The following is a 112,085-nucleotide window of genomic DNA, read 5'->3' as shown; positions in this document are numbered from 1 at the left end:
AGGCCCTGGCCTCCCGCGGGATGACGGAGCGCTCGATACCCTCCGGGTCACCGGCGAGCAGCGAGATCACTTCGATGGCCGGGCGCACCCACAGGCGCTCCTTCGGGGTGAACCCCTTCTCCCCCACGATGACCCTGGTCTCGGTACGCCGCGTCCAGTCGTCCGGATCGAACGGCAGCGCGTCGAGCTCCGCGGCCCGCTCGTCGCTGAGCGGGGCCACGCCGTCATGGAAGCCGGGGATCGCGATGCCTCCGTCCTCGTCGTGCAGCTGCGCGAGCACCCGGGACAGGACGAGGGCCGGATTCACGGTCACGCCGGAGGCGGCGCCGCTGTGCACGTCCCGGTCGGGCCCCTGCACCGTGAGCGTCGCGGTCAGCGTCCCGCGCATCGAGGTCACCGGAGCCGGGGAGTCGACCTCCCACTGCAGGGTGTCCGAGAAGACCACGAGGTCGCACGCGAACCGATCGGGGTCGGCCTCCAGGAGGTTCTTGAGGTGCGGGGAGCCGATCTCCTCCTCACCGTCGACGAGCAGCTTGAGATGCACCCCCGCATCGGGGCCGTCCACGGCGGCGAGCGCCCGCTGGGCCCAGACGTGCGCGAGCGCCTGACCCTTCGCGTCCGACGCCCCGCGCCCGTAGAGCCGTCCTTCTCGGAGCACCGGCATGAACGGCGCGGTCTCGCTCCACTCCTCCGGCTTGGCGTGACGGACGTCGTGGTGGGTGTAGACGAGCACGGTGGGCGCCCCGGGCGCGCCCTCCCGCTCGGCGAACACGGTCACCGCATCGCCCGCGGGGAGCAGCGTCGTCGTGAAGCCCGCGTCCCGCAGTTCGGCGGCGATCCAGTGGGCCGACCGCACGCCGTCGATGCGACGCTCGGGGTCCGCCGACACGGAAGGGATCTCGACCCAGGCGGAGAGTCGGTCGACCATCTCCTCCCGACGGGCTTCGAGGAACGCGCCGATCGCGTCGTCCGCGGCTGCCGTCTGATCCCCCATGCCCTCAGCATGCCCGGGGGGACGCCGAGGAGGGCGGGGGTTGACGGCGCTGCCGCCGACCGGCTAACACCGGCGCGGCACCTCACGTGCCGAGTGTGATTGTCCCAGGCGACTCCGGGTTTGGAAAGGCCCTGAGTGGATCGGCCGACCGGGCGTTGCATGGCCAGCCCATCCCCAGAAGAGAGAGGCTCGATATGTTCTTCCATCGACAGGAGCTCCAATTCTCCGCGACGCCCGAGGCCCCGGACGCCGTGTACGCCCGCAAGCTGCAGGAGGTCCTCGGCGGGCAGTACGGCGAGATCACCGTCGCCCTGCAGTACCAGTTCCAGGCGTGGAACATGCACATCCCCGGCAAGTACCGCGACCTGGTCTTCGGCATCGGGGCCGAGGAGATGGGCCACGTCGAGATGCTCGCGGTCATGATCGCGCAGCTCCTCGAGAAGTCCCCGCTCGGCATCACGGAGGATGCCGTGCAGGACGACCCGACGGTCGCGGCGATCGTCGGCGGCACGGACGTGCAGCAGGGCATCGTCGCCGGTGCCGGCGCCCGCCCGGTGGACAGCAACGGCAACCCGTGGCAGGGCTCGTACATCACCGCGAGCGGCAACCTCCTCGCCGACTTCATGGCCAATGCGAACGCCGAGATGCAGGGCAGGGTGCAGGTCGCCCGGCTTTACCACATGACCGACGACCATGGCGTGCGCGATCTGCTGAGCTTCCTGCTGGCGCGCGACACCATGCACCAGAACCAGTGGCTCGCCGCCGCGGAGGAGCTCAAGGCCGAGGGCGCCGAGAAGCTACCCGTGCCCAGCAACTTCCCGCTGTCCAAGGAGCACCGCGACGTGTCGTACCAGTACCTCAACTTCAGCGACGGCCCTGCCGCCGCGGAGGGAACGTGGGCATCCGGACCGACGCCGGACGGATACGGCGAGTTCAGCTACCACGAGGGCCCCACGACCACGGCCGAGATGCCTCCGCCCACCCACCCCGACGCGCGCTTCTACGGCACGACCGAGCTGCCGAACGTCGTGGAGAAGGTGGCCGGCGCCGCGCAGGACGCGCTCCACAAGGAGTGAGATGCCGCCATCGTTCTCGCGGAAGGGGCGGTCGCCGCGCATACGCGCACGGCGGCCGCCCCTCGACGCCCAGGTGGTCGTCGTCACCGGCGGCTCCCGCGGCATCGGCCGGGAGGCGGCCCTCGGCTTCGCGCGAGCGGGGGCATCCGTCGTCCTGCTCGCCCGCGGTGGGCAGGCGCTGACCGAGACGGTCGAGGAGATCGCCGCGGAAGGCGGGGACGTCCGCGGGATCGTGTGCGACGTCTCCGACCGCCGGGCGGTGCAGGACGCGGTCGACCAGATCACGCACGCGTTCGGCCGGATCGACACCTGGGTCGGCAACGCGGGTGTGCTCCTCTACGCCCCGGTCGCCGACACCTCGCCGGAGGAGTTCCGTCGCGTCCTCGACATCAACGTCATCGGACAGCTCAACGGCGTCCAGGCGGCGCTGCCGGCGCTCCGGCGCTCGGGAGGGACGATCATCGTCGTGAGCTCGGCCGAGGCCGTGGTGGCGATGCCGTGGCACGGCGCGTATGCCGCCTCCAAGCACGCGCTGGAAGGAGCGATCGACGCGCTGCGCCGTGAACTGCGTGCCGAGCGCGCGCCGGTCACGATCACGGTGGTCCGACCCGCCGTCATCGACACGCCGATCTACCGTCATGCCCGCAGCCGGATTGCGTTTCGGCCGAGCGGGCCGCATCCGCATTACCGTCCGCGGTCCGTGGCACGAGCGATCCTCCATGCCGCCGCGCATCCCGCACGCACCATCCACGTCGGTGGCGGCGCCCTGCTGCTCACCGGGGTCCAGCGTGTCATGCCGGGCGTGCTCGATGCCGCCCTCGGCCGGTTCGGGCCGCGGATGATGCACACAGCCGTCGCCGCTCCGGCGCAGTTCGGGAACCTCGTCGGTCCGCTCCGCGACACCGAGCAGCGCGGCGGGCTGCCGCACCGCGGACGCGGCAGCGTCAGCACCTGGCTGCGGGTGCACCCGGGGTGGCGGACCGCAGCGGTCGTCGGCCTCCTCGGCGCGGTGCTCGCGCCCTGGCGCCGCTCGCGTCGCCGACCGCCTACCTGACCGGGTCGACGCGGCGCAACTCCCTCGTGCCGGTGCATCGGCGCGGATACCGTCGAGGCACACGGTCTCCGGCAGAAGGGAACTCCATGCTCCTCGGCATCCTCAGCTCCTCCTCGGACAGAAGCCTCGGGGCCGGGGCGCGCCGATGACGGCGCGCTTCACGGTCGAGCCGTGGGCGGTCGGCATCGAGAGCGTGGACGCGGCCCATCTCGCGCAGGAGGAGTCCGTCTTCGGTCTCTCCAACGGCCACATCGGCTGGCGGGGCAATCTCGATGAGGGCGATCCGCGGGGTGTCGCCGGCAGCTACCTCAACGGCGTGTTCGAGGAACATCCGATGCCGCATGCCGAGGACGGCTACGGGTACCCCGAGACCGGCCAGACGGTGATCAACGTGCCGAACGGGCAGCTCATCCGCCTGCTGGTCGGCGACGAGCCGTTCGACGTCGAGCATGGGACGGTCCACGCCCACGCCCGCCGCCTCGACCTTCGCGAAGGTACGCTGCACCGGGAGGTCGACTGGGAGTCCGCGGAGGGGCGTCGGGTGCACATCGCCACGACCCGTCTGGTCTCTCTCGAGCACCGGTCGTTGGCCGCCGTGCGCTACCGGGTGCAGGCGCTCGACGCCCCGCTCGCGATCACCGTGCTGTCCGAGGTGCTCGCGAACGAGCCGCTGCCCGTGACCCATGACGATCCGCGGGTGCAGGAGCTCCTCGCCCGTCCGCTGGAGACCGTCGCGGCATCGGAGCGCGGCGCGCGGAGCACGCTGCTGCACCGCACCCGCCGCAGCGGTCTGCATGTGGCGGTGAGCACGGACCATCTCGTGCAGGCTTCCGGGCAGGGCGCTCCGGAGGTGACGACCGAGGTCGACGACGACTTGTCGCGGACCCGCATCCGCGTCGACCTCGCCCCCGGCGAGGAGCTCGAGGTCGTCAAACTCGTCGGACACGAGTGGTCGGCATCCCTCGCATCGCAGACGCTGCGTGACCGCGCGGAGGAGGCCGTGGAGGAAGCGGCTCGCCTGGGGTGGGACGCGCTCGTGGCGGGACAGCGTGCCGTCCTCGATCGGTACTGGGAGTGCGGCGACGTCCGTATCGACGGCGATGCGCGGCTGCAGCAGGCCGTCCGCTTCGCTTTGTTCCAGGTCTTCCAGGCATCGGCGAGAGCCGAATCCCGCTCTGTACCGGGGAAGGGCCTGACCGGTTCCGGCTACGAGGGCCACACGTTCTGGGACTTCGAGGCGTTCGTGCTCCCCGTGCTCACCTCGACCGCTCCCGATGCCGCGCTCCAGGCACTGCGGTGGCGTCACGCGACGCTGGATCACGCCAGGGAGCGGGCGCGCACGCTCGGCCTGCGCGGCGCGTCCTTCGCCTGGCGCACGATCGACGGACGCGAGAGCTCCGGATACTGGCCCGCGAGTACGGCCGCCTTCCACATCAACGCCGCCGTCGCGGGCGCCGTGATGCACTACGTCCGCACGACGGGCGACCGCGACTTCGAGAGGGAGGCGGGAACCGAGATCCTCGTCGAGACGGCTCGTCTGTGGGCGTCCCTCGGGCGGTGGGACGAGACCGGCGGCTTCCACATCGATGGTGTCACCGGTCCGGACGAGTACACCGCCGTGGTCGACGACAACGTCTACACCAACCTCTCCGCGCGCCGGAACCTCCGCGGCGCGGCGGCGGCCGCGCGACGACACCCGGACGTCGCCGCCCATCTCGGTGCGGAAGACGAGGAGATCGCCGAATGGGAGTCCGCTGCCGATGCCATGACCGTCCTCTACGACCAGGAGCGGCAGGTGCACTCCCAGTCGGCGGGGTTCACCGCGCACGCCCGATGGGACTTCGACGCCACCGGCCCCGACGAATATCCGCTGCACAGTCACTTCCCCTACTTCGACCTCTATCGCAAGCAGGTGCTGAAGCAGGCCGACCTCGTTCTGGCGCTCTACACCTCTCACGAGGAGTTCACCTGGGAGGAGAAGGCGAGGGCGTTCGCCTACTACGACGCCCTCACCGTGCGCGACTCGTCCCTCTCCGCGGCGGCGCAGGCCGTGATCGCCGCCGAGGTCGGTCACCTCGAGCTGGCATCGGCGTACCTCGCGGAGCTCGCGGCCCTCGATCTGGACGACCTCCACGGCAACACGGACGAGGGACTGCACATCGCGGCCCTCGCCGGCATCTGGACGGGAGTCACGGCCGGCTACGGAGGCATGCGGGACGGAGACGACGGCCTGTCCTTCCGGCCCCAGCTCCCGGACGGGGTGACCCGTCTCGCGTTCGGGGTGCGGCTGCACGGGTGCATCCTGCACGTCGACATCACGCCGGCGGAGACGACCTATCGGCTGAGCGCCGGCGAACCGGTGACGATCCGGCACGCCGGCGAGGAGCTCGTCCTGCATGCCGGCGTTCCGTCGAGCCTGCCGACGCCGGACCGCGTCGAGCCGCTCACCCCGGCCCCGGTGCCGCCGCGCTGGCGGGAGCCGGGACGACCGCGCGCCGGCGACTGAGGCGGCGTTCGGGGCGTGTGCCATATCGAGGCGGGTCAGCGCAAGGCCCGAGGCGATGTCGGCCGCCCGCCGTAGGGTGGAGCCGTGCCTGATTCCCCCCACCCCGCATCGGATGTCCTTTGGGCGTGCGTCGAGGACGGCTTCCATGTCGGAAGCCGCGGCGGAGACTTCCTCGGCTACGTCGACCGTCAGCCCGACGGCCGCTTCGCCGCGTTCTCCGCGTCCGCGCAGCCGCTCGGTCTGCACGCCACGCTGAGCGACGCGACCACGGAGGTCGTCGCCCACGCCGGCCCCTCGGAGGGCGATGCCGCCCTCGGCACCCCGGAGCTGGTGCAGGGGTGACGGCGGCCAGGGCCGACGGGCTGCTCCGCCTCGTCTACACCAGCACGGCGGCACAGCCGTTCCGTGAGACCGCTCTGGAGCAGCTCCTCGAGCAGTGCCGCCGGTCGAACGCGGCGCGCGACATCACGGGCCTCCTCCTCTTCCGCGACGGGCGCTTCCTCCAGATCCTCGAAGGACCGGTCGAGGCCGTGCGCCGACTCGTCGACTCGATCGCCGACGATCCACGACACCGCGCGATGCGCATCCTGCTGGAGACGCCGATCACCGCCCGGCTCTTCTCCGACTGGTCGATGGGCTACCGGTCGTTCCGCACGGGGAGCACCGCCGCCCCCACAGGCTTCCGCGACTCCTTCGACGACCTCGTCGACGGCGCGGATGCCTCCACGATGGAGCGCGCCCTGTTCGAGCTCACCCTGTGGTTCCGCACCCGCTCCGGCGCTGCGGTCCCGGTTCCGGCCGCGAGCGGCGCGGGTAACTCGCTCCGGGTATGAGCGAGCCCGCGGGCGGACCTGAGCCGTCGCTCATCCAGCAGCGCATGGCACTGGAACGGCGACGGAACTGGGGCGTCTACGCGATCGTTTTCTCCTCGGTGATGACGGTGGGCTGGACGGTCGCGTTCCTCCTCGATGCGCCCGCCGGGTTGTGGCGCGTTCTCAGCATCATCGTGTTCGCCGCCGGGATCGTCGTCGGTATCGTCGAGACCCGCCGCGCCAGGCGCGCGCTCCGTGCGTTCGAGGATCGCCACGGGCCGGACGCGGGTGTGCGGCGCTGAGCCGTCGCACGTCAGCGACCGAGACCGACGCTGAAGCCGCCCGAGAACAGCACCGCGCCGAGGCCCACGACGGCCATGCCGACCAGGAGCACCCACGCGACGGCGCGGACCCCGCTCCGCCCGTGGCGCGATCCGGACGTGAGAAGCAGGACGGCCGTCGGCACGAGCAGCAGCCCGCCGAAGAGGAGGGCCGGGGCGACACGGACGTCCGGCGTGGGGCAGGGGAACGCGAGGGCGCACACGGTCGGTACTCCCTGAGCCAGCCAGAGGAGCAGCCACGTCACGAGCACGACGACGACCACCGGCAGGGCTCTCCGCACGAGGCGCGGTCGACTCGTCTCTGCCTGCTGCACCCCACCACTCTCCCAGGCGGACCGAGTGAGATCCAGACCTCGCTCCGGCCGCGGGTTCGGCGGACTTAGGAGAAGAGCTGGCGCAGCGCGTCCGGGTCGCCGGCGTCGACCACCTTCTGGATGGCCTCGATGGTGGCGGGGTCGGTGAACATGCCCGCCAGGGTGTCGTTCCAGATCGCACGCACGCCGTCGATGTCCCCCGCGTCGACCGCGAGACCCGCCGCGGTCATGGCGTTCTGGTACGGGATCTGTGCGAATCCGGCCTCGGCGTCCAGCGGGCTGAAGTACGGCAACCAGGGCGAGTCGGGATCCGGGGTGAGCCAGAGCACCTGCCCCGGGGAGAGATCGCGCACGTGATTCAGCGAGGCGAGGGACGGGTAGGCGCAGAGCCGTTCGGCGATCACCGCCTCGACGTCGCCGGGCGCGACCGCGTACGTCACGACATGACCGTCGTCATCGAGGGTCACCTCCCCCTGCGCGAACTCCCTGGCGCCGAGGTCCACGAGCGGCTGCCGACGCTCCCACCGCCAGTCGTCGGTGTAGCTGACGACCTCGGACATCCGGACGCAGCGGTCCGTCGTGGTCGGCTCCGGTGCGAGGGCGGCCTCGGTCTCGGGCTCGGGCCCGCGGGTCGCGGGCGGGGATGGAGCACCCGACGTGTCCCCGGTTCCTTCTGCGGCGCACCCGACCAAGAGCAGGGCCACCGCCCCCACGGACGCGAGCGCTGCCGTTCGTGCTGTCGATCGAGACATCGCCCGCCTTCCGATAAGCCGGAACCTATCAGTCGTCGAAGCGGAACTCCACTCCGTCACGTCCTGCATCATGATCATCGAGAAAGACGGTCCCACGAACCTCACATCCAATGGCGGCGAGGTCCTTGATCAGGCTCGAAGGGAAGACGAACGTGCCTTGGGTGTTGGTCGAATCACCTGACCACCAGATCACGGTCTCGCAATCTCCCCTCAGCGACTCAAGTGCGGCAGCAGTAGGCAGTGCGATATCAACAAGCCGTCGCAGAGCGTTGACGCCTTCGTCGTCGCTCGTTGAACGTGCAGTCACGTCAAGAAGCCACGTCGTCCGTTGATAGGTCAGATACTCAGGCTTGTGCGCTCGTCCTGCTCGGCCGGACCGGGTCTGTTCGCCGATGTTCGCAGCTTCGGTGGGTTCGAGCAGGAGCGAGGCGGTGATCTCCGCGACAGTGCGCGACTCGCTGTAAATCGCCAGCGTCGCCCTGTCGTGATCGATCATCGCTCTCCATATGCCTAATTGTTGAAGCGGAACTCCACGACGTCGCCGTCCTGCATGACGTAGTCTTTGCCCTCCAGGCGCGCCTTGCCCTTCGCACGGGCTTCCTGCACGGAACCGGTCTTCACGAGGTCGTCGAACGACACGATCTCGGCCTTGATGAAGCCCTTCTCGAAATCGGTGTGGATCACGCCGGCGGCCTGCGGGGCCTTCGATCCCTTCGGGATGGTCCAGGCGCGGGCCTCCTTGGGACCGGCGGTGAGGTAGGTCTGCAGGCCGAGCGTGTCGAAGCCGATGCGGGCGAGCTGGTCGAGACCCGACTCGTCCTGTCCCGTCGAGGCGAGGAGCTCGGCGGCGTCCTCGGGGTCGAGGTCCTTGAGCTCCGACTCGATCTTCGCGTCGAGGAAGATCGCCTGCGCCGGCGCGACGAGGGCGGCGAGCTCGGCCTTGCGGGCATCGTCGGTCAGCACGGACTCGTCGACGTTGAAGACGAAGATGACGGGCTTGACGGTCAGGAGCCCGAGTTCGCGGATCGGCTCGAGGTCGAGGCCGCTCGTGGAGAGCAGGATCCCGCGCTCCAGGGCGTCCTTGGCGGCCTTCGCGGCTTCGAGGACCGACGGGTCGATCTTCTTGCCGCGGACCTCCTTCTCGTACCGCGTGATCGCCTTCTCGACGGTCTGCAGGTCGGCGAGCATGAGCTCCGCGTTGATGGTCTCCATGTCCGACGCCGGATTCACGGCACCGTCCACGTGCACCACGTCGTCGTCGGAGAACCCGCGCACCACCTGGGCGATCGCGTCGGCCTCGCGGATGTTCGCGAGGAACTGGTTGCCCAGCCCCTCCCCCTCGCTCGCCCCTCGGACGATGCCGGCGATGTCGACGAACGACACGGCCGCGGGCAGGATGCGCTCGCTCCCGAAGATCTCCGCGAGCTTCTGGAGCCGCGGGTCGGGAAGGTTCACCACGCCGACGTTCGGCTCGATCGTCGCGAACGGGTAGTTCGCCGCGAGCACGTCGTTCTTGGTGAGAGCATTGAAGAGGGTGGACTTGCCGACGTTGGGCAGGCCGACGATTCCGATAGTGAGAGCCACGGGGTATGAGTCTACCTGCGCCGCTCTCCCCCACGTCTCTGACGGCACGTGGGATGCGCGCTGGGCGCCTGCTCGAGTTGCGCCGTAACGATCGAGCATCAGGCGACGGCAGATGATGCCGGCCCGAGTACCGTCATCTTCATGCGAAAGCGCAGAGGACTCGCGGTTGCGTCCGTCGCGGTCGGTGGTGCGCTCGCCCTCGCGGGCTGCACCGCCACAAGCGCCTCTGCTGTGCGGGTCAACTCCGACGGCTCAGTGGACTATGTCACCTGCGTACCCGACGCGGATGACTGGTACGCGTATTTCTACCCCCCGGGAGACGAAGACGAGGCCATCGCGCTGCAGCCGAACGAAGCTCTTGCCGCCTCCTCCGAGGGCGTCGTGGTGCGATTCTCACGGCCAGATCAAGAGTGGGATTCACTCGCTATCGGTGCGTCCGTCTTCTCGACCGTGAAGGTCCGCTTCAACAGCTTCACGCCCGATGAGTGGCATTGGAACACAGACGAGTGGTTTCACACCGGTAGTCGCTGCCCGATCGAGGAGTGAACATTCTGGCGTGAGAGGGGTACGCGTCTACCTGCGCTACTGACGCCCACCTCACCTCGCGGAGGGCAGGCGCCCACGCGGGGTCAGGCGGCAGGGTGGGAAAAGTGCCTGATGCGGCGTGGGCGCCTGTTCAGTCGCGGACCGCGCGGAACGCCCTGGTCACGTACGGCACCTCGATCACACCGCTCCCGTGCAAGCCGAGCTCGTCGAACAGGGCGTCCATCTCGCGGCTGATCCGTGCCTTCTCGGCATCGTCGGCGGTGATCACGGCGCTACGGGACGCGGCCATGCGGTGCAGGAGCTCCCGCGTCATGGGACGCGACCACTCCCAGCGCTCCTGCGCCAGAGCGCCGAAGGGCTCCGCCACCACGGGGTCGCCCGCCGCGAGCATGATCTCGGCGTTGCTCCCGTGCATGATGTCGGTGAGCCGGCGCACCCAGTCGACGCGCTCGTCGCGGAGGTTCCAGATGAGCCCGAGCACACCGCCCGGACGCACGGCGCGACCGATCTCCGCCGAGGCAGCGACCGGCTCGACCCAGTGCCACGCCTGGCCGAGCACCACGGCATCCACGCTCGCGTCCGGAAGCGGCAGCTCCTCGGCGGTCCCAACGAACGTGGGCACTCCGGGGACAGCTTCACGAAGGGCCGCGAGCATCGCGGGGTCCGGATCGATCGCCACCACCTCGGCGTCCGCAGCCGCGACGAGCGCGCGCGTGAGCTTGCCGGTGCCGGCACCGACATCGGCGATCCGACGCGCACCGTCCGCCATCGGCTCCAGCATCCAGGCGACGGCCTCGAAGGGGTACTCGGGTCGTCCGGCCTCGTAGCTCCCGGCCGCCGCACCGAAGGATCTCGCGAGTTCGTCCGCCATGTGGCCAGCATACGGCGAGCCTGCACAGCGACGTCGGAGGCCCGGGAGAGAGTGAAGACGTGCCACTGGATTTCACTGCGATCGACTTCGAGACCGCGAACTCCAGCCCGGCCTCCGCGTGTTCCGTGGGACTCGTGCGGGTGCGGGACGGGGAGGTCGTCGCCACCGCGAACTGGCTGATCCAGCCCCCGCCCGGCCACGACGAGTTCCAGGAGTGGAACGTCCGCATCCACGGCATCCGCCCCGAGCACGTGCTGTCGGCGGCGACGTGGGTCGACCAGTTCGACCGTCTGTGCGGCTTCGCGGGTGCCGACGTGCTCGTGGCCCACAACGCCGGCTTCGATCTGAACGTCCTGCGACGGGCGACCGAGGTCACCGGTCAGATCTGCCCGCCCTACCGGTCGCTGTGCAGCCTCCAGGTGGCGCGGAAGACCTATCAGCTCGACTCGTACCGTCTGCCCCTCGCCGCCGCGGCGGCCGGATACGCGGAGTTCTCGCATCACGACGCGTTGGCGGATGCCCTCGCCTGCGCCCAGATCATCGTGGACGCGGCCGCGCGAGCCGGAGCCGCGGATGTCTTCGGGCTCGCCGACGCCCTCGGCCTCCGCGTGACCGAGCCCGCCGTGCCGGCACTGGAGCGCGCCGTCGCCTGACGCACGAGGCGCCCTCCCGGCGATGTCGGACGCCCCCGGCATCATGGAGCCATGGATGCCCTGTCGATCGTTCTCCTGCTCGTGGCCCTCGCCGCGGGCGTCGCTCTCGGCTGGTTCCTGCGAGCCGCACGCAGCGCCGCCGACATCGCACGCACGCAGGCGGAGCTCGCGGCCGCGCGAGACGACCGCGATCGCCAGTACGACCTCTATCGGGACGCGGTAGAGCACGCCCGCTCCGAGCAGCGGGCGGAGGCACAGCGCGTCCAGCAGCAGAACGCCGTGCTGCAGGCTCTGGCGCCGGTCCGCGAGAGTCTTCAGCAGATGCAGTCCAAGGTCGCCGCGATCGAGAGCGAGCGGCAGGCACAGTTCGGCACGCTCGCCGAGCAGCTTCGGCGCGCCCAGGAGTCGGATGAGGCGCTCCGCGCGACGACCGAGTCACTGGCGGGCGCGCTGCGCTCCACGTCCACGCGCGGTGTCTGGGGCGAGACCCAGCTGCGGCGCGTCGTCGAGGCGGCGGGGCTGACCAGACACGTCGACTTCGATCTCCAGGCGACGATCACCTCCGACCGCGGCCAAGGGCGCCCGGACATGGTCGTCCGTCTTCCGGGCGGCACGTCGATCGCCGTCGACGCGAAGGTTCCCCTCGACGCCTACCTCGAGGCCTCGGCGCTCCCCCTCGGCGATACCCACGAATCCCAGCGTCGCGCCCACATGCAGAAGCACGTCCGCGCCGTCCGCGCCCACGTCGACGCCCTCGCCAAGAAGGCCTACTGGTCGGGCCTCGACGCGAGCCCCGAGTTCGTCATCTGCTTCCTTCCGAGCGAGTCGCTGCTGGCGGCAGCCATCGACGAGGACCCCACGTTGCTCGACTACGCCTTCAGCCGCCGCGTGGCCCTCGCCTCCCCCGTCAACCTCTGGGCGGTTCTCAAGACGGTCGCCTACACATGGACCCAGCAAGAGGTGTCCACCGAGGCCAGGAGTCTGCTGGCGCTCGGCACGCAGCTGTACGAGCGCCTCGGCACCCTCGCGGGCCACGCCGACGACCTGCGGCGGGCGATCGAGCGCACGGTCGACAGCTACAACCGCTTCGCCGGGTCCCTGGAGTCGCGGGTGCTCGTGACCGCCCGGCAGTTCCCCGGCGTCGATGCGGAGGCCCTGGCACCGGCGTCGCCGATCACCGCGGACGGGCGGCGCTTCACCGCTCCGGAGCTTCTGGCCCCGACCGAAGCCGAAGAGGCCGCCGACGCGATGCAGGCCGACGTCGGCGAGGTCCGCGCGCGACTGGACCACGCCGCCGCGCTCCACGACCGGGAGCAGTGACGACGAGAGCGACCGGATGTTCCGACCGTGCGTGCGTCAGGCGACGCCGGGCACGCCGCTGAGCAGCACGATGACGAGGCCGCTCGTGGCGAGGAAGGCGCCGATCATCCACCAGGCACTCACCTCGTGCCCCTCGGCGCGACGGACGCGGAACAGCACGTCGGCGCGGCGAGCCGGATCGACGGCCGGCTGCGCGACCGGTGCCGGCGGGGCTACGGCTGCCGCCTCCGCATCGGCGCTCACCCGGAGGATGCGTCCGGTGTTCGTCGTGATGATCTTGGTCGGCGCGGCGCTCTTCGAGCCGCTCGTGTGCTGCGTTGTCATGCGTTCGCCCTCCTGTGCCTGCGGTGCCTGGCGGCTCCGTCGACGGCGACAAACCCAGTGACAATTGTGACACGGCAGCCGGCCGGACCGGGGCCGACCCGTGGAGGAGGCGATACCGGGTCGGTAACGATGGCGAGATTCCTGCCCGCGATCATGCCGGCAGGAGAGCCGTCACAGCCACTTCGAGACGAGGTGCTCGGACGCGATCCGCCGGAGGGTTCCGGAGGCGCCCCGCAGGACCACGCTCTCGGTATAGACGTAACCGCGCTCGCGGCGCACACCGGCGACGAGCTGGCCGTCCGTGACACCCGTCGCGACGAAGATCGTGTTGTTGCCCTGCACGAGGTCGTCCGCCTCATAGACCTTGTCCATGTCGAGACCTGCGTCGATGCCACGCTGACGCTCGTCGTCGTCGCGGGGCCAGAGCCGACCCTGGATGTGGCCGCCGAGAGCCTTGATCGCGCACGCGGTGACGATGCCCTCCGGGCTGCCGCCGACGCCCACGCACATGTCGGTGCGGGCGTCGTGGCGCGCCGCGTTGATCCCGCCGGCGACATCGCCGTCGCTCATGAGACGGGTTCCGGCCCCGGCGTCCCGGATCTCCTGGATGAGCTGCTCGTGCCGCGGACGGTTGAGCACCGAGACGACGATCTCGTCGACGGGCTTGTCCAGCGCGCCGGCGAGCTTGCGGATGTTCTCGCCGATGGGCAGGCGGATGTCGACCACGCCGACGCCCGCGGGCCCCGTGACGAGCTTGTCCATGTAGAAGACGCTGGAGGCGTCGAGCATCGTGTCGCGGTCGGACACGGCGATCACGGAGAGCGCGTTCTGCCGGCCGGCCGCGGTTAGCGACGTGCCGTCGATCGGGTCCACCGCGATGTCGCAGAGCGGCCCCCGTCCGGTCCCGACGACCTCGCCATTGAACAGCATCGGGGCGTTGTCCTTCTCGCCCTCGCCGATCACCACGCGTCCCTGGAAGTCGACAGTCCCGAGGAACGCCCGCATGGCGTCGACGGCGGCGCCGTCGGCGGCCTCCTTCGCACCGCGACCGATGAACGGAACGGCACGGATCGCCGCCGCCTCGGTCGCGCGCACCAACTCCATCGCGAGGTTACGGTCGGGACGCAGCGGGCTCAGGTCGGCAGTCAGACTCACCATGATCCCCAGCCTATCCGCGAGCAGGGGATCGTTCGGCTCGTTTTCCGCCCGCACGCGAGGAAGAAATCGCGGTTCTTAACACCACCGAAGGACGGCGACCACCGACGCGCGACTCCTCCTGCCGAAGCCGGACACCCGCCCCGATAGAGTGGCAGCTGTCCCGGCTTCACCTACCGCAGGAGTTCTCATGCCCGTCGCCACCCCGGATCAGTACGCCGACATGCTCGACCGCGCGAAGGCAGGCGGCTTCGCGTACCCCGCGTTCAACGTCTCCAGCTCGCAGACGATCAACGCCGTCCTCCAGGGCCTGACCGAGGCCGGCTCCGACGGCATCATCCAGGTCACCACCGGTGGCGCCGACTACTTCGCCGGCCACACGGTCAAGGCCCGCGCGACCGGCGCCCTCGCCTTCGCCCGCTACGCCACCGAGGTCGCCAAGAACTACCCGGTCACCGTCGCCCTGCACACGGACCACTGCCCGAAGGACGCTCTCGCGGGCTTCGTCGAGCCGCTCATCGCCGCCTCGGAGGAAGAGGTCAAGGCCGGCCGCAACCCGATCTTCCAGTCCCACATGTGGGACGGCTCGGCCGTGCCGCTCGCGGAGAACATCGAGATCGCCAAGGAGCTGCTCCCCCGCATGAAGGCCATCAACGCCATCCTCGAGGTCGAGATCGGCGTCGTCGGCGGCGAGGAGGACGGGGTGCAGCACGAGGGCTCGAACGAGGCGCTCTACACGACGTTCGCCGACGTGGACCAGGCCGTGCAGGCGCTGGGCCTCGGCGAGCAGGGCCGCTACATCGCCGCGCTCACCTTCGGCAACGTCCACGGCGTGTACAAGCCGGGCGGCGTGAAGCTGCGTCCGGAGCTGCTGGGCGAGATCCAGGCCGAGGTCGCCGCGAAGTACAACACCGGCGAGAAGCCGCTCGACCTCGTCTTCCATGGCGGCTCCGGCTCCACCGATGAGGAGATCGCCCTCGCGGTCGCCAACGGCGTCATCAAGATGAACATCGACACCGACACCCAGTACGCCTACACGCGTGCCATCGCCGATTACATGTTCAAGAACTACGACGGCGTGCTGAAGGTCGACGGCGAGGTCGGCAACAAGAAGCAGTACGACCCGCGCGCCTGGGGCAAGATCGCGGAGTCGGCCATGGCCGCCCGCGTGGTCGAGTCCACCCGCCAGCTCGGCTCGTACGGCCAGTCGAAGAGCTGACACCACCAGACACGCGAAAGGGGCCCGGCATCATGCCGGGCCCCTTTCGTCTGCGTGCTCGGGGTCAACGCACCCCGGTCGCCTGGTCGAGGTAGGCGATGAAGGCCGGGTCGCCCATCATCGGCACGACGAGGCAGAACGAGGCGATGCCCAGCGTGATGACGGCTCCGACGAGCGGGAGCCACCAGGTGAGGCGGCCACGACGCAGGCGACGGATCGACAGGGCTGCCGTGACGCACCAGCCGACCGCCAGCACGACGGCCGCGATCGTGCCCCACGTGCGGCCCGCGGCGTAGTTGGTGAACTCGCCCTCGATGCCCAGCATCCCCATGGTCTGATTCATCACGGGGACGATGTCGAGGTAGGACAGGCCGGTGACGACGACGTTCACGAGGCCGTAGGCGAGCAGCGCGATCGTCGCGAACCGATCCACCGGATGAGGGCGTGCGGGACTCGCGGCGGCCGACGCGGGAGGCGAAGACGGCGCCGGAGCGGCCGGGGCGATCACCTCCGCCACCGGGGGCAGGCCCGCGGCCAGCCGCTGCTCCTCTGGTGTGGCGAGTTCCCCGTATCGAGGGCGCTGGTCGGTCATCCCGCCATCGTATCTGCCGAGGCTCAGCCCACCCGTTCAGGGAAACCGGGTCCCCAACCGATAGCGGCCCCGGAGAAGTGGCGACTTCTCGGGGCCGCGGACGTGGAGCGCTGGGGACGCTCCTCATCCCGTTGGTCGCCGGCGCTGGGGACGCCGTAGGCGATCAGTAGGGCGTTGTCAGCCACTACGCCTTCGATCATAGGGAACCCGCGATGCCCACACCAGGGCCACGAATTCAGATGGTGAACTCGGCGTCCGGACCGTCGGTGTCCAGGGCATCCGCCCCGAGCTGCAGGGAGAGCCGCCGCGCCGTGCGCTGCAGGTTCGACACGAGACGGCGGTTGACCACCGCCCGGTCTGCGGGCAGGGAGACGGCCAGCGACGCGGTCACCCCGGGGGCGACGACCGGAACCGCGACACAGGTGGCTCCGATCGCATACTCCTCCCGGTCTATCGCCCACCCCGGTGTCTGCTCGAGCTGGGTGAGAAGCGTCCGGCGATCGTTGATCGTCCGAGGCGTGAGCTCCTCGAGCCGGTGCCGGGAGAGGTAGTCCAGGCGATCCTCCTCGGAGAGCGCCGCGAGGATCTGCTTGCCGAGAGCGGTCGCGTGAGCGCTGGCGTGCAGCCCGACCCAGAGCTCGATGCGCGGATTCCGCACGGCGTCCACGATGTCGACGAGATGCATCTCCCCGTCCGCATACCGGGAGAGGTAGGCCGTGGCGCCCACGTCCTCGGTGACCGCGCGCAGAGCGGCGCGCACCCGAGCCAGGAACACCCCGCGAGAGTCGATCTGCTGCTGGAACGCGGGGAAGCGTCCGCCCAGCACGAGCCCGTCCGGTTCGGCACTGAGGTACCCCTCGTGCACGAGCGTGCGGACGAGGTTGTAGGTCGTTCCCGGGGTGAGCCCCGTGATCGACGAGAGCATCTTGGCCGGAAGCGGCCGCGGGGAGTTGGCGACGATGTCGACCAGGCGGAGCGCGCGTTGCACGGACCCGATGAGGGTCGGCTCCGCCTCCGCGGCGTTCACCGCTACGCACCCCCTCCAGCGGAGGCGCGGCCGCCGAGGGCACGCGCGTCGCGCTGACCCGAGGCGTCCTGACGGAGCTCCTTCGGCAGGGAGAACATGAGGTCTTCCTCCGCCGTCTTGACCTCTTCCACGTCGCGGTACCCGGCGTCGCCGATCGCGTCGAGCACCTCGCGCACGAGAACCTCCGGGACGGACGCGCCGCTGGTGACGCCCACCGTCTCCACGCCGTCGAGCCACTCCTGGCGGATCTCCTCGGCGTAGTCCACGCGGTACGCGGCCTTGGCTCCGTACTCGAGGGCGACCTCGACGAGACGCACGCTGTTGGAGGAGTTGGCAGAGCCGACCACGATGACGAGATCAGCGCCCTGCGCGACCTTCTTGATCGCGACCTGCCGGTTCTGCGTCGCATAGCAGATGTCGTCGGACGGGGGATTGTGCAGCTCGGGGAAGCGGGTGCGCAGTCGGTTCACCGTCTCCATCGTCTCGTCGACGGAGAGCGTCGTCTGCGACAGCCACACCACCTTGGACGGGTCCTTCACCTGCACGGTGTCGGCTTCTTCCGGAGAGTTGACGACCGTGACGTGATCGGGAGCCTCGCCTGCGGTGCCCTCGACCTCCTCATGTCCGTCGTGGCCGATGAGCAGGATCTCGAAGTCGTCCCGCGCGAAGCGCACGGCCTCGCGGTGGACCTTGGTGACGAGCGGGCAGGTGGCGTCGATCGCATGCAGACCGCGGTCGGAGGCGGCGTTCACGACCGCCGGGGAGACGCCGTGCGCACTGAAGACGACGTGCGCGCCCTCCGGCACCTCGTCGACCTCCTCCACGAAGATCGCGCCCTTGGCCTCGAGCTCCGTCACGACGTGGATGTTGTGCACGATCTGCTTTCGCACATAGACCGGGGCGCCGTAGCGCTCCAGCGCCTTCTCCACAGCGACCACCGCACGGTCCACCCCAGCACAGTAGCCGCGGGGGGCGGCGAGCAGGACGCGCTTGTGTCCGGGCACCGGGTTATCCTGAAGCCGCCCGGCCGCGGCGCGCACTCGTGGGATGCGAGGAGCGGGAAGATGAACGGCAGTCGAAGTCACCCCTCGATTCTACCGTCGCCCGGCTGGACGGGGCCGGTGAGCGCGCGAGCAGGAACGGGAGCAGATGACAGTCTTCGAAGCGACGACGGGACCGGGTGAAACCCCGCCGGCGGATGCCGTCGCCCCCCGCGACTCCACCGCGCAGGCGCCGACCTCGGTCGCTCGGCTGAACGCCACCATCCGCGACTTCGTCGCACGGTGGAACACGGTGTGGGTCGAGGGCGAGATCACCTCCTGGAACGTCCGCGCCGGCAACGTCTTCGCCCGTCTCAAGGACACCCGCTCCGACGCGCAGATCTCCATCCGCGTCTGGTCGAGCGTGCGCGGCCGCCTCCCCGCCGACCTGGGCGTGGGCGATCATGTGGTCGCCGCCGTGAAGGCCGACTACTTCGTCCGCTCCGGGGACTTCAGCTTCGCGGTCTCGGCCATGAAGCACGTCGGGCTCGGTGACCAGCTCGAGCGCCTGGAGCGGCTGCGGGTCCAGCTCCGACAGGAGGGCCTCTTCGATCCCGCCCGCAAGAAACGCCTGCCGTTCCTCCCCCACGTCATCGGACTCATCACCGGCGAGCGCTCCGACGCCGAGAAGGACGTGCACCGCAACGCTGAGCTGCGCTGGCCGCAGGTGCGGTTCAAGACCGCGTACGCCGCGGTGCAGGGCGATCGCTGCGTGCCGGACACGCTGGCGGCTCTCGCCCGCTTGGACGCAGACCCCGAGGTCGACGTCATCATCATCGCGCGCGGCGGCGGCGACCCGCAGACCCTCCTCGGCTTCAGCGACGAGCGTCTCGTCCGGGCAGTCGCCGCGGTCTCCACACCCGTGGTCAGCGCCATCGGCCATGAGAACGACCACCCTCTCCTCGACGACGTCGCCGACCTGCGCGCGTCGACGCCGACCGATGCCGCCAAGCGCGTCGTCCCCGATGTCGGGGAGCAGCGCGCGCTCATCGCGCAGCTCCGGTCCCGGGCCACCACCCGCCTCACCCAGCGCCTCACGCACGACATCGCCCAGCTCGAGCAGCTGCGATCCCGTCCGGTGCTGCGCTCCCCCGATCCGATCATCGACACGCGCGCCCAGGAGACCTTCCTGCTCCTCGCCCGCGGCCGCGACGCGGTGACCAGGCAGCTCGACGACGCCGGCCGGCGGACGAGCGAACTGCGAGCCTCGCTGCGCGCTCTCTCCCCGGCCGCCACTCTGGCCCGCGGCTATGCGATCGCCCACCTCGAAGGCGGCGTGATCCTCCGCGATGCGTCCGATGCACCCGCGGGAAGCGCCCTGACCCTCACGGTGGACCGAGGGTCGCTCGCGGTGCGCTCGGAGGGCGAGATCGCGGAAGGCGCCTGAGCAGGCGGCGTCCGGGGCACGACGTAGGATGGAGGAGTGAGCGCCGTGAACGACACCCCTGTGGACACGCTGTCGTTCGAGGCCGCCCGTGACGAACTCGTGCGGGTCGTCGCCGAGCTCGAGCAGGGGGCACCGACCCTCGAGCACTCGCTGGCACTCTGGGAGCGCGGTGAGGCTCTGGCCGCCCGCTGCGAGGAGTGGCTGCTCGGCGCGAAGCGTCGCCTCGAAGCCGCGCGCACCGCCACCACCGACGAGAGCGACGCGTCATGAGCAAGGGTCCAGCGATCAATGCCGACCTCGGTCGACCGGAGACGCCGGACGAGACCGCGGCACGCAAGGCCGCGTCGAGCAAGGCCTACCGGTCGAGCCAGACGGTCCGCAACCTCGTCGCCGCGCTCGTGGTGACCCTCGCGGTGGTCGTCGTCATCATCGCGCTCGTCCCCCGGGGCGAGCCGGTCGCCGCGAAGCCGATCGACGTGGCCGCCATCGCCGCGGACGTCGAGTCGTCCATGGGCAGCCCGGCGATCGTCCCCGAGACGGACGACTTCTGGCGGGTGAACGCCGCCGAACTGCAGAGCGGAGCCCCCGTGGTCTGGGAGGTCACCCTCGCCCCCGCGGCACAGGACGAGCGCGGGTTCATCAAGCTCGCCCAGGCCTTCGACGCCGACGCCTCGTGGGCCCCGCAGAGGCTGAACGGCGTCGCCCCGACCGACACCGTGCGTATCGGCGGCCGGGAGTGGGACGTCTATCGACCCGGCTCCGCCGGCGCCGACGCGAACGTCACCTATGCCCTCGGCACCCAGGCCGGCGACGACTACGTGCTCCTCTACGGCTCCCGCTCCGCGGACTCCACCGCGGAGCTCGCGGAGTCGCTCATCCCCCAGATCCGCACCGTCTCGGAGGCTCGATGACCCACCCGCTGACCCCCGCCGCCGCCTGGAAGCAGATGCAGGACGGCAACCGTCGCTTCGTCCGCGACGAGCCCCAGCACCCGAACCAGAACGTCGACCGCCGCAAGGACCTCACCGCGGCCCAGCACCCCGTCGCGACGCTGTTCGGCTGCTCGGACTCCCGCCTCGCCGCGGAGATCATCTTCGACCTCGGCCTCGGTGACCTCTTCGTGGTGCGCAACGCCGGACAGGTGATCGGCGAGTCCATCGTGGCGAGCCTGGAGTACGCGGTCGCCGTTCTCGAGGTGCCGCTCATCGTGGTGCTCGCACACGACTCCTGCGGTGCGGTGCGCGCCGCCATCGACGGCACCGCCATCGATGCCGACCCGCTCCCCCCGCACATCTGGAAGCTCGTCGCGCCGATCGTCCCCGCCGCGCGCAAGGTCCTCGCGGAGAGCGGCGGCGGCACGGTGGCCGACATCGATGCGGAGCTCGTCGGACGCGAGCACCTGCGCAACACCGTCAACGACCTGCTGCAGTCGTCCGAGATCATCAGCAACGCCGTCGCCGAAGGCCGTCTCGGCATCGTCGGCGCCAACTACCGTCTGGCCGAGGGTGAGGCAGCGCCCGTCATCACGGTCGGCATCGAAGCCGAGGGGATCGACCCCGCAACCAAGGAGGGTTCGGAATGACCGACACCGAGTACCGCATCGAACACGACACCATGGGTGAGGTGCGAGTGCCCGTGAACGCGCTCTACGGGGCGCAGACGCAGCGCGCCGTGGAGAACTTCCCGATCTCCGGCAAGGGCCTGGAGTCCACGCAGATCGCCGCACTCGCGCGCATCAAGAAGGCCGCCGCGCTGGCGAACAAGGAGCTCGGCACGCTCGACGGCGCCATCGCCGACGCGATCGCCCAGGCCGCCGACCAGGTCGCCGCAGGCAGCCACGACGGCGAGTTCCCCGTCGACACGTATCAGACCGGCTCCGGCACCTCGTCGAACATGAACATGAACGAGGTCCTGGCGACGCTCGCGAGCCGCATCCTCGGCTCGACCGTGCACCCCAACGACCACGTTAACGCCTCGCAGTCGTCGAACGACGTGTTCCCCACCTCGGTGCACATCGCGGTCACCCAGGCGCTGATCGACACCCTGATCCCGGCGCTCGACCACCTCGCCGTCGCGCTCGAGGCCAAGGCGGAGCTCTGGAAGGACGCGGTCAAGTCCGGCCGCACGCACCTCATGGACGCGACGCCCGTCACGCTCGGCCAGGAGTTCGGCGGGTACGCCCGTCAGATCCGCCTGGGCATCGAGCGCGTGCAGTCGGCGCTCCCCCGCGTGGCCGAGGTGCCGCTGGGCGGCACCGCTGTCGGCACCGGTATCAACACGCCGCTCGGCTTCCCGCAGAAGGTCATCGAGCTGCTCGCGGCCGAGACCGAGCTGCCCATCACCGAGGCGAAGGACCACTTCGAGGCGCAGGCGAACCGGGATGGTCTCGTCGAGGCCTCCGGCGCGCTGCGCACCATCGCGGTCTCGCTGACGAAGATCAACAACGACCTGCGCTGGATGGGGTCCGGCCCCAACACCGGTCTCGGCGAGCTGCACATCCCCGACCTGCAGCCCGGGTCGTCGATCATGCCGGGCAAGGTCAACCCCGTCGTTCCCGAGGCCGTGCTGATGGTGTGCGCGCGCGTCATCGGCAACGACGCGACCGTCGCCTGGGCCGGGGCCTCCGGCTCGTTCGAGCTGAACGTCGCCATCCCGGTCATGGGCACCGCGCTGCTCGAGTCGATCCGCCTGCTGTCGAACGCCTCCCGGGTGCTCGCCGACAAGACCATCGACGGCCTGCAGGCGAACCTCGACCGCGCCGCCGCCTTCGCAGGCATGAGCCCGTCGATCGTGACCCCGCTGAACAAGCTGATCGGCTACGAGGCCGCAGCGAAGATCGCGAAGCACTCGGTGGCCAAGGGCATCACGGTGCGCGACGCCGTGATCGACCTCGGCTACGTCGAGCGCGGCGAGCTCACCCTCGAGCAGCTCGACGAGAAGCTCGACCTCCTGTCGATGACCCACCCGGGCTGATCCACGCCTGACACGGATGCCGCGGGGGCTTCGGCCCTCGCGGCATCCGTCGTCTCCGGCTCCGGATCGTGCCGGTGACGGGTCAGCTGAGTTCGCCACCCTCCAGGAGGTCGGTGACGAGGGCGGCGATGGCGGAGCGCTCCGAGCGGGTCAGGGTGACGTGACCGAAGAGGCCGTGTCCCTTGAGGGTCTCGATGACGCTCGCGATGCCGTCGTGCCTGCCGACGCGGAGGTTGTCGCGCTGCCCGACGTCGTGGGTGAGGATCACGCGGGAGTTCTGGCCCATCCGGCTGAGCACCGTGAGCAGCACGTTCCGCTCCAGGGACTGCGCCTCGTCCACGATCACGAAGGCGTCGTGCAGGGACCGTCCGCGGATGTGGGTTAGGGGCATCACCTCCAGGAGCCCGCGCTCGACCACCTCGTCGATGACATTCCCCGAGACCACGGAGCCGAGCGTGTCGTACACCGCCTGACCCCAGGGGTTCATCTTCTCGCCCTGGTCGCCCGGGAGGTAGCCGAGCTCCTGGCCGCCCACGGCGAACAGCGGACGGAAGACGATGATCTTCTTCTGCTGCTGGCGCTCCAGCACGGCCTCCAGCCCCGCGCACAGCGCGAGCGCCGACTTGCCGGTACCCGCGCGCCCGCCCAGGGACACGATGCCCACCTCCGGGTCGAGGAGCAGGTCGATCGCGATGCGCTGCTCGGCGGAGCGTCCGTGCATGCCGAAGATATCCCGGTCACCGCGGACGAGCCGGAACTCGCCGTCACCGGTGACCCGACCCAGTGCGGACCCGCGCTCGGAGTGGATGATCAGGCCGGTGTTGACGGGAAGCCCGTGCACATCCTCGCTGAGCCCGACCTCGCTCTCGTAGAGGTCGCTGATGTCGTCACCGGAGAGATCGACAGTGGCGATGCCGGTCCAGCCCGAGTCCACGGCCTGCTCCGCAAGGTACTCCTCGGCACGCAGCCCGAGGGACGCCGCCTTCACCCGCATCGGCAGGTCCTTCGACACGATGGTCACGGCCTGGCCGTCCTGCGCGAGGTGCATCGCGACGGAGAGGATGCGGCTGTCGTTGTCGCTGAGCCGGATACCGGCCGGGAGCACCGAGAGGTCGGCGTTGCCGAGCTCGACGCGGAGAGTGCCCCCCTCGCCGACCTCCACCGGGAAGTCGAGTCGGCCGTGCTCGACGCGCAGATCGTCGAGGTGCCGCAGCGCCTGGCGGGCGAAGTACCCGATCTCAGGGTCGTGCCGTTTGCCCTCGAGTTCGGTGATGACGACGACCGGGAGCACCACCGAATGCTCCGCGAACCGGAAGAGCGCCTGCGGATCGCTCAGCAGGACCGAGGTGTCGAGGACGTAGGTGCGCAGATCCTGATCCGGTTCTGCGGCCGCGGCCTGACTCGGCGTCTGACGGGTGGACTGCTGCGCGGTGCTGGTGGACTGCTGCGCTGTACGTGTGGTCACGACCCACTCCCGACCCGGGGATTCCCGGCTATTCGAACGAGTCGACCAGGGGGTCACGAGTCGCGAACCTGAGGCCGACCCGACCGGGCGCCTTGCCCGATGCCTTGAAGGTACGGCCGCCCGAGGGTTTTCCACGGACTCGACACGCCAGCGATTCGTTACGGGACGATGAACGATTCCCTGCCGAACGCCCCGAGCGCCTCGTCGAGCAGGCCGAGGGTCTCGGCGTCGGTTCCGGCGTGCGGCGCGATGCGGATGGATCCGCCCCGAGCGGTGACGACGAGTCCGGCATTGGCGAGAGCCGCGGCGAGCCGCGCCGGTTCCTCCGGTGCGAGTGCGACGATCCCGGCGCGTTCGGTGCGCTCGCGTGGGGAGACGACGGCGATCCCGTGGTGGTCGGCCGTGGCGATCACCGCGTCCACATGCGCGGCCACCCGCTCCTCGATCGCCGCGACCCCGGCGTCCCTGACGTCCCGAGCGCCGATCGCGAGCCGGCCGGCGGCGAGCGTGTCCGGCATGCTGATCGTGTAGGCCCTCGCGTCCGGTGCCGGGGCGGGCAGCTCGTCGACGACCAGCCCGCTCGCCGCCGTCCCGGTGATGCCGGAGAGCACCGGCGCGATGCGCTCCCGTGCGTACGGCGAGAACCATGCGAACCCGGTGCCCCGGCCCGCGCGCAGCCATTTGTAGCCATGTCCGACGACGACGTCGGCGACGCTGTAGTCCGCGTCGACCACGCCGACGGACTGCACGGCATCGACGATGAGGAGGCGGTCGGGGCCGAGGACGTCCCGCAGCGCGGCGAGGTCGGCCCGATAGCCGGTGCGGAAGTCGACGTGGCTGACGGCGAGCGCCACGACATCGTCGTCGAGGACGGCAGCGACGGCGTCGGGGGTGACCCGTCCGTCGTCGGGCGTGATCCAGCGAGGCGTGACCGCGTGCTGTGACGCGGCCGCGGCGCGCTCCAGGGTGAGGCTCACGCTCGGGAACTCCGCCGTGCTCGCGACGACCGTGCCGGTGACCCCGTAGAGCGCCTGCATGAGGCCGTGGGTCGACGACGGTTGCAACGTGACGTCCGCGGCATCGGCTCCGAGGAGCTCGGCGACGACCTCCTGCGCCTGCCCGATCCGCTCCCCCACGAGCGCCAGCGACGACGGCCGGCCATTCCCGAGGAGGTCCGCGTCCGCGAAGACCTCGGCCCGGACGGAGGGCGACACGGGACCGAAAGCCGCCCAGTTCAGATAGCCTGGCTCCGCGTCGAAGGTGCCGAGGTAGTCGTCGAAAGTGCTCACTGCGTCATTGTGACACGCGCCCGCGCCCCTCGGATCAGCGTCCGAAGCGGCGGTCGCGGTCGGCGTAGTCGCGGATCGCACGGAGGAAGTCGACCTGACGGAGGTCCGGCCCCAGCGCCTCGACGAAGTAGAACTCGCTGTGCGCGCTCTGCCACAGCAGGAAGTCGCTGAGCCGCTGCTCGCCGCTCGTGCGGATCACGAGGTCGGGATCCGGCTGGCCGCCCGTGTAGAGGTGCTCCCCGATCATCTCCGGAGTGAGCTGCGCCGCGAGGTCCTCCAGCGTGCCGCCGGACGCCTCGTGTGCGGTGATGATGCTGCGCACCGCGTCCACGATCTCGTTCCGTCCGCCGTACCCGACCGCGAGGTTCACGTGCAGACCCGTGTGGTCCTTCGTGCGCTCCTCCGCATCGGCGAGCACACGCGCCAGCTCCGCCGGGAGGATGTCGGAGCGGCCGACGTGTTTGACCCGCCAGTTCCCCTTCTGCGACAGCGCCTCGGCGAGCTCCGCGATGATCTCGATGAGGTCGGCGAGCTCGGCCGAGTCCCGTTTGCGGAGGTTGTCGCTGGAGAGGAGGTAGAGCGAGACCACACGCACTCCGAGTTCGTCGCACCAGCCGAGGAACTCCTGCATCTTGGCGGCGCCTGCACGGTGCCCTTCGGCCGGGGTGTCGAACCCGAGCTGCCGCGCCCACCGGCGGTTGCCGTCGATCATCATGGCGACGTGGTGCGGAACGGAGGCCGGATCGAGGTGGCGACGCAGCCGGCTGGTGTACAGCCGGTACAGCGGTCCCCGCCCCGGGCTCTCGCGTGACATCACCCACCTACGCTACCCTGCCCCGCCCTTCCGCGCCGGTGCAGAACCTGGGGACATGTACGGGGACGGGCATGCGCTCCCGCTTAGAGTGAGCACGTGAGCACTTCCGACCAGACCGGCGCCGACCTCCCGAAGCTGCCGCTGCTCGAAGCGGCGGCCGTCGACGCGGCGGCCGAGATCAAACCGACCTGGCGCGGGTGGATCCACGCCGGCACGTTCCCCGCCGCGATCGCCGCGGGCATCGTCCTCATCGCCGTGTCCCAGGGGGCGGCGGCGAAGTGGGCGGCGGCGGTCTTCATGGCCACCTCGCTGCTGCTGTTCGGCAACTCCGCCGTGTACCACCGCTTCAACTGGCGGCCCCGGGTGAAGGGCATCCTCAAGCGGATCGACCACGCCAACATCCTGCTGCTCATCGCCGGCACGTACACCCCGCTCGCGACCCTGGCGCTGCCGCCGGAGAAGGGCGTGCTGTTGCTGACCCTGGTCTGGAGCGGTGCCCTGGTCGGCATCCTCTTCCGGGTGTTCTGGATCCACGCGCCGCGCTGGCTCTACGTCGCGCTGTATCTGCTGCTCGGCTGGGCCGCGGTGATGTACATCGTCGACCTGCTCAACGCCAACGTCGCCATGATGGTGCTCGTGATCGTCGGCGGTCTGCTCTACACGGGCGGCGCCATCGTCTACGCACTGAAGAAGCCGAACCCCTGGCCGGGCCACTTCGGCTTCCACGAGATCTTCCACGTGTGCACGGTCCTCGCCTTCCTGTGCCACTGGACCGCGTGCCTGCTGATCGCCCTGCACCCGCTGTCGCCGTCGCTCGGCGCGCCCTGAGCGGGGGTCAGCGCTCGCGCGGCTCCTCGTCGGGCGCTTCCGGTGCGCCCGGTGCGGTGCGGCCGTCGTCCGCGGCGTTCTCGGCGGCGCGGGCGGCCTCCTCCGCATCGAGCTCCTCGCGGACCTCTTCCCGGTACCGCACGCGGCGGATCCGGCGGTTCATGTCCCAGATCAGCAGGATCACGGCGACGAGCACGATGACGATCACCGCGAAGCCGGCGAAGCCCGGCGTGACCGACTCCGGAGCCACCGTCATCGACGGTGTCGGCATCGGGGTCTCGGAGAGGAAGCGCATGAATCGGCCTTTCGTACGCAGGTCGCATAACCTGGTATCACCAGCCTAACGACCGGAAGACCCCACCTGTGACGACCGCCCTCCAGCTCGACGAACGCTATGGCCGCACCCGCCGCCGTCGGTGGCCATGGTTCCTCGCCGGGGCCGTCGCGCTCCTCCTCCTCGCCGCCCTCGCGTGGTCCATCGTGGGCCAGTCGCTGAGCGCGGTCGACGCCGATGACCTGGGCTTCGAGCTCGTGGACGAACACGCCGTCGACGTGCGCTTCCAGGTGACCGGCGTCCAGGGCAAGGACGTCGTGTGCGTGCTCGAGGCCCTCGACGAGGAGTTCGGCGTCGTAGGCTGGAAGATCGTGGAGATCCCGGCGGGAGATGCGCATGCGCTCACCCGGGCGGAGCGCATCCCGACCGTCGCGGAGGCCACGACAGGTTTGGTGAACACCTGCTGGGTCGCCTAGACTGATGCCAGACAGACGACGCCCCGGCACCGTGCCGGGGCGTCTTGGCATATCCCCCGCGGTATCTCGGCGGGATCCCGATAGAAGGAGCTTCGTCATGTCCACCGATGCTCAGGTCCCCTTCCTCACGCAGGAAGCCTACGACCGGCTCGTCGCCGAGCTGGAACACCTCTCCACCGTCGGTCGCGACGAGATCGCCAAGCGCATCGAGGCGGCCCGCGAGGAGGGCGACCTCAAGGAGAACGGCGGCTACCACGCGGCGAAGGACGAGCAGGGGAAGCAGGAGGCGCGCATCCGCACCCTGGAGGCGCTGCTGAAGACCGCCAAGGTCGGCGAGGCCCCTGCCAGCCGGGGCATCGTCGAGCCGGGCACCGTCGTGACCGCGATCGTCGCGGGCGGCGAGGAGGTCTTCCTCCTCGGCAGCCGTGAGATCGCCGCCGCCGGCAGCGACCTCGACGTCTACAGCGAGGCCAGCCCGCTGGGCCAGGCGATCCTGGGCCTCAAGGTCGGCGAGTCCTCGTCGTACGAGGCACCCAACGGCCGCTCGATCAGCGTCGAGATCGTGAAGGTGGAGACCTACACGGGCTGACGCCCGCCACCACGAGACACCCCCTCGACCGCCACGGTCGAGGGGGTGTCTCGCGTCCGGGGGTCAGTCCTGGACGACGATGGGTGCGAAGCCGGCGCGACGGAGAGTGTCGAGCGTGTGGGCCGAGTGGTCCGCGCCGCGGGTCTCGACGCTGAGCTCGAGGATGACCTCGCTGATCTGCAGTCCGTGGCCGTGACGCGTGTGCATCGCCTCGATGACGTTCGCTCCCGCCTCCGCGATGAGCTCGGACACGCGGGCGAGCTGGCCGGGACGGTCGGGAAGCGGGATGCGGATCGTCAGGTACCGGCCGGAGGCGGCGAGGCCGTGCGACACCACGCGCTGCAGCAGGAGAGGGTCGATGTTGCCGCCCGACAGCACGGCCATCGTCGTGCCGGTCGCCGACACACGTCCGGAGAGGATCGCGGCGACGCCCGCCGCACCGGCGGGCTCCACGACGACCTTGGCCTGCTCCAGGAGGACGAGCATGGCGCGCGCGAGGTCGTCGTCCGAGACGGTCACCACCTCGTCGACGAGGTCCTTGATGATCTCGAACGGCACAGCTCCCGGGCGCGCGACGAGGATGCCGTCGGCGATGGTGGGGCGCGTGACGATGTCGACCGGCTCCCCGGCCGCGAGCGACGGCGGCACCGCGGCCGCGTTCTCCGCCTGGACGCCGATCACGCGGATCGTCCGTCCGAGCTCGGCGGCCTTGGCCTTGACCGCGGCGGCGACCCCGGCGATCAGTCCTCCGCCGCCGATGCCGAGGACGACGGTGTCGATCTCGGGCGCATCCTCCAGCAGCTCCAGACCGAGGGTGCCCTGCCCGATCACGATGTCGCGGTGGTCGAACGGGTGGATGAGCACGGCGCCGGTGCGCTCCGCGAACTCGGCGGCCAGGCGCAGCGACGTGGCGACCGTCTCCCCCTCGAGCACCACCTCGGCCCCGTAGCCGCGGGTGGCGAGGAGCTTCGGCACGGGGACCCCGAGCGGCATGAAGATCGTCGCGGGGATGCCGAGCGCCTGGGCGGCCAGAGCGACGCCCTGCGCGTGGTTCCCGGCCGAGGCCGCCACGACGCCACGGGAGCGCTCCTCCGCGCTGAGCCGGGAGAGCCGGTACGCCGCGCCGCGGATCTTGAAGGAGCCCGTGCGCTGCAGGTTCTCCATCTTCAGCAGCACCGGGGCACCGAGCGCGTCGGACAGCGCCCGGGAGGGCAGCGTCGGGGTGTGCGAGATCACCTCAGCCAGACTTCGAGCCGCGTCCTGGAACTCGGTCAGGCTGGGGACTGCGCTCATCGATTCCTCCGTCTCCGCTCGCGCGGAACTGTGCTCCAGATCAGGTCTCCGCTCGGCCCGACGCCGGTGCGCCAGGATCCCGAGCTGATGGTCACCGCCGCCACGTTCACGAACGCGGCCAGCGGGACGGCGAACAGGGCACCCGGGATGCCCGCGATCATCGCGCCGCCCGCGACCACGAGGACGACGGCGAGGGGGTGCACCTTGACGGCGGAGCCCATCATGATCGGCTGCAGGATGTGGCCCTCGATCTGCTGGACGGCGAGGACGACGACGAGCATCCAGAGGGCGATCCACGGCCCGTTGTAGACGAGCGCGAGGAAGACGGCCACGGCACCGGTCACGACCGCACCGACGATGGGGATGAACGAGCCGAGGAACACGAGGACCGCGACGGGCAGCGCGAGCGGCACCTGGAGCAGGAACGCGCCGAGGCCGATGCCGATCGCGTCGATCGTCGCCACGAACAACTGCGTCCTGGCGTAGTTGACGATCGTCGTCCAGCCGTTGCGCGCGGCGCCGTCGACGGCGGGACGGGCCTTCCGGGGGAAGATCCGCAGCGTCCAGCGCCAGATGCCGGCGCCGTCGGCGAGGAGGCAGATGAGGATGAACAGCGACAGCAGCGCGCCGGTGGCGACGTGCCCGACGGTCGTCCCGATCGCGAGGGCCCCCGTCCAGAGGACCTGCGCCTGCTCGCTGATGAAGTCGAGGCCCTGCTGTAGGTAGTTCGCGATCTGCGTGTCCGACAGGTTCAGCGGACCGTCGTGCAGCCACACCTGGAACTGGTCGAAGGCCTCGGTCGTGCGCTGCTGCACGTCCGGGAGCTGGGCGCGCACCTGCCAGACCACGAGCCACATCAGCCCCGTGACGATGGCGATCGTGCCGATGAGGGAGACAGCGATCGCGAGCCAGCGCGGGAATCCGTGACGCAGCATCCAGGAGAACGCCGGCCACAGCAGGGCGGTGATCAGGATGCCCACCATCAGCGGGATGACGAGGAGCTTGAGCAGCATCACCAGCCAGATGAAGACGCCGGCCGCCGCGGCGATGAGCAGCAGGCGCCAGGCGTAGCTGGCCGTGATGCGCAGGGGCAGCGGCACCGCCTCGTCGGCTTCGGTGGTCACGGTCCGATCGGTCACCACGGGGCGCGGACGGAACAGATCGCGCAGCCGGGGTCGCTGGTCCTCGCTCATCGCCTCAGTCTACGGTCATGCCGTATGCCGTTCGACGCATCCTGCACGCCAGGACGATGTCGGAGAGCGGGGATACGCTGGCGGCGTGACCGACACCCTCAGTCCTGCCCAGGCACGACGGATCGCCCTCGCCGCGCAGGGCTTCACCCGCGCGCGCCCGGCCACCGTCTCCGGTCGCCATCTGCACCGGGTGATGGACCGGCTCGGCGTGCTGCAGATCGACTCGGTCAACGTGTTCGCCCGGTCGCACTACGTCCCGCTGTTCTCCCGGCTCGGCGCCTACGATCCCGCACTCCTCGACCGCCTCTTCCTGTCGCGCACGACCCACTATGTGGAGTACCTCGCTCACGAGGCGACCTTCATCCCCGTCGAGGACTGGCCCCTGTGGCGGTTCCGCATGGACGACTTCCGGCGGCGCTGGTCCGCGGAGGACTCCTGGCTCCGCGCGAATGCCCGGACGGTGCAGTGGGTGCAGGACGAGCTCCGTGCGCGGGGACCGCTCCGTCCGGTCGATCTCCGTGCCGACGCCCCGCGCGAGCGCGGCACCTGGTGGGACTGGGACGAGGTCAAGCTCGCCCTCGAGCACCTGTGGCGCACGGGCGACGTCGCTGTGAGCGGACGCCGGGGGTTCGAGCGCACCTACGCCCTCGCCGAGCAGGTCATCCCCGAGCGCATCCGGTCCCGCCAGATCCCGCGCGAGGACGCCGTCCGCGAGCTCGTCCGACGCGCCGCGCGGTCCAGCGGCGTCGGGACGGCGGCCGACCTGGCCGACTATTACCGCCTCCGCGACCGTGCCGCCGTGACCGGGGCGATCGCCGAGCTCGTCGACGCCGGCGAAGTGCAACCCGTGACCGTCCGCGGCTGGGAACGCGGCGGCCGGCCCCTGCCCGCCTGGCGGCATCGCGACGCGGTTCTTCCGCGCCGGGTCGAGACCGCCGCCCTGTTGACCCCGTTCGATCCCGTGGTGTGGTTCCGGGAACGTGCGCTGCGGGCGTTCGAGCTCGATTACCGTATCGAGATCTACGTGCCGGCGGCGAAGCGCCGGTACGGCTACTACTCGCTGCCCGTCCTCGTCGGCGACCGGATCGTGGCACGGGTCGACCTCAAGGCCGACCGCGGCACGTCCACGCTGCAGGTGCAGTCGGCATGGTGGGAGCCGCAGGCGCGTCCCGGTGACGCCGAGGCTATCGCGGCGGAGCTCCTGCGCGCCGCGCAGTGGCAGGGTCTCGAACAGGTGTCGGTCTCCGGATGGGGCGATGCGACCGCGGCCGTCCACACCGCACTCGCCTCCACCGCCCCGGACACGGTGCGTCGTCATGTCCACGTCCGGGAGGGCGTCGCGTGAGCCGTCGTCGCTGGTGGCTCGTGGGCGGTGTCATCGTAGCCGTCGCTGTCGCGGGGGCGGTGTGGTGCGGGCTGTCCGCGCTCCGCTCGCCCACGGCGGAGGAAGCAGCGCTGGCCTATCTCCACGCACTGGAGTCGGGCGATCCCGAGGCGGTCGCGGCGACCGGGACCGCGGTGTCCGACGCCGCCCTCACCGCGTTCGCCGGCGCGTCGTCGACCATCCAGGATGCCGAGGTCACCGACGTCCGCGAGGGAGACGGTGGCGCGTCCGCGACGGTGCGCTTCCGGCTCGACGGGGACGAGCACGAGGCGGACCTCCGGCTGATGCCGGGCAGCGGCGGCTGGGCCGTCGATGGCTCCGGCCTCGGAGCCCTCCGCACCACGACCACGATCGGGACGGCTGTGCAGGTCGGCGGTGCAGTCCTCCCGGTGGACGAAGACTCCGCGCTGCTCCCCGGCGTGTACCCCGTGACGGCCGCGCCTCAGACCCTGCTGACCGGCACGACCGATGCCGTCGTGCTCCCCGGGGATGACGCCACCGCGGGCGTGACCGCCGAGCTCCGGCCGGAGGCGACGGAGGCCGCGCAGACCCAGCTCGAGGCCTACCTGAAGACCTGCACCGCCGACGGCACCGCGGTCCCCGACGACTGCGGCATCCGGATCCCGTGGGGGACGGAGTTCCGAGAGATCTCCGACATCGCGTTCCGTGTCGAACGGTTCCCTGCGGTGGTGCTCACTCCGACCGCGTTCGCCGCGGACGACGGCATCCTCGAGGCGACCGTGACCGGCACCGGCCAGGACGGCGACGCGCGCCCGGTCACCTACCGCAGCACCGCGTGGAGCGTGCGCGGTGGCGTGGACATCACCGCAGACGAACTCGCCCTCACCGTGTGGTGAGGGCGAGGATCAGAACTGCACGCGCGGAGGCTCGGAGATGGCGCCGCTGTCGGCGACCTCGAAGAACTCGCGCTCGGTGAAGCCGAGCCCCTTGGCGAAGAGGTTGTTGGGGAACACCTTGATCTTGGTGTTGAGCTCGCGGACGCCGCCGTTGTAGAAGCGCCGCGCGGCCTGGATCTTGTCCTCGGTGTCGACGACGGCCTGCTGAAGCTGGAGGAAGTTCTGGCTGGCCTGCAGCTGCGGGTAGGCCTCGGCCACCGCGAAGAGGCTGCGCAGGGCCTGCTGCAGGTGCCCCTCGGCGATCCCCGCCTCGCCGGGACTGCCGGCGGAGAGGGTCTCGGCGCGGGCGCGGGTGACGTTCTCGAACACCGCCTTCTCGTGCGAGGCGTAGCCCTTGACCGTCTCGATGAGATTCGGGATGAGGTCGGCCCGGCGCTTGAGCTGGACGGTGATGCCGCTCCAGGCTTCGTCCACACGGACGTTCAGCTGCACCAGCGAGTTGTACGTCGCCCAGAGATACACGCCGACGAGCAGGATCACCCCGACGACGATCAGTACCGGCACGAGCCATTCCATCAGTGCCCCACCCTTTCCCGTATTTCTCTCATCCTAGACGCGGTGCCTGCACGTGGACTGGGGACGAGAGTCTCCGGCCCCACTCGATCAGCGCCCGAGCACGCGTTCCAGGTGACGGTTCGAGAATCGGCGGTCCGGATCGAGGCGGTCGCGCAGCGCCACGAAGTCCTCGAAGCGCGGATACCGCTCCCGCAGCGTCTCGTGCGTGAGCGTGTGCAGCTTCCCCCAATGCGGGCGACCGCCGTGCGCGCTCATGATCTCCTCCACCGCGCCGAAGTAGGCGGTCGGGTCCGCCCGCCAGTACCGGTGGACCGCGATGTAGGCGGTCTCGCGACCGTACGCGGTCGAGAGCCAGCGGTCGTCGGCCGCCGCGAACCGCACCTCCACCGGGAACTCGATCCGCCAGCCGCGCTGGTCGATGAGGTCCTGGAGAGCGCGGAACGCGGGCACGACGTCCGCCGCCGGGAGCGCGTACTCCATCTCACGGAATCGCACCGTCCTGCTCTGGGTGAGCACGCGGTTCGACAGGTCGGTGTACTCGCGGTCCCCGGTGAGTCGTACCGCGAGCCGGTTGAACGGAGGCGTGATCGCCGGAACAGCCTGTCCCGCCGCACAGACGACGCGATACACACCGTTCGCGAGCAGCGTCTCGTCCACCCATCGGCCCACGGGAGGAAGGGGCCGGCGTCGCGTCGACTCCGGCAGACGCGTTTGGCGCTTGGTCAGCGCGACGTCGGTGTGCGGGAACCAGTAGAACTCGAAGTGATCGGCCGCGGCGACGCGCTCATCGATCGTGGAGAGGACCTCCTCCATCGGCACGGGTTCGTCGATCGCATGCATCACGAACGTCGGCACGCACTGCAACGTCACCTCGACGATGATGCCGAGCGCTCCCAGCCCCACGGCGACCGCGGGCAGCAGCTCGGGGCTGTGGGCTTCGTCGATGCGGAGGAACTCGCCGTCCGCGGCGATCAGAGTCACGCCGACCACCTGCGTGGCGAGCCCGCCGAAGCCCGCGCCGGTCCCATGGGTGCCCGTGGAGATCGCCCCGGCGATGGACTGCCGGTCGATGTCGCCGAGGTTCTCCATCGCGAGTCCGTAGCGCGCCAGCAGCCCGGGGATGCGGTGCAGCCGGGTGCCGGCGAGGAGCGTGACGCGCCCGCTCGCAGCGTCCGCGGATACGAGTCCCTGCAGGTCGTCGAGCTCCAGGAGGACACCGGGAGCGACGGCGATCCCGGTGAAGCTGTGACCGGCGCCGACCGCTTTGACCGTGAGTCCCTGTCGCACCGCTGCCCGCACGGCACGTTGCACGCCCTCAGGACTGCGCGGCCGCTCGACTCGGACCGGGCGCACCGACGCTGACCGGCCCCAGTTCTGCCAGGTGCCGCCGATTCTCGTCACAGGAACGCCTTCCCCTCGCCGCGGTACGTCGGCAGCTCGTCGATGACCTCGTCGCCGGACACGAGATGGTAGGCGGCGATGCGCTCGGCCGGTTCGCCGCTCTTCGCATGACGGAACCAGACGCGATCGCCGACGCCGAGCGTCGCGGCGCTCGGTCCTTGCAGCGGCGTCTGCACCTCCCCTGCCGCCTCCCGCGGAAGCGTGCGGAGGTTCGCCGGCCATACCGGGCGCGGCTGTCGCGAGGCGACCGCGGGCCCGGAGGCGATCCAGCCGCCGCCCAGCACCGTGGCGATGTCGGCCGCAGGACGGCGCACGACGTCGAAGGCGAAAGCCGCAGCCGGCGCCGGGTGGAAGGATCGGTAGCCGTCGAACAGGTGCCCTCCGAGCAGGCCGCTGCCCGCGCTGGCCTCGGTGAGGGACTCGTCGCTGCCGCTGAACTCGAGGGAGCCGGTACCCCCGCCGTTGAGGAACTCGAGGGACGTCACCGCACCGACCGCGGCGACGATCTGCGCCCGCCGCTCCCGCAGCTCGTCGCGCGAGCGGGCCTGAACGCGGCGGATCAGCGGCCCATCGGGGCCGGCGTCACCCTGTCCGGCGATCTGGGCGTCATACATCTGCAATCCCACGAGGCGGAAGCCGGGGCGTGCCACGACCTTCCGCGCGAACGCCGCGACCTCGCCTGCGGAGAAGAGAGCCGACCGACGGACGCCGATGTGCCCGAGCAGCGGCGATCGCCAGGACGCGTCGACGTCGATCGCCACCCGGAGCTCCGGGCGGGCCGAGGGGGCCACCACGCTGTCGACGACGTCGAGGTGCACGGGGTCGTCGATCATGAGGGTGATGCGCCGAGCGGCCTCTTCGTCGGCGCAGAGCCGTTCGAGGGCGGCCCGGTCCACGGTCGGATAGCCCAGCACGATGTCGTCGTGCGTCTCGGCGAGCCAGAGGGCTTCCTCGAGCGTGAAGGCGAGGATGCCGCGGAATCCGGGGAGGCGCAGCACGGCATCGAGGACGGCACGCACCCGCACCGATTTCGACGCCACCCGGATCGGCAGACCGCCGGCACGGACGAGCAGATCCATGGCGTTGTAGCGCAGCGCCTCCCGATCGATGACGGCGACCGGGGCCGGAAGATGCCCGGTCGCGGCCGACAAGCGCGGCCAGTAGCGGCCCGGGTCCTCCCATTCGGGGGCGACCACAGGGCCACCCGGGACGGGGCTCAGTTCGTCGGTGAGGTCGAGCACTCCCCCACCCTACGGCCTGAGCCCCGCCCGGGTCACGACCCCGCCGACGATAGGCTGGCGGCGCGGCCCCCGTAGCCCAATGGCAGAGGCAGGCGACTTAAAATCGCTTCAGTCTGGGTTCGAGTCCCAGCGGGGGCACCCGTCAGCGGCCGAGGATGTCGCCGATCCCCGGGATGCCGAGATCGCCGAGCCGCTCTCCCCAGCCGGTCGCCGTCTCGCCGAGTCCCGAGACGGCCTCGCCGGCCGAGCCGAGCATCTCGTCGGCGCCACCGGCCAGCGCATCGACGTCGACGCCGGAGGCGAGGGCGTCGATGTCGATGCCCTGCGCCCATGCGTCGAAGTCCACCCCGAGGCCTGCAGCCTGTTCCAGGAGGGGTGCCGCCACGGTGCTCAGGACGGCCCCGCCGGCCACCACACCCAGCAGGCCGACCGCCGCACCGCCGGCGGCGACCGCGGCCCCACCCGCGCCGGCGCCCCGGACCCGGGAGAGGAGGCCGCGCAGACGGCCCGGCTGCATCGCCTCGGCGCGGCCCGCCGCGCGGGCGAGGTCGTCCGCGGAGGAGGAGCGCGGTCGCTCTTCGGCGGGGAGCTCGGCTCGCATGCGGGCCTCGACCTGCTCCCGCTGCGACGGCGTGAGACGGGCGAAGGCCTCGCGATGGATCTGCTCGACGCGGTGCGGGTCCGCCGTCTGCAGGAGGTAGTCGTACCGGGCGATGGCCGCACGGTCCGCCGCGGAGGTGTCCGGCCGACCACCGGAACCGGGGGCAGGCGGCGGCGCGTACGAGGTCGACGGTCGCCCCGCGGCAGGGCCGCCGGCCGACGACGAGGCGGGAGACGGGGTGTTCGGGCGCGGCCCCTCGGCACCGGGGCCACGGACGGCATCCACGGCGCCACGGATCATCCCGCTCCAATCCGTCGAGGAACGGGAGCCCTCCCCGCCCCTCGCGGCGGGGCTCGCACCCTTCGCATCGAGGGCGTCGGTGGCGAGGCGGATCAGGCGGGAGAGTTTCGACATGGGGGTCCGTTCGTGGGACGGGCCGCCGTTCTCCGCGACGTCGGTCGACGCAAGGTTCCGGGCAGCCCGCGATGCGGGCGCCAAGGTCTCCTCCACCCTCGCGGGCCAGCGGGCCGGGGCACGATGACATGCCCGTCATGACGACGTCGCTGCAGACGGGAGTACTCCCCTTGCCCTCCACACGCTAGTGAGGCGGCCTATGGATCGGCTCCATGCTCCGGCCGGGGCGATCCGCGGAGGATGGCGGTCATCTCCTCGTACAGCGCCTCGAACGTCTCCCGGAGCTCCGCCGCACCGTCCGGACGACGCGCTGCCGGAACGGCCTCCGCCAGCGTCCCGAGCGCGAGGGTCGCCGCCGATTCCCGGGCTACGGCCGCGCCGAACCCCTCGGACGGCCGCCCCCACGTCGCTGCGAGGAGGAGCTGGTCGCGCAGCACTCCCGCCACGCCGAGGAGTACAGCCGCCGCCCGGAGGTGGCTGCGAGCGACCTCCGTACCCAGAAGCCGTTCGTGCATCATCTGCGCGAATCGGCGGGCGTGCGGAGTCGGCACGTCACGGCGCGGACGAAGTCGCCGGCCGTCCGACGTACCCGGCACAGCCTCGTACGACAACGGCTGCCCGTCTCGCAGATGCACCACAGGGATCAGCGGTGGCGCCTGGAGCGTGTCCCGTCGCCACCACTCCGCGGGGGCGACCTCGGCGGGCAGGAAGGCGGTGGCCGGAGCGTGCGCCCCCGGCCCGTCGCGTTGCACGAGATCGGCTGTGCTCGCGAGCAGGGCGAGTCCTCGCTCCTCCGCGAACCGCTGGAGCAGCACGCCCTCAGGAGTGTCGTCGCCCGCCGGGACGGAACGGGCGAACTCCGCCGCCTCGGGAATCGGCAGCACCACGGCGATCGACGTCGGATCGGGTCCGGGCGGCAGGAGCCACGGATAGCCGGCGAAAGCCGCCAGCCGGAGGGCGTGCGAGGCATAGCCGTCTCCGGGGGTGAAGAACCGCAGGGCGGCCCTGGGCCGTCCTCCCACGGCTTCGTGCACCTGCGCGACGAGACGCGGGTGCGGGCGTACTGCGGCGTCCAGGACCATGTGGTGGGTCGCCCGTCGGGTCCACGGCTGCCACGCCTCGGCGAAGGCTCCGGCATCCGCCCCCGTTCGGCAGATGCGGACGAAAGCACCGTCGAGTTGTTCCGCGAGCTGCTCTGCGCGCCTCTCCTGGCCCGAAGCCGCCCGGATCGACACACTGACCGTCGGCGGCTCTCCCCCCTGCGCGCTCACCGGACCTCCTCCCAGCGTCGTCCGGGGTTGCGTGGTAGACGCCCCTCCCGAGCACTCTGCGAGCGTACAATGTGAGATGTTACGTCGCCAACTCGCGCTACGGCCGGGAACGGAGAAGGCCCCGGCGCTCGTGCGCTCGGGGCCCTCCTCTCAGAACCGTGCGGTCACTTCACCGCGGCGGTCTCCACCGAATCATCCGCCGGCGCGGCCGGAGCCTTCTTGGCGGCCGGCTTCTTGGCCGCCGGCTTCTTGGCCGCCGGCTTCTTGATCTCCGCCGGCGTCTCCGCCGCAGGCGCAGCAGCCGGCTTCTCGGCGGCCGGCGCCTTCGCGGCCGGAGCGGCCGACGCGGGGGCCGCGTCCGCAGGTGCCGCGGGACGCGGGCGAGCGGCGAACTCCTCGAAGACGTACCGCGGGTTCTGCACCGTCTGCAGGTTCACGAGGTCGCGGCCCAGCCACAGGTTGTTCCACCAGCCCCAGAGCACGCGCCACTTGCGCTCCCACGTCGGCATGGCGAGACCGTGGTAGCCACGGTGCGCGAGCCAGGCGATGAAGCCCTTCAGCGCGATCTTGCCGGACTGGAAGACACCGTTGTACAGGCCGAGACCTGCGACAGCGCCGAGGTTCTTGTGGAAGTACTCCTTGGGGTCCTCGCCGCGGAGCACGGCGACGACGTTCTTGGCCAGGAGCTTCGCCTGGCGCACGGCGTGCTGTGCGTTCGGGACGCAGAAGCCGCCGACGCCGCCGCCCGAGAGGTCGGGAACGGCCGAGACGTCACCCGCGGCCCAGGCACCCTCGACGAAGGCCTCGGGCGTGCCGACGCGAAGGTCCGCGCGGGTCTGGATGCGACCGCGCTCCTCCACCGGCAGATCACCGCCGCGCACGACGGTCGGGTTGGCCATGACACCGGCGGTCCACACGATGACGTCCGTCGGGATGACCTCGCCGGTGGAGAGCTCGACGTTGCCGTCGACGGCACCCGTGACCTGGGTGTCGAGGTGGACGTTGGCCCCGCGCTTGGCGAGGTCCTTCAGCACCCACTCGCTCGTCTTCAACGAGACCTCGGGCATGATCCGCCCCATGGCCTCGATGAGGTGGAAGTGGGTGTCCTCGAAGGACAGCTGCGGGTACTTGCTCACCAGCGAGGACGCGAGGGAGCGGAGCTCCGCGAAGACCTCGATGCCGGCGAAGCCGCCGCCGACGACGACGACGGTCAGCAGGCGGTCGCGCTCGGGACCGGCGGGGAGGGAGGCAGCCTTGTCGAAGTTCGACATGACCTTGTCACGGATGGCGACGGCCTCTTCGATCGTCTTGAGCCCGATGGCGTTGTCGGCGATGCCGGGGATCGGGAACGTGCGCGAGACGGCGCCCGCGGTGACGACGATCTGGTCGTACGCGAACTCGTACGGCTCGCCGACGGGCGGCGTGATGGTGGCGACCTTCTGCGCGTGGTTGATGTTGGTCACCTTGGCGGTGAGCACGTGGGTGCGCTTGAGGTGACGGCGGTGCGCGACCACCGAGTGACGGGCCTCGATGGAGCCCGCGGCGACCTCGGGGAGGAACGGCTGGTACGTCATGTACGGCAGCGGGTCGACCATGGTCACGTCGGCCTCGCCCTTGCGCAGATGCTTCTCGAGCTTCCACGCGGTGTAGAAACCTGCGTACCCTCCGCCGACGATCAGGATCTTGGGCACAGTGCTGTTCTGAGGCACAGAAGAACTACTCCTCGGAGTCGGGATTGTGGCGTACGGGAACGCGCGCCGATCGGATGCGCCGGGCAGCTGCGGTGACGCCAAGCGCTACCAGGATACCAGGGACGGTGAGGGCGATGAGCGGCAGGGTACCGTAGCGCAGGGAATCGGCGCTGGGAAGCAGCGGTGAACCGGCCTCGGTCGGGGCGTCCGCGTCCGGCAGCGGCGGGATCTCCACCGGGCCGAGAGACGGTTCCGGCGTGGGCACGCTGTCTGCACGACGGAACAGCCGCACCCATTCCGCCAGATCTCCCATCGGGTTCTCGCTCACGGAGGGGATGTTCGCCGAGATCGCCGCGTCCGCGTCCACGAGCCCGAAGCCGTAGAGCGGGTCTCGCGGCTTCTGTGCGTCGGCCACCGGCATGGCCGTCTTGATGATGCGGTTGATGACGTCGTTCGCCGAGATGTCGGGATGCGCCGAGCGGATCAGCGCCGCGACACCTGCCACGATCGGAGCCGCACCGCTGGTTCCGCTCCACGAGACGACCTCGCCGTCCGCCGACACCCCGAGCAGCCCCTCGCTCGGCGCCGAGATCCCGATGGTGATGCCCTGCGTCGATGCCTCGATGCTGGCCGTGCCGGTCTGGTCGACACCGCCGACCGTGAGCACGCCGGGGATCGTGGCGGGCGCTCCGATGATGTTCGTGCCGCTCCCCCGGTTGCCAGCGGCGACGACCACGACGACATCGTGCTCGAAGGCGTACAGGAACGCGTCATCCCAGCTCTCATCCCAGTCGAGGGTGTTCGTCGTGAACGACAGGTTGATGATGTCGGCACCGTGATCGACCGCCCATCGGATGCCCTTGGCCACCTGCTCGGTGAACGGCACGGCTGCCGCGGCGCCGAAGCCCACCGAGACCGACAGCAGGTCGGCCTCCGGCGCGACGCCGATCATGCCCGTGCCGTCAGCCTTGCCGCGCCCCGCCGCGAGGGAAGCCACCCAGGATCCGTGGTTGCCGTCCACCGCGCCCAGCGGCGTGCGGCCGTCCGGGGTGCCGGCACCGGAGACGTCGGTCCCGCCGACCACCGCGTCCCCGAAGACCTCCGGGACTTTGCCGATACCGGTGTCGATGACGGCGATGGTGACGCCTTCTCCGCGCGTCGTCTGCCATGCGTCCCTGATCCCTGCACCGTCCAGCCAGTACTCCGCCGCACGGACCGGGTCCGCGGGGTCGTCGGCGACCGGCGGCGGCGTCGGGGTCGGGGTCGCAGTCGACCCGAGGAGCAGGACGGATGCCGCCACCGCCACGAGGGCGACGGCGCCGCGTAGCATCCGTCGCCGCGTCATGCCGAGCGTGCCGGATCGTCGCGGAGGGCGGCTCCGGGCTCCTCGCAGCGGCAGACCTCGGGCGACCAGGAGCTGCGAGCGAGAGCTGCGTCACCGATCGGGTTCACGCCGGCACCCGCCGCCAGGGCGTGCCCGGCGAGGGCGTGCAGGCACTTCACTCGCGTCGGCATGCCCCCGGCGGAGATGCCGTCGATCTCGGGCACCTCGCCGAACTGCGCACGGTCCGTGAGGTACGCCTCGTGGGCGGACCGATACGCGGCGGCCACGGCCTCGTCCTCCGCGAGCAGCGCCGCGAGCTCGGGCATGACCTGGTTCGCTTCGAGCGTCGACATCGCCGCGGTCGCCGCCGGATGCGTGAGGTAGTAGAACGTGGGGAACGGCGTCCCGTCCGGCAGCCGCGGAGTGGTGGCCACCACCGTGGGGTTGCCACAGCGGCAGCGCGCCGCGATGCCGACGACGCCGCGTGCGGGTCGTCCGAGCTGGGTCGACACGACGGCGAGCTCGGCGGAAGTGGGCGCGGGGAACGGCGGGTTGGTCACCCCACCAGCGTAGGGGAGCCGTCCGGGAGGATGCTCGGAACGAGCGTTCAGCCGGGGGCGGCGGCCGTGTCGCTCAAGCCCGCGGAGACGAGGGTGCGCAGCAGCTGCGGCATCCAGTCGGCGGGCTTCTCCTCGAGGGTGTCGCTCACCGGCTCCTGCTCGCGCGGGAGCGTGGACGGATCGAGGTCGTTGTCGATGAGGTACACGACCTCGCCGGGCTTCACGTAGTAGAGGCGCTCACGGGCCTGCGTGGTGATGTACGCAGGGTCTTCCCACCGCTCACGCTCCGCGGTCAGCGCCGCGATCTCGTCCTCGCTCACCTGCACCGACTGCTCCAGCGCGGCGATCTTCTGCCGCTGGTCGATGAAGGTGCCGAGCGTGGGCACGAGCACCCAGGCTCCCAGCACGACGAGGGAGAGCATGATCACCGAGAAGGCGGAGAGACGGATGCCCGATGCCCACTCGCGCACGTCCACGCGAGGGGCGGCCGTCGCGCCACCCCGGGGCTGCCGCGATGTCGAGGCGGCCCGGCGCGGCGCGGCAGCTCCGGGAGACGGCGAAGGAGGAGCCGGTCGTCGTGTCACGGCTCCTCCTTCGTCTCTGTCGCCATCCGGGCGGCGCGGTCATGCCGCGGATGCGGCGTCGTTGCTGTCGCGGGCGCTCAGCCCTGGTAGCGCGGGAAGGCGGAACGGCCGGCGAAGACCGCGGCGTCGCCCAGCTCCTCCTCGATGCGCAGCAGCTGGTTGTACTTCGCGACGCGCTCGCTGCGCGCCGGGGCACCCGCCTTGATCTGGCCGGCATTCGTGGCGACCACGAGGTCGGCGATCGTCGTGTCCTCGGTCTCACCCGAACGGTGCGAGAGCATCGCCGTGTAGCCCGAGCGCTGCGCAAGGCTGACCGCGTCGAACGTCTCGGTGAGCGTGCCGATCTGGTTGACCTTCACCAGGAGCGAGTTGGCGACGCCGCGCGTGATGCCGTCGGCGAGACGCTGCGGGTTGGTGACGAACAGGTCGTCACCGACGAGCTGGACCTTCGACCCAAGGGCCTCGGTGAGGTGCTTCCAGTTGTCCCAGTCGTCCTCGGCGAGCGCGTCCTCGATCGTGACGATCGGGAAGTCGTTGACGAGCCCGACGTAGTACTCGGTGAGCGCCTCGGCGTCCCAGTCCTTGTTGTCGAGGCGGTAGACGCCGTCGTTGAAGAACTCGGTGGCGGCGACGTCGAGGCCGAGGGCGATGTCGGTGCCGGGCGTGAAGCCGGCCTTCTCGATCGCCTTCACCAGGAAGTCGAGGCCTTCGCGGTTGCTGGGCAGGTCAGGGGCGAAGCCGCCCTCGTCGCCGAGGCCGGTCGCGTAGCCCGCGGCCTTCAGCTCGGCGCGCAGCACGTGGTAGGTCTCCACGCCCCAGCGCAGCGACTCCGAGTAGGTCTCCGCGCCGATCGGCGCGAGGAAGAACTCCTGCATGTCGATGCCGTTGTCGGCGTGCTCTCCGCCGTTGATGACGTTGAACAGCGGCACGGGCAGCACATGCGCGTTCGGACCGCCGAGGTAGCGGAACAGCGGCAGGTCGGCGGAGTCCGCGGCGGCCTTCGCGACCGCGAGGCTCACGCCGAGGATGGCGTTGGCGCCGACGCGCTTCTTGTTGTCCGTGCCGTCGACCTCGATGAGGATCTCGTCGACGATGCGCTGCTCGCTCGCCTCCACGCCCTCGATGGCCGGGCCGAGCTCGTCGATGACCGCCTCGACGGCCTTGAGCACGCCCTTGCCGCCGTAGCGGCTCTTGTCGCCGTCCCGCAGCTCGTACGCCTCGAAGGCGCCGGTCGATGCACCGGAGGGGACGGCGGCGCGCTGCACGATGCCGTCGTCGAGGAGCACCTCCACCTCGACGGTCGGGTTTCCGCGCGAGTCGAGAATCTCGCGTGCGCCTACAGCCTCGATCAGTGCCACTGATGTGCTCCTTGCTCAGGATGGAAGGGTGTGTGGAGCGTCGTCGATCCGCGCCCAGTCTATCCCCGGCGGGGCGGGGCGCCGGAGTCAGACGACGAGGGCGAGCGCGATGCCATCCCATCCCTTGATCCCGACCGTCTGCAACGCCGTGGCGTCGAAGCGCGGGTCCTCCCCCAGCATCCGCAGCCCCTCGCGCGTGCCGTTCACCTTGGGGTCGGTCGAGTCGTCGCGGACGATCTCGCCGTCGCGGCCGATGTTGTCGAGCACGACCACGGTGCCCGGGTGACCGAGCTTCGCGGCCCAGTCCAGGTACACGGTGTTCGACTCCTTGTCGGCGTCGATGAAGACGAGGTCGAAGCCGCCGACGAGGGTCGGAAGCACATCGGCTCCTCGTCCGACGCGGATGTCGACCCGGTCCCCCATCCCGGCGGCATCGATGCTCGCGCGGGCGACGGCGGCGTTGTCGGCCTCCGCCTCGATTGTCATCACCTGCCCGTCGGGACCGACGGCGCGGGCCATCCAGATCGTCGAGTAGCCGCCGAGGGTCCCGATCTCCAGCACGCGGCGCGCGCCGCTCATCCGTACGAGGAGGTTCAGCAGCTTCCCCGCGACCGGGGCGACCTCGATCTCAGGCAGCCCCGCCGCCCGCTGCGCTTCGAGCGCGTGCTCCAAAGCCGGATCCGTGCCCACGAGCATGTCGGCGAGGAAGGTGTCGGCGCGGGCCCAGGCGGCGGGAGTGGATTCCATGTGCTCAGCCAACCCCCGGCGCCGGCCGGCCGTCAAGCGTCGGCGGGGTGGGCGGGGTGCGCGGCGCGGCGAGCTCCGGCTGTCGGCGGAACTGCCCCGTGAGCACGAGGACGAGGGCCACGACGGCGGCGACGATCCAGCCCGCGACACCGAGCGGTCCGGCGAGGGCGAGGTCGGGCTGCACCGCGGCGACGATCACGACCAGGCCCGCGGCGGCGTTCAGGGCCCCGTGCGCGATGACTGCCGGCCACAGCGAGCCGGAGCGCAGCCGCAGCCAGCCGAACAGCACGCCCCACGCCACGCAGCCGCCGATCATGAACAGCACGCCGGTGACATCCGTCCGGCCGAAGTTGTAGCCGAGGAGGATGACGGGGCTGTGCCACAGTCCCCAGATCGCCCCGCTGAGCAGGAGCGCCGGCCAGGTGCCGAGCGGGCGCAGCGCCGGGAGCAGCCAGCCGCGCCAGCCGAGCTCCTCGCCGAAGGCGAGCACGCTGTTCACCAGCGCCCCGACCGGGATCGCGGCGAGCTGTGCGAACACGACCACGCCGACCGGCGGCACCGGCGTCCCCGGGGGAAGCGCCTGGGCGAGCTGATCCGCGAAGGCCGAGAAGGTGAGGTCGAGACGCACCCACCCGAAAGCGGCCGCGAGGAGGACGCCGAGGGCGACGAGCACCGGCGGCACGAGCCAGGCCGCGACCAGCAGCCCGACGACGCGCTTCGCGGGCCGCAGCGGCCACAGCCCGAGGAAGCGCGCCCGGCCGCCCTTCTCCGGTACGCCCGTGGTGAGCATGACGACGAGCACCGCGGCCGCGGGCGTGAACATCATCACGGGGAGGAGCGCTCCCGCGAAGGGTTCGGCGAGGCCGTCACCGAGCCAGAGGGGCAGGCAGACGAGAGCCGCGAGCCCGCAGGCCGTGAGGGTGAAGATGAGAACCGCGCGCCAGGGCACGCGGGTCGGCGTCAGAGCGCTCATCGTGCCGTCCTCTCCGTTCCTCCGGAGGGCGCAGGCCCCGCGGATCGGTCCACGTAGGCCTGCAGGAGTGCGGCCGCCTCCTCCGCCCCGTCGATCGTGATGACGAACGGTCCGTGGTCGCGGCGATGCACCTCGATCGCCGGCCCCTGGCGCATCACGATCCCGCTGCGGCCGTCCGGAGCGAGACGCCACCCCCAGCCGCCGAACTCGCCGAAGGGCGAGATGCGCACGGCCCTGGCCGACGCGATCTCCGCCACCGGGATGGTCTTCCGAGGCCACCCGATCACGGCACGCGCGTCGATGCCGGCCGGCGTGACGCGCACCCGGAACGACGCGGTCGCCGCCAGCGCGAACCCGACGACGAGGGCGACCAGACCCGAGACCCAGGCCAGCGGGGTGCCCGTGATGAGCATCGCCACGGCGAGCGCCACGAGCCCGAGCAGCACGAGCAGGAGGAAGACGAGGGCGCCGGTGGGCATCGTCGTAGTGCCCACCCAGACGACCCGCTCGCCGTCGCCGACCCGCACGTCGTGGCGCGGCTCGAGAGCGGCACCGGGCACCGCCTGCACGCGCGGCTGCACGAACCACGCCAGCGCGCCCACGCCGAGGAGAGCCGCGAAGGCCAGTGCCATCACCCCCGCGATGCCCGGGACGTCACCGGAGGGCGGGAGGTCGCGCTGGATCGCGAGGGAACCCAGGCAGATCACGCCCGCGAACGCCGACATGCCGGCCGCGGTCGCTCCGAGGAGACGGGCGGTCGCGCCCCAGTGCGCCCCGACGGCGACCAGCGTCGTGACGGCCAGGAGCACCGGGATGCCGAGACCGACGCCGAGGAGCACCCAGAGGTACGTGGCGGCCGGACCGAACCCGTCCGCCCCGTCGACGCCCCAGTGGATCGCGACGTCGGTGGGGAACGACGGCAGCCAGGCCGTGAGCACGAGAGCGGAGATCGCGACGATGAGCACCGGGAGGACGAGCGCCACGAGGACGAAGGCCCGTCGTGCGCGGCGCAGGGTGGCTGGAGGGGTGCGGGTGGGGTCAGGCGTCGTCATGGGAGGCCTCCTGGGGGGTCGCGGCGGGGGTGGGAGGTTCGGCTTCCGCGCGGTGCGTGCGGACGATGCCGGCGAGGGTCTCGGCGGAGACACCCAAGGCCGCGGCCCGCCGGATCAGCCCATCGATCTCGTGCGCGAGCTCGGCGAGCGGCGCGGCGGAGGCGGCGATCACGGCGCCCCTCCCCCGCCGGAGGTCGACCAGGCCCTCGTCGCGGAGGCGCTGGTAGGCGTGCAGGACGGTGTGCTGATTGATATCGAGCGCGGCGGCCACGTCGCGGGCGGCCGGCAGACGATCGCCGGGCGCGAGAGCACCGGAGAGGATGTCGGCACGCACCGAGGCGGCCACCTGGTCGTAGAGCGCGTGCGGACTGTCGACATCGACGCGGATGAGCATGGCACCCCCCTTCTCTAGTTATTCTAGGTGAACTAGAACAACTGTGCCAACCCTCCAGTCGTCTTCGTCGCCGCCGGGCGCATCCTCCACACTGACCTCATGCGCATCACGCCCCGCCGCCTCGCCCTCGGCATGAGCCTCTGGATCCCCAACCTGTGCAGCGGCATCCGCGTCCGCCGGTTCAGCGACGACTGGACCCACGCGACCGTGGAGCTGCACGTGAACCTCCTCACCCGCAACTACGTCAAGACGGCGTTCGGCGGATCGATGTCGGCGATGACCGACCCGTACTTCTTCATGCTCGTCATGCATCAGCTCGGGCGGGACTACGTCGTGTGGGACACCCGTGGCGAGATCGAGTTCCTCAAGCCGGGGCGCGGGGTGCTGACCGCGGAGTTCGAGGTGACGCGGGAGAAGGCGGAGGAGCTGCGGCAGCGCGCCCACGGCGGCGCGAAGGTGCTCGAGTGGTTCGAGACGGTCATCACCGATCGCGACGGAGACGTCGTGGCGAAGGTGCGCCGCGAGGTCTACATCCGCGAGAAGAAGCGCGTCACCGCGTCCCGCGGCTGACACGTCACCGGCCGTTCACCCCGGCGTGGGACGATGACCGGATGCCCCTCGCCCGCCGCCTGACGCTGCCGGACGCCGTCGCCATCGGCCTCGGCTCGATGATCGGTGCCGGCGTGTTCGCGGTCTGGGGACCGGCCGTCGAGGTCGCCGGCATGGGGACCCTCCTCGCCCTCGGAATCGCCGCCGCGGTCGCCTACGCCAACGCCACCGCCTCGGCACAGCTCGCGGCCGTCCACCCCGTGGCAGGAGGCACGTACGCCTATGCGCGAGCGGAGATCGGACCGTGGTGGGGCTTCGTCGCCGGCTGGAGCTTCGTGATCGGCAAGATCGCGAGCTGCGCCGCCATGGCCATGACCTTCGCCGCCTACGCCGCTCCCGCGGGGTGGCAGGCCCCGGTCGCCGTGATCGCCGTCGCCGCGCTCGCGGTCGTGAACTGCCTGGGGGTGACGCGGACGGCGCTGGCGACCCGCATCCTCGTGGCCTGCTCGCTGCTCGGGCTCTCGGTCGTGGTCGCGGTCGGCCTCGGCGCCGCGCCGACCGCCTCCCCTGCGCCGCTCCCCGACACGACCGTGTACGGCGTGCTCCAGGGCGCCGGACTGCTGTTCTTCGCCTTCGCCGGCTACGCCCGGATCGCCACGATGGGTGAGGAGGTGGTGGATCCCGCGCGCACGATCCCCCGCGCGATCGTGCTCGCCCTCGGCGGCGCCGTCGTCGTCTACGCGCTCGTCGGCGTCGTGGTGCTCCTCGTCCTCGGTGGCGACGCGCGGGGCGCCGCCGCGCCCCTGGCCGACGTCCTCACCGCCGCCGGCTGGTCGGCGTTCGTCCCCGTCGTGCGGGTCGCCGCGGCCGCCGCCTCCCTCGGCGCCCTGCTCGCTCTGCTCACCGGCATCGGCCGCACGACACTCGCCATGGCGCGCGAGGGGGACCTGCCGCGGTTCCTCGCCCGCATCGACGAGCGCCATCAAGTACCGCGCCGCGCCGAGATCGCCATCGCCGTGATCGTGATCGCGCTCGTGCTCGTCGGGGATCTCCGCGAGGTGATCGGGTTCTCGTCCTTCGGCGTGCTGCTGTACTACCTCATCGCGAACGCCGCCGCGTTCCGCCAGCACGGCGCGGCCCGACGATACCCCCGAGCGCTGCAGGTGGGCGGAGCCCTCGGCTGTCTCGTACTGGTGAGCACGCTTCCCGCCCTCGCCTCGCTCGTCGGCGTGGGTGTCGTGCTGCTCGGCGTCGCGGGGCGGGCGCTGCGGGTGCGGCGGGTGCGGCGGCAGCAGCAGCGCGGCTGATCGCCTCAGCCGGAGACCCTGGTGCGATAGTCGCGCGGCGGCAGGCCGAGGACGGCCGCGAAGTCGCGCGTGAGATGGGCGTGGTCGGCGTATCCCAGCGCGGCGGCGAGCGCCGTCAGGTCCGTCTCCGGCTCCTCGCGGAGACGCTGCGCCGCCTCCTGCAGCCGGCGGCGGCGGATGATCGCGCCCGGCGAGAGCCCGACGGTGCGGTGCGTGAGCCGCTGCAGCGTGCGCACCGACAGCGCGAGTCGGGTCGCCGCTTCCTCCGGCGTCAGCGCCGCCCCCTCCCCCAGCAGCACGTCGAGCATCGCGTTGGCCTGCCGGCCCGCCGCGCCGACCGGGCCCACGCGCTGCGACAGCCATGCGGAGAAGACCGCGACGGCGCGCTCCCGGCGTTCGGGCGCGGTCCGCATCGCCGTCGTCACCGCCGCGTGCAGATCGGGGGCGTCGAAGGCCCGCTCCGCGTCGATCAGGGCCGGAGGGTCGTCCGTGAGGGCAGGGACCGCGGCAGGGCGGAGCAGAGCGCCGACAGCCCACCCCGACCCCCGCAGCTCCCTGGTCGACGCGCGGGTCGTGGCGCCTGAGATCGACACGCCCTCCGGGGCGACCACGAGGTTGACGGCCGGATACGAGACGATCTCCTGCCGGGACACCTCGCCCTCCGGAAGGCTCCACTCCGGGATCCAGAACCAGGCGACGAGCGCGGCGGCCTCTGCGGGCGGCGGCAGCCGATGGAACGAGGGCAGCCGTGCGGGATAGAGCACTCCGCGCGTCCGGTCGACCATCGCCCCAGCGTAGAACGCGCCACCGACGCGGCGTCGGCGACGTGTCGCGGATCTTCAAGCGGCGGGTGCCCTCCCCCGCCTACCGTGGCCGCATGACCGATCAGACACCTCCGGCCGGCGTGACCGGCGCACACACCACCGACGGCCGCCCGCACAGCGCGACCTCGCTCACCCCCTTCCTCGCGATCCCCGACGCCGCCCGCGCCGTCGAGTTCTACCGGGACGTCTTCGGCGCCCGCGTGGTCGACGTGACGGAGTTCGGCGGTGTCGTCGCGCATGCCGACCTCGACTTCGGACTCGGACGGCTCCAGCTCGGCGAGCCCAGCCCGGAGTACCACCTCGTGCCCGCGCCTTCCGGCGACGATGACTGCTACTCGATAGGCCTGTATGTGCCGGACGTGGACGCCGTGGTCGCGCGCGCCGTCGCGGCGGGGGCGACCGTCCGCGAGGCGCCGTCCCTGTTCGTCTCCGGCGACCGCTACGCCAGCATCCGCGACCCGTTCGGCGTCCGCTGGTCGATCATGACCCGCGTGGAGGACCTCTCCGACGAGGAGAGCGCACGACGGGTCGCAGAGTGGGCGGCCTCGTTCAGCGCGACGCCGGAGACCGCCGGGAGCTGAGCGCGACCAGGGCGGCCCGCTCGACGGCCGGCAGCAGCGCCTCCGCGGTGCGGCGGTAGCCGAGGGCGCTCGGGTGGAAGCGGTCGAGGCTGAACATCTCCTCCGGCTCGTCGAAGAACATCGGGCCGACAGCCCGCCGCAGGTCCACCGTCTCCGCTCCTTCCCAGTGCGCGGCCTCCGCCTGCGCCTCCGCCAGCCGTCGGGACAGACCGGAGGCGATGCGGCGCAGCGGCTGCGGCACCGCGCGCAGGGCACCGAGGTCGGGGCAGGTGCCGACGACGACGCGGGCGCCGCGAGCCTGCAGGCGGACGATGGCCTCGCGCAGGTGGCGGGCCGACTCCGTTGCCGGGAGGCGATGGGTGACGTCGTTGCCGCCGACCACGACCACGGCGACGTCAGGGCGATAGTCCGCGGGGAGGCGGGAGAGCTGCCCATCGAGATCCCGCGACTCCGCGCCCACGACCGCGGCGGTGCGCAGCCGCACGGGACGCCCGAGTCGGCGTGCCGTCGCCTTCGCGAGCCGTGCCCCGAGGGTCTCCTTCCGCCGTGCCGCTCCCAGGCCGGCAGCGAGGGAGTCGCCCAGCAGCAGGAGGTCGAGCGGCTCGCCCTCGAGCCCCGGGCGCCAGACACGGTCGGCGTCGAGCGACTGCTCCCCCAGCGGCTTTCCGATGCGCCGACGCGCGACGGCGGCCTGCCGGTCGAGGACCGTGCGTGCACCCACGACGAGCGCGGCGGCGAGCGCGACCAGGGTCAGCAGGGGCAGACGACGCACGGCGCGATTCCAGCGGACCGCCGTGAACGCCCGGTGAACGCCCCGTCCCGACGGGGGTGACTCAGGCCAGCGTCTTGACCTCGAGCTCGTCGTCTCCGGGGCGCACGCTCGCGAAGTGGGTGTACCCGTCCGCCGCCGACCGTTCCAGCAGCGCCTTGAGGTTCTTCGTGCGCTGCTCGAGTCGCACCCGCGCGCCCTTCGCGACGAGGGCCGTCTTGTGCGCCACGAGCTCCGCCACGGGGACGGCCGCGTCGTGGACCAGCACGATCGCCTGCGCCGCGGTGGCCGGGTCCGTCGAGACGAGGTCGACCAGGCGCTCGAACCCGAGGGAGAAGCCCACCGCCGGCACGTCCTGCTGGAGGAACCGGCCGATCATGCCGTCGTACCGTCCTCCGCCACCGAGCGAATACGTCACCGACGGGTGCGCGAGCTCGAAGATCGTCCCGGTGTAGTAGCCCATGCCGCGGACCAGGAACGGGTCGAACACGAGCGGGATGTCGTCCTGCCCGCGCCCCGCCGCGACCGCCTCGCCGATGCCGACGAGGTGGGCGACGAGCTCGTCCGGCGCGCCGTCCGGGAGCGCCTTGCGGATCTGGCGGTCACCGAACGGGTGGTACTCGAGCGTCTGCGGACGACCGAGGAAGGCCTGGAACGCGTCGACCGCGGTCGTCGTGGCCCCGCGCTCGCGGAGCTCGGCGGCCACACCCTCCGGCCCGATCTTGTCGAGCTTGTCGATCGTGATCAGCACCTGCGGGCGCTCGTCCTCGGTGAACCCGAAGTGCTCCAGCATCCATTCCAGCACGCGGCGGTCGTTGATCCGCACGCTCGCGCCCTCCAGGCCCAGGGCGTCGACGGCGTCGAGCGACGCGGCCAGCAGCTCGGCCTCGGCGCGCGCGGACGCGTCGCCGATGATGTCGATGTCGCACTGGACGAACTGGCGGTAGCGCCCCTTCTGCGGACGCTCGGCCCGCCAGACGGGACCGATCTGGATGGACCGGAAGACGCCGGGGAGCTGTCCCCTGTTGCTCGCGTAGAAGCGGGCGAGCGGCACCGTCAGGTCGTAGCGCAGGCCGAGGTCGGAGAGCTCCGCGGGGTCGTCGGCGGCGGCGCGGACGGCCTCCGCATCCAGGCCGCGGCGCAGGATGTTGAACGACAGCTTCTCGTTGTCGCCGCCGATGCCGGCATGCAGCCGGTCGTACTCCTCGACCACGGGGGTCTCGATCTCGTCGAATCCGTGCGCGCGATAGCGGTCGCGGATGACGGAGAGCACCCGCTCACGGCGGGCCTTGTCGGCGGGGAGGAAGTCGCGCATGCCGCGCGGCGCGTTCACGGTAGCCACCCGTCCATCTTCCCAGGTCGGCGGCGGTGTCCGTGTCCGATCAACCGGCCTCGGCGGCGCGGACCTCGTCCTCCAGGCGCGTCAGCCGTTCCCGGAGGGCGCGCTCCGCGTCCCAGCCCTCGGCCCGAGCGGTGTCCACGAGGGCGAGGAGGGCATCGCCGAGCTCCTCCTCTGAGGACGGGCGCAGGGCGGTCAGCTGCGCGGGCACCACGCCGGCGCCGGCGGCACGACCCGACATCTTCTGGGCCCGCGCGAGGGCGGGCATCGCGCGCGGGATCCCGTCGAGCACGCTGCGGCGGGTGCGCTTCTCCGCCGCTTTGGCGGCGTTCCAGTGCACGAGCACCTCCTCCGGCGTCTCCGCGACCTCGTCGCCGAACACGTGCGGATGCCGCCGCACCATCTTCTCGGTGAGCGTGCGGGCGACGTCGTCGATGTCGAACGGGTCGTCCGGGTCCTGTGCCGCGATCGCGGCATGGAACAGCACCTGCCACAGCAGATCGCCCAGCTCCTCGCGGAGGTCGGCGCGCGAGCCGTCCTCGACCGCGTCGATCACCTCGTGCGATTCCTCGATGAGGTACGGCACGAGGTCGCGGTGCGTGATGCGCTGCGACCACACGCACCGTTCCCGCACCGCACGCATGGTCTCCGCGGCCGCGCGCAGCGGATCGTCGATGTCCTCGGGGCCTCGCTGCTCGCTGGTCATGCTTCCTCCGGACTCCGGCTCAGGCGGGGATGGGCGCAGCGCGACGGTACCACCGGGCGCGCAGGGTGACGACGATGCCGGAGAGGATCAGCGCGAGGAGCGACCCCACGAGGACGCCGAGGATCGCCTGGTCGCGGATGACCGCGTCGCCCTCGAACGCGAGGTTCGCGAGCAGGAGCGAGACGGTGAATCCGATGCCGCCCAGGGCGCCGGCGGCGAGGACGTCCGCGAACGGCAGGGCCGGGTCGGCCCCCTTCGGACGGATGCGCATGGCGAGCCAGCCGAACAGGGAGATGCCGATGATCTTCCCCACTGGAAGGGCCACCACGATCGCCCAGAAGGCCGGGGAGAGGGCCGTCGGCGAGACGGCGGGGATGACGACGAAAGCCGCCACGAAGGCGAAGAGCGGCAGGATCGCGCCGTTCACGGTCGGCTCCAGCGCATGCCGGGTGCGTCCGGCGGGTACCGGCGCCATGACGAGGCCGAGCATCACGCCGGCGATGGTCGCGTGGATGCCGGACGAGGCGACGAGGCCCCACGTGATGACGCCGACGACGGCCATCGCGACCGCGACGAGCGTGTGTCCGGTGGCGTGCAGCAGGCGGCTCAGCAGCCAGAACACCGCCACCCCGACGATCGCGAGCCCGAACAGGAGCCACTGCACGTCGTGCGCGAAGAGCACCGCGATGAAGATGATGCCGATGATGTCGTCGAGGATCGCGAGGGCCAGCAGGAACACCCGCACCCGGGACGGGAGTCCTCGTCCGAACATCGCCAGCACGCCGAGCGCGAAGGCGATATCGGTGGCGGTCGGGATCGGCCAGCCGGACGCCGTCTCCGGCCCTCCCGCGATCAGCAGGTACACGAGGATCGGCACGAGCACGCCGCCGGTGGCCGCGATGGCGGGCTGCACGGCCTTCCGCGGGGAGTCGAGCTCGCCGTGGGTGAGCTCGTGCCGCAGCTCGATCGCCACGACGAGGAAGAAGATCGCGAGCAGTCCGTCCGACACCCAGTGCGCGATCGAGAGGTCCAGCGCCGTCCCGGGGACGGCGAGGTGCGTGTCCAGCAGCCCGGCGATCGCGTCGTGCGTGGGCAGGTTCGCGAAGAGGAGGCCCAGGCCGGCGGCCACGAGCAGGAGGACGGCGGGGAACTGCTGCCCGCGGAGGGGGTTCGCTGTGATGCGCATCCCGTCCATCGTAGGCCGCGGCGTCACACGGTCGTCATGCGTGCAGGACACCTCGATCCGCCCGGCTACTCTCGGAGGGTGACCCCCGATTCCCCCGCTTTCTCCGAGCCGACGCCCACCGAGGCCATCCGCGTGATCGGTCGTTTCGAAGCCGGTCGCGGCATCCCCGATGCCATGCGCTCCGACGTGCGGATGCTGGGCCAGCTCCTCGGCCAGGTGCTCCGCGAGGCCGGCGGCGACGACCTCTTCGAGGACGTCGAGCGCCTGCGCCTCGCGACGATCCAGGCCTACGAGGACCACAGCTCCGACGCGTTCGACCGCGCCGCGGCGATCGCCGACTCCTTCACGATCGCCCGTGCCGACGAGGTCGCCCGCGCGTTCACCTGCTACTTCCACCTCGTGAACCTCGCCGAGGAGCACCAGCGGGTGCGCGTGCTCCGGGAGCGGGCGGGGCAGGCCCCTTCGACAGGCTCAGGGACCCAGGTGGGCTCAGGGACCCAGGAGGGCTCAGGGACCCAGGCGGACTCAGGCCCTTCGACGGGCTCAGGGGCCCAGGCGACGGACACGGTCGCGGGGGCGTACGCCCGGCTGCGCGAGGAGGTCGGCGACGACGAGGCCCGCCGTCGTCTGGACGGTCTGCGCTTCCACCCCGTCTTCACGGCCCACCCGACCGAGGCCCGGCGCCGCGCGGTCTCGTCGAGCATCCGCCGCCTCTCCGAGCTGCTCACCCAGCACGACGCGGCGAGCGCAGGCGGCTCCGAGGAGCACCGCGCCCGCCGCCGGATGCTCGAGGAGATCGACACCCTGTGGCGCACGGCGCCGCTGCGCGCGCAGAAGCCCTCCCCGACCGACGAGGTCCGCACCGTCATGGGCGTCTTCGACGAGACGCTGTTCACCACGGTCCCCCACGTCTACCGCCGGATCGACGACGCCCTCCGCGGCGAGGAGTCCGGCGCCAGCGCCCCGGTCGTCCCGGCGTTCGTACGGATCGGCTCCTGGGTCGGCGGCGACCGCGACGGCAACCCGTTCGTCACAGCCGCGGTGACCCGTGAGGCCTCGCAGATCGCCTCCGACCACGTGCTCCGCGGCCTCGAGCGGGCGCTCGACCGGATCGGCCGCACCCTCACGCTCGCCGCGGACGACACCCCGCCCAGCGCCGAGGTCATCGCACTCTGGGAGCGTTTCACCGCCGCGGAGCCGACGGTCGCCGACGAGCTGGCGGCCCGCTCCCCTGACGAGCCGCACCGCCGGGTCGTCCTCGTCATGGCCCGCCGCGTGGCGGCCACACGGCGCGGTGACGAGGAGGGGTACACGGGTCCGGAGGAGCTGCTCGCGGACCTGCGCGCCGTGCAGTCCTCCCTCGTCGCCGCCGGAGCCCGCCGCCACGCGTTCGGCGGCGTGCAGCATCTGATCTGGCAGGTCGAGACCTACGGCTTCCACCTCACGGAGCTCGAAGTCCGTCAGCACTCCCAGGTGCACGCGAAGGCCCTGGCCGAGCTCGAGGCCGGCGGTCCGATCAGCACGCAGACCGAGGAGGTGCTGGAGGTGTTCCGCGCGATCGCGGACATCCAGCGCGACCGCGGACTGCGCGCCGCGGGTCGCTACGTCGTCTCCTTCACGCAGGCGGCCTCCGACCTCGCGAACGTGTACGAGCTGGCCCGTCACGCGCTCGGCGACGATGCCCCGGTGCTCGACGTCGTGCCGCTGTTCGAGACCTTCGCCGACCTCCAGGCGGCCCCGGGGATCCTCGCCGAGGCCGTCACCTTCCCGGAGTTCCGCCAGCGGATGGCCGCGACCGGCAACCGGCTGGAGGTCATGCTCGGCTACTCCGACTCCTCCAAGGACGTCGGGCCCGTCGCCGCGAACCTCGCGCTGTACACGGCGCAGGAGAAGATCGCCCGCTGGGCGCAGGAGTCCGGCATCGAGCTGACCCTCTTCCACGGCCGCGGCGGGGCGCTCGGCCGTGGCGGCGGCCCCGCCAACTCCGCGATCCTCGCGCAGCCCCCGCACTCCGTCGACGGTCGGTTCAAGCTCACCGAGCAGGGCGAGGTCATCTTCGCCCGCTACGGCGAGCCCGCGATCGCGATGCGGCACATCGACCAGGTCGCCGCCGCGACGCTGCTGGCCTCCTCCCCCACGGTCGAGGAGCGCACGAGCCGCGCGGCCGCCCGCTACGCCGACGTCGCCGCGACGATGGACGCCGCCTCCCGCGAGCGGTTCTTCGCGCTCGTCAAGGCCGAGGGCTTCGCCCCGTGGTTCGCGACCGTGACCCCGATGGAGGAGATCGGTCTGCTCGCGCTCGGGTCGCGTCCCGCCCGCCGCGGCCTCTCGGTGGAGTCGCTGGAAGACCTCAGGGCCATCCCCTGGGTGTTCGCGTGGACGCAGGCCCGGATCAACCTCGCCGGCTGGTTCGGACTCGGCACCGCGCTCGAGGCCGTCGGCGACGAGGAACTGCTCACGGAGGCCTACCGCGAGTGGCCGCTGCTGCGCACGATGGTCGACAACGTCGCGATGAGCCTCGCCAAGACCGACGAGCGCATCGCCCGGCAGTACCTCGCCCTCGGCGACCGCGACGACCTCGCCGCCCTGGTGCTCGACGAGCTCGCCCTCACCCGTCGCTGGGTCATCCGCCTCACGGGAGGCGAGGGGCTGCTGGAGAACAAGCCCGTTCTGCAGCGGGCGGTCCAGCTGCGCAGCCCGTACGTCGACGCCCTCTCCCTCCTGCAGCTGCGGGCGCTCCGCGCGCTCCGGTCGGCGCCGGAGCAGCCGGAGGGCTCGGGAGCCGACGCCGAACAGCAGCGCCTGCTCCTCCTGTCCGTCAGCGGGGTCGCCGCCGGCCTGCAGAACACCGGGTGACCCGAGCCCTCCCGCCGCGTGTGCGGAGGCCCTCGTCGCCGACGCTAGAGTGAAACCTCCGCCTCACCCGGCTCTGCTTTCGCGCGCGACACGATCGCCCGCACCCCATCCCCCATCAGAAAGCCCTCCCGCGTGACCGTCACCACCCCCACCGACTTCCACCCGCTCGCCGCATCCGTGCAGCCCGTCTTCGACACGGTGCTGGCACGCAGCCCGCACGAGCCGGAGTTCCACCAGGCCGTCCACGAGGTGCTGCACTCGATCGCACCCGTCCTGGAGCGCCACCCGGAATACGTGGACGGCGGGATCCTGGAGCGCCTGGTCGAGCCGGAACGGCAGATCATGTTCCGCGTGCCGTGGGTCGACGACGCCGGGAAGCTGCAGGTCAACCGCGGGTACCGCATCCAGTTCTCCTCCGTGCTCGGTCCGTACAAGGGCGGCCTGCGGTTCCACCCGTCGGTCAACCTCTCTATCATCAAGTTCCTCGGCTTCGAGCAGATCTTCAAGAACGCGCTCACCGGCCAGGGCATCGGCGGCGGCAAGGGCGGCTCCGACTTCGACCCGCACGGCAAGTCCGACGCCGAGGTCATGCGGTTCTGCCAGTCGTTCATGAACGAGCTCTACCGGCACCTCGGCGAGCACACCGACGTCCCTGCGGGCGACATCGGCGTCGGCGGCCGCGAGATCGGCTACCTCTTCGGCCAGTACCGCAAGGTCACCAACCGCCACGAGTCCGGCATGTTCACGGGCAAGGGCACCGGATGGGGCGGCGCCGAGGTGCGGACGGAGGCCACGGGCTACGGCGCGGTGTTCTTCGCGCAGGAGATGCTCGGCGTGCACGGCGACTCCCTCGACGGCAAGCGCGTCGGCATCTCGGGCTCCGGCAACGTGGCGATCTACGCGATCCAGAAGGCCGCGCAGCTCGGCGCGACCGCGGTCACGGCCTCCGACTCCTCCGGCTACGTCGTCGACGACGCGGGCATCGACCTCGACCTGCTGCGTCAGCTCAAGGAGGTCGAGCGCGCCCGCATCGTCGAGTACGCGAACCGCCGCCCGAGCGCCCGCTTCGTGGAGAGCGGCAGCGTGTGGGAGGTGCCCGTCGACATCGCGGTGCCCTCCGCCACCCAGAACGAGGTCAGCCTCGCCGATGCGGAGGCCCTGATCGCGAACGGCGTGCGCGCCGTGTCCGAGGGCGCCAACATGCCGTGCGTGCCCGAGGCCGTCGAGGCCTTCCAGAAGGCGGGCGTGCTGTTCGCCCCTGGCAAGGCCGCGAACGCCGGCGGTGTCGCGACCTCGGCGCTGGAGATGAGCCAGAACGCCTCGCGGCAGCGCTGGAGCTTCGGCGACAGCGAGAACAAGCTGCGCGAGATCATGGGCGACATCCACCACGCCGCCTTCGAGGCCGCCGAGCGCCACGGCGTCCCCGGCGACTACGTGGCCGGTGCCAACATCGCCGGCTTCGAGCGCGTCGCCGCGGCGATGCTCGCCCAGGGCGTCATCTGACCCGTTCGAATCGCCTGAATGGTCCCAAATCCGGCCGAGATGGGACCATTCGGGCGATTCGAAGGGCGGGGTCAGACCTGTCGGTCGTCGGCGTGCCGCGCGAGGGAGCTGCCGTAGCGCTCCGTGAGCTGCACCATGAGGTCGGGAGTGTCCCGATCGACGCCGAAGACGTGTCCGGGGAAGTCGAGCTCGGGCTGTGCGGCCGCGATCTCGGCGTCCCTGTCGGGTGAGAGCAGCTGCACCGGATCGCCAACCGCGACCCACCCGATCGGCACCACCGTCCCCGACGGCAGCACGGCCCGGCGATGCACGATGGCGTTGACCCGCACCTCGCAGCGATCCCCGACGAGCGCCCCGTTGAAGACCCGGGCTCCGGACGCGAAGAACACCTCCTCGCCCACGGTCGCCCCGGCGATGCTGGCCAGTGTCCCGACGAGGGTGTGCGCCCCGATGTGGACGGCGTTGGCCGCAGTCGCCCTGATCAGCGCGTTCTCCATCACGATGACGTGCGCGCCGAGGGTGATCGGGCCGCCCTCCGCGGTGATGACGGCGCCGTGCAGCACCTGGCAGCCCGGTCCGAGCTCCACGTCGCCGGAGATGACGGCGGTGGGAGCGACGACGGCGGTGTCGTGGATGCGGGGGCGAGCCCCGAGGTGCTCGTACAACATGCGGCCAGACTAGCCCGCGGCGTCTGCGGCGTGCACGACTTCGGAGATCATCACCGACACGCCGGCCCCGAGCCGCTCCCGACGGCGTGTCGTACGCCGACTCCGGAGTTGTGCACCGCGGCCACCGCCGAGGGCCGGGTCACTCGGGCTTGGCGGGCTCGGGGAAGATGGCGGTGAACAGCTGGTCGACCCAGGCGAGCAGCTCCGCGTCGGGAAGCGGCTCCACGCCCACCCCGACCGCCGCGGGCACCGTGGGCATCGGCACGACCAGCGCTTCCCCGCCGGAGACGAGCTTCGCCTTCGGATACAGCCGCTGCAGCCGGACCTTGATGGAGTCCTCGAGGCGGGCGGGCGCGAGGCGCAGGTTCGACCCCATGGCCACGACGTCGGTGAGCCCGGCCCTGGCCGCCCGGCGCCGCAGTCGCGCGATCGACACGAGTCCGGTGACCTCCTCCGGCGGCGTGCCGTACCGGTCGACGAGCTCCTCCACCACGAGGTCGATGGCGTCGTCCTTCGCGGTCGCGGCCGAGGCGGCGGAGAGCTTCTGGTACGCCTCGAGCCGGAGGCGCTCGCTGTCGATGTAGTCCTCGGGGATGCGGGCGTCGAGCGGCAGCTCGAGGCGGAGCTCCTGCCCGGTCTCGACCTCCTCGCCGCGGAAGGTCGCGACGGCCTCGCCGATCATGCGGAGGTACAGGTCGAAGCCGACTCCGGCGATGTGCCCGGCCTGCTCGGCGCCGAGGAGGTTTCCGGCACCGCGCAGCTCGAGGTCCTTCAGGGCGACCTGCATTCCGGAGCCGAGGTCGTTGTTGACCGCGATGGTCTGCAGCCGGTCGGCCGCGGTCTCGCTCAGCGGCTTCATGTCGTCGTAGAGGAAGTACGCGTAGGCGCGCTCGCGTCCGCGGCCCACGCGTCCGCGGAGCTGGTGGAGCTGGCTCAGCCCGTACTTGTCGGCGCGGTCGATGATGATCGTGTTCGCGTTGGAGATGTCGAGGCCGGTCTCGATGATCGTGGTCGAGACGAGGACGTCAAACTTGCGCTCCCAGAAGTCGTCGACGACCTGCTCCAGCGCGTGCTCCCCCATCTGCCCGTGCGCCACGGCGATCCGCGCCTCGGGGACCAGCTCGGCGAGCTCGGCCGCGACCCGCTGGATCGACTGCACGCGGTTGTGCACGAAGAAGACCTGCCCCTCGCGGAGGATCTCGCGGCGGATGGCGGCGGCGATCTGCTTGTCGCTGCGGGGTCCGACGAACGAGAGGATCGGGTGCCGGTCCTCCGGGGGCGTGGCGAGCGTCGACATCTCGCGGATGCCGGTGACCGCCATCTCCAGCGTGCGCGGGATCGGGGTGGCACTCATGGCGAGGATGTCGACGTTGGTCTTCATCTTCTTCAGCGCGTCCTTGTGCTCGACGCCGAAGCGCTGCTCCTCGTCGATGATCATGAGACCGAGATCCTTGAACAGCACCTGCTCCGTGAGGATGCGGTGCGTGCCGATCACCATGTCCACCGAGCCGTCGAGCAGGCCCTGCAGCGTGAGCCGCGCCTCCTTGTCGGTCTGGAACCGCGACAGCGGCCGCACCTTGACCGGGAACCCGGCGAAGCGCTCCGTGAACGTCTCGAGGTGCTGCTTGACGAGCAGGGTGGTCGGGACGAGCATCGCCACCTGCTTGCCGTCCTGGATCGCCTTGAACGCCGCGCGGACCGCGACCTCGGTCTTGCCGAAGCCGACATCGCCGGAGAGCAGCCGATCCATCGGGATGGGCCGCTCCATGTCGGCCTTGATCTCGTCGATGGTCTGCAGCTGGTCCTGGGTCTCCGCGAACGGGAACGCCTCCTCCAGCTCGCGCTGCCAGGGGGTGTCCGGGCCGAAGGCGTACCCCTTGGCGCTCATACGGGCGGAGTAGAGCTTGACGAGCTCGACGGCGATGTCGCGGACCGCCTTGCGCGCCTTGCCCTTGGCCTGCGCCCAATCGCTGCCGCCCATCTTCGACAGCGTCGGGGCCTCGCCGCCGACGTACTTCGACAGGAGATCGAGCTGGTCGGTGGGGACGAACAGCTTGTCGCCGGGGTAGCCGCGCTTCGACGGCGCATACTCCAGCACGAGGTAGTCGCGGACGGACTTCGCGGCGTTGCGGCCCCCGGTGGAGACCTCGCGCTGGGTCATCTCGACGAAGCGGCCGATGCCGTGCGTGGCATGCACGACGAAGTCGCCCTGCTTGAGCTGCAGCGGATCGACGACGTTCTTCCGACGGGAGGCGAGCTTCTTGACGACGCGCTGGTCGCCGCCGATGGTGCGGCCGTAGAACTCGTTGTCGGTGAGGACGGCGAGCTTCGCCTCCGGCACCTGGAAGCCGGCCTCGACGCCGCCCACGGTGAGCGTCGCGACCCCCGGGTCCGGCGCGTCCGCGATGGTCTCGACGACCCGCGCCGCGATGCCGCGGTCGGAGAGCACGTCGCGGGCGCGGTCGACGAGGCCGTGACCGGTCGCGAGGACGACCACGCGCCAGCCGTCGGCGACCTTCGCGTCGACGAAGGCGATGGCGCCGTCGACGTTGCCGTGGAACGACGGGATGACGGTGGCCGCCTCGACGCTCTCCGCGGTCGCATCGCCGATCCCGAACGGGCTCAGCCGCCACCAGACGCCACGGCGGTCGCGGACGACCTCGCGCAGGTCGGCGATGGTGAGGAAGTCGCCGGCGCCGAGGTCGATGGGGGCCGAGGCGCCGGAGGTCGCCGCGCTCCAGGCGGCGTCGAGGAACTCGCGGTTCGTCTCGCCGAGGGTGAGCGCGCGGGCGGTCGAGCGCTCCGGGTCGATGACGGCGGTGGCACTGCCTTCGGGCAGATACTCGACGAGCGACTTGAGGGGGCCGGCGACCGCGGGCAGCAGCGACTCCATGCCCTCGACCGGGATGCCCTCGGCCATCTTCTCGAGCAGGCCGCTGATGGCCGGGAAGCCCCCGATGAGCGCCCTGGCGCGCTCCCGCACCTCGGCCGTGAGCAGGAGCTCGCGGCTGGGCGGCAGGTCGACGCGCGGCACGTCGCCGGGGAGGGAACGCTGGTCCGCCACGGAGAACGCGCGGATCTGATCGATCTCGTCGCCGAAGAACTCCACGCGGTACGGGTGCTCGGACGTGGGCGGGAAGACGTCGAGGATGCCGCCGCGGACGGCGAACTCGCCCCGTCGCGACACCATGTCGACGCGGGAGTATGCCCGTTCGACCAGCTGCTCGGCGACGTGGTCGAGCTCATTGCCGCGGCTGCCCACCGCCAGCTCCAGTGGCACGATGTCGCCGAGGTTCCCGGCGATGGGCTGGAGCGCGGCGCGCACGGAGGCCACGACCACGAGGGGACGCTCCCCGGACCATTCGGCGATGCGGCGCAGGGTCTGCAGTCGCAGGCCGACCGTGTCCGGGCTGGGGCTGAGGCGCTCGTGCGGCAGCGTCTCCCAGGCGGGGAAGGTGAGCACCTCGGCGTCCGGGACGTACGTCTCCAGGGCCTGCGCGACCGATTCCGCCCGGCGCCCCGTGGGCACCACGGCCAGCAGCGCCGCCGGGTGGCCGGCCGCCGCACGCTTGGCGAGCAGACCGGCGAGCACGGGCGCGTCGAGCCCGTCGACCAGGCCGAGGTCGGCGTCGGTGTGCGCCCAGGCGAGAGCGTCACGATACAGAGACGCCTCTTCCAAGGCGCGCAGAATCCCCGGAACAGTCACCGGACAAGCCTAATCGCGCCCACGGACACTGCGGTCGGCTTCCCTGCATCCCACCCCTTTCCGTGCCTCCCACCCCGTTACGGACGCGCGGAAGGGGCCGGGGCGAACCGAAGGGGCCGGGTCGAGCGTTTTAGGCTGGAGGGATGCTTCCGGTCACCCTCACCACCGCACGACTCGTCCTCCACGCCCCGACGGAGGCGGATGTCGACGCGATCACCGAGGCGTGCCAGGACCCCGAGATCGCGCGGTGGACGACGGTGCCCTCCCCCTACTTCCGGCAGGACGCGGAGGACTTCGTCGCCCTCGTCGAGCAGTGGTGGGAGGACGGCTCGCAGACCGTCTGGGGTGTCTACGCCGACGACGTCCTCGTGGGCATGGTCGGACTCCACCACATCGGGGAGCATCCGGCCGGGGGCCATGCCGAGCTCGGCTACTGGGTCGTCGCGGACGCCCGCGGCCGCGGCTACCTCGTCGAGGCCGCGCGGGCCGTGCTCGACTGGGGCTTCGCGGAGCTCGGCCTCGCCCGCATCCGCTGGCAGGCCGTCGTGGGCAACGTCCCCTCCGCCCGCGCCGCCCGCGCCCTCGGCTTCCGCTTCGAAGGCACCATGCGTCAGGGACTCACCAGCCAGCGCGGACGAGACGACGGCTGGCTCGCCGGGCTGCTGCGCGACGACGACCGGACGCCGGTCGAGTGGCCGGTGCTCTGACCGCACGTCCCACGCGTGACAGCGTCGGACCCCGGTGACAGGATGGCTGCATGCCTGAGATGCCGGAGGTCGAAGGACTCGTCGCGTTCCTCGGCGAGCGCACCACCGGACGCACGATCACCCGTGCCTCCGTGGCGGCGATCGCCGCGCTGAAGACCTACGACCCGCCGATCTCGGCACTGGAAGGCGCGGCGATCACCGGGGCGGAGCGCCGCGGCAAGTTCGTGGTGCTCTCCTGCGGGTCCGAGCTGCACCTCGTCTTCCACCTGGCGAAGGCCGGATGGCTGCGCTGGTACGACACCCTGCCGACCACGCTCCTCAAGCCGGGCAAGTCGCCCATCGCGCTGCGGATCGCCCTCGACGACGGCAGCGGCTTCGACCTGACCGAGGCCGGGACGAAGAAGTCGCTGGCCGTGTACGTGGTCCGCGACCCCGCCGAGGTGCCCGGCATCGCCCGGCTCGGCCCCGACCCGCTCGATCCGTCCTTCACCCGCGACGCCTTCGCCGCGCTGCTGGACGACCGACGGATGCAGATCAAGGGTCTGCTGCGCGACCAGGGCGTGATCGCGGGCATCGGCAACGCCTACTCGGACGAGATCCTGCACGCGGCCCGCATGTCGCCGTACGCGATCGCCGGCACGCTGGACGACGCCGAGATCGACCGCCTGTTCGCGGCGATGCAGGAGACCCTCGCCGAGGCCGTGGCGGCCGCCGCGGGAAAACCCCCGGCTGATCTCAAGGACGCCAAGCGCCGCGGCATGCGGGTGCACGCCCGCCGGGGCGAGGCGTGCCCGGTCTGCGGCGATGAGGTGCGCAGCGTCTTCTTCGCCGACCGCTCTCTGGAGTACTGCCCCACCTGTCAGACCGGCGGCAAGGTGCTCGCCGACCGGCGGCTCTCCCGCCTGCTCAAGTGAGGCGCGGGGAACGGCCCCTGCCACGGAATGAAACGGGCGCGGACGCGTTGAGTACACTCAGAGCAGCAACGTGCTCCGGGGTCGGTGGGAATCCGAACCGGCGGTGACAGTCCGCGAGCGTTCCGAGTGATCGGGATGCCGATCCGGTGGAATTCCGGAACCGACGGTGATGCGAGGGACACCTCGCTAGTCCGGAAGGGAGGCAGCACGAGGCGCACGCGCGTGCGTCCGTTCCGCCACCCTGCAGCGACCCCGAGGCCGCAGAGAGGACGACGGATGGCAGTGACCGCGACAGAGCGCCGCGCGATGGATCGCGCGCTCGCCCTCGCGACCCGTGGCCCCCGCGGAGTCAATCCGCAGGTGGGCGCCGTGCTCCTCTCCCCCGACGGCGAGGTGCTGGCCGAGGGCTGGCACCGGGGCTCCGGCACTCCGCACGCCGAGGTCGACGCGCTGTCGAAGCTCGGCCCTGGCGCCGCACGCGGCGCGACCGCGGTCGTCACGCTCGAACCCTGCAACCACACCGGTCGCACCGGTCCCTGCGCGCTCGCGCTCATCGAGGCCGGGGTGGCACGGGTCGTCTACGCCCTCGACGACCCGGGTGAGGTCTCCGGCGGCGGCGCGGAGCGGCTGCGCGCCGCGGGCGTCAGCGTCGAGTCCGGCGAACGGGCCGCGGAGGCACGCGCGCTGATCGGCGACTGGCTCTTCGCGGCGCGACGCGGCCGTCCGCACGTCACCGTCAAGTGGGCGCAGAGCCTCGACGGCAGGGCTGCAGCGGACGACGGCACCAGCCAGTGGATCACCGGGCCCGAGGCGCGTGCCGACGTGCACCGGCGACGCGCCGCGGCCGACGCCATCGCGGTCGGCACCGGCACCGTTCTCGCCGACGACCCCGCGCTCACTGCCCGCGCCGGCGACGAGCTCCTTCCGCATCAGCCCGTCCCGGTCGTGATCGGCGCGCGGCCCACCCCTGCGGATGCGGCGGTGCACCGTCATCCGCACACGCCGGTGTTCTTCGACACGCACGACCTGTCGGCGGTCCTCGCCGCGCTGCACGCGCGCGGCATCCAGACACTGTTCGTGGAAGGCGGCCCGACGCTCGCCAGCGCGTTCCTCGCCGCCGGACTCGCGGACCGTGTGCTCGCCTACGTCGCCCCGGTCCTCCTGGGCGGGAGCCGCCTGGCCGTGTCCGACATCGGCGTCCGCTCGATCGACGAGGCGCGCCGCCTCGTCGTGGACGAATGGCTGCCGTTGGGCGCAGACCTGCTCGCGATCGCGCATCCTGCGGACGCGGACGACCCGGACCACACAGGCACGGAGAAGGGAAGCCGCTGATGTTCACCGGAATCATCGAGGAGATCGGCGAGGTCACCGCCATCGCCGAGTCGGGCGACGGCTGGCGGCTCACCGTCCGCGCCCCGAAGGCGGCCGCCGACGCCGTGCACGGGGAGTCGATCGCGGTCTCCGGCGTCTGCCTGACCGTCGTCGGCTCCACCGCCGAGACCTTCGACGCCGACGTCATGAAGCAGACGCTCGACGTCGCGGCCCTCGGCACGGCGACCGTCGGGACCAGGGTCAACATCGAGAAGGCGATGCCCGTGGGCGCACGGCTCGGCGGGCACATCGTGCAGGGCCACGTCGACGGCACCGGTGTCGTGCTCGAGGTTCGCCCGGGCGCGCAGTGGAGCGTGCTCCGCATCAGCCTTCCGGACGACCTCGCGCCACTCGTCGTCGACAAGGGCTCCATCTCGGTCGACGGCACCTCGCTGACGGTGAGCGCGGTGAGCCCTTCGACAGGCTCGGGGACCCGGGGCGGGCACTGGTTCGAGGTGTCGCTCATCCCGGAGACCCTGGCGGCGACCACACTCGGCACCCGCGCGGTCGGCGACCGCGTGAACCTCGAGACCGACATCCTCGCGCGGCACGTCGAGCGGCTGCTCGCGTTCCGCGCCGCACCGGAAGGGGGCTCGCGATGAGCCTGGCAACCATCCCCGAGGCCCTGGAGGCGCTGCGCGCCGGCCGGCCCGTGCTCGTGGCCGACGATGAGAACCGCGAGAACGAGGGGGACGTCGTCCTCTCCGCCGAGCTCGCCACCCCCGAATGGGTGGCGTGGACGGTGCGCTGGTCGTCCGGCTTCATCTGCGCGCCGATGCCCACCGACCTCGCGGACAGCCTCAACCTCCCGCCGATGGTCGCGGCCAGCGAAGACGCCCGCTCCACCGCCTACACGGTGAGCGTCGACGCCGCGGAAGGGGTGACGACGGGGATCAGCGCGAGCGACCGCGCGCACACCCTCAACGTCCTCGCCGATCCGTCCTCGACGGCGACGAGCATCATCCGTCCCGGCCACGTGCTGCCGCTCCGGGCCGTCGACGGCGGTGTGCGCGAGCGCAGCGGTCACACCGAGGCCGCGGTCGAGCTCATGAAGCTCGCCGGCCTCCGGCCCGTCGGCGCGATCGCGGAGGTCGTCGCCGAGGACGGCAGCATGATGCGGCTTCCCGGGCTCCTCGAACTGGGCGCCCGCGACGGCGTGCCGGTCATCACGATCGAGCAGCTCATCGCGCACCTCAACGAGATCGACCCGGACGGAGCGACACCGGCCGCCCAGCGCGGACGCCGCGTGAGCCTCCGCGCCGATGCGACCGTGCCCACCGACCACGGCACGTTCCGCTTCCTCGCCTATAAAGACCGCGTCACCGGCACCGACCACATCGCGGTCGTGTCAGGCGAGCCGACCGAGACCGCCCTCGTGCGCGTGCACTCCGAGTGCCTCACCGGCGAGGCGTTCGGCTCCCAGAAGTGCGAGTGCGGGCCGCAGCTCGATGCCGCGCTGGACGCGATCGACCGCGAGGGCGGGATCGTCATCTACATGCGGGGGCACGAGGGGCGCGGCATCGGGCTCATCAACAAGCTGCGGGCCTACAGCCTGCAGGAGGACGGCCTGGACACCGTCGACGCGAACCTGGCACTGGGGCTCCCGGCGGACGCCCGCGACTACGCCGCGGCGGCCGGGATCCTCACCGACCTGGGCGTCTCGAAGGTCCGGCTGCTCACCAACAACACCGACAAGGTGAACAAGCTGCGCGAGCTCGGCCTCGACGTCGTCGAGCAGGTGCCGCTGATCGTGGGCGTGGGCCCGAACAACCACCAGTACCTGGAGACCAAGCGCGACCGCATGGGCCACATCATCGGCGAAGCAGAGCTCGCCGAGGCCCTCGCGGCAGGAAAGGACGAGGAATGAGCGGCGCCGGAGCACCGAAGACGGGGAACATCGACGGGCGGGGGCTGGAGATCGTCGTGATCGCCGGCACCTGGCATGAGGTGATCTCGAACGGCCTGATCGCCGGCGCCCAGCGGGTGCTCGACGAGGCGGGGGCGACGCATCGGCTCGTGCGAGTGCCCGGTTCGTTCGAGCTCGCCGTGGCCGCACAGGCCGCCTTCGCCGGCGGTGCGGACGCGGTGGTCGCCCTCGGGGTCATCATCCGTGGCGGCACGCCGCACTTCGAGTACGTCTCGGCGGCGGCGACCGACGGACTCACCCGCGTCTCCCTCGATGCCGGCAAGCCGGTCGGGTTCGGGCTGCTCACGCTCGACGACGAGAAGCAGGGGCTGGACCGCGCGGGCCTGGAGGGCTCGAAGGAGGACAAGGGCGCGGAGGCCGCGGACGCCGCACTGCGCACCGCTCTCGTGATCCGCGAGCTGCGCGGCTGACTCCCTCCGCCTCGCGCCCGATCGCGGGCGCGAGGTCAGGCGTGCCTTGGTGGCGCGGAAGGCCGCGCTCTCGTACGGTGAGGGCATGGAGACCCTGCGCCACATCGTGCTCTTCGTCCACCTCATCGGCTTCGCCGTGCTCTTCGGGGCCTGGGCGGCGCAGGCGTTCGGCGGCAAGCGGGTGTTCACGCGTCTGATGACCATCGGCATGACGATCGCCGCGGTCGCCGGCCTCGCACTCGCAGCCCCGTGGGGCCTTCCCGAGGGCGTCGAGATGAACTACGCCAAGATCGGCACGAAGCTCGTCATCCTCCTCGCCATCGGCGCCCTGCTCGGGATCGGCACGGCGCGCCAGAAGCGCGACCAGGTGGTGCCGCCCGCGGTCTTCTGGCTGGTGGGCATCCTCACCGCGGTCAACGCGGCCATCGCCGCGATCTGGCGCTGAGGCGCGGATCAGCGGAGGCTGCGCTTCCAGAGCGCGGCTGACTGCTCCCCGACGCCGGCCGTTCGGATGCGCTGGCCGTTGCGTCCCCCGCGGGCAAACGTGGCCGTGACGCCCGGCGGGACATCGGAAGGCGCCACCGGGCGCGACGACCAGGTGCAGTCGCGCACGTGCACGAGGTCTGCCGCCACCGCCGCCGGATCGTCGTCGTAGCGCCACGGCCCCGTCAGCGTCCCGAGCCAGAAGTACCCGTCGACGTCGCGCGTCCAGACGAGGGTTCCCGTCGGAAGCGCCGCGAACCGCTCCAGCCGCCGCGCCGCCCGCTCGCCATGACGGGCGTCGATGGCCGCGAGCGCCGCGGTCAGGGAGCGGGGCGCGCCGTCGAGCCGCCCGCCCATGCCGCACACCCCTCCGGCGAGCGCGCGCTCGACCGCGACCCCCGGGGCGACGGCATCGTCGCGGGAGCGCATCGGCGCCCGGTAGGCGATCGGCCCGTCGGCTGCGTCGCCCGTCATCGGAGCGGCACCAGGGTCGCCTCGACATCGCGCCCGTCGACCACGACGTGCATCATCGTGTGCACCGGCTGCCGGCGTCGGTCGGTGGGAGAGCCCGGGTTGAGCAGCCGCAGCCCGTTCGGCGTCACGGTGTCCCAGGGGATGTGCGAGTGCCCGAAGACCAGCAGGTCGGCGTCGGGGAAGGCCAGATCCATCCGCTTCTCGCGCCCGGTCGCGGCGCCCGTCTCGTGGATGACGGCGACGGCGGTGTCCTCCACGGTGAACCGCGCGATCTCCGGCAGCACCCCGCGGATCTCGGGGCCGTCGTTGTTGCCGTGCACGCCGTGGAGCACGCGCGCGCGGGCCTGGAGCAGCTCGACGGTGGCGAGATCGACCCAGTCCCCCGCGTGCACGACGACGTCGGCCTCGTCGATCGCCCGGAGCACCGCGTCCGGCAGCCGCTTCGCGCGCTTCGGGACGTGCGTGTCGGCGAGGAGCAGCATCCGCGTGGTCATCGTCCCCCTCCGGCCGGTCTCCCCCGACTCTACGCGGGGGCACCGACGCGCTCGACCCCGACCCGTCATGAACGTCCAGCGAACTCCCAGGAAGGCGTAGACTCGCCCGAGTCCGCTGGTATACCGGCGGAGGATCGGAGACCCCTTGAGCACCGCCACCACCCCCGCGAACCCCCGCTCGCGCGTCATCACCGCGAGCCTCGTCGGCACCACCATCGAGTTCTACGACTTCTACGTCTATGCGACGGCAGCCGTGCTCGTCTTCCCCACGCTCTTCTTCCCCAGCACGAACGACACCGCGTCGCTGCTGTCGTCGTTCGCCGTCTTCGGCGCGGCGATGGTCGCCCGCCCGATCGGCGCCGTTGTCTTCGGTCACTTCGGCGACAAGTTCGGGCGCAAGGCCACCCTCGTCGCGTCGCTCCTCACCATGGGTATCGCGACCTTCGTGATCGGTCTCCTGCCCACCTTCCAGCAGATCGGCTGGGTCGCCCCGCTGCTCCTGCTGATCCTCCGTCTCGCTCAGGGCTTCGCGCTGGGCGGCGAGTGGTCGGGCGCGGCGCTGGTGGCCACCGAGAACGCCCCGAAGGGCAAGCGCGCCTGGTACGGCTCGTTCCCGCAGCTCGGCGCGCCGCTCGGCTTCATCATCGCGAACGGCATCTTCCTCGCCATCAACTTCGCGCTCCCCCACCCCGAGGACCCGGCGCTGAAGTCCGAGGCCTTCCTCTCCTGGGGCTGGCGCGTGCCGTTCCTGTTCTCCGCCGTCATGGTCATCATCGGCCTGTGGGTGCGGCTCCGTCTCGTCGAGTCGGACACGTTCAAGAAGGCGGAGAAGACCGGGGCCATCCGCAAGCTCCCGCTCGCGACCGTATTCCGGCACCACTGGAAGCAGCTCATCCTCGGCACGTTCATCATGCTGGCGACGTACGTGCTGTTCTACCTGATGACGAACTTCACGCTCACCTACGGCACGAAGGCCGCCGACCTCGAGACCGCCTCGGCCGCCGCCCGTGCTGCGGCGGAGGCGACCGGAAAGGACTTCGACCCGAGCGCGTTCGCGGCGCAGTTCTACCCGGGCCTCGGCTTCGGCTACACGGACTTCGTGCTCATGCAGATCATCGGTGTCGTGTTCTTCGGCATCTTCACGCTGCTGTCCGGGCCGATCGCCGACGCCATCGGGCGCCGCAAGCTGCTGCTGTGGGTCACCGGACTCATCGTCGTCTTCGGCCTGTCGTTCAACATCTTCCTGCTCCCGCAGGCGGACCCGAAGTTCACCGGCGCTCTCACCCAGGCCTTCCTCGTGTTCGGCTTCATGCTCATGGGTACGACGTTCGGCCCGATGGGCGCCCTCCTGCCGGAGCTCTTCCCGACGAACGTTCGCTACTCGGGCTCGGCGATCGCGTACAACGTGTCGTCGATCCTCGGTGCGGCCGTGGCGCCGTTCATCGCGGTGGCCTTGTGGGCGGCCGTCGGCGGCGAGCCCTGGCTCGTGGGGCTGTACCTCTCGTCGATGGCGGTGCTGACCTTCATCGCACTCATCTTCACCCCGGAGACGAAGGACCACGACTACGAGGACGACCTCGGTCTCGCCTCCGCCGTCGAGCTCTAGAGGCCGACCGAACGACGAACGGCGCCCGTGTCCTCGGACACGGGCGCCGTTCGCTGTCATGGTGCGCTCAGGCCCGGAGGAACTGCTCGATCGCGGCTACGGTCTGCGGGGTGCTCCGGTGGAGGAGCGCCGACATTCCGATCTCATGGGCGCCGCGGACGGCCTCCACGTGGTCATCGATGAAGAGGACATCCTCCGGGGCCGCATCCATCCGTTGGAGCGCGCTGCGGTACGCCCGGGCGTCGGGTTTCGCCACTCCCAGCTCGTGGCTGTAACAGATGGGATCGAACACCGCAGAGAACCTGTAGCGCCGTTCCTCCTCCTCGCGCGCGCCGTCCGCCGAGTTCGAGAGGATCGCCACCCTCGCCCTTCCCCGCAGCGTCGCGGCGTGCGCGATCAGCTCCGAGTCGGCATGACCGCAGTAGGAATCCCAGAACTCCGCACGCATCTGCGCCTGGCGGTCACTGTCGAGACGCAGCACCGCCCCGAGTCCCTCCCAGAACGCCTCAGCCACTCCCGCTTCGAGGTCGATCCTCGGGAGTGCCGCAGCCGCCAGGCGCTCATCCGCTTCCTGGGGCGTGATGTCAGCCTCACGGCACCAGCGCGCCCACCACTGGTCCTGCCAGGCGTCATCGTCGACGACCTCGAGCACGCCGCCGACGTCGAACAGTATCCACTTCTCCGGCATCCGCTCACCCTAGTCTCGGAGCGGGTGGGGTGTTCTCGCCTGGCCGGGTGCTCACAGCACCACGACGTCGCAGTACCGGGCCGCCGTCTTCGCCAGCCGGTGATCGGCCGTGAGCAGAGGGACGTCGAGGGCCTCGGCGAGCGCGACATAACCGGCGTCGTACGCGGAGACGTCCTCGCGCAGCGTCCAGATCCGTGGGATGAGACGACGCAGCGGATGGCGGGTAATCTGCAACGCCCCGAACGCATCGAGGGCCTCGCGGGCAGCGTGTGCCGGCATCGACGACCGCATCGTGAGTCGGCGCAGCACGGACAGGACCTCGATGTCGAGACCCGCGTGTGCATGGAACTCCTTGCCGTGCGCCCAGACCTCCTCGCCGAGCAGTGCCTCGATCGCCGCCGAGGCATCGAGCACGACCGCCTCGGACGTCCCGCTCACTCGCGCTCGTCCCGTTCGCGATCACGGGCGGCGAGGATGCCCTCGCGCGTCAGGGAGACGCCGGCCGCGCGCGCCCGTGCCCGCGACGCCTCGAGGACCTCGGCATTGCTGCGGTACCGGACGAGGTCTTCCAACTCGCGCGCGACGTAGTCCGACAGGCTCATGCGTTCCGCCGCGGCACGCTCTTTGAGCCGGGCGTGAACCTCATCGGGCAGGTTCCTCACTTGCAGCATGCGAGCCATCCTGCCAGCATCGCATGCGCTCCACATGCGGACAAGTGGGCGCCTGTGGGCAACACCCACGTCAACACTTCTTGACACCGGACCGCGCGTCAACGAATATTGACGCGAAGGAGGTCCCCATGCCTCAACCGACCACCATCGCCGCGGCCGCGGGCGGCGAACCCCTCGCCGAGCTTCACCGCCTGGCCGCGTTGCGCAAGGAGCTCGCGCGCGCTGAAGAGGCCCAGGTCCGTCGCGCCCGCACGAGCGGCTACTCGTGGCAGGCGATCGCGAGCGCCCTCGGCGTCACCAAACAGGCGGCACATCGGCGCTTCGGGCGCACCTGAGCCCATACAGCCGCCCCATAGGAAACGGCCGTCCCCCGAGTACGGTCGAAGTACCATCTCCAGATCGAGGTCCCCCATGTCCCGCACGGCGACAGCACGCCGACGCGGACGGGGCGCACCGGCCGACGGGCCCCGCGCCACCTTCCGCCAGCTCCTCCCCTTCCTCTTCGAGCACAAGCGCACCCTCGTCGTCGTCGCCGTCCTCAGCGTGTTCGGCGCCGCGACCTCGCTCGTGCAGCCCCTCCTCGTGGGCCAGGTCATCGAGGCCGTGCAATCCGACGGCACGATCGGCGTGCTCGTGTGGCTGCTCGTCGGTTTCGTGATCGTGTCGTCGATCATCTCGGGGTTCCAGCACTACCTGCTGCAGCGCACCGGCACCGCGGTCGTCTACTCCAGCCGCCGCAAGCTCATCGCCCGCATCCTTCACCTGCCGACGTCCGAGTTCGACGCACGGCGCACCGGCGACCTCGTCTCCCGTGTGGGCACCGACACCACGCTCCTCTACGCCGTCCTCACGCAGGGGCTCGCCGACGCGGTCGGCAACGTCGTCCTCTTCGCCGGGGCGCTCATCGCGATGCTGCTCATCGACCCCGTGCTGCTGCTGCTCATCGTCGTGGTGATCGGCGTCTCCGTCGTGGTCGTCGTCGCCCTCAGCGGCCGGATCCGCACGGCGTCCACCGCCCAGCAGGAGAAGGTCGGCGAGCTGGCCTCGGGCGTCGAGCGGGCCGTCGGGTCCATCCGCACCATCCGGGCCTCGGGCGCGACCGAGCGGGAGACCGCGGCGGTGACGGAGCGGGCCTCTGAGGCCTATGGCATCGGCGTGCGGATCGCGAAGATCTCCTCGCTCGTGGTGCCGGTCGCCGGCATCGCCCTCCAGCTTTCCCTGCTCGTCGTGCTCGGCGTGGGCGGCTTCCGCGTCGCCGCCGGAGCCATCTCGATCGCGGCCCTCATCTCGTTCGTGATGTTCCTCTTCCTGCTGGTGATGCCCCTCGCCTCGACGTTCGGCGCGATCACCTCCGTCAACCAGGCCCTCGGCGCGCTCGGCCGCATCCAGGAGGTCCTCGACCTGCCCACCGAGACCCAGGACGACGCCGCCACCGCCGCCGCTCTGCCCCGTGACGAGGAGCCCGGTGCGGACGCCCCCGCCCTGGAGTTCCGCGACGTGCGGTTCCGCTACCCGGAGAACGTCGTCGCCGCCCGCCGTGCCGCCGCGAGGGAGGCGCAGACCCTGCTCGCCGATGCGCACCTGGAGCAGACCGAGGCCGCCGTCGACCCGCAGGACCACGAGGTGCTCCGCGGGGTGTCGTTCGCGGTCCCGCGCGGGGCACGGGTGGCGCTGGTCGGTCCCAGCGGGGCGGGGAAGAGTACCATCCTCTCCCTCATCGAGCGCTTCTACGACCCGACGGGCGGCTCCATCCGCCTGAAGGGGCACGACACCCGCACTTATCCGCGGGAGGAGCTGCGCGCCCACTTCGGCTACGTCGAGCAGGACGCCCCGACCCTCGCCGGCACCCTCGCCGAGAACCTGCGGCTCGCTTCCCCCGGCGCCACCGATGCGGACTGCGAGCGCGTGCTCCGCGCCGTGAACCTCGGCGACGTGCTGGAGCGGAACCCCCTCGGGGTCGACGCTCCGGTCGGTGAGGACGGCGTGATGCTCTCCGGCGGCGAACGGCAGCGGCTCGCGATCGCCCGGGCACTCCTCACGGACGCCCCGATCCTCCTGCTGGACGAGTCGACCTCGTCGCTCGACGGCGTGAACGAGCAGCGCATGCGCGAGGCCATCGACGCGGTCGCCACGGACCGCACGCTCGTCGTGATCGCGCATCGTCTGTCCACCGTCGTCGACAGCGACCTCATCGTGGTGCTGCAGGACGGCGTGGTCGTCGGACAGGGCACCCACGCCGAGCTCGTGGAGTCGACTCCGCTCTACCGCGACCTCGCCCGCCATCAGCTCCTCGCCTGATCCCCCCCTCTCCCCCCTCCGCCTGCTGAGACCCCGGTTTCGCGTCGAGACCCCGCCTTCCGCACGTATGCGGGGCGGGGTCTCGACGCGAAACCGGGGTCTCGACGGGAGGGGGTGCCACGAAGGCGGGGCGTCGGAGACCACTCAGCCATGGGTTCGTCTCTGATGCCCCGCCTTCGCGGGTAGGGCTCGGCCCGGAGGCCGAGGGTGCCGGCTCCCCCGAACCGGCACCGGTCTGGGGGCTACGCCTTCGCGAGGCGGTAGCGCAGCGACGCGAGCTCGGTGCGCAGAGCTGCGGGCACCCGGTCGCCGAACGTGTCGTAGAACTCCTCCGTGAGGTCGGCCTCGGCCTTCCACGCCTCGGGGTCGACCGAGAAGAGCTCGTCGAGGTCTTCCGCGGGGATGTCGAGCCCGTCGAGGTTGAGGTCCTCCACGCGCGGCAGGCGTCCGATGGGGCTGTCCACGGCCGGCACGTCGCCGGCCACCCGGCGGATGATCCAGTCGACGACACGGGAGTTGTCGCCGAATCCGGGCCAGAGGAACCGGCCGTCCGCCCCACGGCGGAACCAGTTCACCTGGAAGATGCGCGGTGCACGGTCGAACCGCAGGCCGCGGCCGACCTTGAGCCAGTGGCCGAAGTAGTCGGCCATGTTGTAGCCGCAGAACGGCAGCATCGCGAAGGGGTCGCGGCGCAGCTCGCCGACCGTGCCCTCGGCCGCCGCCGTGCGCTCGGAGGAGATGTTCGAGCCCAGGAACACGCCGTGGGTCCAGTCGGTGGCCTCGACGACGAGCGGCACGTTGCTCGCGCGGCGTCCGCCGAACAGGATGACGTCGAGCGGCACGGCCTCCTCCCAGTCCTCGGAGATCTGCGGGCACTGGGCCGCCGACACGGTGAAGCGCGAGTTGGGGTGCGCCGCGGGACGACCGGAGTCGGGCGTCCAGTCGTTGCCCTCCCAGTCGATCAGGTTCGCAGGCGCCTCGTCGGTCAGGCCCTCCCACCACACATCGCCGTCGGGACGGAGCGCGACGTTGGTGAAGATCGTGTTGCCCCACAGCGTCTCGACCGCGGTGACGTTGGTCGACTCACCCGTGCCGGGCGCGACGCCGAAGAAGCCGGCCTCCGGGTTGATCGCCCAGAGCCGTCCGTCCTCGCCGGGGCGGATCCAGGCGATGTCGTCGCCGAGGGTCTCGACCTTCCAGCCGGGGATCGTCGGGCGGAGCATCGCGAGATTCGTCTTGCCGCAGGCCGACGGGAACGCGGCGGCGACGTGGTACGCCTTGCCTTGCGGGTCGATCACGCGGATGAGGAGCATGTGCTCGGCGAGCCAGCCCTCGTCACGGGCGATCACCGACGCGATGCGCAGCGCGAAGCACTTCTTCGCGAGGATCGCATTGCCGCCATAGCCCGATCCGTACGAGTACACCTCGAGCGTCTCCGGGAAGTGCACGATGTACTTGTCGTCGTTGCAGGGCCACTCGACGTCCGGCTCGCCCGACTCCAGCGGAGCGCCGACGGAGTGCACGGTCTTGACCCAGGGCGCGCCCTCGGCGATCTGGCGGGTGACCTCGTCGCCCACGCGAGTCATGATGCCGATCGACGCGACCGCGTAGGCGCTGTCGGTGATCTGCACGCCGATGTGCGACAGGGGGCCGCCGACGCGACCCATCGAGAACGGCACGACGTACATCGTGCGACCGCGCATCGAGCCCTCGAAGATCTCGTCCATCTTCGTGTGCATCTCGGCGGGGTCGGCCCAGTTGTTGGTGGGGCCGGCGTCCTCCTCGCGCTCCGAGGCGATGAAGGTGCGGGCCTCGGTACGGGCGACGTCGCTGGGGTGCGAGCGCGCCAGGTACGATCCGGGACGCCACTCGGGGTTCAGCTTGATGAGCTTGCCCTCGTCGACGAGTCCGCGCAGCAGCCAGTCGTTCTCAGCGCGCGAGCCGTCCACCCAGTGCACGGCGTCCGGCTGCGTGAGCGCGCGGATCTCTTCGACCCAGGCGGCGAGTTCCGCCATCGCAGGGGTGTCGTAGGAGGGGGCGGTGCCGAACGTGCGCGTCGGGGCGACAGGGGACGTGCGAGGGGTGAGGACTTCGGCCATGGCCATGACTGCTCCTTCGAAGTGTGGGGCGTTGCTTCCATCTTCTTCGCCCTCGGCGCGGACTTTCGGCCAAATCGAGCGATAAGAATCACGGTTCTTTCGATAGACTCAAACTATGGCGTCCTCCGGCATCCACCTCACGACCCTCGGCCACCGCATCCGGCACCGCCGTCTGGAGAAGGGCTACACGCTCGACGAGCTCGGAGCCGTCGTCGGGGTCGCCGGCTCCCAGCTCAGCCTCATCGAGAACGGCAAGCGCGAGCCCAAGCTCTCCCTCCTCCAGGCGATCGCGCAGGCCACCGGCACGGAGGTGACCGACCTCATCTCCGGCGAGCCGCCGAACCGACGCGCGGCCCTGGAGATCGAGCTGGAGCGGGCGCAGGAGAGTCCGGTCTTCCGTCAACTCGGGGTCTCGCCCGTCCGGGTCACGAAGGGCATGAGCGACGAGACCATCGAGTCCATCCTCGGGCTGCACCGCGAGCTGCAGCGCCGCGAGCGCGAGGCCATCGCGACCCCTGAGGAGGCCCGTCGCGCCAACACGGAGCTGCGCCTGCGGATGCGCGCGCAGAACAACTACCTCCCGGACATCGAGAAGCTCGCGGAGAAGCAGCTCAAGGCGGCCGGCCATTCGCAGGGCGCCCTGACCCACCGCACCGTGAGCATTATGGCCGAGAAGCTCGGCTTCGAGCTCATCTACGTCAACGACCTGCCGCACTCGACGCGCTCCGTCACCGACCTCGAGAACGGCCGCATCTACCTGCCCCCGGCATCCATCCCCGGCGGACACGGCCTGCGGTCCATGGCACTGCAGGCGATGGCGCACCGCCTGCTCGGGCACACGCCGCCGACCGACTACGCCGACTTCCTGCAGCAGCGCCTGGAGATCAACTACTTCGCGGCGTGCTGCCTGATGCCGGAGACCGCCGCGGTCGCCTTCCTGCAGCAGGCGAAGAAGGACCGCAACCTCGCAGTGGAGGACTTCCGCGACGGGTTCGGCGTGACGCACGAGGCCGCCGGCATGCGCATGACCAACCTGCTCACGCAGCACCTCGGCATGTCGCTGCACTTCCTGCGCGTCGACTCGACCGGAGCCATCACGCGCGTCTACGAGAACGACGACCTGCCGCTGCCGATGGACGTGACGGGAGCCGTGGAGGGACAGCGGGTGTGCCGGAAGTTCCAGGCCCGTTCCGCCTTCACGGAGCAGAACCGCACCGTCGAGCACCACCAGTACACGGACACCCCGTCCGGCACGTTCTGGTGCTCCACGCAGACCGGGTCGTCGAGCGAGGGCGAGTTCTCCGTCACGGTCGGCGTGCCGTTCGACGACGCCCGGTGGTGGCGGGGTCGCGAGACGAACGACAGGGCCGTGTCGACCTGCCCCGACGAGGCGTGCTGCCGTCGCCCGTCGGCCGAGCTCACTGAGCGCTGGAAGGGTCGGGCGTGGCCGAGCGCCCGCGTGCACACCCACATGTTCTCGCCGCTCCCCCGCGGCATGTTCCCCGGCGTGGACGACAACGAGGTCTACAACTTCCTCGGTCGCCACGCCAGCGAGTGACGTCGACCCACCCCCTTGCGTCCACCCCGGCCCGTTACGCGCGGCCGTAAGGGGCCGGGACGCGCGGAAGGGGGTGGGTCGACGCGAGGTCAGGCGAGGAACGCGGCGAAGCGGGCGAGTGCGGAGGCGACGGCGGCGGGATCCTCGGGTGCAGTGAAGAGCTCCGGAGGGGTGGTGTGGGCGGCGGCGGCGTGCGTCCAGCAGCCGATCACGCGGCCGTGCTCCACGACGGTCGCCCGGACCATCCCGTTCTTCCCCGGTCCGACGGCGGCGAGGTACTCGGGGTCACAGACGACGGTGCGGTCGGCGTAGGAGATGTAGTACTCGTCGAAGGCTCCGAGGGCGAACACGGCCGGACGGCCTGCCGCGCGCCGGGGCGGGGTGCGGCCGACGAAGACCCCGTCGTCGGCCTCGGTCACCCGTGTCGCCGCGCGCTCCGCCGCCTCCCTGGACCGCCCGAGCGTCAGCCCCGACCACCACGCGAAGTCCGCGACCCCGGCGGGCCCGTGTCCCTCGACGTAGCGGACGAACAGCTCGGCCAGCGGGTCCTCCGGGTGGGCGTGATCGCGGATGTGGTCCGCCGCGAGCGCGAACCGCTGCTCCCGCGTGATGCCCTCCCGCGGCACGACCGGCCCCTGCACGAGCACGCCGGAGACCGTCAGCGCGAACAGCAGGTGGATGCCGCGCTGCCCTGAGGGGTCGATGCCGATGCCCTCGAGCACCGGGAAGATCTCGCCCCGGGTGAGGCCGCCGTCACGGAGCCGCGGCGTGAGCTCCCGGACGACCGTGTCGATCATGTCGTCGTCGATGCCGAGCTGCCGCTGCCGGGAGGCCGCCTGCTGCAGCTGTCGTGCGGCCGTGACCTCCAGCACCCAGCCGAGGTCGCGCGCGGGGATCGTGTGCAGCGTCCCCCGCATGGCCCAGGCCCGGACGAGGTCCCCACGGTCGAACGCGGCGTCGACGTCACGAAGCCGTACGTCGCCTTTCGTCCGCAGGGCCAGCGCCCACCGTCCGGCCGTGAAGTCCTGGCTCTGCGTCGCGAGAAGCCGCGCCGCCGCCCCCGCCACGTCCGGCTCCGGCGCCGTGAGCCCTTGGAACCGCAGCCGCTCCTCCCGCCATCGTGAGGTCTTCATACCCCTCATCATGCCGCGACCCACCCCCTTTCGCGTGCCCCGGCCCGTTGCATGCGCACGCAGGGGGCCGGGCCGGGCGGAAGGGGGTGGGTCGACGGGAGGGGTCAGAGGGTAACTTCGCGGCGGGCGGGGAGCACGACCGGGTGCGACCCCGCCATGGTCTCCAGCACCCGGATCACCTGGCAGGAGTAGCCGAACTCGTTGTCGTACCAGACGTAGAGGATGAGGGTGTCCTCGTCGGCGATCGTGGCCAGGCCGTCGACGATGCCCGCGCGGTGCGAGCCGACGAAGTCCGTGGAGACCACCTCCGGGCTCTCCACGTAGTCGATCTGCTGCCGGAGCTTCGAGTGCAGCGAGACCCGGCGCAGGTAGTCGTTGACCTGGTCCTTGGTGGCGGGGCGCTCCAGTGTGAGGTGCAGCACCGCGAGCGAGACGTCCGGCGTGGGGACGCGGATCGCGCTGCCCGTGAGCTTGCCCTCGAGTTGCGGCAGAGCCTTGGCCACGGCCTTCGCCGCCCCGGTCTCGGTGATGACCATGTTCAGCACGGCGGAGCGACCGCGGCGGTCGCCCTTGTGGAAGTTGTCGATGAGGTTCTGGTCGTTCGTGAACGAGTGCACGGTCTCGACGTGACCCTTCACGACGCCGTAGGCCTCGTCGATCGCGGCGAGCACCGGGGTGATGGCGTTGGTCGTGCACGACGCCGCGGAGACGATGCGGTCTTCCTCGGTGATCGTGTCGTCGTTGATGCCCTGCACGATGTTCTTCAGCGGGCCCTTGCCGGGGGCGGTCAGCAGCACGCGGGCGACGCCCTTCGCGCGGAGGTGCTGGGAGAGTCCGGCCTCGTCACGCCAGCGGCCGGTGTTGTCGACGACGATCGCGTCGTCGATGCCGTAGGCCGTGTAGTCGACGGCCGCCGGGTCGTCGGAGTAGATGACCTGGATGCGCGTGCCGTTGGCGATGATCTGCTCGGCGTCCGCGTCCACCGTGACCGAGCCCGCGAAGCGGCCGTGCACCGAGTCGCGCAGCAGCAGCGACGCGCGCTTGACGAGGTCGTTCTCGGAGCCGCGGCGCACGACGATGGCGCGGAGCCGGAGCCCGCTCCCGCCGCCGGTGTGCGCGATGAGGATGCGGGCCAGCAGGCGGCCGATGCGCCCGAAGCCGTAGAGCACGACGTCGGTCGGCGGTGCCGGGACCGCGCCGACGGCCGGGGCCAGGGTCTCGGCCAAATACTCCCCGAGCGGGCGGCCGCTCTCCGCGTACCCTTCCACGAGGCGGGCCACGTCGATCGACGAGGCGCCGGGGGCCAGGGCGTGGATGCCCTCGAGCACCGCCAGGCTGTCCTCGACGTCGAGGCGCTCGTGTCCGAGCTGGGCCACGCGCTCGTGCACCTCGACGACGCCGGTGGCCGAGAGGCCGAGCAGGCGATGACCGTGCAACGAGGTGACCACGTCGCGCTCGCGCTTGAGAGCCCCGATGAGCGGGATCATCCGCTCCGCCAGCTCTTCGCTCGCCGTCCATTCGTCGCGGTGTGCCGCGGAATCGTTCATCTGCGTCCTTGCATGTGTGAGCGCGCGCCGAGGTCGCCGGCGCGCACGAGGTTGCCGGGGTGTTCGGGGGATGACTCCAGGGTACAAGCCGCGGAACCACGCGCCGAATCGGGCAGCGCAGACGCCCGTGCGCGAGAGTTTTACGTCTACACTGGTGGAATAATGAGCAGCGCACTCCTCGGCGACGACGCCGACCTCCTTCTCCGCGGCGGCCGCATCCACACCGTCGACGCCACCGATTCCGTCGCCACCGCGATCGCCGTCCGCGACGGGGTGATCGTCGCCACTGACGCCGCCGCCGAAGCCCTCCCGGCCCGCGAGATCGTGCAGCTGGACGGTCGCACCGCGATCCCCGGCCTCAACGACGCCCACCTCCACGCCGCCTGGCTGGGCGCGCGCTGGCCGCACCTCTTCTTCTCCGACACCCCGCCCGAGGAGCAGCCCACCGGCCGCCTCGTGGCCACGGCCGACGAACGACACGCGGCCCTGCGCCGGGCCTGGGCACTGCTCGCGGAGTTCGGCATCACCAGCTACACGGAGCCGGGCATCGGCCCCGGGGAGGACGACGGCGAGACCGGCTGCTTCGGCACCGACATGCTCGACGCGTACGTGGAGCTGCACCGGGAGGGCGCGCAGACCTCGCGCGTCACGCTGCTGCGCCTGTTCGGGACGATCGACGGCGAGAGCTCCCTGGAGGACTTCGCCGCCGGACTCCCGGTGCCGCCCCCGTCGACCGACCCCCGCTGGCTCGCGATCCCCGGCGTGAAGATCTTCGCCGACGGCATCCCGCCGATGGCCACCGCCTGGACGTCGGCCCCCTACCCGGACGGGACGACCGGGCATCTGCTCACGCGCGGCGATGCCGATCCGCTCAGCGCCTTCCAGCGGATGATCGCGCTGGCCGCGAGTCGCGGTCTCCAGATCGCGGTGCACGCCACCGGCGACCGCTCGATCGAGGAGTTCCTCACCGCACTGGAACGGCACGGCCGGACACCCCCGCCGCCGGCACCCCACCACATCGTGCACGGCGACCTCGCGACCCCCGCGCAGATCCGCCGTGCGGAGCGCCTCGGCGTCGGCTTCGCCGTGCAGCCCCTCATCGCCGCGCACACGCACTCCTGGGCGGCGGTGCAGCTCGGCGAGGCCCGGGTCGCCGCCGCGTGGCCGCTGGCCGAGATGCTCTCCTCCGGGGCGCTGACCACCGTGACCAGCGACGCCCCGATCGCCACTCCGGACTGGCGCCCCAGCCTCGATGCCTCCCTCGCCCTCCTCGCCGCCGACGGCCGGGCGGACGACGCCGCGACCCGGCGCCGGCTGCTGCGCACGATGACGGCCGACGCCGCGATCCAGGACGGCGCCGCGAGCTGGAAGGGCACCCTCGGGCCCGGCAAGGTCGCCGACATCACGGTGCTCGACGAGGATCCGTGCACCCCGGGGCGCCCGTTCGCCGATCTTCGGGTCGAGCGCACGATCGTCGACGGCCGCACGGTGTTCGCCCGCGACTGACCACCCGAGCCACGAAAACGGCGGGCGGCATGTTCACGCATGCCGCCCGCCTCTGATCCCCCTCGGACCAGTCTCGAACCGCGGTCGTCAGACCGCGGTGGCCAGGAGCACGCGCGGGCTCCCCGGCAGGGCGACGGTGTCGCGCACCGCCCAGCCGGCGTCCGTCAGCCAGCCACGGACCTGCGACTCCGGGTACACGACGGTGCCGTCGATCACGAGGTACTCCCCCGCGTGCAGGGCGTCCAGCGCGCGCTGCTCGTCGTCGTCGTCGAGGAAGAAGTCGAGCACGGTCAGCGTCGCCCCCTCGACCGCTGCGGCACGGAGCCGGCGGAAGATCTGCGCGTTCTCCTCCGCGGAGAAGCGGTGGATGACGTGGTTGGCGAACACCGCGTCGTAGGCGCCCTCGGGGGCCGCAGTCGCCGTGTCCCCCACCTCGACGGCAGCCCGGTCGGCGACGCCCGCCGCCTCGACCGCCTCGGCCACGCCGTCCTCGAATCCCGGGGCGTAGACGAACGTCGTATGCAGCTCGGGGTTGCGCGCCATGACGGCGAGGGCGAACTCGGCGGACAGACCACCGAAGTCGAGGGCCTTGGTCGCGCCGGCGAGCTCGACGAGCCGGCCGAACTCCTGCGCGTGCAGGCGGTTGTACGTCATGACGCCGGCCATGAACGTGCCCCACCGCGCGTCGTCCATCTGCAGATCGCCGGGCTCGGTCGTGTCGACCGTGTGCGCGAACTGCAGCCAGTGTGGGTAGCTGATCTCGTCGAGGAACGTGAGGAACGGAGCGAGATCGATGACCGCGTCCTCCCCCGTGAGGTAGGCGGAGGCGTCCGGAGCCAGGGCGTAGCGCCCCTCCGTCCGGACGAGGAGACCCTTCGCGGCGAGGGTGTCGGCGAGCAGCCGGGCGATCCGCTCGCTCACCCCGCAGCGCTCGGCGATCGCCGCGGCCGTGTCGGCGCCCGCGGCGACGGCGGCGAACAGCCCGATGCGGCTGGCCTGGAAGAGCTGCTTCGCGGCCATGTAGCCGGTGGCGATGTCGAGGATGCGGGCGGCGTCGGGGGTGGGGGTGTCGGTCATGGCGGATGCCTTTCGGTATGTCTACGAACGTGGGAAATAAAGGACAGGAGGACGCCGGGCGTCGGACCGGCGGGTCAGTCCGCGAGGAACCCGCGTACGGCGTCGCGGAACGCGGCGGTGTGCAGTGCCGCGAGGTGATCGCCGGGGACGCGCCGCACCCGGACGTCCGGCAGCCGCGCGGCGAGCTCGTCGATGCCCGCGGCCATCGGGTCGTCCTCGCCACCCAGGAGCAGCACCGGCATCGTCGGCGCTCCGGCTTCGGGCGCGAACGGCTCGGTCGCGAGCCCCTCGATGAGGTCGAGCAGATCGTCCGGGCGGTTGCCGGGCAGGCTCACCATGTGCACGATCATCCCGGTCAGCGGATCGACGGGAGACGGTCCACCGGCGATGGCGGCTCGCGCGGCGGAGAGGCCGACGAGCGCGAAGGGCTCCCCCGCGCTGAGGCCGCCGAGCACGAGACGCCGCACCGCGACACCCGGGTGCCGGGCGAGGTCCCAGGCGAGCCGGGCCCCGAGCGAGTAGCCGACGAGGTCGACCTCGTCCGGGCCGATCGCTGCGGCGAGCGCGTCGAGCACCGCGGCGGTCGGCACGACTCCGAGCCCGGGGGCGTCGCCGTGCGCCGGCAGATCGAGGACCCGGCGCGGCCGATCGCCGAGCACCGCCGTCCACTCACTGTCCGGCCAGTCCTGCGTGCCGCGCGAGGCGAGGCCGTGCAGGAACACCACGGGTCGTTCGGGGGGAAGGGTCATGACGGGCCGTCCTCTCGGAACCGGCCCCTCGCCCTCAGCGCAGCCGCGCGAGGAACCGGTCGATGTAGTTCTCGTAGTCGGCGATGCGGTCGCCGTCCGGGTACATGAGGTTGATGACCGTCGCCCCGACCGCCGCGGAGATGTACTCGTCCGCCAGCGGGCCGTAGTCCTGATCACGGATCGACCCCTCGTCGCGGGCCGCCTCCATGCGCGCGATGAGCGAGGCTCGCCACGTGCCCAGGTGTCCGCGGTAGAGCTCGGCCAGCGACTCGTTCGCCATCGCGTACTCCCACAGTGCCAGGAGCACCCGGCCCGCGGCGATCTGCTCCGGGTCGCGCGGCACGGTGGCCTGCAGGAAGCCGCGCAGCGCGTCGTCCGCCGCCACCGGTTCCTGCCCGGCGGCCTCCACGCCCTCGGACATCTGCTGCAGGATCGTCTCGAACGTCGCCGCGACGATGCTCTCCTTCCCGGGGAAGTAGTGCTTCAGCGCACCGTTCGCGAAGCCCGCCTCCGCGGCGATGCTGCGCATGGTCGCCGCCTCGAACCCACCCTTCAGGATGATGCTCTTGGCCACCTCGACGATGTCCCGTCGCCGCTGGTCGTGGTCGATGATCTTCGGCATGGCGTCCTTCCGGCCGAGTCCGGGGTGTGGCGAGTTCCGGCCTGGAGCTACCGTACCGCCGCATCGGGCACCTCCCGCAGAGCGAGCCACTGCGCCCGGCGTTCCCGCTGGGACGCCGGGTCGGCGACGGGCGAGGCCAGCCGCAGCCGTTCGGCGTACGGGTGGCGTGGGGCGCGGGTGACCTGCTCCCCGTCCCCGATCTCCACGATCTCCCCCCGGTACATCACGGCGACCCGGTGGCAGACCCGCCGGACGACGCCGAGGTCGTGCGACACGAACAGGTAGGCCACGCCGGTGTCACGCTGCAGCTCGATGAAGAGGTCGAGGATGGTGGCCTGCGTGGTGAGATCGAGCGCGCTGACCGGCTCGTCACACACGATCAGCCGCGGACCGCGGACCAGGGCGCGGGCGATCGCGATGCGCTGCCGCTGCCCGCCGGAGAACTCGCTCGGATACCGGTCCATGCTCGTGGAGGGCAGCCGCACGCGGTCGAGCATGTCGCGCACGCGCGCGTCGGCCGCCTTCGCCCCGATTCCCGTCGTGAGCAGCGGCTCGGCGAGGATGTCGCCGATCGTCAGTGCCGGGTTGAGGGAGCCGTACGGATCCTGGAACACGACCTGCACGTCGTCGGCGAGCGCCCGCCGGGCCCGGCGGCCGAGGTCTCCGATATCGCGACCGTCGAAGCGGATGCGGCCCGCCGTCACCGGGGCGAGGCCGAGGATGGCCTTGCCGAGGGTCGACTTGCCCGATCCGGACTCGCCGACGAGGCCGAGGCACTCACCGGGGGCGATGTCGAGGGAGACGCCGTGCAGCGCGCGGAAGGCATGCCGACCCCGGCCGTACTCGACCACGAGATCGTCCACCTGCAGCAGGGGGTTCACCGGAGCGGTGTTCATGCGGGGACCTCCGTCCGCCGGCCGTCGAGCGCGGCGCGGCCCTCGGCTTCGTCGAGCGACGCGGCGATGAGCTCGCGCGTGTACTCCTGGGTGGGCGCGGCGAAGAGGTCGTCCACGGGCCCCGACTCCACGATGTCGCCGCCGCGCATGACGATCACGCGGTCGCAGATGTCGGCGACGACGCCGAAGTTGTGCGTCACGATGAGCAGCGCCATGCCGTACTCGGCCTGCAGCTCCCGCAGCAGTTCGAGCACCTCGGCCTGCACGGTCACGTCGAGGGCGGTGGTGGGCTCGTCGGCGACGAGGAGCGACGGCCGACCGGCGATCGCGCCGGCGATGAGCACGCGCTGCGCCATGCCGCCGGACACCTGATGCGGGTAGCTGCGCATCACGCGATCGGGGTCGGACAGCCCGACCCGCAGGAGCACCTCCCGCGCGCGCTGCCGGGCGGCGGCCTTCCCCAGCCCGTGCGTCCGGCGCAGCGGCTCGATGAGCTGGTGCCCGATCGTGTACGAGGGGTCGAGATTGCTCATCGGCTCCTGCGGCACATAGCCGATGGTGCGCCCGAGCAGGGCCTGGCGCTCCTTCGGCGTCGCGTGGGTGACCTCCGCGCCGCCGACCCAGATCGCGTCGGCGGTCGCCCGGCCGGTCGCGGGGAGCAGGTCGAGCACCGAGAACACCGTCTGCGACTTGCCCGACCCGGACTCGCCGACGATCCCGACGACCTCCCCTGGCGCGACGTCGAGCGTCACTCCGTGCACGACCTCGGTCTCCCCTGTCGGTGTCGCGTGCACGACGTGCAGGTTCTCGACGCGGAGGGCCGACGCCGGAGCCTCATGACGCACGCTGCCCGTGGCGGGAGGCGCGGCGACCTCATCCGCGGTCTCGAGCACACCGCGCCGCCGCCGTCGGGCCGCCCGCGGCGTGCGCACCTGCACGAGCTCGGCGAGCGTGGAGCCCATGATCGCGAGGACGGCGATCGTGAGACCGAGCGCGGCGGAGGGCCACAGCAGCATGAGCGGGTAGGTGAGCATGAGCCGGAAGCCCTCGAGCATCATCGCGCCCCAGCTCGGCACGTTCGAGTCGCCGATGCCGAGGAACTGGAGCCCCGCCTGCATGCCCATGGCGATGCCCGCCGTGAGCGCGGTCTGGATGATGACCGGCGGGTAGACGGCCGTGATGACGTGGCGGAAGATGATGCGCGCGTCCGACAGCCCCGACACGCGGGCGGCATCGATGTACGCCTCGCCGCGGACGGCGAGCGTCTGCGACCGCGCGATGCGGAAGTAGCCCGGCACCATGAAGACGCCGACGGTGACCATCAGCAGCTCGAAGTTGTTGCGACTGCCGGCAGCGACCACGAGGAGGATGATCATCCCGGGGATCGACTGGAGGGCGTCGCTGATCCAGGTCGCGACCCGGTCGAAGACGCCGCCGAAGTACCCGGCCGCGACACCCGACGGGACGCCGATGACGAGCGCCGTGACGATCGTGATGAGCGCACCCCACAGCGTCGTCCTCGTCCCGTAGATGAGGCGGCTGAGGATGTCGCGCCCGGTGGAGTCGCCGCCGAGGAGGTGCTCCGGCGAGGGCGGGGCCTTCGCGGCTGCGAGGTCGACGAGGTTCGGGTCCATCGGCGCCAGCAGCGGCGCGAACACCCCGACGAGCACGATGAGCACGAAGATCGCGAGCGGGATGTAGCCGCCGGGGTGACGGAGGAAGCGTCGGAACAGGCTCGACCGGCGCTTCTGGGCGGCCCGGTCGAAGGCGACGCGGATGTCAGTCGTGGTCATGCGACGCGCACCTTCGGGTTGATCCAGCCGAGCACGAGGTCGAGCAGGAGGTTGATGAGGACGACGAAGACGATGGAGACCACCGTGATCCCGAGCAGCATGGGGATGTCGCCGTTCTGCGATGACTGGTTCGTGAGCTGCCCCAGACCGGGGAGGCTGAAGATCTGCTCCACCACGATCGCCCCGGAGAGCAGGCCCACGAACATCAGGGCGATCACCGTGAGCGCGGCGGGCGAGGCGTTGCGGAGGATGTGCAGGTTCACCCGGGCGGCGGACAGGCCGCGGCTGCGGAGGGTGCGCACCCAGTCCTGGCGGCTCTGGGCGATCACGGCATTGCGCAGCTGCTCCGACACAGCGACGATGCCGCCCAGGGCGAGGGAGATCGCCGGCAGCGTGATCGAGCGCAGCCACCCTTCGACGGACTGTGTCGGCGGGACGTACCCCACGGCCGGGAACCACTTGAGCTGCACGGCCAGCCACATGACGAGGACCAGGCTCACCCAGAACCCGGGGAGCGCGAAGAGGACGACGGAGATCCCCTTGATGATCCGGTCGAACCAGGTGCCGGGGCGGAGTCCGGTGATCATGCCGAACGCGACGCCGATGACCGCGGTGATGAGGGTCGCGAGGGTCACCACGGAGAGCGTGACGGGGACCTTGACCGCGAGCTGCGCGCCGACCGGCTGGAAGTTGCGCCACGAGACGCCGAAGTCGAGCAGCACGGCGTGGGAGAACCAGTCCCAGAACTGCACGATCAGGGGGCGGTCGAGACCGATCTTCGCCGCCAGCGCCTCCTGCTGCGCAGGACTCGCCGTGGTCCCGAGGAGCGAGGCGGTCGGGTCGCTGATCGCGAGGTGGGCGAGGAAGAACGTGCCGATCGAGACCGCGACGAGCAGGAGGATGCCGGACAGCACCCGCTTCGCCGTGAAGAGGAGCATGGGGGCCTCTCGAGGGTGAGGAGGAGGGGAAGGGGTGCCGGGGCGGCCGCATGGCGACCGCCCCGGCGGGCGTTCAGCCCTGCGTGATGTACCGCAGCGTCGGGAACATCATCCCCACGACGGGCTGCAGCTGGATGCCGGGCGCCGTGTAGTAGATGTTGTTCGCCTGGTACCAGACCGACCACCAGGCCTGGTCGACGAGGGCCTCGTTGAGCTCCTTGATGGCGGCGGTCTGCGCGTCGCCGCGCTCCGTCTGCACCTTCTCGACGAGCGGGGCGATGACCTCGTTCTTCGCGTAGTCGGGCTCCGGGTTGAACCACTGCACGCTCGTCAGCTGGCGAGAGACGGTGGCCACGTCGTTGCCGTCCATCGCGAGGAAGGAGATGAACATCGGGTAGTTCGGTGCGTTGAGCTGGTAGTCCGGCATCTGCATGTTGTCCCAGGTGACGGTGATGCCGAGCTCGTTGAGGGCCTGCTCGGCCGATGGCTTCCACATCTCGAAGATCGGGGACATCGGCATCGAGATGTCGAAGCCGTCCGGGTAGCCGGCGTCGGCCAGGAGCTCCTTCGCCTTGTCCATGTTGAACGCGTAGGCGTCGTTGAGCTCGGGGTCGTTGATGTCGCCGCCGTCCGGGAAGACCTGGTTGGTGGCCACGCCCGCACCGCTGCCGACCGCCGCGAGGACGGCCGCACCGTCGAACGCGTAGTTCAGCGCCTGGCGCACCTCGAGCTTGCCGAGGGGCTCGCTCTTCGCGCCGGTGTGGTCGGTGATGACGAGGCCCGCCCACCCGGAGACCCGCTGGGCCGTGTTCCAGCCCTGCTGCTCGGCCTGGTCGAGGTTGGCCACGTCGCCGTACTGCACGTTGATCTGGCCGCTGAGCATCGCGTTGTGGCGGGCGGTCGCGTCGGTGATCGGGTAGATCGAGAGCTCGGCGAACGGGTACGTCTTCGCGTCCCAGTGGTCCTCGGTCTTGGTGAAGTGGTACTCGGCGCCCGCGACGCTGGTGTCGCTGTCGAGCACATAGGGGCCGGAGCCGACCGGATCGCTGCCGAGCGTGCCCGCCTCGATGGAGGCCGGGGGCATGACGTAGCTGCGGCCGAGGCCCATCAGGTAGAGGATCGTGTCGTCGCGCTGCGTGAGGGCGATGCGGACGGTGTCGTCGTCGACCTTCTCGAACCCCTCCGCGTTGACGTAGGCCTCACCGGACCTGGCGCCGGCCTTGAGGTACTCGAGGCTCGCGACGACGGCGTCGGCGTCGACCGGGGTGCCGTCGCTGAACACGGCGTCGGTGCGGATGTCGAGGTCGATGCTGAGGTCGTCGTCGGCCACGGTCCACTTCGTCGCGAGCGACGGGATCGGGGTGCCGTCGCTGTCGAGGGCGATGAGGGCGTCGTACACCGCGGACAGGTAGGGGCCGTCGAAGCCGATGTCGGCGAGGGACGGGTCCCACGAGGTGACGTCGAGGAAGTTGCCGATGTTGAGGGCGTCGGGGCCTTCGGCGCCACCGCCCTCGGACGGCGAGGGCGTTCCGCCGCCGCTGCAGCCGGCGAGCGCGAGGGTCGCGGCGACGGCGGCGGCGACCGCGAGGGGCATTCGTTTCATGGTTCCTTCTCTCGGGTGCAGGGGGTGGTGAAGAAGGTTCGAAGAGCCGCTGACCGGAGACCGGGACCGACGCCACTTCGATGTGTCGTGCTGGTTAGTCTACATGCGTGGAAAAAGAGCGCAAGCGTGTTTCCGACCCCAGCCGCGCGGACCGATGCCTCAGCGCGCACGCGCCTTGCTCCCCCGCGCACATCCCCGTCCCCGCGGGTGCCGGTGCCGGTGCCGGTGCCGGTGCCGGTGCCGGGAGCACTTCCGCACCTCTCCCCTCCCCGCAGGGCCCCTTTCTGATCCCGCCACTGCCCCACCCCGCCAGCCGGATCAGAAACGCCCCTCCGCGTCGCCTTCCAGGCACCCTTTTCATTCCGCACCGGAGCAAGTGACGGCGCGGACGGGCTACGCCGCCGCCCCCGAGGGACACCACACCCACCCTCCCGGGATCAAGAACGCTCCTCCCACGCGGGCAGGACGAGCACTTCTGATCCGGCGCATGCGCCGGAGCACTTCCGATCCCACACTGAGGCGAGGAGCACTTCTGATCCGGGGCCCCGGAGAGCGGTTCGGTTGCCCACGAGCGGCGGGCCCGGCGACTGACATACCGCCGCCGCCAGAAGCCGGATCAGAACCGGCCGCACGCCCTCCCCACGCGGCGGGGTTTCGCATCGGCGCGCAGAGAGTCACGCCGCGCGGGATCAGAAATGTGCGCGCGGGGCGCGCGCGAGGTGCGGAAGTGATCCCGCGCGGCGAGTGGGACGCGGGGGCCGCGCGAGGCGGGATCGGGAACGTGCCTGCGGGGCGTGTGAGAGGTGCGGAAGTGATCCCGGACGGCCGGGAGGGGGGGAGGCGGGCGGGGGGGTGGCGGGGGGGGAGGCGGGGGTGCGAGATATGGGGTCACCAGGTGCCGTCGGGGCGGACGGCGTGGTCGACGCGGCAGTCGGCGAGGGCGGCGCGGACCTCGGCTCCGTGGTCGCGGGCGAGGGCGAGGGCGGCGTGGTTCTCCTCGAGCTGCGCGACGCGGGAGGCGCCGAAGAGCACGGCGGCCGTCGCGGGGTTCGCCAGACAGAAGGCGATGCCGAGGGCCGACGGGGTGACCCCGAACTCCCCCGCGACCCGCGCGACCTCGGGGTACACGGCGAGGATCCGCTCGCGGATACCTCCGACATCGGCACCGATCTTGCGCTGAGGCATCCGTCCGGTGGCGAGGATTCCGCCCTCGAACACGTCCGAGGCCTGCAGCGCGAGGGTTCCGTCGGCGAACAGCGGGCCGTACGCGTCACCCTCCGCCATGGCCCGTCGGGCGATGCCGTACTTGAGCTGCGCGAACGAGGGGCCGATCAGCCCCTGAGTGTCCGCCTCGGCCAGCGCCGCCCTGGCGTCCGCGATCCGCCAGTTGTTGATCCCCCACGAGTCGACCAGGCCGTCCGCGAGGAGGGCGTTCACGTCGGCGACGAGCCGCGGCATGTCCGGGGCGTCGAGATAGTCCCCCACCACGAGGGTGTCGAAGCGGTCGAGGCCCGCCCGCTCGAGCGACTCCTCGATCTGCCCACGGAAGCCCTGGTTCGGCCAGTCCCACAGCCAGAGCTTGCCGCACAGCACGACGGCGGCACGGTCCACCCCGCTCGCCTGGAAGGCCTCTCCGAAGAGGATGTCGGTCCGGGAGTTCTCGGCGTGCGGCCCCATGTTGTAGTACGCCACGTCAAAGAATCCGGCATCGAGCTCGACCGCCCGGTGGATCAGCTGCACGGCGTCGTCGAACTCCATGCGATCCCAGGTGTTCCACGATCCGAGGGCGAGCGGCGGCACCGTCGCCCCTCCCGGAGACAGCGGCTTGCGGGGGGATGTCGCATCGGGCATGGGGGCTCCTTCGCCGGCTCTGGGCACGGGGTTGTGTTTTTCTATGTTTGTAGAATATAACGGACTCATCCCGTCAGAACACCCGTCAGTGAGGACGAACATGACCGCTTCCCCCCGTCGCATCCTGGTCACCGGAGGCGCGTCCGGACTCGGCCGCGGGATCGCCACCGCCTTCCGCGCAGCGGGCGACGAGGTGTTCATCGGCGACGTGGACGACGTCGCCGCCGCAGCCGTCGCCGCCGAGATCGGCGCCACCGCCCTCCCCCTCGACATCGGCGACGAAGCGTCGGTGCAGGCGGCAGCCGAACGGATCCGCGAGGCCGGCGGACTCGACGTCCTCGTCAACAACGCCGGTGTCGTCGCCGGCGGGGGAACACTCCAGGAGGTCGCGGTCGACGCGGTCGATGCGGCCCTGCGCGTCAACGTCCGCGGCACGTTCCTCATGCTGCGGGTCTTCGGCAGGCTGTTCGCCGCGGCCGGCCACGGGACCATCGTCAACATCTCCTCGATCGGCGCCCGGCAGCCCACACCCGGCCTCGGGCACTACGAGGCCACGAAGGCCGCGGTCGACGCGCTCACCCGGACGGCGGCCATCGAACTCGCCGGCTCCGGGGTGCGGGTCAACGCCGTCGCCCCCGGCCCCGTGCTCACGCCCCTGACCGCCGACTTCGCCTCCAACCCGGACGCCCGCGCCGCGTGGGAGTCGCGCATCCCGCTCGGCACCATCGCCGAGGTCGACCAGGTCACCCCGCTCGTGCTGTTCCTCGCGAGCGAGGCCGCCAGCCACATCACCGGGGTCTCGGTCCCCGTCGACGGCGGCCAGCTCCTCGTCTGACCCCGTCCCCCTCCGTGCAGGATCGATTCCGCCCCTCCCGGGCTCCGCGGAGGACCGTCTTCGATCCCGCCACCCGCCCCGCGACTGGAGAACCATGACCCTCCCCACCACCACCCGCGCCGCGGTGCTCACCGCGCACGGCGAGCCGCTCACCCTGCAGGACCTCCCGCTGCCCGCCGAGATCGAACCCGGCGCCGCCCTCGTCCGCATCGCCTGCACCACGCTGTGCGGCACGGACATCGAGATCTGGGAGGGGAAGATGTCGTTCCCCGGAATGCTGCCCATGGTCCTCGGTCACGAGATGGTCGGCGAGATCGTGGCCACCGGACCCGACACCCGCGACGCGCTCGGCCGCCCGCTCTCCCCCGGCGACCGGATCGGCTGGTCGGAGTCCACCTGCGGCGAGTGCCACGGCTGCGTCGTGCTGCGGGAACCGGTCGCCTGCTCCCGCCGCGGCTACGGCTTCCTCCAGCGCGCCGACGTACCGCCGTTCGCGACGGCTGGGCTCTCCGAGTACGCGTACGTCACCCCGGGTGCCGCCAAGCTCCTGCTCCCGGCGGCCGTCAAGGACACCTGGGCCTCCATGGCGGGCTGCGCCGCGAAGACCGTCCTGCGCGCGTTCGAGCGGGCCGGTCGCATCCGCCCCGGCTCCCGCGTGGTGGTGCAGGGCTCCGGCGCCCTCGGCATCTTCGCCACGGCAGTCGCGAAGATCGCGGGTGCCGGGCAGGTCATCACCGTCGGTGCTCCCGCGGCCCGTCTGGAGCTCGCCGCCCGCTTCGGCGCCGACGCCGTCGTCGACTTCCGCGACGGGCCCGTCGTCGACCAGGTCCTGGCGCTCACCGGAGGCCAGGGAGCGGACCACGTGTTCGACTTCGCGGGCGCACCGAGCGTCGGACCGGACGCCGTCGGCATGGCCGCCCAGCGCGGCACCGTCGCGATCGTCGGCTCGACCGGCCCCGCCGGAGACGGCTTCGCCCTCAGCACGATCATGGGCAAGGAGCTCACGGTGGTCGGCTCGCTCAACGGCGACATCTCCGACTACGCCCGCGCGATCGACTTCTTCACGGCGTTCGCCGACCGCTTCCCCTGGGACGACCTGTTCAGCGCCCCGGTCGGGCTCGCCGGCGCCTCCGCGAAGATCGCCCACATGCACCACCTCGATGAGGTCAAGGCCGTCATCGACCCCAGCCTCTGAGGAGCATCATGACCACTCCCCTCCCCGTGCGCGAGATCGGCCGCAGCGGCCTGCACGCCTCCCTGTTCTCCCTGGGCTCGTGGCACACCTACGACCGCATGGACTTCGCCGACGCGGTCGCACTCCTCCGCGAGGCCACCAACCGCGGCGTGAACCTCTTCGACGTGGGCGTGTACTCCGCACCCGGCGCCCCGCCCGTCTTCACCGACGTGATCTTCTCGGCGATGGTGCGCGCGGCGGGGCTGCGCCGAGAGGAGTGGCTGCTGTCGTCGAAGCTCTGGCTGGAGGCCTTCGGCGCCGACGGCTTCCGCCCGCAGCTCGAGAACGCCCTGATGCGGGTGGGCACCGAGCACGCCGATCTCGTGATCCTCGGCGACCTGCGCCGCGACGACCTCGACCTGCGCGACCTCGTGCTCGACCTCGCCGCCCTCGCCGACGCCGGCCTCATCCGCGCGTGGGGCGTGAACAACTGGTCGGCGGGGAGCATCCAGGCCCTGATCGACCTCGCCGCCGCGGAAGGCGTGCCCGGCCCGCAGATCGCGCAGCTCAAGTACAGCGTCTCGCGGCGGTCGATCCCGGACGGCGAGCCCTTCGCACGCCTCTGGGAGCAGGGCCTCACGCTGCAGGCCTCGGACTGCCTGGAGGGCGGGATCCTCGCCGGGACGGTGAACGGCGGCCGGCAGATCGGGCGCGACCCCGGCGGCATCCGCGAGCGGATCGTCGCCGACGTCCCCGCGTTCACCGCGGTCGCGGAGGACCTCGGCGTGACCCCGGCCCAGCTCGGCATCGCCTTCACCCTCACCCACCCCGCCCTGACGACGACCCTGTTCGGCGCCTCCCGCGTCACGCAGCTGCGGGCGAACCTCGACGCGGCCGCCCTCGTCGACCGCGTCGGCGCCGCCGAGCTGCGCCGTCTCGTCGAGCCCTTCTGGGCCGACCGCGGGGTCGTCGACCCCGAGGGCCCCTGACGCCGTCCCACCCGAGGAGAACCATGATCATCCCCGTCCCCTTCGATCCCGACGTGCAGGCCGTGCTCGACGAGATCGCGAAGAACCCGCAGCCCGCGCTCACCCGCGAGACCCTGCCGCGCGACGGCGTCGACCGGATGTTCCCGGACAACGACACCGTGATCGCCGGCCGGGACATCACCTGGGAGGACCGTGTCATCCCCGGCCCGCCCGGAGCCCCGGACGTCGAGGTCACGATCTTCCGCCCCGCGGGTTCCGAGACCTCGACGCTCCCGGGCTTCGTGAACATCCACGGCGGCGGCATGATCGTCGGCCACCGCTCGTGGGAGACGGCTCGGGTCGTCGACATCGTCGCGGAGCACGGCGTCGTGGCCGTGAACGTCGAGTACCGCCTCGCGCCGGAGGACCCGTACCCCGCGGGCGTGGAGGACTGCTACGCGGCCTTCGTGTGGACGCACGCGCACGCCGCGGAGCTCGGCATCGACCCCGCGCGCATCGTCGTGGGCGGCGGCAGCGCGGGCGGCGGCCTCACCGCGGCCGTCGCCCTGCTGGCGCGCGATCGGCGGGGCCCGGTCATGGCCGGGCAGCTGCTGCTGTGCCCCATGATCGACAACACCAACACCACGATCTCCAGTCGGCAGTACGACGGCATCGGCACCTGGCAGCGCGACATGAACCTCCTCGCCTGGTCGTGCGTCCTCGGCGAGGACCTCGCGTTCAGCACCGAGGCCCCGGCCTACGCCGCGCCGAGCCGCGCGACGGACGTCTCCGGCCTCCCTCCCGCCTACATCGAGGTCGGCGAGGCGGAGATGTTCCGCGACGAGGACACCATGTACGCCCTCCGGATCTGGGAGACCGGCGGACAGGCCGAGCTGCACGTCTGGGGCGGCGGCGCCCACGGCTTCGACATGTACATGCCGGAGGCCGAGATCACCCGCGCCGCCCTCGCCGCGCGCGCCTCCTGGCTGCGACGGATCTGGCGGGCCGCCGCATGAGCGCGCCCGAACCGGTGCCCTACGACCCGGAGCTCGTCGCCGGACTCGACGCCTTCGTCGACCTCGTGGAGGTCATCCCGCTGCGCGCCGACACGATCCACGCCAACCGCGACCACTTCGCGACGATCATCCCGCCGATGGCCGTGCAGGCCGAGGGTCGCGCCGTGACCTGGGAGGACCGGGTCATCCCCGGCCCCGTCGGTGCTCCGGAGCTCGAGATCACCGTCGTGCGCCCGGCGCCGGCGCCCACAGCCCCGGCTCCGGCGGTGCTGTCGATCCACGGCGGCGGCATGGTGCTCGGCACGCGCTTCTTCGGCACCGCCGAGCTCATCGACCTCGCCGAGCGGCACGGCGTCGTCGGCGTCGCGGTCGAGTACCGCCTCGCCCCCGAGCACCCCGGACCGGCGCAGGCGGAGGACTGCTACGCGGCGCTGGAGTGGATGGTCGCCCACGCCGACGAGCTCGGCATCGACACCTCCCGCATCATCGCCTCCGGGCAGAGCGCCGGGGGCGGGCTCTCGGCGGCGGTCGCGCTGCTCTCCCGCGACCGCGGCGGGCCCCGGCTGGCCGGGCAGCTCCTGGGCTGCCCGATGCTCGACGATCGCAACGAGACCCCGTCGAGCCATCAGTACGACGGCTTCGGCGCCTGGGACCGGAACAACAACGACACCGCGTGGGACGCGATCGCCGGAGCCGACCGGTTCACCGACCGCGTGTCGCCGTACACGGCACCGGCCCGGGCCACGGATCTGTCGGGACTCGCTCCGGCGTTCATCGAGGTGGGCGCTGCGGAGACCTTCCGCGATGAGGCCGTCGCCTACGCCTCGCGGATCTGGGCCACGGGCGGGCAGGCCGAACTGCACGTCTGGGCGGGCGGCTACCACGGCTTCTCCGGGTTCTCCCCCGATGCCGAGGTCTCCCGGGCCGCGGTGGCCGCGCGGGAGAGCTGGCTGCGCCGCGTGCTGCGCCTGGGCGGATGAGCCTCCCGGCGCGCGGTGGGCCCGCGCGGATGGGCACTCTGCGGGCGATGCTGGTGCTCGGCATGCTGGAGGCCTTCGGTCCGCTGTCGATGGACCTCTACCTGCCGCAGCTCCCCCAGCTCGCGGCCTCGCTCGGCACGACCGAGGCCCTGGCGCAGGTGACCATGTCGGCGTGCATGATCGGCCTCGGCCTGGGGCAGCTCGTCGCCGGCCCTCTCAGCGACCGGCTGGGCAGGCGGCTGCCGCTGCTGATCGGCGTAGCGGCGTTCGCGGTGCTCTCCGCGGTCTGCGCGGTCGCTCCGACCATCGAGCTGCTGCTCGTCGCCCGCTTCCTGCAGGGGCTGGCGGGATCAGCGGGCATCGTGATCTGCCTGGCGATCGCCCGCGACCAGTTCGAGGGGGTCGAGCTCTCCCGCATGCTCTCGCTGCTGTTCCTCGTCTCGGGCACCGCGCCGATCATCGCGCCGGTGGTGGGCGGCCAGCTCGCCCGCATCATGGACTGGCGCGGGATCTTCGGGGTGCTGGCCGGGATCGGCGTCATCCTGCTGCTCGTGGTCGTCTTCCTCCTGCCGGAGACGCTGCGACCGGAGGCGCGCCACGGCGGAGGCCTCCGCGTGCTGCGAGCGCACGCCGGCGCCGTGCTGGGCGACCGGCTCTTCGCCGCGGTCCTGTGCGCCTCCGCCGGTGCAGGCGTGGCGTTCTTCACCTATCTCTCGATGTCGTCGTTCGTGCTGCAGGACGAGTTCGGCCTCAGCCCGCAGAGCTTCAGTCTCGCCTTCGCCGCCGGCGCCCTCGCGAGCATCGTCGGCAGCCAGTCGAGCCGCCTGGTCGTGCGCCGGTTCGGCCCCCTCCGCGTCTACCTCGGCGGGGTCACGGCGACGCTCGTCGCGACCACGACCTTCCTCGTCCTGGCACTCAGCGGGACGGGGGTGGCGGGCGTGGTGGCGGCACTCGTCGGATTCATGCTGTGTGCGGGCCTCGGCGGCCCGAACGGCCAGACACTCGCCCTCGCGCATCACGGCGCCAGGGCGGGGACGGCGTCCGCCCTGCTCGGCATGTCCTCGTTCCTGTTCGGCCCGGTGCTCGCCCCGGTCGCCGCCGGGATCGGGGGCACGAACGCCGTCACGATGGCGGTCACCATGACCCTCGCCGCCGCCGTCGCGGCGATCGCCGCCTGGGCGTTCGTCCGCCCCGCCGCGCGGGAGTGAGGTCGGGCGTCGCACCGCACGGTCAGCCCGCGATGCCCATCGCGACGACCCCGATCGCCATCGCCCAGGATTCCACCGCGAGCAGCCGGGCGGTGCGCCCCCGATGCCCCGTCGGACGCAAGGCCGCGGCGAGCGTCCACCCGACGACGGCGACCGTGCCGAGCACGAGGAGCGCACCGAGCGCACCGCCGAGGCTGTGTCCCGCGTGTCCCGCCGACTCCACGCCCTGACTGCCCGATCCGGCGGCACTGTGGAAGGCGCAGATCGCCATCACGAGCGCCCCGAGCGCGCGGTGGCAGCAGCCGGCCGCCGATGCCGCCCCGCGGACGCCCATCGTGCCGATCATGCCGGACACGAGCATCAGGGCACCGAGCAGCAGCGCACCCAGCGCTCCTGTGCCGCCCGCCGCCACCAGCAGCATCCCCACCGCCATCACCACCGCGGCCTGGCGCCCCTGCCACGGCACAGCGCGCCGGGCAGCGAGGCAGGCGCCGGCCGACACGAGCGCCGCCGCCGCCATCAGCCACGATGCTGCCGGGAGCAGGAGGTCCACAGCCGAAGTATATTGATCGATCGCTCAAAAAAGCGAGGCCCCGTCGCGATGCGACACAATGAGCACGTGCCCCGCATCGTCGACCATGATGAGCGTCGCCGTCAGATCGCCGACGCGCTGCTCGTCGTCGCCGCCAGGGACGGTCATGAGAGCGTGTCCTCGCGGGCGGTCGCGAAGGAGCTCGGCGTCGCGACCGGCTCCCTGTGGCACTACTTCGACGGCTTCGACGACGTCGTCCGCGCCGCGGCGGCCGAGGTCACCCGTCGCACCGACGAGCGCATCGCCGCCGCGACGGACGGGCTGCGCGGCCTTGCCCGCCTGCGAGCCCTGATGGGCGAGGTGCTCCCCGTCGACGAGCGCACCCGCACCGAGGCGCATGTGGTCGTCGGCTTCTGGGGACGCCTGGCCACTCTCGCACCGACTCCTGACGCCGGAGCGCCGACCCTCGCGACGTGGCAGGACAGCATCCGGGAGGCCCTGGACGAGGCGGCGACCGACGGGGAGCTGCGCCCCGACACCCCCACCGGCGACCTCCTCGCCCTCCTGCGCTCGATCACCTACGGCCAGCAGGTCGTCGAGGTCACCGAGCCGCAGACGCCGGCGGCGCACTTCGCAGTCCTCGACAGCATCCTCGCCCCCTGGCGACCCTGACCTCGACATCGCCCACACGCACGGTTGTGCACCCGTGCACGCCGTCGTATCATCGTGCCAACCCGTTTCTTGAGCGTTCGCTCGAAAATAGTGAGGTCAACGATGTCCCCGCACTCCCCCCAGCCCGTCTCCCTCGAGCCCATCGCCGCTCCGCATCCGCTCGATCCGCTCACCGGCGCCGAGATCGCCGCCGCCCGCGCGGTGCTCGACGCAGCCGGCCTGCTGACGGCGACCACCCGCGTGCCGATGCTGCTCCCCGACGAAGCCACGAAGGAGGAGCTCGCGGCTTGGCGCCCTGGCGCCCCCATCGACCGCCGGGTCGACGTGACACTGCTCGACATCGCCACCGGCGTCGCGACCGAGGTGATCGTCTCGATCACCCGCGGCGAGGTCGTGCGCCAGGAGCGGGTGCCCAACGACGCCCCGCCCTACGGCCAGCCGCAGTACCTCTTCGAGGAGTACGAGCGGGCCGAGGCCATCGCCAAGGCGTCCCCGGAATGGCAGGCGGCCATGCGCCGCCGCGGCCTGGCGGACCACATGACCCTCGCCTTCTGCTCCCCCCTGGCCCCGGGCTACACGGGCCGGGCCGACGAGGTGGGCCGCCGCGTGATCCGGTCCCTCACCTTCCTCCGATACGACGAGCAGGATTCCCCGTGGGCGCACCCCGTCGAGGGTCTGATCGTGCACATCGACCTCACCTCGGACAGCGTGATCCGCGTCGAGGACGAGGGCGACGTGCCGGTCCCGGCCGGACACGGCAACTACTACCCGGAGGTGCAGGGCGCGGCACGGACGACGCTGAAGCCCATCGAGATCACCCAGCCGGAGGGGCCGAGCTTCGGCGTGTCCGGCTCGCTCGTCGAGTGGGAGGGCTGGTCGATGCGCGTGGGTTTCAACGCCCGCGAGGGCCTCGTGCTGCACGACGTGTCGTTCCAGGGGCGCTCCGTCCTGCACCGGGCGAGCGTGCCGGAGATGGTCGTGCCCTACGGCGACACCGCCCCCGGCCGCTTCTGGATCAGCTACTTCGACGCGGGCGAGTACCTCCTCGGCAAGAACGCCAACCACCTGGAGCTCGGCTGCGACTGCCTCGGCGTGATCCGGTATCTCGACGGCTACGTCGCCGACGACCACGGGCACCCGGTGCGCATCCCGAATGTGATCTGCATGCACGAGGAGGACTTCGGCATCCTCTGGAAGCACACCGACCTCTCCGGGCGCTCCGACGTGCGGCGCTCGCGGCGCTTCGTCGTCTCGTACTTCTCCACCATCGGCAACTACGACTACGGCTTCTACTGGAACTTCGGCCTGGACGGCTCGATCGAGGTCGTCGCCAAGGCCACGGGCATCGTGTTCGCCGGTGCCGGAGAGCCGGGCGTCCGCCAGAAGCACGCGACCGAACTCGCCCCCGGCGTCTTCGCCCCGGTCCACCAGCACCTGTTCTGCGCGCGCCTCGACGTGGCGATCGACGGCCAGGACAATCGCCTCGTGGAGGTGGACGCGCAGCGGGTGCCGATGGGGCCGGAAAACCCGTTCGGCAACGCGTTCACCTGGTCGGAGACGGTGCTGGAGACCGAGCACGCCGCCCAGCGCGAGGCCGACTCCTCGGTCGCCCGGGTGTGGGAGGTGCAGAGCGCCTCGCGGACGAACCACGTCGGCCGCCCGACCGCCTACCACCTCGTGCCGGAGCCGACCGCCCTGCTGATGGCCGACCCCGCGTCGTCCGTCGCTGCCCGCGCGGCCTTCGCCACGAAGCACCTCTGGGCGACGCGATACGAGCACGGCCAGATCTGGCCGGCCGGGCGCTATCCCAACGCGCACCAGGGCGGCGCCGGCCTCCCGGAGTACACGGCCGATGATCGCCGGATCGACGGCGAGGACATGGTGCTCTGGCACACCTTCGGGCTCACGCACTTCCCCCGCCCGGAGGACTGGCCGATCATGCCCGTGGACTACGCGGGATTCTGGTTCAAGCCCTACGGCTTCCTCGACCAGAACCCGGCCATGGACGTGCCGGAGTCCTCCCAGGCGCACGGCGGGGCGACGGCGACGGCCTCCTGCTGCGGCGGCGACTCCTGCGCCTGCGGCCACTGAGAGCACCGGGGCCGCTCCGCCCCGTGATCAGTAGCGGGCGGAGAAGGCCCCGTCGGCCTGGAGGAGCTGCCCGGAGATCCAGCGCCCCTCGTCCGAGACGAGGAACGAGACGACGGCGGCGATGTCGCCCGGCGTGCCGAGGCGTCCGAGCGGCGTCATCCCGGCGAGGTTGGTGCGCGTCCCGTCGTCCATCCAGCCGGTGTCGATGGGGCCGGGGTTCAGGACGTTGGCGGAGATGCCGCGCGGACCGAGCTCGCGCGCGGCGGAGATCACGAGCCGGTCGAGCGCGCCCTTGGACGCCCCGTACGGCAGGTTCCCGGTGACGTGATCGCTCGTGAGAGCCACGATCGCGCCGCCGTCCTCGGCCTGGCGGGCGAAGGCCGCGATGAGGAGCAGGCTCGCCCGCGCGTTCACGGTGACGTGCCGGTCGAAGCTCTCCGCCGTGGTGTCGAGCACGCCGGACTCGACGTCATGCGCGTGGCTGAGGACGAGCGCGGAGATCGGGCCGTGCGCCTCCGCGACCTCGGCGATCAGACGCTCCGGTCCGTCCGCGGTGGAGAGGTCGGCCGGGTGATCGGCGTCGTCGAGGTCGCTCGTGACGACGGTCCAGCCGTCGGCACGGAGCCGCGGGACGATGCCGGCGGCGATGCTGTTCGCGCGCGCGGCGCCGGTGACGAGAGCGAGGGGCATGCCCTCACGCTAGTGGGCAGCCCGTCGCGGGTGCGAAAACGTGCCCCGATCGTTCCGGGCAGGAGCGCTTCGCATCCCGCACCACGGGGAGGGCGACGACCGACTCAGGGGAGGGCGGCGATCGCGTCGCGGAGGATGCCGTCGGCGTCCGCCAGTGCGGCCGCCGCGGTCTCGGCGGACGCTCCGGTCGCGAGCAGGAGCAGCGCGAGCTTGACGGAGCCGTCCGCGGCCTCCAGCGCGGCGGACGCGGCGTCGACGTCCACGCCCGCAAGCTGCGACACCGTGCGGATCGAGCGGGCGTGCAGCTTCTCGTTCGTCGCCAGCAGGTCGACCATGACCCCGCGGTACGTCTTGCCGAGCTTGATCATCGAGAGCGTCGTCAGCATGTTCACGACGAGCTTCTGCGCCGTGCCGGACTTCAGCCGCGTGGAGCCCGAGATGAACTCCGGCCCCGTGACGACCTCGATCGCGATCTCGGCCTCCGCGCCGATCGCCGACCCGGCGTTCGAGGCGATCGCCACCGTGAGCGCGCCGAGGCCCCTGGCGTACCGCAGCCCGCCGATGACGTACGGGGTGCGGCCGGATGCCGAGATCCCCACCACCGTGTCCAGATCGGTGAGGTCGAGGTCGCGCAGAGCGAGGGCCGCGGCCTCGTCGTCGTCCTCCGCGTTCTCCACCGCCGAGCGGATGGCCGTCTCCCCGCCCGCGATGAGCCCCACGACCATCGACGGGTCGGTGCCGAAGGTGGGCGGGCACTCGCTCGCGTCCAGCACGCCGATGCGTCCGGCCGTGCCCGCACCGATGTAGATGAGGCGACCGCCGCGTCGGAACCGCTCCGTGATGCCGTCCACCGCCGCCGCGATCTCCGCCGTGCGACCGGCCACGGCCTCGGGCACGCGCCGGTCCTCGGCGTTCATGCGCTCGACGAGCTCGGTCGTGCTCAGCAGGTCGAGGTCGCCGCGCTCGGTGGTGGAGGCCTCGGTGTCGAGGCCCGCGAGCTCGGCGAGGAGGGTGGTCAGACGGGGGTCATTCGGCACGGTGCACGAACCTTTCATGGGGGAGGTCGAGGCGACGGGTCAGCAGCAGGGCCCCGTCCATGGCGCCGCCGCGCGCGGGGACGACGCGGTGGCCGCTCGTCTCCAGGGCGCGGGTCAGCGCGGCGCGGAATCCGTCGTGGTCGGTGAGGCCGCCGTGCAGCACGACGTCCGCTGTCGCGCCGGCGGCCGCAGCGGTCGTCGCCGCGAGGAGCCGGACGGCCTCGTCCACGATCCCGCCGGCGACGGGGTCGTCGTCTGCGGCCGCGGCGAGCACGAGGGGCGCGAGGGTCGCGAGGCGGCGGGCGAGGGCTCCGTCGGCGGCGAGCCAGGCCTGCACGGCCGAGGGCGGGCCGACGGGGGCGGCGAGCGCCGCGGTGAGAGCGGTGGGGGCGGCCAGCCCGTCGTGGGCACGGAGCACGGCACGCAACGCCTCCCGGCCGAGCCAGGATCCGCTGCCGAAGTCGCCCAGCTCGGGGCCCCAGCCGTCGACCAGACGCGCACCGGAGGGGTCGACGCCCAGCGCCACGGCTCCGGTGCCGGCGATGAGCAGCACGCCGGCCGCGCCGTCGAGAGCGCCCGCATGGGCGGTGACCACGTCCGACGCCACCGCCACGCGTGCGCCGGTCCGTGCGGCGAGCGCGGCGGCGAGTTCCGCGGCCGCCTCCGGGGCGAACCAGGCGCCGGCCGCCCCCACGCCGAGCGTGTCGATGCGCTCGACATCGTCGAGCAGCGGGAGAATCGCGGTGAGCGCCGCCTCCACTCCGCCCGCCGCGGCGAGGCCCGGGGCTCCGAGCCCGGAGCGCTCCCGGGCCATCGCGCCGTGCACGACGAGGCGGCAGCGGGACTTGCCGAGATCGACGGTGGCGATCGTCTCGCTCATCGGCACTCCTCGGATCCGGCGGAAAGAAAGAAAAGCGACTACACAACACGTAGACTCGCTGAAAAGAATTTACCATCCCGTTCCGCCGTTCCGGAGGATACCGTGAGCATCCAGTCGACGATCGAAGCCGCCGCCGCGACCCTGCCCCCGTCGCTGGCCCGCGTCGCGGCCGCCGTGCGGGAGAACCCGAGCCTCGTGATCGACAAGACGATCAGCGAGCTCGCGACGGAGTGCCGCACCTCGGTCGCGTCCGTCGTCCGGTTCTGCCGTGCGATCGGCTTCACCGGATACGCCCCGCTGCGCATGGCCCTGGCCACCGAGCTCGGCAAGGAGGCCGCCCAGTTCTCCGCGCGCGGCGCCTACGGCTCCGAGATCTCCGACGAGGACTCCCTGGAGGAGGCCGTCTCCAAGCTCGCCGCCCTGGAACTCCTCGCGATCGAGGAGACCGTCGGCCAGCTCGACTTCGCCGTGCTGGCGGCGGCGGTCGCGGCCATCGACGGCGCCGACCGGATCCTCCTCTACGGCATCGGCGCCAGCCAGTTCGTCGCGGAGGACCTCGCGCACAAGCTGCTCCGCGTCGGCCGCAACGCCCACGTGCTCTCCGACCCCCACGAGGCGATCGCCGCCGCCGTGCTGCCCGTCGGGACGACGGTCGCTATCGGGTTCTCGCATGCGGGGTCGACCATCGAGACGGTGCGGTTCCTCGAAGCCGCCGTCGCCAACGGCGCGACGACGGTGGCCGTCACCTCCGTGAAGGACTCCCCGCTCGCCCAGGTCGCCGACCACGCCCTGTTCACCGAGGTGCGCGAGTCGACCTTCCGCGCCGGGGCGATGGTGAGCCGGATCGCACAGCTCGCCCTCGTGGACTGCCTGTTCATCGGCGTCGCCAAGCGCCGGTATGCCGAGACCGTCGACGCCCTGCAGCGCACGCGTCAGGCGACGCGCCTCCTCCGCGACTGACGACGCCTCGCCCCGTCAGTCGAGCGCCGACTCCGGGGTGGCACGGGCATCCGCGCGCGTCGCGGAGGGTCCCATCGTGCCGGCGGTGCGCAGGAACACGATGATCCAGCTGAAGATCAGCACGGCCGCGATGAGCTCGACCGCCGTGAGGTTGTAGTAGCCGACCGCGAAGAACGCCCCCAGCAGCACGATGACCAGCACGTACGCCCAGCCGAGCCCCACGAACACCCGCGGGATGCTGCGCACGAACCACGGCAGGCCGACGACGATCACCGCGAACACCACCGCCATGCCCGTCGCGACCGTGTTGTGCAGGCCGAAGAACTCGTCGACCGGGAAGATGCCCACGCACGCGAGGAAGATCCCCATGAGGATGAGGCCCCCGCGCACGATCGTCCGGCCGCGGCGGTCGACCGGGTCGTCGACGGGCAGCCCCGCGGTCGCATAGCGGGAGATGGTCGTCACCATGATCCCCGCGATGATGAGGGTCACGTTGAAGGCCACCGAGGCGCTGTTGCTGCTCATGCCCAGCGCCGACAGGTTGTCGCGCCACCAGTGCACGTCGCTCGACGCCAGCATCGCCGCGAACGCCCCGACGACGAGGAACACCGCCAGGACCAGCGACAGCACGGTCGGCGTCAGAGCGACGGCGCTGAGGAAGGCGACGTAGCCCGTGAGCGCGAAGGCCACCGCGACGAGGATCGCCCCGGGGAACGGGAAGACCGGGGCGTCGACGAAGCTCTGCTCCAGCAGCTGCGCGATGCCGAGCCAGCCGAGGTAGGCGATGGCGGCGTGCGCGAAGGCGATGGCGGCGAGGTCATACCAGCGGAGCCGGTCGCCGGGGACGGCGAATCCGTCCCTCGCGACCGAGGGGTCGACCTCCGGAGCCCGCACGGCGAGGCGCCCCAGGGCGAAGGCGAGCGCGGCCGCGATCGCACCGCCGTACGCCGCGAACATGCCGATCGAGCCGGTGCCGCTGATCGAGAGCTGGTGCCCCCAGAACACCGGCAGGGCCACGAGGAATCCCACCAGGAGGAACGCCGCGCCGACGATCAGCGCCGTCGCTTCGAACACCGCGTCTGAGGTGGCGGGTCCACGCACCTGACGGAGCACGTGCCGGATCCGCTGCCCCACCGTCGACATCACCCCGCCGTTCACGGACCACATCCTAGACGGCACCCCGCGCGGCCGTCGCCGGTGGTAGCATCGCGGAACGGATCGTATACAACGTCGTCGTTCCCACCAGCCCGAGGTGATCAGTCATGAACGGTGCCCTCACCACCCCCGCCGAATCGGTGTCGACCCTGGTCGCGCGCAACATCAGCGAGTTCCGCGCCGCCGTCTCCGAGTCCTTCGTGCCCCTGCAGGTGTCCTCCGCGGGCGCCGACCAGTTCCGCGGCGTGATCCGGGGCGCTGCCGTCGACGAGGTCCACGTCAACGACATCCGCGCGACCTCGCACGTCGTCGAACGCACGACCGAGCTCATCGCCCGCGGCGACCGCTCGTACTTCAAGGTGAGCCTGATGCTCGCCGGGACCGGGCTGCTCATCCAGGACGACCGCGAGGCCGTGCTGCAGCCGGGCGACCTCGCCGTCTACGACACCGATCGGCCGTACTCCCTCGTCTTCGATCAGGACTTCCGCACCATGGTGGTCATGTTCCCGAAGCACCTCATCAGCCTGCCCGCGGACATGATCGGGCAGCTCACGGCCGTCCGCATCTCCGGGCAGGAGGGGCTGGGCGGCATGGTCGTGCCGTACCTGACGCAGCTCGCCGGCAACCTCGACGAGCTCGCCGGCACGACGGGAGCCCGGCTCGCGCACAGCGCCCTCGACCTCGTGACCACCGTGTTCACGCGGGAGCTCGGTCTCGACCAGGCCTCCGCCGACCCGCACCACGCCCTCATGCAGCGGATCCGTGCGCATATCGACCGCAACCTCGCCTCCACGGACCTCGGTCCGGCCTCCATCGCCGCGGCGCACTTCATCTCCACCCGCCACCTGCACGGACTGTTCCAGGAACAGGGGGTGACCGTGTCGACGTGGATCCGCACCCGCCGCCTGGAGCAGTGCCGTCGCGACCTCCTCGACCCGATGCTCGCCGACCGCCCCGTCGCCGCGATCGCCGCCCGCTGGGGCTTCGTCGACGCCGCGCATTTCAGCCGTGCGTTCAAGACCGCCTTCGGCGTCTCCCCCAGCGAGTACCGCGCCACCCACTGATTCCCCGTTCTGCCCGTCGTCCCCGTCGCGCGCGGGATCAAAACCGCCCCGCCAGCGCCCGCCCCGCGCACGTTCCTTATCCCGCACCGTCCCCCGCCCCGCGCGCGGGATCAAGAACGCACCCCAGACGCCCTTGGCAGGTGCAGTTTCGACCCCGCACCGACGAGCGGCACGCCCTGCACGGAAGAACACGACTCCCGTGCACCAGAGGTACACCGCGTTCGGGTGCGGGATCAGGAACGGGCCTCATACGCGTCCGGCAGGGGCGTTTCCCGTCCCGCACCGGGGCGGCCGCACGCGGGACGCCGGTGCGGGATCAGGAACGCACTCCACCCGCGTCCGGCAGGGACGTTTTCGATCCCGCTCCGATGAAAGGCACGCCGTGCGCGGAAGGGCGCGACTCCCGCGCGCCAGAGGACACGGCTGACCCCCGCGTGCGGGATCAGGAACGGGCCGCACACGCGTCCGGGAGGGGCGTTTTCCGTCCCGCGCCGGGGCGGCCGCAGGCGGGACGCACGTGCGGGATCAGGAACGCACCCCAAACGCGTCCGGCAGGGGCGCTTCTGATCCCGCACGGAGGGCCGGGGGCGGATCCGCGGACGTGACCGGAAGGCGGGGCTGCCGCGGGGACGGGACCGGTACGGGGCATCCGCGGGGGCGGGCTTGCCCGGGAGGGCACGCCGGTTGACTCTCGGCGCGGGATGGACTCCGCGCGCTTGAGGGCTCCCCCGGGCCGGCCGGAGCATGAGGCAAGCGCATCGCGACGACGCGGTGCCCGGGGCGACGAGGCCCCGCCGTGTGCGACGTCAGGACCCTCATGACCGACATCTCCACCGACCCCGCTCTGGACGAATGGCGCACGTACGACGAGTTCGCCGCGGGCATCGACACGTTCCGCCTGCCGAACACGACGCTCGCCGGAACCGCGCTCATGCTCACCCTCGACGACGACACCACGCTCGCGCTCCGCTTCGACGAGGACTCCGTGACCTGGGAGGGACTGAGCTCCTCGGGACGCGACCCGTATGACGCGGTCCGCGTGCGCGACGACGTCGTCTTCGTGAACATCCCCTTCGAGACCCGCGAGCGTGAAGCCCTCACCGTCGTGTTCTCCACCACGACCCACCGCGCCACCGTCATCCGCTCCCGCATCGCGGCGGAGGCCGTCGAGGGCACCCCGCAGGTCGGACAGGACTTCTGGGCCGCGACCACCGACGCCGGCCCCGCCACCGGAGAGGTCCCCGGTCCGAGCCGCGACCTCATCGGCAAGCGGAACATCTACCGCTACAGCCCCCACCACCTGTACGAGCACGTCTACGTGTCCAGCCAGCGCTACGCGTGGCAGTGCCTCGAGGGCGTCCAGCGCGGTCACGGCGACATGGACCTCTCCACGGTGTGGAAGTTCGCGGACGGCCTCTATCTGTTCTGCTTCCGCGAGTTCCGCATCGCGGTGGCGAGCGTCTGGCTCCACGACCTCGGCTACCAGCTCATGACGACGGGGATCTTCCTCGGACTCAACGGCGACGGCGAGTCCGAGCACTCCCGCGCCGGCGGACACATCTACCCCCTGGGCGCCGTCGCCTACCCCGACGCGCAGCCCGTCTGACCCTTCGACAGGCTCAGGGACCCACCTTCGACAGGCTCAGGGACCCACCTTCGACAGGCTCAGGGACCCACCCTCGACAGGCTCAGGGACCCACCCTCGACAGGCTCAGGGCCCCGGAACGAAAGAGAGCACATGAGCAACGCAGACCTGATCCGCGAGCACTACGCCGCGAACGACCGGGGCGACCTGGACGGCATGCTCGCCCCCTTCGCCGCCGACATCGAGTGGACGGAGGCCGCCGGGTTCCCTTACGCCGGGACCTACATCGGCCCGGACGCTGTCGCCGAGAACGTCTTCGGCCGCATCCAGGAGGAGTGGGACGACTACACCGTCGCGATCGACGAGGTCGTCGACGGCGGCGACGTCGTGGTCGGCATCGGCACCTACTCCGGCACCTACAAGCGCACCGGGCGGTTCTTCGCCGCCCGGGTGGCCCACGTCTGGCGCGTGGCGGGCGGCGAGATCGTCGCCTTCGAGCAGTTCACCGACACGGAGCTCGTGAACCGCGCCCTGCGCGCGCCGTCGACGAGCACCGACACCCAGCCTTCGAGCTGACAGCACGACCCGAACAGGAGAGGCAGAAGCACATGAACAGACGAGCATCCGGCACCGCGGCGGTCATCGCCGTGGCCGCCCTCGCTCTCGCCGGCTGCGCCGGTGGCGACGGAGCCGGGGGCGACGGCGCCCCCATCGTCGTCGGCTCCGTGAACACGATCAGCGGCCCGGCGACGTTCCCGGAAGCGTCGCAGGCGGCCGCCGCCGTCTTCGACGCGTTCAACGAGGATGGCGGCCTGGACGGCCGGAAGATCGAGTACAAGATGCTCGACGACAAGGGCGACCCCGCCACGGCCACCGCCTCGGCGCGGGAGATCGTTGGCAGCGACGAAGCCGTCGCACTCGTGGGCTCCGCGAGCCTCATCGAGTGCGAGATCAACGCGAAGTACTACGAGCAGGAGGGCATCCTCTCGGTGCCCGGCATCGGCGTCGACACGGGCTGCTTCGACAGCGAGAACATCTCGCCGGCGAACGTCGGCCCGTTCAACGACATGACCCTCACGCTGCAGTACGGCTCCGAGGTGCTCGGACTCGACGACATCTGCATCCTGCTGGAGATCGCCGGCTCGACCCGTCCGACCTACCAGGCCGCGATCGACAAGTGGACCGAGATCACGGGCAAGGAGCCGAAGTACGTCGACGACACCGTGCCGTACGGCGCCTCCGACTACACGCCCTACATCGTCAAGGCGCGCGACCAGGGCTGCAAGGCCCTCGCGATCAACCCCGTCGAGCCCGACGCGATCGGACAGGTCAAGGCCGCGAACGCGCAGGGCTGGGACGACGTGACCTGGCTCTACCTCACGAGCGTCTACAGCGAGAACTTCGCCGACGCGATCGACGACGCGGGCGCCGGCATCTACGTCCCCGCCGAGTTCTACCCGTTCACGGACGACAGCGACATCAACGCGGACTGGCGGGCGCTGATGGAGGAGAACGACATCCCCCTCACCTCGTTCAGCCAGGGCGGCTACCTCGCGGCGACGTACTTCATCGAGGTGCTGAAGAGCATCGACGGCGACATCACCCGGGAGAGCGTCTCCGAGGCACTGAAGGGCATGGACCCGATCGAGAACCCGATGGTGGGCACGCCCTACGCCTTCGGCACGCAGAACACCGCGGGCTGGCCGATCATCCTGAAGTCGGGCACGAACGCCTGGGAGAAGGTCGCCGACGACTGGCTCCGGATCGGCGAATAGTCCCGCGCTTCGACAGGCTCAGCGACCCACCCCGGGTCCCTGCGCTTCGACAGGCTCAGCGACCCACCCTCGGTCCCTGAGCCTGTCGAAGGGCCCTCCCCCTCACCAGAAAGGACGCCTGATGCTCCAAGGCGCCATCGCCGGTCTCGCCGCCGGCGGCCTCTACGCCGTCCTCGGCGTCTGCCTCACCCTCATGTCGCGCCTCGTGCGCGTGGTGAACTTCGCCCAGGCCGCGACCGGCATGTTCGGGGCCTTCACCGCCGTGTGGTTCGTCCGTGAGATCGGGCTGCCCATCTGGCTGGGCTCGATCCTCGGGGTCCTCGTCGCGGGCCTACTCGCCGCGGCGATCGGGTTCATCGCCGCGACCTGGCTGTCGGAGGCCTCGACGACGACCCGCTCGGCCATGACGGTCGGCCCGCTCCTGCTGCTCATCTCGCTGTCGTTCATCCTGTTCGGCAACAAGCCGCAGCCGTTCACCCCGATCATCGCCGGCCCCGCGTTCTCCTTCGGCGGCGTGGTGATCAGCCAGGTCACCGTCGCGACGGTGGCGATGGCCGTCGTCACCGCCGTCGCCGTCCGCATCGTGCTGCGCCGTACCCGGGTCGGCACCCAGCTGCGCGCGCTGTCGGAGCGGCCGACCACAGCGGAGCTGCTCGGCATCCGCTCCCGGCCGCTGTCGATCGCCGTCTGGTTCGTCACCGGGATCATCAGCGCCATCGCGATCATCATCGTCGCACCCTCGCAGTCGAACGATGCCACGAGCCTGTCCATGCTCATCGTCCCCGCCGCGGCGGCCGCGCTCCTCGGCGGCTTCCGCCGGCTCGACCTCGCCGTCGTCGGCGGCCTGCTCCTCGGCGTCCTCGGC

General features: G+C 71.4%; 110 protein-coding genes, 1 tRNA gene and 1 riboswitch (2 of these 112 running past the window's edge). Of the genes, 52 read left to right on the top strand and 59 right to left on the bottom strand.

Annotated elements, in window-relative coordinates:
- Nucleotides 1-994, bottom strand: the 5' portion of a protein-coding gene (locus KZC57_RS14975) for a M20/M25/M40 family metallo-hydrolase (RefSeq protein WP_247642101.1). 401 nt of this gene lie to the left of the window's left edge; the window shows 994 of its 1,395 coding nt (coding positions 1-994); the start codon lies at nt 992-994; the stop codon falls past the left edge of the window.
- A 194-nt stretch (nt 995-1,188) separates the two neighbouring features.
- On the opposite strand from KZC57_RS14975, the gene KZC57_RS14970 reads away from it, so the two are divergent.
- From KZC57_RS14970 to KZC57_RS14945, 6 genes are all read left to right on the top strand, one after another.
- Nucleotides 1,189-2,070, top strand: a complete 882-nt coding sequence (locus KZC57_RS14970; protein ID WP_060921366.1) for a manganese catalase family protein — start codon at nt 1,189-1,191, stop codon at nt 2,068-2,070.
- A 1-nt stretch (nt 2,071) separates the two neighbouring features.
- Entirely contained in the window at nt 2,072-3,124 is a 1,053-nt protein-coding gene (locus KZC57_RS14965; RefSeq protein WP_247642100.1) for an SDR family oxidoreductase, read from the top strand.
- A 145-nt stretch (nt 3,125-3,269) separates the two neighbouring features.
- Nucleotides 3,270-5,630 (top strand): glycoside hydrolase family 65 protein, encoded by a 2,361-nt coding sequence (locus tag KZC57_RS14960; RefSeq protein WP_247642099.1) that lies wholly within the window; start codon nt 3,270-3,272, stop codon nt 5,628-5,630.
- A gap of 84 nt (nt 5,631-5,714) precedes the next feature.
- Entirely contained in the window at nt 5,715-5,972 is a 258-nt protein-coding gene (locus KZC57_RS14955) for a hypothetical protein (RefSeq protein ID WP_060923504.1), read from the top strand.
- Complete coding sequence (locus tag KZC57_RS14950) at nt 5,969-6,463, top strand: BLUF domain-containing protein (RefSeq protein WP_247642098.1); 495 nt, start codon at nt 5,969-5,971, stop codon at nt 6,461-6,463. Before KZC57_RS14955 ends, KZC57_RS14950 begins: the two co-directional genes overlap by 4 nt.
- Complete coding sequence (locus tag KZC57_RS14945) at nt 6,460-6,744, top strand: hypothetical protein (protein WP_217584989.1); 285 nt, start codon at nt 6,460-6,462, stop codon at nt 6,742-6,744. The genes KZC57_RS14950 and KZC57_RS14945 overlap by 4 nt, the downstream gene beginning before the upstream one ends.
- 11 nt (nt 6,745-6,755) lie before the next feature.
- On the opposite strand, the gene KZC57_RS14940 is transcribed toward KZC57_RS14945, so the two are convergent.
- The 4 genes from KZC57_RS14940 to ychF all read right to left on the bottom strand — a co-directional run bounded on the left by KZC57_RS14940 (nt 6,756) and on the right by ychF (nt 9,433).
- Entirely contained in the window at nt 6,756-7,097 is a 342-nt protein-coding gene (locus tag KZC57_RS14940) for a hypothetical protein (protein ID WP_247642097.1), read from the bottom strand.
- Nucleotides 7,098-7,162: 65 nt separating this feature from the next.
- Nucleotides 7,163-7,657: a hypothetical protein gene (locus KZC57_RS14935; RefSeq protein WP_247642096.1), complete on the bottom strand. Its 495-nt coding sequence runs from the start codon at nt 7,655-7,657 to the stop codon at nt 7,163-7,165.
- A 220-nt stretch (nt 7,658-7,877) separates the two neighbouring features.
- A complete protein-coding gene (locus KZC57_RS14930) occupies nt 7,878-8,345 on the bottom strand; it encodes a DUF4279 domain-containing protein (RefSeq protein ID WP_247642095.1) in 468 nt (155 codons plus the stop codon).
- 14 nt (nt 8,346-8,359) lie between these two features.
- Complete coding sequence (gene ychF, locus KZC57_RS14925; RefSeq protein WP_247642094.1) at nt 8,360-9,433, bottom strand: redox-regulated ATPase YchF; 1,074 nt, start codon at nt 9,431-9,433, stop codon at nt 8,360-8,362.
- Between the two features lie 141 nt (nt 9,434-9,574).
- On the opposite strand from ychF, the gene KZC57_RS14920 reads away from it, so the two are divergent.
- Nucleotides 9,575-9,979, top strand: a complete 405-nt coding sequence (locus KZC57_RS14920; RefSeq protein WP_247642093.1) for a hypothetical protein — start codon at nt 9,575-9,577, stop codon at nt 9,977-9,979.
- 130 nt (nt 9,980-10,109) lie between these two features.
- Here KZC57_RS14920 and KZC57_RS14915 read toward each other — a convergent pair whose 3' ends face one another.
- Nucleotides 10,110-10,850 (bottom strand): class I SAM-dependent methyltransferase, encoded by a 741-nt coding sequence (locus KZC57_RS14915; RefSeq protein ID WP_247642092.1) that lies wholly within the window; start codon nt 10,848-10,850, stop codon nt 10,110-10,112.
- A gap of 59 nt (nt 10,851-10,909) precedes the next feature.
- Here KZC57_RS14915 and KZC57_RS14910 point away from each other — a divergent pair, with 59 nt between their 5' ends.
- Nucleotides 10,910-11,503: an exonuclease domain-containing protein gene (locus tag KZC57_RS14910; protein ID WP_083371038.1), complete on the top strand. Its 594-nt coding sequence runs from the start codon at nt 10,910-10,912 to the stop codon at nt 11,501-11,503.
- 51 nt (nt 11,504-11,554) lie between these two features.
- Nucleotides 11,555-12,823 carry a DNA recombination protein RmuC gene (gene rmuC / locus KZC57_RS14905; RefSeq protein WP_247642091.1) on the top strand — a complete coding sequence of 423 codons (1,269 nt, stop codon included), beginning with the start codon at nt 11,555-11,557 and terminating at the stop codon, nt 12,821-12,823.
- 36 nt (nt 12,824-12,859) lie between these two features.
- On the opposite strand, the gene KZC57_RS14900 is transcribed toward rmuC, so the two are convergent.
- Nucleotides 12,860-13,147 (bottom strand): hypothetical protein, encoded by a 288-nt coding sequence (locus KZC57_RS14900; RefSeq protein WP_060922698.1) that lies wholly within the window; start codon nt 13,145-13,147, stop codon nt 12,860-12,862.
- A gap of 171 nt (nt 13,148-13,318) precedes the next feature.
- Nucleotides 13,319-14,305: a class II fructose-bisphosphatase gene (glpX, locus tag KZC57_RS14895; RefSeq protein WP_060922697.1), complete on the bottom strand. Its 987-nt coding sequence runs from the start codon at nt 14,303-14,305 to the stop codon at nt 13,319-13,321.
- 187 nt (nt 14,306-14,492) lie between these two features.
- On the opposite strand from glpX, the gene fbaA reads away from it, so the two are divergent.
- Nucleotides 14,493-15,521: a class II fructose-bisphosphate aldolase gene (fbaA, locus tag KZC57_RS14890; protein ID WP_025103954.1), complete on the top strand. Its 1,029-nt coding sequence runs from the start codon at nt 14,493-14,495 to the stop codon at nt 15,519-15,521.
- 64 nt (nt 15,522-15,585) lie between these two features.
- On the opposite strand, the gene KZC57_RS14885 is transcribed toward fbaA, so the two are convergent.
- The 3 genes from KZC57_RS14885 to KZC57_RS14875 all read right to left on the bottom strand — a co-directional run bounded on the left by KZC57_RS14885 (nt 15,586) and on the right by KZC57_RS14875 (nt 18,189).
- Nucleotides 15,586-16,113, bottom strand: a complete 528-nt coding sequence (locus tag KZC57_RS14885; protein ID WP_105949483.1) for a DUF6264 family protein — start codon at nt 16,111-16,113, stop codon at nt 15,586-15,588.
- A gap of 235 nt (nt 16,114-16,348) precedes the next feature.
- The gene (locus KZC57_RS16540; RefSeq protein ID WP_247642090.1) at nt 16,349-17,140 is read right to left on the bottom strand and encodes an IclR family transcriptional regulator C-terminal domain-containing protein; all 792 of its coding nucleotides are present in this window, start codon (nt 17,138-17,140) and stop codon (nt 16,349-16,351) included.
- Nucleotides 17,141-17,142: 2 nt separating this feature from the next.
- The gene (locus KZC57_RS14875) at nt 17,143-18,189 is read right to left on the bottom strand and encodes a 4-hydroxy-3-methylbut-2-enyl diphosphate reductase (protein ID WP_167627867.1); all 1,047 of its coding nucleotides are present in this window, start codon (nt 18,187-18,189) and stop codon (nt 17,143-17,145) included.
- Nucleotides 18,190-18,289: 100 nt separating this feature from the next.
- Between KZC57_RS14875 and xseA the strand changes: the two genes are divergently transcribed.
- The 5 genes from xseA to KZC57_RS14850 are packed head-to-tail and all read left to right on the top strand — an operon-like array spanning nt 18,290 to nt 22,540.
- On the top strand, nt 18,290-19,567 hold the full coding sequence (xseA, locus tag KZC57_RS14870; protein WP_105949481.1) for an exodeoxyribonuclease VII large subunit: 1,278 nt from the start codon (nt 18,290-18,292) through the stop codon (nt 19,565-19,567).
- Between the two features lie 36 nt (nt 19,568-19,603).
- Nucleotides 19,604-19,837, top strand: a complete 234-nt coding sequence (locus tag KZC57_RS14865) for an exodeoxyribonuclease VII small subunit (protein WP_060922691.1) — start codon at nt 19,604-19,606, stop codon at nt 19,835-19,837.
- Nucleotides 19,834-20,478, top strand: coding sequence for a DUF4245 family protein (locus KZC57_RS14860; protein ID WP_060922690.1), 645 nt, complete (start codon nt 19,834-19,836; stop codon nt 20,476-20,478). The genes KZC57_RS14865 and KZC57_RS14860 overlap by 4 nt, the downstream gene beginning before the upstream one ends.
- Complete coding sequence (locus KZC57_RS14855) at nt 20,475-21,149, top strand: carbonic anhydrase (RefSeq protein WP_247642089.1); 675 nt, start codon at nt 20,475-20,477, stop codon at nt 21,147-21,149. Before KZC57_RS14860 ends, KZC57_RS14855 begins: the two co-directional genes overlap by 4 nt.
- Nucleotides 21,146-22,540 carry an aspartate ammonia-lyase gene (locus KZC57_RS14850; protein ID WP_062633568.1) on the top strand — a complete coding sequence of 465 codons (1,395 nt, stop codon included), beginning with the start codon at nt 21,146-21,148 and terminating at the stop codon, nt 22,538-22,540. The genes KZC57_RS14855 and KZC57_RS14850 overlap by 4 nt, the downstream gene beginning before the upstream one ends.
- Nucleotides 22,541-22,622: 82 nt before the next feature.
- On the opposite strand, the gene KZC57_RS14845 is transcribed toward KZC57_RS14850, so the two are convergent.
- The 3 genes from KZC57_RS14845 to KZC57_RS14835 form a co-directional block, all read right to left on the bottom strand.
- A complete protein-coding gene (locus KZC57_RS14845; protein ID WP_060922688.1) occupies nt 22,623-24,005 on the bottom strand; it encodes a PhoH family protein in 1,383 nt (460 codons plus the stop codon).
- Nucleotides 24,006-24,163: 158 nt separating this feature from the next.
- On the bottom strand, nt 24,164-25,294 hold the full coding sequence (locus tag KZC57_RS14840) for an aminotransferase class V-fold PLP-dependent enzyme (RefSeq protein WP_247642088.1): 1,131 nt from the start codon (nt 25,292-25,294) through the stop codon (nt 24,164-24,166).
- 34 nt (nt 25,295-25,328) lie between these two features.
- Nucleotides 25,329-26,108, bottom strand: coding sequence for an isoprenyl transferase (locus KZC57_RS14835; RefSeq protein ID WP_060922686.1), 780 nt, complete (start codon nt 26,106-26,108; stop codon nt 25,329-25,331).
- A gap of 96 nt (nt 26,109-26,204) precedes the next feature.
- Here KZC57_RS14835 and KZC57_RS14830 point away from each other — a divergent pair, with 96 nt between their 5' ends.
- Nucleotides 26,205-26,936, top strand: a complete 732-nt coding sequence (locus KZC57_RS14830; RefSeq protein WP_247642087.1) for a hemolysin III family protein — start codon at nt 26,205-26,207, stop codon at nt 26,934-26,936.
- Between the two features lie 7 nt (nt 26,937-26,943).
- On the opposite strand, the gene KZC57_RS14825 is transcribed toward KZC57_RS14830, so the two are convergent.
- A complete protein-coding gene (locus KZC57_RS14825; protein ID WP_234024222.1) occupies nt 26,944-27,231 on the bottom strand; it encodes a hypothetical protein in 288 nt (95 codons plus the stop codon).
- Between the two features lie 68 nt (nt 27,232-27,299).
- Here KZC57_RS14825 and KZC57_RS14820 point away from each other — a divergent pair, with 68 nt between their 5' ends.
- Nucleotides 27,300-27,686 (top strand): DUF4307 domain-containing protein, encoded by a 387-nt coding sequence (locus tag KZC57_RS14820; protein WP_060922683.1) that lies wholly within the window; start codon nt 27,300-27,302, stop codon nt 27,684-27,686.
- A gap of 97 nt (nt 27,687-27,783) precedes the next feature.
- Nucleotides 27,784-28,275, top strand: a complete 492-nt coding sequence (gene greA / locus KZC57_RS14815; RefSeq protein ID WP_025103938.1) for a transcription elongation factor GreA — start codon at nt 27,784-27,786, stop codon at nt 28,273-28,275.
- Between the two features lie 63 nt (nt 28,276-28,338).
- Here greA and ilvA read toward each other — a convergent pair whose 3' ends face one another.
- Together ilvA and KZC57_RS14805 are read right to left on the bottom strand one after the other, a co-directional pair.
- Nucleotides 28,339-29,568, bottom strand: a complete 1,230-nt coding sequence (gene ilvA / locus KZC57_RS14810) for a threonine ammonia-lyase (RefSeq protein ID WP_025103937.1) — start codon at nt 29,566-29,568, stop codon at nt 28,339-28,341.
- Nucleotides 29,565-30,761, bottom strand: coding sequence for an AI-2E family transporter (locus tag KZC57_RS14805; RefSeq protein ID WP_025103936.1), 1,197 nt, complete (start codon nt 30,759-30,761; stop codon nt 29,565-29,567). Before KZC57_RS14805 ends, ilvA begins: the two co-directional genes overlap by 4 nt.
- A gap of 85 nt (nt 30,762-30,846) precedes the next feature.
- On the opposite strand from KZC57_RS14805, the gene KZC57_RS14800 reads away from it, so the two are divergent.
- Both KZC57_RS14800 and KZC57_RS14795 read left to right on the top strand, forming a co-directional pair.
- On the top strand, nt 30,847-32,106 hold the full coding sequence (locus KZC57_RS14800) for a winged helix-turn-helix domain-containing protein (RefSeq protein ID WP_247642086.1): 1,260 nt from the start codon (nt 30,847-30,849) through the stop codon (nt 32,104-32,106).
- Complete coding sequence (locus KZC57_RS14795; protein ID WP_247642085.1) at nt 32,103-33,002, top strand: hypothetical protein; 900 nt, start codon at nt 32,103-32,105, stop codon at nt 33,000-33,002. Before KZC57_RS14800 ends, KZC57_RS14795 begins: the two co-directional genes overlap by 4 nt.
- A 9-nt stretch (nt 33,003-33,011) precedes the next feature.
- Here the strand turns inward: KZC57_RS14795 and KZC57_RS14790 are convergent, their stop codons facing one another.
- The 3 genes from KZC57_RS14790 to KZC57_RS14780 all read right to left on the bottom strand — a co-directional run bounded on the left by KZC57_RS14790 (nt 33,012) and on the right by KZC57_RS14780 (nt 36,220).
- Nucleotides 33,012-33,578 (bottom strand): LemA family protein, encoded by a 567-nt coding sequence (locus KZC57_RS14790; protein WP_060923320.1) that lies wholly within the window; start codon nt 33,576-33,578, stop codon nt 33,012-33,014.
- An 87-nt stretch (nt 33,579-33,665) separates the two neighbouring features.
- The gene (locus KZC57_RS14785; protein ID WP_247642084.1) at nt 33,666-34,979 is read right to left on the bottom strand and encodes a D-arabinono-1,4-lactone oxidase; all 1,314 of its coding nucleotides are present in this window, start codon (nt 34,977-34,979) and stop codon (nt 33,666-33,668) included.
- On the bottom strand, nt 34,976-36,220 hold the full coding sequence (locus KZC57_RS14780) for an alanine racemase (protein ID WP_247642083.1): 1,245 nt from the start codon (nt 36,218-36,220) through the stop codon (nt 34,976-34,978). Before KZC57_RS14780 ends, KZC57_RS14785 begins: the two co-directional genes overlap by 4 nt.
- Nucleotides 36,221-36,285: 65 nt before the next feature.
- On the opposite strand from KZC57_RS14780, the gene KZC57_RS14775 reads away from it, so the two are divergent.
- A tRNA-Leu gene (locus KZC57_RS14775) sits at nt 36,286-36,358 on the top strand.
- A 4-nt stretch (nt 36,359-36,362) separates the two neighbouring features.
- On the opposite strand, the gene KZC57_RS14770 is transcribed toward KZC57_RS14775, so the two are convergent.
- The 11 genes from KZC57_RS14770 to KZC57_RS14720 form a co-directional block, all read right to left on the bottom strand.
- Nucleotides 36,363-37,235, bottom strand: a complete 873-nt coding sequence (locus KZC57_RS14770) for a cation-transporting ATPase (protein ID WP_105949473.1) — start codon at nt 37,233-37,235, stop codon at nt 36,363-36,365.
- Nucleotides 37,236-37,432: 197 nt separating this feature from the next.
- Nucleotides 37,433-38,506, bottom strand: coding sequence for a hypothetical protein (locus KZC57_RS14765; RefSeq protein WP_247642082.1), 1,074 nt, complete (start codon nt 38,504-38,506; stop codon nt 37,433-37,435).
- 164 nt (nt 38,507-38,670) lie between these two features.
- On the bottom strand, nt 38,671-40,197 hold the full coding sequence (locus KZC57_RS14760) for an NAD(P)/FAD-dependent oxidoreductase (protein ID WP_144880812.1): 1,527 nt from the start codon (nt 40,195-40,197) through the stop codon (nt 38,671-38,673).
- A 25-nt stretch (nt 40,198-40,222) separates the two neighbouring features.
- Nucleotides 40,223-41,542, bottom strand: a complete 1,320-nt coding sequence (locus KZC57_RS14755) for a S8 family serine peptidase (protein ID WP_060921984.1) — start codon at nt 41,540-41,542, stop codon at nt 40,223-40,225.
- Nucleotides 41,539-42,081, bottom strand: a complete 543-nt coding sequence (locus KZC57_RS14750) for a DUF501 domain-containing protein (RefSeq protein ID WP_247642081.1) — start codon at nt 42,079-42,081, stop codon at nt 41,539-41,541. Before KZC57_RS14750 ends, KZC57_RS14755 begins: the two co-directional genes overlap by 4 nt.
- Before the next feature lie 47 nt (nt 42,082-42,128).
- Nucleotides 42,129-42,665 carry a septum formation initiator family protein gene (locus KZC57_RS14745; RefSeq protein WP_231919591.1) on the bottom strand — a complete coding sequence of 179 codons (537 nt, stop codon included), beginning with the start codon at nt 42,663-42,665 and terminating at the stop codon, nt 42,129-42,131.
- 77 nt (nt 42,666-42,742) lie between these two features.
- Nucleotides 42,743-44,023, bottom strand: a complete 1,281-nt coding sequence (gene eno / locus KZC57_RS14740; protein ID WP_062633535.1) for a phosphopyruvate hydratase — start codon at nt 44,021-44,023, stop codon at nt 42,743-42,745.
- Between the two features lie 87 nt (nt 44,024-44,110).
- Nucleotides 44,111-44,770: an O-methyltransferase gene (locus KZC57_RS14735; protein WP_144880811.1), complete on the bottom strand. Its 660-nt coding sequence runs from the start codon at nt 44,768-44,770 to the stop codon at nt 44,111-44,113.
- Between the two features lie 4 nt (nt 44,771-44,774).
- Entirely contained in the window at nt 44,775-45,743 is a 969-nt protein-coding gene (locus tag KZC57_RS14730) for a CPBP family intramembrane glutamic endopeptidase (protein WP_247642080.1), read from the bottom strand.
- Nucleotides 45,740-46,795 (bottom strand): DUF1648 domain-containing protein, encoded by a 1,056-nt coding sequence (locus KZC57_RS14725; RefSeq protein WP_247642079.1) that lies wholly within the window; start codon nt 46,793-46,795, stop codon nt 45,740-45,742. Before KZC57_RS14725 ends, KZC57_RS14730 begins: the two co-directional genes overlap by 4 nt.
- Nucleotides 46,782-47,189 carry a GntR family transcriptional regulator gene (locus KZC57_RS14720; protein WP_060921977.1) on the bottom strand — a complete coding sequence of 136 codons (408 nt, stop codon included), beginning with the start codon at nt 47,187-47,189 and terminating at the stop codon, nt 46,782-46,784. Before KZC57_RS14720 ends, KZC57_RS14725 begins: the two co-directional genes overlap by 14 nt.
- 99 nt (nt 47,190-47,288) lie before the next feature.
- On the opposite strand from KZC57_RS14720, the gene KZC57_RS14715 reads away from it, so the two are divergent.
- Nucleotides 47,289-47,759, top strand: a complete 471-nt coding sequence (locus tag KZC57_RS14715; protein WP_105949465.1) for a PaaI family thioesterase — start codon at nt 47,289-47,291, stop codon at nt 47,757-47,759.
- A gap of 41 nt (nt 47,760-47,800) precedes the next feature.
- Nucleotides 47,801-49,045, top strand: a complete 1,245-nt coding sequence (locus KZC57_RS14710) for an APC family permease (protein WP_247642078.1) — start codon at nt 47,801-47,803, stop codon at nt 49,043-49,045.
- 5 nt (nt 49,046-49,050) lie between these two features.
- On the opposite strand, the gene KZC57_RS14705 is transcribed toward KZC57_RS14710, so the two are convergent.
- Entirely contained in the window at nt 49,051-49,830 is a 780-nt protein-coding gene (locus KZC57_RS14705; protein WP_105949463.1) for a helix-turn-helix domain-containing protein, read from the bottom strand.
- A gap of 92 nt (nt 49,831-49,922) precedes the next feature.
- Here KZC57_RS14705 and KZC57_RS14700 point away from each other — a divergent pair, with 92 nt between their 5' ends.
- Nucleotides 49,923-50,450: a glyoxalase/bleomycin resistance/extradiol dioxygenase family protein gene (locus KZC57_RS14700; protein WP_247642077.1), complete on the top strand. Its 528-nt coding sequence runs from the start codon at nt 49,923-49,925 to the stop codon at nt 50,448-50,450.
- On the opposite strand, the gene KZC57_RS14695 is transcribed toward KZC57_RS14700, so the two are convergent.
- The 4 genes from KZC57_RS14695 to nhaA all read right to left on the bottom strand — a co-directional run bounded on the left by KZC57_RS14695 (nt 50,419) and on the right by nhaA (nt 54,450).
- Nucleotides 50,419-51,222, bottom strand: a complete 804-nt coding sequence (locus tag KZC57_RS14695; protein ID WP_247642076.1) for an SGNH/GDSL hydrolase family protein — start codon at nt 51,220-51,222, stop codon at nt 50,419-50,421. The genes KZC57_RS14700 and KZC57_RS14695 overlap by 32 nt on opposite strands.
- A 61-nt stretch (nt 51,223-51,283) precedes the next feature.
- Entirely contained in the window at nt 51,284-52,534 is a 1,251-nt protein-coding gene (hisS, locus tag KZC57_RS14690) for a histidine--tRNA ligase (protein WP_060921973.1), read from the bottom strand.
- Nucleotides 52,535-52,601: 67 nt separating this feature from the next.
- Nucleotides 52,602-53,264 (bottom strand): MazG family protein, encoded by a 663-nt coding sequence (locus tag KZC57_RS14685; RefSeq protein ID WP_105949461.1) that lies wholly within the window; start codon nt 53,262-53,264, stop codon nt 52,602-52,604.
- A gap of 19 nt (nt 53,265-53,283) precedes the next feature.
- A complete protein-coding gene (gene nhaA / locus KZC57_RS14680; RefSeq protein WP_247642075.1) occupies nt 53,284-54,450 on the bottom strand; it encodes a Na+/H+ antiporter NhaA in 1,167 nt (388 codons plus the stop codon).
- A 174-nt stretch (nt 54,451-54,624) separates the two neighbouring features.
- On the opposite strand from nhaA, the gene KZC57_RS14675 reads away from it, so the two are divergent.
- Complete coding sequence (locus KZC57_RS14675) at nt 54,625-57,306, top strand: phosphoenolpyruvate carboxylase (RefSeq protein WP_281732561.1); 2,682 nt, start codon at nt 54,625-54,627, stop codon at nt 57,304-57,306.
- Between the two features lie 132 nt (nt 57,307-57,438).
- The gene (gdhA, locus tag KZC57_RS14670; protein WP_060921968.1) at nt 57,439-58,809 is read left to right on the top strand and encodes an NADP-specific glutamate dehydrogenase; all 1,371 of its coding nucleotides are present in this window, start codon (nt 57,439-57,441) and stop codon (nt 58,807-58,809) included.
- A 71-nt stretch (nt 58,810-58,880) separates the two neighbouring features.
- On the opposite strand, the gene KZC57_RS14665 is transcribed toward gdhA, so the two are convergent.
- Both KZC57_RS14665 and mfd read right to left on the bottom strand, forming a co-directional pair.
- Complete coding sequence (locus KZC57_RS14665) at nt 58,881-59,477, bottom strand: gamma carbonic anhydrase family protein (protein ID WP_025103909.1); 597 nt, start codon at nt 59,475-59,477, stop codon at nt 58,881-58,883.
- A 139-nt stretch (nt 59,478-59,616) separates the two neighbouring features.
- On the bottom strand, nt 59,617-63,183 hold the full coding sequence (gene mfd, locus KZC57_RS14660; RefSeq protein ID WP_247642073.1) for a transcription-repair coupling factor: 3,567 nt from the start codon (nt 63,181-63,183) through the stop codon (nt 59,617-59,619).
- Between the two features lie 143 nt (nt 63,184-63,326).
- Here mfd and KZC57_RS14655 point away from each other — a divergent pair, with 143 nt between their 5' ends.
- The 7 genes from KZC57_RS14655 to KZC57_RS14625 all read left to right on the top strand — a co-directional run bounded on the left by KZC57_RS14655 (nt 63,327) and on the right by KZC57_RS14625 (nt 68,957).
- Nucleotides 63,327-63,890, top strand: coding sequence for a GNAT family N-acetyltransferase (locus KZC57_RS14655; RefSeq protein ID WP_217584682.1), 564 nt, complete (start codon nt 63,327-63,329; stop codon nt 63,888-63,890).
- Between the two features lie 50 nt (nt 63,891-63,940).
- The gene (locus tag KZC57_RS14650) at nt 63,941-64,804 is read left to right on the top strand and encodes an Fpg/Nei family DNA glycosylase (RefSeq protein ID WP_071328127.1); all 864 of its coding nucleotides are present in this window, start codon (nt 63,941-63,943) and stop codon (nt 64,802-64,804) included.
- Nucleotides 64,805-64,871: 67 nt separating this feature from the next.
- Nucleotides 64,872-65,016, top strand: a riboswitch (FMN riboswitch).
- 64 nt (nt 65,017-65,080) lie between these two features.
- Nucleotides 65,081-66,136 (top strand): bifunctional diaminohydroxyphosphoribosylaminopyrimidine deaminase/5-amino-6-(5-phosphoribosylamino)uracil reductase RibD, encoded by a 1,056-nt coding sequence (gene ribD, locus KZC57_RS14645; RefSeq protein ID WP_247642072.1) that lies wholly within the window; start codon nt 65,081-65,083, stop codon nt 66,134-66,136.
- Entirely contained in the window at nt 66,136-66,777 is a 642-nt protein-coding gene (locus KZC57_RS14640) for a riboflavin synthase (protein WP_247642071.1), read from the top strand. The genes ribD and KZC57_RS14640 overlap by 1 nt, the downstream gene beginning before the upstream one ends.
- The gene (gene ribA / locus KZC57_RS14635; protein ID WP_025103904.1) at nt 66,774-68,042 is read left to right on the top strand and encodes a GTP cyclohydrolase II; all 1,269 of its coding nucleotides are present in this window, start codon (nt 66,774-66,776) and stop codon (nt 68,040-68,042) included. The genes KZC57_RS14640 and ribA overlap by 4 nt, the downstream gene beginning before the upstream one ends.
- Entirely contained in the window at nt 68,039-68,512 is a 474-nt protein-coding gene (gene ribH / locus KZC57_RS14630; protein ID WP_060921961.1) for a 6,7-dimethyl-8-ribityllumazine synthase, read from the top strand. The genes ribA and ribH overlap by 4 nt, the downstream gene beginning before the upstream one ends.
- Before the next feature lie 85 nt (nt 68,513-68,597).
- A complete protein-coding gene (locus KZC57_RS14625; protein WP_025103902.1) occupies nt 68,598-68,957 on the top strand; it encodes a hypothetical protein in 360 nt (119 codons plus the stop codon).
- An 8-nt stretch (nt 68,958-68,965) separates the two neighbouring features.
- On the opposite strand, the gene KZC57_RS14620 is transcribed toward KZC57_RS14625, so the two are convergent.
- Together KZC57_RS14620 and KZC57_RS14615 are read right to left on the bottom strand one after the other, a co-directional pair.
- Nucleotides 68,966-69,469 (bottom strand): GAF domain-containing protein, encoded by a 504-nt coding sequence (locus KZC57_RS14620; RefSeq protein WP_247642070.1) that lies wholly within the window; start codon nt 69,467-69,469, stop codon nt 68,966-68,968.
- Nucleotides 69,466-69,963, bottom strand: a complete 498-nt coding sequence (locus KZC57_RS14615) for a metallophosphoesterase (RefSeq protein ID WP_247642069.1) — start codon at nt 69,961-69,963, stop codon at nt 69,466-69,468. The genes KZC57_RS14620 and KZC57_RS14615 overlap by 4 nt, the downstream gene beginning before the upstream one ends.
- A 145-nt stretch (nt 69,964-70,108) precedes the next feature.
- Here KZC57_RS14615 and KZC57_RS14610 point away from each other — a divergent pair, with 145 nt between their 5' ends.
- A complete protein-coding gene (locus KZC57_RS14610; protein ID WP_060923458.1) occupies nt 70,109-71,569 on the top strand; it encodes an MFS transporter in 1,461 nt (486 codons plus the stop codon).
- Nucleotides 71,570-71,636: 67 nt separating this feature from the next.
- Here KZC57_RS14610 and KZC57_RS14605 read toward each other — a convergent pair whose 3' ends face one another.
- Genes KZC57_RS14605 through KZC57_RS14595 form a run of 3 tightly spaced genes read right to left on the bottom strand, consistent with a single transcriptional unit; the run spans nt 71,637 to nt 72,937 of the window.
- Nucleotides 71,637-72,257 carry an HAD-IA family hydrolase gene (locus tag KZC57_RS14605; RefSeq protein WP_247642068.1) on the bottom strand — a complete coding sequence of 207 codons (621 nt, stop codon included), beginning with the start codon at nt 72,255-72,257 and terminating at the stop codon, nt 71,637-71,639.
- Between the two features lie 51 nt (nt 72,258-72,308).
- Nucleotides 72,309-72,695 carry a type II toxin-antitoxin system VapC family toxin gene (locus KZC57_RS14600; RefSeq protein WP_247642067.1) on the bottom strand — a complete coding sequence of 129 codons (387 nt, stop codon included), beginning with the start codon at nt 72,693-72,695 and terminating at the stop codon, nt 72,309-72,311.
- Nucleotides 72,692-72,937, bottom strand: a complete 246-nt coding sequence (locus tag KZC57_RS14595; RefSeq protein WP_126894495.1) for a hypothetical protein — start codon at nt 72,935-72,937, stop codon at nt 72,692-72,694. The genes KZC57_RS14600 and KZC57_RS14595 overlap by 4 nt, the downstream gene beginning before the upstream one ends.
- A gap of 119 nt (nt 72,938-73,056) precedes the next feature.
- Here KZC57_RS14595 and KZC57_RS14590 point away from each other — a divergent pair, with 119 nt between their 5' ends.
- Nucleotides 73,057-73,263, top strand: coding sequence for an AsnC family protein (locus tag KZC57_RS14590; protein WP_247642066.1), 207 nt, complete (start codon nt 73,057-73,059; stop codon nt 73,261-73,263).
- 76 nt (nt 73,264-73,339) lie between these two features.
- Nucleotides 73,340-75,226: an ABC transporter ATP-binding protein gene (locus tag KZC57_RS14585; protein ID WP_247642065.1), complete on the top strand. Its 1,887-nt coding sequence runs from the start codon at nt 73,340-73,342 to the stop codon at nt 75,224-75,226.
- A 242-nt stretch (nt 75,227-75,468) separates the two neighbouring features.
- Here the strand turns inward: KZC57_RS14585 and KZC57_RS14580 are convergent, their stop codons facing one another.
- A complete protein-coding gene (locus KZC57_RS14580) occupies nt 75,469-77,331 on the bottom strand; it encodes a phosphoenolpyruvate carboxykinase (GTP) (RefSeq protein ID WP_374206614.1) in 1,863 nt (620 codons plus the stop codon).
- A 109-nt stretch (nt 77,332-77,440) separates the two neighbouring features.
- On the opposite strand from KZC57_RS14580, the gene KZC57_RS14575 reads away from it, so the two are divergent.
- Entirely contained in the window at nt 77,441-78,883 is a 1,443-nt protein-coding gene (locus KZC57_RS14575) for an XRE family transcriptional regulator (RefSeq protein WP_105949446.1), read from the top strand.
- An 89-nt stretch (nt 78,884-78,972) separates the two neighbouring features.
- Here the strand turns inward: KZC57_RS14575 and KZC57_RS14570 are convergent, their stop codons facing one another.
- Both KZC57_RS14570 and KZC57_RS14565 read right to left on the bottom strand, forming a co-directional pair.
- On the bottom strand, nt 78,973-80,016 hold the full coding sequence (locus KZC57_RS14570; RefSeq protein WP_247642064.1) for a winged helix DNA-binding domain-containing protein: 1,044 nt from the start codon (nt 80,014-80,016) through the stop codon (nt 78,973-78,975).
- A gap of 104 nt (nt 80,017-80,120) precedes the next feature.
- Nucleotides 80,121-81,563: a glyceraldehyde-3-phosphate dehydrogenase gene (locus KZC57_RS14565; RefSeq protein WP_247642063.1), complete on the bottom strand. Its 1,443-nt coding sequence runs from the start codon at nt 81,561-81,563 to the stop codon at nt 80,121-80,123.
- A 162-nt stretch (nt 81,564-81,725) separates the two neighbouring features.
- On the opposite strand from KZC57_RS14565, the gene KZC57_RS14560 reads away from it, so the two are divergent.
- Nucleotides 81,726-83,069, top strand: a complete 1,344-nt coding sequence (locus KZC57_RS14560; protein ID WP_247642062.1) for an amidohydrolase — start codon at nt 81,726-81,728, stop codon at nt 83,067-83,069.
- Nucleotides 83,070-83,156: 87 nt separating this feature from the next.
- On the opposite strand, the gene KZC57_RS14555 is transcribed toward KZC57_RS14560, so the two are convergent.
- The 8 genes from KZC57_RS14555 to KZC57_RS14520 form a co-directional block, all read right to left on the bottom strand.
- A complete protein-coding gene (locus KZC57_RS14555) occupies nt 83,157-84,146 on the bottom strand; it encodes a methyltransferase dimerization domain-containing protein (RefSeq protein WP_247642061.1) in 990 nt (329 codons plus the stop codon).
- Between the two features lie 74 nt (nt 84,147-84,220).
- Nucleotides 84,221-84,895 (bottom strand): alpha/beta fold hydrolase, encoded by a 675-nt coding sequence (locus tag KZC57_RS14550; RefSeq protein WP_217584697.1) that lies wholly within the window; start codon nt 84,893-84,895, stop codon nt 84,221-84,223.
- A 34-nt stretch (nt 84,896-84,929) separates the two neighbouring features.
- A complete protein-coding gene (locus KZC57_RS14545; RefSeq protein ID WP_247642060.1) occupies nt 84,930-85,517 on the bottom strand; it encodes a TetR/AcrR family transcriptional regulator in 588 nt (195 codons plus the stop codon).
- A gap of 47 nt (nt 85,518-85,564) precedes the next feature.
- A complete protein-coding gene (locus KZC57_RS14540; RefSeq protein WP_247642059.1) occupies nt 85,565-86,413 on the bottom strand; it encodes an ATP-binding cassette domain-containing protein in 849 nt (282 codons plus the stop codon).
- A complete protein-coding gene (locus KZC57_RS14535; protein ID WP_247642058.1) occupies nt 86,410-88,206 on the bottom strand; it encodes a dipeptide/oligopeptide/nickel ABC transporter permease/ATP-binding protein in 1,797 nt (598 codons plus the stop codon). The genes KZC57_RS14540 and KZC57_RS14535 overlap by 4 nt, the downstream gene beginning before the upstream one ends.
- Complete coding sequence (locus KZC57_RS14530) at nt 88,203-89,144, bottom strand: ABC transporter permease (RefSeq protein WP_247642057.1); 942 nt, start codon at nt 89,142-89,144, stop codon at nt 88,203-88,205. The genes KZC57_RS14535 and KZC57_RS14530 overlap by 4 nt, the downstream gene beginning before the upstream one ends.
- Nucleotides 89,145-89,217: 73 nt before the next feature.
- Nucleotides 89,218-90,747: an ABC transporter substrate-binding protein gene (locus tag KZC57_RS14525; protein WP_231919588.1), complete on the bottom strand. Its 1,530-nt coding sequence runs from the start codon at nt 90,745-90,747 to the stop codon at nt 89,218-89,220.
- Between the two features lie 888 nt (nt 90,748-91,635).
- A complete protein-coding gene (locus tag KZC57_RS14520; protein WP_247642056.1) occupies nt 91,636-92,598 on the bottom strand; it encodes an aldo/keto reductase in 963 nt (320 codons plus the stop codon).
- Nucleotides 92,599-92,698: 100 nt separating this feature from the next.
- Between KZC57_RS14520 and KZC57_RS14515 the strand changes: the two genes are divergently transcribed.
- The 6 genes from KZC57_RS14515 to KZC57_RS14490 all read left to right on the top strand — a co-directional run bounded on the left by KZC57_RS14515 (nt 92,699) and on the right by KZC57_RS14490 (nt 98,779).
- Nucleotides 92,699-93,433 (top strand): SDR family NAD(P)-dependent oxidoreductase, encoded by a 735-nt coding sequence (locus KZC57_RS14515; protein ID WP_247642055.1) that lies wholly within the window; start codon nt 92,699-92,701, stop codon nt 93,431-93,433.
- A 94-nt stretch (nt 93,434-93,527) separates the two neighbouring features.
- Nucleotides 93,528-94,628, top strand: coding sequence for a zinc-binding dehydrogenase (locus KZC57_RS14510; protein WP_060922406.1), 1,101 nt, complete (start codon nt 93,528-93,530; stop codon nt 94,626-94,628).
- Between the two features lie 8 nt (nt 94,629-94,636).
- The gene (locus KZC57_RS14505; RefSeq protein WP_247642054.1) at nt 94,637-95,596 is read left to right on the top strand and encodes an aldo/keto reductase; all 960 of its coding nucleotides are present in this window, start codon (nt 94,637-94,639) and stop codon (nt 95,594-95,596) included.
- A 23-nt stretch (nt 95,597-95,619) separates the two neighbouring features.
- Nucleotides 95,620-96,591 (top strand): alpha/beta hydrolase, encoded by a 972-nt coding sequence (locus KZC57_RS14500; protein WP_157547062.1) that lies wholly within the window; start codon nt 95,620-95,622, stop codon nt 96,589-96,591.
- The gene (locus KZC57_RS14495) at nt 96,588-97,571 is read left to right on the top strand and encodes an alpha/beta hydrolase (RefSeq protein ID WP_247642053.1); all 984 of its coding nucleotides are present in this window, start codon (nt 96,588-96,590) and stop codon (nt 97,569-97,571) included. The genes KZC57_RS14500 and KZC57_RS14495 overlap by 4 nt, the downstream gene beginning before the upstream one ends.
- Entirely contained in the window at nt 97,568-98,779 is a 1,212-nt protein-coding gene (locus KZC57_RS14490) for a multidrug effflux MFS transporter (RefSeq protein WP_247642052.1), read from the top strand. The genes KZC57_RS14495 and KZC57_RS14490 overlap by 4 nt, the downstream gene beginning before the upstream one ends.
- Before the next feature lie 22 nt (nt 98,780-98,801).
- On the opposite strand, the gene KZC57_RS14485 is transcribed toward KZC57_RS14490, so the two are convergent.
- The gene (locus tag KZC57_RS14485) at nt 98,802-99,332 is read right to left on the bottom strand and encodes a hypothetical protein (RefSeq protein WP_083371031.1); all 531 of its coding nucleotides are present in this window, start codon (nt 99,330-99,332) and stop codon (nt 98,802-98,804) included.
- A gap of 66 nt (nt 99,333-99,398) precedes the next feature.
- Between KZC57_RS14485 and KZC57_RS14480 the strand changes: the two genes are divergently transcribed.
- Entirely contained in the window at nt 99,399-99,983 is a 585-nt protein-coding gene (locus KZC57_RS14480; RefSeq protein WP_247642051.1) for a TetR/AcrR family transcriptional regulator, read from the top strand.
- A 102-nt stretch (nt 99,984-100,085) separates the two neighbouring features.
- Entirely contained in the window at nt 100,086-102,074 is a 1,989-nt protein-coding gene (locus KZC57_RS14475) for a primary-amine oxidase (RefSeq protein ID WP_247642050.1), read from the top strand.
- 27 nt (nt 102,075-102,101) lie between these two features.
- Here the strand turns inward: KZC57_RS14475 and KZC57_RS14470 are convergent, their stop codons facing one another.
- From KZC57_RS14470 to KZC57_RS14460, 3 genes are all read right to left on the bottom strand, one after another.
- On the bottom strand, nt 102,102-102,764 hold the full coding sequence (locus KZC57_RS14470; RefSeq protein ID WP_247642049.1) for an SDR family oxidoreductase: 663 nt from the start codon (nt 102,762-102,764) through the stop codon (nt 102,102-102,104).
- Nucleotides 102,765-102,868: 104 nt separating this feature from the next.
- Nucleotides 102,869-103,801 carry an N-acetylmuramic acid 6-phosphate etherase gene (murQ, locus tag KZC57_RS14465; RefSeq protein ID WP_247642048.1) on the bottom strand — a complete coding sequence of 311 codons (933 nt, stop codon included), beginning with the start codon at nt 103,799-103,801 and terminating at the stop codon, nt 102,869-102,871.
- Nucleotides 103,791-104,681, bottom strand: coding sequence for a BadF/BadG/BcrA/BcrD ATPase family protein (locus tag KZC57_RS14460; protein ID WP_247642047.1), 891 nt, complete (start codon nt 104,679-104,681; stop codon nt 103,791-103,793). The genes murQ and KZC57_RS14460 overlap by 11 nt, the downstream gene beginning before the upstream one ends.
- Before the next feature lie 102 nt (nt 104,682-104,783).
- Here KZC57_RS14460 and KZC57_RS14455 point away from each other — a divergent pair, with 102 nt between their 5' ends.
- Nucleotides 104,784-105,641, top strand: a complete 858-nt coding sequence (locus KZC57_RS14455) for a MurR/RpiR family transcriptional regulator (protein ID WP_105949428.1) — start codon at nt 104,784-104,786, stop codon at nt 105,639-105,641.
- Nucleotides 105,642-105,656: 15 nt separating this feature from the next.
- On the opposite strand, the gene KZC57_RS14450 is transcribed toward KZC57_RS14455, so the two are convergent.
- A complete protein-coding gene (locus KZC57_RS14450) occupies nt 105,657-106,799 on the bottom strand; it encodes a DUF998 domain-containing protein (RefSeq protein WP_247642046.1) in 1,143 nt (380 codons plus the stop codon).
- Nucleotides 106,800-106,903: 104 nt separating this feature from the next.
- Between KZC57_RS14450 and KZC57_RS14445 the strand changes: the two genes are divergently transcribed.
- The 5 genes from KZC57_RS14445 to KZC57_RS14425 form a co-directional block, all read left to right on the top strand.
- Nucleotides 106,904-107,860, top strand: a complete 957-nt coding sequence (locus KZC57_RS14445) for a helix-turn-helix domain-containing protein (RefSeq protein WP_247642045.1) — start codon at nt 106,904-106,906, stop codon at nt 107,858-107,860.
- An 817-nt stretch (nt 107,861-108,677) separates the two neighbouring features.
- Entirely contained in the window at nt 108,678-109,466 is a 789-nt protein-coding gene (locus KZC57_RS14440) for a MoaF C-terminal domain-containing protein (protein ID WP_144880779.1), read from the top strand.
- Nucleotides 109,467-109,598: 132 nt separating this feature from the next.
- The gene (locus KZC57_RS14435; RefSeq protein WP_025103867.1) at nt 109,599-110,021 is read left to right on the top strand and encodes a nuclear transport factor 2 family protein; all 423 of its coding nucleotides are present in this window, start codon (nt 109,599-109,601) and stop codon (nt 110,019-110,021) included.
- A 32-nt stretch (nt 110,022-110,053) separates the two neighbouring features.
- Nucleotides 110,054-111,220 (top strand): ABC transporter substrate-binding protein, encoded by a 1,167-nt coding sequence (locus KZC57_RS14430; protein ID WP_060922467.1) that lies wholly within the window; start codon nt 110,054-110,056, stop codon nt 111,218-111,220.
- A gap of 121 nt (nt 111,221-111,341) precedes the next feature.
- Nucleotides 111,342-112,085, top strand: the 5' portion of a protein-coding gene (locus KZC57_RS14425; protein ID WP_101846949.1) for a branched-chain amino acid ABC transporter permease. The gene runs 117 nt beyond the window's last position; 744 of the gene's 861 nt are visible here — the first part of the coding sequence; the start codon lies at nt 111,342-111,344; its stop codon lies off the right edge, out of view.

The sequence above is a fragment of the Microbacterium sp. KSW4-4 genome (assembly GCF_023091185.1).
Taxonomy (GTDB): Bacteria; Actinomycetota; Actinomycetes; order Actinomycetales; family Microbacteriaceae; genus Microbacterium; species Microbacterium paraoxydans.
This window is presented reverse-complemented; position numbering and strand designations above follow the sequence as displayed.

Excerpts from the sequence above, each read along its gene's own strand:
- rmuC (WP_247642091.1), top strand. The coding sequence starts at position 11,555 with ATGGATGCCCTGTCGATCGTTCTCCTGCTCGTGGCCCTCGCCGCGGGC.
- KZC57_RS14710 (WP_247642078.1), top strand. The coding sequence starts at position 47,801 with ATGCCCCTCGCCCGCCGCCTGACGCTGCCGGACGCCGTCGCCATCGGC.
- hisS (WP_060921973.1), bottom strand. The coding sequence starts at position 52,534 with ATGCGCGACTTCCTCCCCGCCGACAAGGCCCGCCGTGAGCGGGTGCTC.
- KZC57_RS14575 (WP_105949446.1), top strand. The coding sequence starts at position 77,441 with ATGGCGTCCTCCGGCATCCACCTCACGACCCTCGGCCACCGCATCCGG.
- KZC57_RS14770 (WP_105949473.1), bottom strand. The coding sequence starts at position 37,235 with ATGTCGAAACTCTCCCGCCTGATCCGCCTCGCCACCGACGCCCTCGAT.
- ribD (WP_247642072.1), top strand. The coding sequence starts at position 65,081 with ATGGCAGTGACCGCGACAGAGCGCCGCGCGATGGATCGCGCGCTCGCC.
- KZC57_RS14515 (WP_247642055.1), top strand. The coding sequence starts at position 92,699 with ATGACCGCTTCCCCCCGTCGCATCCTGGTCACCGGAGGCGCGTCCGGA.
- KZC57_RS14555 (WP_247642061.1), bottom strand. The coding sequence starts at position 84,146 with ATGACCGACACCCCCACCCCCGACGCCGCCCGCATCCTCGACATCGCC.
- KZC57_RS14500 (WP_157547062.1), top strand. The coding sequence starts at position 95,620 with ATGATCATCCCCGTCCCCTTCGATCCCGACGTGCAGGCCGTGCTCGAC.
- KZC57_RS14705 (WP_105949463.1), bottom strand. The coding sequence starts at position 49,830 with ATGGTCGACCGGACGCGCGGAGTGCTCTATCCCGCACGGCTGCCCTCG.
- KZC57_RS14735 (WP_144880811.1), bottom strand. The coding sequence starts at position 44,770 with ATGGAATCCACTCCCGCCGCCTGGGCCCGCGCCGACACCTTCCTCGCC.
- ribA (WP_025103904.1), top strand. The coding sequence starts at position 66,774 with ATGAGCCTGGCAACCATCCCCGAGGCCCTGGAGGCGCTGCGCGCCGGC.
- KZC57_RS14540 (WP_247642059.1), bottom strand. The coding sequence starts at position 86,413 with ATGAACACCGCTCCGGTGAACCCCCTGCTGCAGGTGGACGATCTCGTG.
- KZC57_RS14945 (WP_217584989.1), top strand. The coding sequence starts at position 6,460 with ATGAGCGAGCCCGCGGGCGGACCTGAGCCGTCGCTCATCCAGCAGCGC.
- KZC57_RS14550 (WP_217584697.1), bottom strand. The coding sequence starts at position 84,895 with ATGACCCTTCCCCCCGAACGACCCGTGGTGTTCCTGCACGGCCTCGCC.
- KZC57_RS14545 (WP_247642060.1), bottom strand. The coding sequence starts at position 85,517 with ATGCCGAAGATCATCGACCACGACCAGCGGCGACGGGACATCGTCGAG.
- KZC57_RS14580 (WP_374206614.1), bottom strand. The coding sequence starts at position 77,331 with ATGGCCATGGCCGAAGTCCTCACCCCTCGCACGTCCCCTGTCGCCCCG.
- KZC57_RS14825 (WP_234024222.1), bottom strand. The coding sequence starts at position 27,231 with ATGCGCTTCCTCTCCGAGACCCCGATGCCGACACCGTCGATGACGGTG.
- KZC57_RS14535 (WP_247642058.1), bottom strand. The coding sequence starts at position 88,206 with ATGACCACGACTGACATCCGCGTCGCCTTCGACCGGGCCGCCCAGAAG.
- KZC57_RS14900 (WP_060922698.1), bottom strand. The coding sequence starts at position 13,147 with ATGACAACGCAGCACACGAGCGGCTCGAAGAGCGCCGCGCCGACCAAG.
- KZC57_RS14835 (WP_060922686.1), bottom strand. The coding sequence starts at position 26,108 with ATGTCACGCGAGAGCCCGGGGCGGGGACCGCTGTACCGGCTGTACACC.
- KZC57_RS14850 (WP_062633568.1), top strand. The coding sequence starts at position 21,146 with ATGACCGACACCGAGTACCGCATCGAACACGACACCATGGGTGAGGTG.
- KZC57_RS14525 (WP_231919588.1), bottom strand. The coding sequence starts at position 90,747 with ATGAAACGAATGCCCCTCGCGGTCGCCGCCGCCGTCGCCGCGACCCTC.
- KZC57_RS14700 (WP_247642077.1), top strand. The coding sequence starts at position 49,923 with ATGACCGATCAGACACCTCCGGCCGGCGTGACCGGCGCACACACCACC.
- KZC57_RS14595 (WP_126894495.1), bottom strand. The coding sequence starts at position 72,937 with ATGGCTCGCATGCTGCAAGTGAGGAACCTGCCCGATGAGGTTCACGCC.
- KZC57_RS14570 (WP_247642064.1), bottom strand. The coding sequence starts at position 80,016 with ATGAAGACCTCACGATGGCGGGAGGAGCGGCTGCGGTTCCAAGGGCTC.
- KZC57_RS14665 (WP_025103909.1), bottom strand. The coding sequence starts at position 59,477 with ATGTTGTACGAGCACCTCGGGGCTCGCCCCCGCATCCACGACACCGCC.
- KZC57_RS14615 (WP_247642069.1), bottom strand. The coding sequence starts at position 69,963 with ATGACCACGCGGATGCTGCTCCTCGCCGACACGCACGTCCCGAAGCGC.
- KZC57_RS14970 (WP_060921366.1), top strand. The coding sequence starts at position 1,189 with ATGTTCTTCCATCGACAGGAGCTCCAATTCTCCGCGACGCCCGAGGCC.
- KZC57_RS14655 (WP_217584682.1), top strand. The coding sequence starts at position 63,327 with ATGCTTCCGGTCACCCTCACCACCGCACGACTCGTCCTCCACGCCCCG.
- KZC57_RS14755 (WP_060921984.1), bottom strand. The coding sequence starts at position 41,542 with ATGACGCGGCGACGGATGCTACGCGGCGCCGTCGCCCTCGTGGCGGTG.
- KZC57_RS14605 (WP_247642068.1), bottom strand. The coding sequence starts at position 72,257 with ATGCCGGAGAAGTGGATACTGTTCGACGTCGGCGGCGTGCTCGAGGTC.
- KZC57_RS14805 (WP_025103936.1), bottom strand. The coding sequence starts at position 30,761 with ATGAGCGAGGACCAGCGACCCCGGCTGCGCGATCTGTTCCGTCCGCGC.
- KZC57_RS14855 (WP_247642089.1), top strand. The coding sequence starts at position 20,475 with ATGACCCACCCGCTGACCCCCGCCGCCGCCTGGAAGCAGATGCAGGAC.
- KZC57_RS14935 (WP_247642096.1), bottom strand. The coding sequence starts at position 7,657 with ATGTCCGAGGTCGTCAGCTACACCGACGACTGGCGGTGGGAGCGTCGG.
- KZC57_RS14790 (WP_060923320.1), bottom strand. The coding sequence starts at position 33,578 with ATGGAATGGCTCGTGCCGGTACTGATCGTCGTCGGGGTGATCCTGCTC.
- KZC57_RS14590 (WP_247642066.1), top strand. The coding sequence starts at position 73,057 with ATGCCTCAACCGACCACCATCGCCGCGGCCGCGGGCGGCGAACCCCTC.
- ilvA (WP_025103937.1), bottom strand. The coding sequence starts at position 29,568 with ATGAGCGCAGTCCCCAGCCTGACCGAGTTCCAGGACGCGGCTCGAAGT.
- xseA (WP_105949481.1), top strand. The coding sequence starts at position 18,290 with ATGACAGTCTTCGAAGCGACGACGGGACCGGGTGAAACCCCGCCGGCG.
- KZC57_RS14965 (WP_247642100.1), top strand. The coding sequence starts at position 2,072 with ATGCCGCCATCGTTCTCGCGGAAGGGGCGGTCGCCGCGCATACGCGCA.
- KZC57_RS14625 (WP_025103902.1), top strand. The coding sequence starts at position 68,598 with ATGGAGACCCTGCGCCACATCGTGCTCTTCGTCCACCTCATCGGCTTC.
- KZC57_RS14930 (WP_247642095.1), bottom strand. The coding sequence starts at position 8,345 with ATGATCGATCACGACAGGGCGACGCTGGCGATTTACAGCGAGTCGCGC.
- KZC57_RS14470 (WP_247642049.1), bottom strand. The coding sequence starts at position 102,764 with ATGCCCCTCGCTCTCGTCACCGGCGCCGCGCGCGCGAACAGCATCGCC.
- KZC57_RS14675 (WP_281732561.1), top strand. The coding sequence starts at position 54,625 with ATGCGCTCCGACGTGCGGATGCTGGGCCAGCTCCTCGGCCAGGTGCTC.
- KZC57_RS14730 (WP_247642080.1), bottom strand. The coding sequence starts at position 45,743 with ATGAGCGCTCTGACGCCGACCCGCGTGCCCTGGCGCGCGGTTCTCATC.
- KZC57_RS14560 (WP_247642062.1), top strand. The coding sequence starts at position 81,726 with ATGAGCAGCGCACTCCTCGGCGACGACGCCGACCTCCTTCTCCGCGGC.
- ribH (WP_060921961.1), top strand. The coding sequence starts at position 68,039 with ATGAGCGGCGCCGGAGCACCGAAGACGGGGAACATCGACGGGCGGGGG.
- KZC57_RS14490 (WP_247642052.1), top strand. The coding sequence starts at position 97,568 with ATGAGCCTCCCGGCGCGCGGTGGGCCCGCGCGGATGGGCACTCTGCGG.
- KZC57_RS14585 (WP_247642065.1), top strand. The coding sequence starts at position 73,340 with ATGTCCCGCACGGCGACAGCACGCCGACGCGGACGGGGCGCACCGGCC.
- nhaA (WP_247642075.1), bottom strand. The coding sequence starts at position 54,450 with ATGCGCATCACAGCGAACCCCCTCCGCGGGCAGCAGTTCCCCGCCGTC.
- KZC57_RS14885 (WP_105949483.1), bottom strand. The coding sequence starts at position 16,113 with ATGACCGACCAGCGCCCTCGATACGGGGAACTCGCCACACCAGAGGAG.
- KZC57_RS14520 (WP_247642056.1), bottom strand. The coding sequence starts at position 92,598 with ATGCCCGATGCGACATCCCCCCGCAAGCCGCTGTCTCCGGGAGGGGCG.
- KZC57_RS14960 (WP_247642099.1), top strand. The coding sequence starts at position 3,270 with ATGACGGCGCGCTTCACGGTCGAGCCGTGGGCGGTCGGCATCGAGAGC.
- greA (WP_025103938.1), top strand. The coding sequence starts at position 27,784 with ATGTCCACCGATGCTCAGGTCCCCTTCCTCACGCAGGAAGCCTACGAC.
- KZC57_RS14495 (WP_247642053.1), top strand. The coding sequence starts at position 96,588 with ATGAGCGCGCCCGAACCGGTGCCCTACGACCCGGAGCTCGTCGCCGGA.
- KZC57_RS14860 (WP_060922690.1), top strand. The coding sequence starts at position 19,834 with ATGAGCAAGGGTCCAGCGATCAATGCCGACCTCGGTCGACCGGAGACG.
- KZC57_RS14720 (WP_060921977.1), bottom strand. The coding sequence starts at position 47,189 with ATGCTCATCCGCGTCGATGTCGACAGTCCGCACGCGCTCTACGACCAG.
- KZC57_RS14440 (WP_144880779.1), top strand. The coding sequence starts at position 108,678 with ATGACCGACATCTCCACCGACCCCGCTCTGGACGAATGGCGCACGTAC.
- KZC57_RS14430 (WP_060922467.1), top strand. The coding sequence starts at position 110,054 with ATGAACAGACGAGCATCCGGCACCGCGGCGGTCATCGCCGTGGCCGCC.
- fbaA (WP_025103954.1), top strand. The coding sequence starts at position 14,493 with ATGCCCGTCGCCACCCCGGATCAGTACGCCGACATGCTCGACCGCGCG.
- KZC57_RS14505 (WP_247642054.1), top strand. The coding sequence starts at position 94,637 with ATGACCACTCCCCTCCCCGTGCGCGAGATCGGCCGCAGCGGCCTGCAC.
- glpX (WP_060922697.1), bottom strand. The coding sequence starts at position 14,305 with ATGGTGAGTCTGACTGCCGACCTGAGCCCGCTGCGTCCCGACCGTAAC.
- KZC57_RS14620 (WP_247642070.1), bottom strand. The coding sequence starts at position 69,469 with ATGACGGGCGACGCAGCCGACGGGCCGATCGCCTACCGGGCGCCGATG.
- KZC57_RS14915 (WP_247642092.1), bottom strand. The coding sequence starts at position 10,850 with ATGGCGGACGAACTCGCGAGATCCTTCGGTGCGGCGGCCGGGAGCTAC.
- KZC57_RS14920 (WP_247642093.1), top strand. The coding sequence starts at position 9,575 with ATGCGAAAGCGCAGAGGACTCGCGGTTGCGTCCGTCGCGGTCGGTGGT.
- KZC57_RS14510 (WP_060922406.1), top strand. The coding sequence starts at position 93,528 with ATGACCCTCCCCACCACCACCCGCGCCGCGGTGCTCACCGCGCACGGC.
- KZC57_RS14685 (WP_105949461.1), bottom strand. The coding sequence starts at position 53,264 with ATGACCAGCGAGCAGCGAGGCCCCGAGGACATCGACGATCCGCTGCGC.
- KZC57_RS14445 (WP_247642045.1), top strand. The coding sequence starts at position 106,904 with ATGAACGGTGCCCTCACCACCCCCGCCGAATCGGTGTCGACCCTGGTC.
- KZC57_RS14640 (WP_247642071.1), top strand. The coding sequence starts at position 66,136 with ATGTTCACCGGAATCATCGAGGAGATCGGCGAGGTCACCGCCATCGCC.
- KZC57_RS14460 (WP_247642047.1), bottom strand. The coding sequence starts at position 104,681 with ATGAGCGAGACGATCGCCACCGTCGATCTCGGCAAGTCCCGCTGCCGC.
- KZC57_RS14475 (WP_247642050.1), top strand. The coding sequence starts at position 100,086 with ATGTCCCCGCACTCCCCCCAGCCCGTCTCCCTCGAGCCCATCGCCGCT.
- KZC57_RS14725 (WP_247642079.1), bottom strand. The coding sequence starts at position 46,795 with ATGACGACGCCTGACCCCACCCGCACCCCTCCAGCCACCCTGCGCCGC.
- KZC57_RS14650 (WP_071328127.1), top strand. The coding sequence starts at position 63,941 with ATGCCTGAGATGCCGGAGGTCGAAGGACTCGTCGCGTTCCTCGGCGAG.
- KZC57_RS14715 (WP_105949465.1), top strand. The coding sequence starts at position 47,289 with ATGCGCATCACGCCCCGCCGCCTCGCCCTCGGCATGAGCCTCTGGATC.
- KZC57_RS14530 (WP_247642057.1), bottom strand. The coding sequence starts at position 89,144 with ATGCTCCTCTTCACGGCGAAGCGGGTGCTGTCCGGCATCCTCCTGCTC.
- KZC57_RS14435 (WP_025103867.1), top strand. The coding sequence starts at position 109,599 with ATGAGCAACGCAGACCTGATCCGCGAGCACTACGCCGCGAACGACCGG.
- KZC57_RS14565 (WP_247642063.1), bottom strand. The coding sequence starts at position 81,563 with ATGAACGATTCCGCGGCACACCGCGACGAATGGACGGCGAGCGAAGAG.